Origin of the sequence: Anaerosporobacter mobilis DSM 15930 (genome assembly GCF_900142955.1) — a bacterium.
In the GTDB taxonomy this organism is placed as follows: Bacteria; Bacillota; Clostridia; order Lachnospirales; family Lachnospiraceae; genus Anaerosporobacter; species Anaerosporobacter mobilis.
In genome coordinates, this window is the sequence record NZ_FRCP01000005.1 from 57,672 (window position 1) to 173,014 (window position 115,343).

At 35.0% G+C, this 115,343-nt stretch carries 96 protein-coding genes and 1 pseudogene (2 of these 97 cut by a window edge); 14 read left to right on the forward strand and 83 right to left on the reverse strand.

Translation table 11 applies throughout. The features are described 5' to 3' along the window. The 3 genes from BUB90_RS00205 to yneA form a co-directional block, all read right to left on the reverse strand. Positions 1-262, reverse strand: the 5' end (the start) of a protein-coding gene (locus BUB90_RS00205; RefSeq protein WP_073281540.1) for a glycoside hydrolase family 10 protein. 1,532 nt of this gene lie to the left of the window's left edge; the window shows 262 of its 1,794 coding nt (coding positions 1-262); its start codon is at positions 260-262; its stop codon lies off the left edge, out of view. 29 nt (positions 263-291) lie between these two features. Further along, positions 292-2,931 carry an N-acetylmuramoyl-L-alanine amidase gene (locus BUB90_RS00210; RefSeq protein ID WP_170865417.1) on the reverse strand — a complete coding sequence of 880 codons (2,640 nt, stop codon included), beginning with the start codon at positions 2,929-2,931 and terminating at the stop codon, positions 292-294. Positions 2,932-3,290: 359 nt separating this feature from the next. Beyond that, positions 3,291-3,611: a cell division suppressor protein YneA gene (gene yneA / locus BUB90_RS00215; RefSeq protein WP_073281544.1), complete on the reverse strand. Its 321-nt coding sequence runs from the start codon at positions 3,609-3,611 to the stop codon at positions 3,291-3,293. Between the two features lie 264 nt (positions 3,612-3,875). Between yneA and lexA the strand changes: the two genes are divergently transcribed. Then, positions 3,876-4,493 carry a transcriptional repressor LexA gene (lexA, locus tag BUB90_RS00220; protein ID WP_073281546.1) on the forward strand — a complete coding sequence of 206 codons (618 nt, stop codon included), beginning with the start codon at positions 3,876-3,878 and terminating at the stop codon, positions 4,491-4,493. A 108-nt stretch (positions 4,494-4,601) separates the two neighbouring features. On the opposite strand, the gene rsfS is transcribed toward lexA, so the two are convergent. From rsfS to BUB90_RS00320, 20 genes are all read right to left on the reverse strand, one after another. Further along, positions 4,602-4,955, reverse strand: a complete 354-nt coding sequence (gene rsfS / locus BUB90_RS00225) for a ribosome silencing factor (RefSeq protein ID WP_073281548.1) — start codon at positions 4,953-4,955, stop codon at positions 4,602-4,604. Between the two features lie 20 nt (positions 4,956-4,975). Then, the gene (gene yqeK, locus BUB90_RS00230; RefSeq protein ID WP_073281550.1) at positions 4,976-5,557 is read right to left on the reverse strand and encodes a bis(5'-nucleosyl)-tetraphosphatase (symmetrical) YqeK; all 582 of its coding nucleotides are present in this window, start codon (positions 5,555-5,557) and stop codon (positions 4,976-4,978) included. A 26-nt stretch (positions 5,558-5,583) separates the two neighbouring features. After that, entirely contained in the window at positions 5,584-6,192 is a 609-nt protein-coding gene (nadD, locus tag BUB90_RS00235) for a nicotinate-nucleotide adenylyltransferase (RefSeq protein ID WP_073281552.1), read from the reverse strand. A 26-nt stretch (positions 6,193-6,218) separates the two neighbouring features. After that, positions 6,219-6,524: a ribosome assembly RNA-binding protein YhbY gene (gene yhbY, locus BUB90_RS00240; protein ID WP_073281555.1), complete on the reverse strand. Its 306-nt coding sequence runs from the start codon at positions 6,522-6,524 to the stop codon at positions 6,219-6,221. 128 nt (positions 6,525-6,652) lie between these two features. Continuing rightward, positions 6,653-7,939 carry a GTPase ObgE gene (gene obgE / locus BUB90_RS00245; RefSeq protein WP_073281557.1) on the reverse strand — a complete coding sequence of 429 codons (1,287 nt, stop codon included), beginning with the start codon at positions 7,937-7,939 and terminating at the stop codon, positions 6,653-6,655. Between the two features lie 229 nt (positions 7,940-8,168). Then, positions 8,169-8,456, reverse strand: a complete 288-nt coding sequence (rpmA, locus tag BUB90_RS00250; protein ID WP_073281559.1) for a 50S ribosomal protein L27 — start codon at positions 8,454-8,456, stop codon at positions 8,169-8,171. A gap of 77 nt (positions 8,457-8,533) precedes the next feature. Then, positions 8,534-8,854: a ribosomal-processing cysteine protease Prp gene (locus tag BUB90_RS00255; RefSeq protein ID WP_073281562.1), complete on the reverse strand. Its 321-nt coding sequence runs from the start codon at positions 8,852-8,854 to the stop codon at positions 8,534-8,536. A gap of 17 nt (positions 8,855-8,871) precedes the next feature. After that, complete coding sequence (gene rplU, locus BUB90_RS00260) at positions 8,872-9,180, reverse strand: 50S ribosomal protein L21 (RefSeq protein WP_073281564.1); 309 nt, start codon at positions 9,178-9,180, stop codon at positions 8,872-8,874. A gap of 135 nt (positions 9,181-9,315) precedes the next feature. Further along, positions 9,316-17,352, reverse strand: coding sequence for an RHS repeat domain-containing protein (locus BUB90_RS00265; protein WP_073281566.1), 8,037 nt, complete (start codon positions 17,350-17,352; stop codon positions 9,316-9,318). Positions 17,353-17,819: 467 nt separating this feature from the next. After that, on the reverse strand, positions 17,820-19,031 hold the full coding sequence (locus BUB90_RS00270; RefSeq protein WP_073281568.1) for a hypothetical protein: 1,212 nt from the start codon (positions 19,029-19,031) through the stop codon (positions 17,820-17,822). A gap of 26 nt (positions 19,032-19,057) precedes the next feature. After that, entirely contained in the window at positions 19,058-20,317 is a 1,260-nt protein-coding gene (locus BUB90_RS23360; protein WP_073281570.1) for a hypothetical protein, read from the reverse strand. Between the two features lie 251 nt (positions 20,318-20,568). Continuing rightward, positions 20,569-21,573, reverse strand: coding sequence for a hypothetical protein (locus BUB90_RS00280; protein ID WP_073281571.1), 1,005 nt, complete (start codon positions 21,571-21,573; stop codon positions 20,569-20,571). A gap of 35 nt (positions 21,574-21,608) precedes the next feature. After that, the gene (locus BUB90_RS00285) at positions 21,609-22,346 is read right to left on the reverse strand and encodes a LytR/AlgR family response regulator transcription factor (protein WP_073281573.1); all 738 of its coding nucleotides are present in this window, start codon (positions 22,344-22,346) and stop codon (positions 21,609-21,611) included. A gap of 2 nt (positions 22,347-22,348) precedes the next feature. Further along, positions 22,349-24,097, reverse strand: a complete 1,749-nt coding sequence (locus tag BUB90_RS00290) for a sensor histidine kinase (protein ID WP_073281575.1) — start codon at positions 24,095-24,097, stop codon at positions 22,349-22,351. A 271-nt stretch (positions 24,098-24,368) separates the two neighbouring features. Then, positions 24,369-25,325: an NAD(P)H-dependent glycerol-3-phosphate dehydrogenase gene (locus tag BUB90_RS00295; protein WP_073281576.1), complete on the reverse strand. Its 957-nt coding sequence runs from the start codon at positions 25,323-25,325 to the stop codon at positions 24,369-24,371. 60 nt (positions 25,326-25,385) lie between these two features. Then, entirely contained in the window at positions 25,386-25,856 is a 471-nt protein-coding gene (ybaK, locus tag BUB90_RS00300) for a Cys-tRNA(Pro) deacylase (RefSeq protein WP_073281578.1), read from the reverse strand. 283 nt (positions 25,857-26,139) lie between these two features. Further along, positions 26,140-27,324 carry a ribonuclease E/G gene (locus tag BUB90_RS00305; RefSeq protein ID WP_073281580.1) on the reverse strand — a complete coding sequence of 395 codons (1,185 nt, stop codon included), beginning with the start codon at positions 27,322-27,324 and terminating at the stop codon, positions 26,140-26,142. A 160-nt stretch (positions 27,325-27,484) separates the two neighbouring features. Beyond that, the gene (locus tag BUB90_RS00310; RefSeq protein WP_073281581.1) at positions 27,485-28,291 is read right to left on the reverse strand and encodes a TIGR03936 family radical SAM-associated protein; all 807 of its coding nucleotides are present in this window, start codon (positions 28,289-28,291) and stop codon (positions 27,485-27,487) included. Further along, the gene (locus tag BUB90_RS00315) at positions 28,292-30,160 is read right to left on the reverse strand and encodes a TIGR03960 family B12-binding radical SAM protein (protein WP_073281583.1); all 1,869 of its coding nucleotides are present in this window, start codon (positions 30,158-30,160) and stop codon (positions 28,292-28,294) included. It lies immediately after the preceding gene. A gap of 155 nt (positions 30,161-30,315) precedes the next feature. Further along, positions 30,316-30,765 (reverse strand): hypothetical protein, encoded by a 450-nt coding sequence (locus tag BUB90_RS00320; RefSeq protein WP_073281585.1) that lies wholly within the window; start codon positions 30,763-30,765, stop codon positions 30,316-30,318. Between the two features lie 303 nt (positions 30,766-31,068). Here BUB90_RS00320 and tyrS point away from each other — a divergent pair, with 303 nt between their 5' ends. Together tyrS and BUB90_RS00330 are read left to right on the forward strand one after the other, a co-directional pair. After that, complete coding sequence (gene tyrS, locus BUB90_RS00325) at positions 31,069-32,304, forward strand: tyrosine--tRNA ligase (protein ID WP_073281587.1); 1,236 nt, start codon at positions 31,069-31,071, stop codon at positions 32,302-32,304. 80 nt (positions 32,305-32,384) lie between these two features. Next, on the forward strand, positions 32,385-33,305 hold the full coding sequence (locus BUB90_RS00330) for a hypothetical protein (protein WP_073281589.1): 921 nt from the start codon (positions 32,385-32,387) through the stop codon (positions 33,303-33,305). A 140-nt stretch (positions 33,306-33,445) separates the two neighbouring features. Here the strand turns inward: BUB90_RS00330 and udk are convergent, their stop codons facing one another. Both udk and BUB90_RS00340 read right to left on the reverse strand, forming a co-directional pair. Then, a complete protein-coding gene (gene udk, locus BUB90_RS00335; protein WP_073281591.1) occupies positions 33,446-34,060 on the reverse strand; it encodes a uridine kinase in 615 nt (204 codons plus the stop codon). Between the two features lie 281 nt (positions 34,061-34,341). Then, entirely contained in the window at positions 34,342-37,557 is a 3,216-nt protein-coding gene (locus BUB90_RS00340; RefSeq protein ID WP_073281593.1) for a DEAD/DEAH box helicase, read from the reverse strand. Positions 37,558-37,840: 283 nt separating this feature from the next. Between BUB90_RS00340 and BUB90_RS00345 the strand changes: the two genes are divergently transcribed. From BUB90_RS00345 to BUB90_RS00350, 3 genes and pseudogenes are all read left to right on the forward strand, one after another. Continuing rightward, entirely contained in the window at positions 37,841-39,496 is a 1,656-nt protein-coding gene (locus BUB90_RS00345; RefSeq protein ID WP_073281595.1) for a SulP family inorganic anion transporter, read from the forward strand. A 29-nt stretch (positions 39,497-39,525) separates the two neighbouring features. Next, positions 39,526-39,707, forward strand: a pseudogene (locus BUB90_RS23000) (IS1595 family transposase); the annotation flags it as partial. A 77-nt stretch (positions 39,708-39,784) separates the two neighbouring features. Next, entirely contained in the window at positions 39,785-40,348 is a 564-nt protein-coding gene (locus BUB90_RS00350; protein WP_073281597.1) for a GNAT family N-acetyltransferase, read from the forward strand. Positions 40,349-40,589: 241 nt separating this feature from the next. Here BUB90_RS00350 and miaB read toward each other — a convergent pair whose 3' ends face one another. The 14 genes from miaB to fusA form a co-directional block, all read right to left on the reverse strand. After that, entirely contained in the window at positions 40,590-42,026 is a 1,437-nt protein-coding gene (miaB, locus tag BUB90_RS00355; RefSeq protein ID WP_073281599.1) for a tRNA (N6-isopentenyl adenosine(37)-C2)-methylthiotransferase MiaB, read from the reverse strand. Between the two features lie 127 nt (positions 42,027-42,153). After that, the gene (locus BUB90_RS00360; protein ID WP_073281601.1) at positions 42,154-43,098 is read right to left on the reverse strand and encodes a ComEC/Rec2 family competence protein; all 945 of its coding nucleotides are present in this window, start codon (positions 43,096-43,098) and stop codon (positions 42,154-42,156) included. 15 nt (positions 43,099-43,113) lie between these two features. Beyond that, a complete protein-coding gene (locus BUB90_RS00365; protein WP_073281603.1) occupies positions 43,114-43,971 on the reverse strand; it encodes an ATP-grasp domain-containing protein in 858 nt (285 codons plus the stop codon). Between the two features lie 111 nt (positions 43,972-44,082). Beyond that, positions 44,083-44,991 carry an ATP-grasp domain-containing protein gene (locus BUB90_RS00370; RefSeq protein ID WP_073281605.1) on the reverse strand — a complete coding sequence of 303 codons (909 nt, stop codon included), beginning with the start codon at positions 44,989-44,991 and terminating at the stop codon, positions 44,083-44,085. A gap of 129 nt (positions 44,992-45,120) precedes the next feature. Beyond that, positions 45,121-48,270, reverse strand: a complete 3,150-nt coding sequence (locus tag BUB90_RS23005; RefSeq protein WP_242952449.1) for an FtsK/SpoIIIE family DNA translocase — start codon at positions 48,268-48,270, stop codon at positions 45,121-45,123. Positions 48,271-48,283: 13 nt separating this feature from the next. Further along, positions 48,284-49,159 (reverse strand): undecaprenyl-diphosphate phosphatase, encoded by an 876-nt coding sequence (locus BUB90_RS00385; RefSeq protein WP_073281607.1) that lies wholly within the window; start codon positions 49,157-49,159, stop codon positions 48,284-48,286. Between the two features lie 245 nt (positions 49,160-49,404). Further along, positions 49,405-50,211 carry a ClpP family protease gene (locus tag BUB90_RS00390; protein ID WP_084139013.1) on the reverse strand — a complete coding sequence of 269 codons (807 nt, stop codon included), beginning with the start codon at positions 50,209-50,211 and terminating at the stop codon, positions 49,405-49,407. 74 nt (positions 50,212-50,285) lie between these two features. Next, positions 50,286-50,684 (reverse strand): bacteriohemerythrin, encoded by a 399-nt coding sequence (locus BUB90_RS00395; RefSeq protein WP_073281609.1) that lies wholly within the window; start codon positions 50,682-50,684, stop codon positions 50,286-50,288. Between the two features lie 471 nt (positions 50,685-51,155). Next, positions 51,156-52,430 carry an O-acetylhomoserine aminocarboxypropyltransferase/cysteine synthase family protein gene (locus BUB90_RS00400; protein ID WP_073282513.1) on the reverse strand — a complete coding sequence of 425 codons (1,275 nt, stop codon included), beginning with the start codon at positions 52,428-52,430 and terminating at the stop codon, positions 51,156-51,158. Between the two features lie 260 nt (positions 52,431-52,690). Next, the gene (locus BUB90_RS00405; protein WP_073281611.1) at positions 52,691-53,125 is read right to left on the reverse strand and encodes a dUTP diphosphatase; all 435 of its coding nucleotides are present in this window, start codon (positions 53,123-53,125) and stop codon (positions 52,691-52,693) included. Beyond that, complete coding sequence (locus BUB90_RS00410) at positions 53,113-54,375, reverse strand: M16 family metallopeptidase (RefSeq protein ID WP_073281613.1); 1,263 nt, start codon at positions 54,373-54,375, stop codon at positions 53,113-53,115. Before BUB90_RS00410 ends, BUB90_RS00405 begins: the two co-directional genes overlap by 13 nt. Before the next feature lie 169 nt (positions 54,376-54,544). Beyond that, positions 54,545-56,629, reverse strand: coding sequence for a polyribonucleotide nucleotidyltransferase (locus tag BUB90_RS00415; protein WP_073281615.1), 2,085 nt, complete (start codon positions 56,627-56,629; stop codon positions 54,545-54,547). A gap of 394 nt (positions 56,630-57,023) precedes the next feature. Next, the gene (gene rpsO / locus BUB90_RS00420; RefSeq protein ID WP_073281617.1) at positions 57,024-57,290 is read right to left on the reverse strand and encodes a 30S ribosomal protein S15; all 267 of its coding nucleotides are present in this window, start codon (positions 57,288-57,290) and stop codon (positions 57,024-57,026) included. 236 nt (positions 57,291-57,526) lie between these two features. After that, positions 57,527-59,608: an elongation factor G gene (gene fusA, locus BUB90_RS00425; RefSeq protein ID WP_073281618.1), complete on the reverse strand. Its 2,082-nt coding sequence runs from the start codon at positions 59,606-59,608 to the stop codon at positions 57,527-57,529. 370 nt (positions 59,609-59,978) lie between these two features. Between fusA and aroF the strand changes: the two genes are divergently transcribed. Both aroF and BUB90_RS00435 read left to right on the forward strand, forming a co-directional pair. Continuing rightward, complete coding sequence (gene aroF, locus BUB90_RS00430; protein ID WP_073281620.1) at positions 59,979-60,992, forward strand: 3-deoxy-7-phosphoheptulonate synthase; 1,014 nt, start codon at positions 59,979-59,981, stop codon at positions 60,990-60,992. 18 nt (positions 60,993-61,010) lie between these two features. After that, the gene (locus BUB90_RS00435) at positions 61,011-62,123 is read left to right on the forward strand and encodes a prephenate dehydrogenase (RefSeq protein ID WP_073281622.1); all 1,113 of its coding nucleotides are present in this window, start codon (positions 61,011-61,013) and stop codon (positions 62,121-62,123) included. 79 nt (positions 62,124-62,202) lie between these two features. Here BUB90_RS00435 and BUB90_RS00440 read toward each other — a convergent pair whose 3' ends face one another. From BUB90_RS00440 to BUB90_RS00460, 5 genes are all read right to left on the reverse strand, one after another. Beyond that, entirely contained in the window at positions 62,203-63,114 is a 912-nt protein-coding gene (locus tag BUB90_RS00440) for a diacylglycerol/lipid kinase family protein (RefSeq protein ID WP_073282515.1), read from the reverse strand. Positions 63,115-63,158: 44 nt separating this feature from the next. Next, positions 63,159-64,193, reverse strand: a complete 1,035-nt coding sequence (queA, locus tag BUB90_RS00445; protein WP_073281624.1) for a tRNA preQ1(34) S-adenosylmethionine ribosyltransferase-isomerase QueA — start codon at positions 64,191-64,193, stop codon at positions 63,159-63,161. 186 nt (positions 64,194-64,379) lie between these two features. Then, a complete protein-coding gene (locus BUB90_RS00450) occupies positions 64,380-65,123 on the reverse strand; it encodes a hypothetical protein (RefSeq protein WP_073281626.1) in 744 nt (247 codons plus the stop codon). A gap of 18 nt (positions 65,124-65,141) precedes the next feature. Next, on the reverse strand, positions 65,142-65,831 hold the full coding sequence (locus BUB90_RS00455) for an ABC transporter ATP-binding protein (RefSeq protein ID WP_073281628.1): 690 nt from the start codon (positions 65,829-65,831) through the stop codon (positions 65,142-65,144). A gap of 32 nt (positions 65,832-65,863) precedes the next feature. After that, the gene (locus BUB90_RS00460) at positions 65,864-66,214 is read right to left on the reverse strand and encodes a GntR family transcriptional regulator (RefSeq protein ID WP_073281630.1); all 351 of its coding nucleotides are present in this window, start codon (positions 66,212-66,214) and stop codon (positions 65,864-65,866) included. A 186-nt stretch (positions 66,215-66,400) separates the two neighbouring features. Here BUB90_RS00460 and BUB90_RS00465 point away from each other — a divergent pair, with 186 nt between their 5' ends. Together BUB90_RS00465 and BUB90_RS00470 are read left to right on the forward strand one after the other, a co-directional pair. Further along, the gene (locus BUB90_RS00465; protein WP_073281632.1) at positions 66,401-67,960 is read left to right on the forward strand and encodes a Ppx/GppA phosphatase family protein; all 1,560 of its coding nucleotides are present in this window, start codon (positions 66,401-66,403) and stop codon (positions 67,958-67,960) included. 50 nt (positions 67,961-68,010) lie between these two features. Further along, a complete protein-coding gene (locus tag BUB90_RS00470) occupies positions 68,011-70,143 on the forward strand; it encodes an RNA degradosome polyphosphate kinase (RefSeq protein ID WP_330393706.1) in 2,133 nt (710 codons plus the stop codon). 130 nt (positions 70,144-70,273) lie between these two features. Here BUB90_RS00470 and BUB90_RS00475 read toward each other — a convergent pair whose 3' ends face one another. From BUB90_RS00475 to BUB90_RS00500, 6 genes are all read right to left on the reverse strand, one after another. After that, complete coding sequence (locus BUB90_RS00475; protein WP_073281636.1) at positions 70,274-70,630, reverse strand: SHOCT domain-containing protein; 357 nt, start codon at positions 70,628-70,630, stop codon at positions 70,274-70,276. 87 nt (positions 70,631-70,717) lie between these two features. Beyond that, positions 70,718-71,275 (reverse strand): elongation factor P, encoded by a 558-nt coding sequence (gene efp, locus BUB90_RS00480; RefSeq protein WP_073281638.1) that lies wholly within the window; start codon positions 71,273-71,275, stop codon positions 70,718-70,720. A gap of 152 nt (positions 71,276-71,427) precedes the next feature. After that, positions 71,428-72,495, reverse strand: a complete 1,068-nt coding sequence (locus tag BUB90_RS00485; RefSeq protein WP_073281639.1) for a M24 family metallopeptidase — start codon at positions 72,493-72,495, stop codon at positions 71,428-71,430. Positions 72,496-72,528: 33 nt separating this feature from the next. After that, on the reverse strand, positions 72,529-72,972 hold the full coding sequence (aroQ, locus tag BUB90_RS00490) for a type II 3-dehydroquinate dehydratase (protein WP_073281641.1): 444 nt from the start codon (positions 72,970-72,972) through the stop codon (positions 72,529-72,531). Further along, positions 72,953-73,492, reverse strand: coding sequence for a YqeG family HAD IIIA-type phosphatase (locus tag BUB90_RS00495; RefSeq protein ID WP_073281643.1), 540 nt, complete (start codon positions 73,490-73,492; stop codon positions 72,953-72,955). Before BUB90_RS00495 ends, aroQ begins: the two co-directional genes overlap by 20 nt. A gap of 111 nt (positions 73,493-73,603) precedes the next feature. Then, on the reverse strand, positions 73,604-74,398 hold the full coding sequence (locus BUB90_RS00500; protein WP_073281645.1) for a nucleotidyltransferase domain-containing protein: 795 nt from the start codon (positions 74,396-74,398) through the stop codon (positions 73,604-73,606). A gap of 267 nt (positions 74,399-74,665) precedes the next feature. Here BUB90_RS00500 and BUB90_RS00505 point away from each other — a divergent pair, with 267 nt between their 5' ends. Then, the gene (locus tag BUB90_RS00505) at positions 74,666-75,382 is read left to right on the forward strand and encodes a gamma-glutamyl-gamma-aminobutyrate hydrolase family protein (RefSeq protein WP_170865418.1); all 717 of its coding nucleotides are present in this window, start codon (positions 74,666-74,668) and stop codon (positions 75,380-75,382) included. 86 nt (positions 75,383-75,468) lie between these two features. On the opposite strand, the gene BUB90_RS00510 is transcribed toward BUB90_RS00505, so the two are convergent. From BUB90_RS00510 to BUB90_RS00560, 11 genes are all read right to left on the reverse strand, one after another. After that, a complete protein-coding gene (locus BUB90_RS00510; protein WP_073281647.1) occupies positions 75,469-75,834 on the reverse strand; it encodes a hypothetical protein in 366 nt (121 codons plus the stop codon). Positions 75,835-76,081: 247 nt separating this feature from the next. Then, positions 76,082-76,333 carry a (2Fe-2S) ferredoxin domain-containing protein gene (locus BUB90_RS00515; RefSeq protein ID WP_073281649.1) on the reverse strand — a complete coding sequence of 84 codons (252 nt, stop codon included), beginning with the start codon at positions 76,331-76,333 and terminating at the stop codon, positions 76,082-76,084. 345 nt (positions 76,334-76,678) lie between these two features. Continuing rightward, positions 76,679-78,382 carry a [FeFe] hydrogenase, group A gene (locus BUB90_RS00520; RefSeq protein ID WP_073281651.1) on the reverse strand — a complete coding sequence of 568 codons (1,704 nt, stop codon included), beginning with the start codon at positions 78,380-78,382 and terminating at the stop codon, positions 76,679-76,681. Positions 78,383-78,403: 21 nt separating this feature from the next. After that, positions 78,404-80,293, reverse strand: a complete 1,890-nt coding sequence (locus BUB90_RS00525; RefSeq protein WP_073281653.1) for an NADH-quinone oxidoreductase subunit NuoF — start codon at positions 80,291-80,293, stop codon at positions 78,404-78,406. Beyond that, complete coding sequence (gene nuoE / locus BUB90_RS00530; protein ID WP_073281656.1) at positions 80,283-80,771, reverse strand: NADH-quinone oxidoreductase subunit NuoE; 489 nt, start codon at positions 80,769-80,771, stop codon at positions 80,283-80,285. The genes BUB90_RS00525 and nuoE overlap by 11 nt, the downstream gene beginning before the upstream one ends. A gap of 309 nt (positions 80,772-81,080) precedes the next feature. Beyond that, a complete protein-coding gene (gene scpB / locus BUB90_RS00535; RefSeq protein ID WP_073281658.1) occupies positions 81,081-81,650 on the reverse strand; it encodes an SMC-Scp complex subunit ScpB in 570 nt (189 codons plus the stop codon). A gap of 42 nt (positions 81,651-81,692) precedes the next feature. Further along, positions 81,693-82,445 (reverse strand): segregation and condensation protein A, encoded by a 753-nt coding sequence (locus tag BUB90_RS00540; RefSeq protein ID WP_073281660.1) that lies wholly within the window; start codon positions 82,443-82,445, stop codon positions 81,693-81,695. Between the two features lie 38 nt (positions 82,446-82,483). Further along, positions 82,484-83,125, reverse strand: a complete 642-nt coding sequence (locus BUB90_RS00545) for a hypothetical protein (protein ID WP_073281662.1) — start codon at positions 83,123-83,125, stop codon at positions 82,484-82,486. Between the two features lie 104 nt (positions 83,126-83,229). Next, on the reverse strand, positions 83,230-84,096 hold the full coding sequence (locus BUB90_RS00550) for a metallophosphoesterase (protein WP_073281664.1): 867 nt from the start codon (positions 84,094-84,096) through the stop codon (positions 83,230-83,232). A 53-nt stretch (positions 84,097-84,149) separates the two neighbouring features. Continuing rightward, positions 84,150-85,622 carry a D-alanyl-D-alanine carboxypeptidase family protein gene (locus BUB90_RS00555; protein WP_242952450.1) on the reverse strand — a complete coding sequence of 491 codons (1,473 nt, stop codon included), beginning with the start codon at positions 85,620-85,622 and terminating at the stop codon, positions 84,150-84,152. Between the two features lie 69 nt (positions 85,623-85,691). Then, complete coding sequence (locus BUB90_RS00560) at positions 85,692-86,237, reverse strand: Ig-like domain-containing protein (protein ID WP_073281666.1); 546 nt, start codon at positions 86,235-86,237, stop codon at positions 85,692-85,694. Positions 86,238-86,380: 143 nt separating this feature from the next. Between BUB90_RS00560 and BUB90_RS00565 the strand changes: the two genes are divergently transcribed. After that, complete coding sequence (locus BUB90_RS00565) at positions 86,381-87,325, forward strand: calcium/sodium antiporter (RefSeq protein ID WP_170865419.1); 945 nt, start codon at positions 86,381-86,383, stop codon at positions 87,323-87,325. 315 nt (positions 87,326-87,640) lie between these two features. Continuing rightward, positions 87,641-88,501 (forward strand): GNAT family N-acetyltransferase, encoded by an 861-nt coding sequence (locus BUB90_RS00570; RefSeq protein ID WP_073281668.1) that lies wholly within the window; start codon positions 87,641-87,643, stop codon positions 88,499-88,501. Here the strand turns inward: BUB90_RS00570 and BUB90_RS00575 are convergent. Beyond that, positions 88,498-89,028 carry a hypothetical protein gene (locus BUB90_RS00575; protein ID WP_073281670.1) on the reverse strand — a complete coding sequence of 177 codons (531 nt, stop codon included), beginning with the start codon at positions 89,026-89,028 and terminating at the stop codon, positions 88,498-88,500. The genes BUB90_RS00570 and BUB90_RS00575 overlap by 4 nt on opposite strands. Positions 89,029-89,272: 244 nt before the next feature. Here BUB90_RS00575 and BUB90_RS00580 point away from each other — a divergent pair, with 244 nt between their 5' ends. Continuing rightward, a complete protein-coding gene (locus BUB90_RS00580) occupies positions 89,273-90,301 on the forward strand; it encodes a 3-deoxy-7-phosphoheptulonate synthase (RefSeq protein WP_073281672.1) in 1,029 nt (342 codons plus the stop codon). Between the two features lie 80 nt (positions 90,302-90,381). Here BUB90_RS00580 and BUB90_RS00585 read toward each other — a convergent pair whose 3' ends face one another. The 21 genes from BUB90_RS00585 to pgsA all read right to left on the reverse strand — a co-directional run. After that, complete coding sequence (locus BUB90_RS00585; protein WP_073281674.1) at positions 90,382-91,002, reverse strand: stage II sporulation protein M; 621 nt, start codon at positions 91,000-91,002, stop codon at positions 90,382-90,384. Between the two features lie 71 nt (positions 91,003-91,073). After that, a complete protein-coding gene (locus BUB90_RS00590) occupies positions 91,074-91,607 on the reverse strand; it encodes an NUDIX hydrolase (protein ID WP_073281676.1) in 534 nt (177 codons plus the stop codon). A 300-nt stretch (positions 91,608-91,907) separates the two neighbouring features. After that, positions 91,908-93,107 carry a pyridoxal phosphate-dependent aminotransferase gene (locus BUB90_RS00595; protein WP_073281678.1) on the reverse strand — a complete coding sequence of 400 codons (1,200 nt, stop codon included), beginning with the start codon at positions 93,105-93,107 and terminating at the stop codon, positions 91,908-91,910. A gap of 415 nt (positions 93,108-93,522) precedes the next feature. Continuing rightward, a complete protein-coding gene (gene rny, locus BUB90_RS00600) occupies positions 93,523-95,079 on the reverse strand; it encodes a ribonuclease Y (RefSeq protein ID WP_073281680.1) in 1,557 nt (518 codons plus the stop codon). A 246-nt stretch (positions 95,080-95,325) separates the two neighbouring features. Next, positions 95,326-95,928 (reverse strand): regulatory protein RecX, encoded by a 603-nt coding sequence (locus BUB90_RS00605; RefSeq protein ID WP_073281682.1) that lies wholly within the window; start codon positions 95,926-95,928, stop codon positions 95,326-95,328. Positions 95,929-95,930: 2 nt separating this feature from the next. Then, on the reverse strand, positions 95,931-96,983 hold the full coding sequence (gene recA, locus BUB90_RS00610; protein ID WP_073281684.1) for a recombinase RecA: 1,053 nt from the start codon (positions 96,981-96,983) through the stop codon (positions 95,931-95,933). A 595-nt stretch (positions 96,984-97,578) separates the two neighbouring features. Beyond that, positions 97,579-98,799 (reverse strand): threonine ammonia-lyase, encoded by a 1,221-nt coding sequence (gene ilvA, locus BUB90_RS00615; protein ID WP_073281686.1) that lies wholly within the window; start codon positions 98,797-98,799, stop codon positions 97,579-97,581. 308 nt (positions 98,800-99,107) lie between these two features. Next, complete coding sequence (ftsY, locus tag BUB90_RS00620) at positions 99,108-100,046, reverse strand: signal recognition particle-docking protein FtsY (protein ID WP_073281688.1); 939 nt, start codon at positions 100,044-100,046, stop codon at positions 99,108-99,110. Between the two features lie 23 nt (positions 100,047-100,069). Continuing rightward, the gene (gene smc, locus BUB90_RS00625; protein WP_073281690.1) at positions 100,070-103,645 is read right to left on the reverse strand and encodes a chromosome segregation protein SMC; all 3,576 of its coding nucleotides are present in this window, start codon (positions 103,643-103,645) and stop codon (positions 100,070-100,072) included. A 24-nt stretch (positions 103,646-103,669) separates the two neighbouring features. Further along, positions 103,670-104,368, reverse strand: coding sequence for a ribonuclease III (gene rnc, locus BUB90_RS00630; protein WP_073282521.1), 699 nt, complete (start codon positions 104,366-104,368; stop codon positions 103,670-103,672). A 117-nt stretch (positions 104,369-104,485) separates the two neighbouring features. Next, positions 104,486-104,716: an acyl carrier protein gene (acpP, locus tag BUB90_RS00635; protein WP_073281692.1), complete on the reverse strand. Its 231-nt coding sequence runs from the start codon at positions 104,714-104,716 to the stop codon at positions 104,486-104,488. Positions 104,717-104,758: 42 nt separating this feature from the next. Further along, positions 104,759-105,760: a phosphate acyltransferase PlsX gene (gene plsX / locus BUB90_RS00640; protein ID WP_073281694.1), complete on the reverse strand. Its 1,002-nt coding sequence runs from the start codon at positions 105,758-105,760 to the stop codon at positions 104,759-104,761. A 108-nt stretch (positions 105,761-105,868) separates the two neighbouring features. Next, entirely contained in the window at positions 105,869-106,618 is a 750-nt protein-coding gene (locus BUB90_RS00645) for an ATP-binding protein (protein ID WP_073281696.1), read from the reverse strand. Between the two features lie 307 nt (positions 106,619-106,925). Beyond that, positions 106,926-107,705 (reverse strand): CheR family methyltransferase, encoded by a 780-nt coding sequence (locus BUB90_RS00650; RefSeq protein WP_073281698.1) that lies wholly within the window; start codon positions 107,703-107,705, stop codon positions 106,926-106,928. Positions 107,706-108,054: 349 nt separating this feature from the next. Beyond that, complete coding sequence (locus BUB90_RS00655) at positions 108,055-109,977, reverse strand: bifunctional 4-hydroxy-3-methylbut-2-enyl diphosphate reductase/30S ribosomal protein S1 (RefSeq protein ID WP_073281701.1); 1,923 nt, start codon at positions 109,975-109,977, stop codon at positions 108,055-108,057. Between the two features lie 47 nt (positions 109,978-110,024). Next, positions 110,025-110,696, reverse strand: a complete 672-nt coding sequence (gene cmk / locus BUB90_RS00660) for a (d)CMP kinase (protein WP_073281703.1) — start codon at positions 110,694-110,696, stop codon at positions 110,025-110,027. Positions 110,697-110,776: 80 nt separating this feature from the next. Then, positions 110,777-112,006 carry a BaiN/RdsA family NAD(P)/FAD-dependent oxidoreductase gene (locus BUB90_RS00665; protein ID WP_073282523.1) on the reverse strand — a complete coding sequence of 410 codons (1,230 nt, stop codon included), beginning with the start codon at positions 112,004-112,006 and terminating at the stop codon, positions 110,777-110,779. 115 nt (positions 112,007-112,121) lie between these two features. After that, positions 112,122-113,015: a MurR/RpiR family transcriptional regulator gene (locus tag BUB90_RS00670; protein WP_073281705.1), complete on the reverse strand. Its 894-nt coding sequence runs from the start codon at positions 113,013-113,015 to the stop codon at positions 112,122-112,124. A 30-nt stretch (positions 113,016-113,045) separates the two neighbouring features. Continuing rightward, positions 113,046-113,756, reverse strand: a complete 711-nt coding sequence (locus BUB90_RS00675; RefSeq protein ID WP_073281707.1) for a GerMN domain-containing protein — start codon at positions 113,754-113,756, stop codon at positions 113,046-113,048. Positions 113,757-113,935: 179 nt separating this feature from the next. Continuing rightward, a complete protein-coding gene (locus tag BUB90_RS00680) occupies positions 113,936-115,186 on the reverse strand; it encodes a competence/damage-inducible protein A (protein WP_073281709.1) in 1,251 nt (416 codons plus the stop codon). A 2-nt stretch (positions 115,187-115,188) separates the two neighbouring features. Further along, positions 115,189-115,343, reverse strand: the 3' portion of a protein-coding gene (gene pgsA, locus BUB90_RS00685; RefSeq protein WP_073281711.1) for a CDP-diacylglycerol--glycerol-3-phosphate 3-phosphatidyltransferase. Its footprint extends 388 nt past the window's final position; the window shows 155 of its 543 coding nt (coding positions 389-543); its start codon lies beyond the right edge, outside the window — the gene reads right to left on this strand; it ends in the stop codon at positions 115,189-115,191.

Here is a 115,343-nt window from a genome sequence, read left to right on the forward strand (position 1 = left end):
TAGTTCCTTTTTTAGAAAAATAGGAAGTTTTTTGATCACCTTTCGCCCACTTTACAGTCTTAATATCCGAAGCGTCTGTAGCTTTGAAAGTAACTTTAACTGTGGAATTAGTGGGTGCTGTATTCTTAACTGCTAAAGTAATTGTTGGTTTCTTTGTATCTTTTGCTGCACTAACAACGTTTGCACGGGATGGAAACATGCAGAGTACGAATGTAAATGCTAACAGTATTAGGTGGAAACGTTGTTGTTTTTTCTGTCTCATTCTTGCCCTCCCAATTTACATGTTTAAGATTATCTACCAGTAGGATACTGGCTAAATACATCTTCTGTTAATTCATATAACCTAGCTGCATATTCTTTTTGATTTTTAGAATTATTTAACTTAGCAAAATCAGAACTATTAGACATAAAGCCAAGTTCTATTAAAATTGCAGGTACTGTATTATTTTTAATAACTGCAAAATTGGCTGTTTTAACCTTTCTATTATAGAAATCAAAAGTATCTACAATTCCATTTTGGAAAACAGATGCTAACTTAGCACTGCTTAAACCATTGGATTGTGTCTTGTTATTAACTGTTGAGTAGTACGTCTCTGTACCATTTGCACTAGCAGAAGCCGAGTTCATATGAAGACTAATGAATAAGTCAGCACCTACCTTTTTAGCAAAAGCAGCACGGTCATTTAGTGTAATAAAAGAATCGTTTGTTCTTGTCCAATAAGCCTTAACAGTACTATCACTACTATTAAAATAATCTTTAGCATATTTATAAAGAATATTATACGTAATAGATTTTTCTTGTACGCCATTATGGATTGTTCCTGGATCCGAACCACCATGTCCTGGATCTAAAACTACAATCTTATTATAGATATCCTTAGGATTTCCGACTTCCACTCCCACAAATTTATCCCCTTGCGATAAGCGGAATCCTTGCAGACTTAATGTAGAAACGAGAATTTCAGTGTTCCCACTACTGTTTAGAGATACTGCGGTATTACTAATCATACTTGAGTAATTCTTAACAGGATTTTCATTATAGTAGCTTACATAATTACCTGGAATTATAATTTTAAATTGATTTTTCATATATAAATCTTCAGTGGTAACTTCTGAGTAAGATACTGCACTAGGTAAGTCGATTCTTAAATCAATATCAGAACCACCATCTGGATAAACTAACACAAATGATAGGTTGTTTCCTGATTGTGAGGTATAGTAAGTACTATCTTTTGATTTATTCAAAGTAATTCTTGTTGTTTTGTTATCTGTATTAACTGCTGATACTGCCTTCACACAATATCCATCATCAATGTTATAGTTAAGACTTCCAATACTATTCACTGTATAAGGTAAATCAATATAGATATTCGTATTATCAGAAGTTACATTCATAGTAGCAGGATATAACATATCTATAGATGCTAAATCTGTGTAATAATCGTAATTCACATCCAATTTTTCGATATAATTATAGTACACCACTACAGTTAAAGTCATTGCATCATCAGACAATTTAATCTCATACTTAGGTTGCTTCACATTCGTAGTCAGAACTAATTTACTTGACTGAGAAGCCTCATTATAAGTAACTGTTGCACTATCAATAATACTATTGCTATATGTGTAAGTCTTATTGGTTGCTGTTGATTGTTCCACATCTATAACAAGGGAGTTATCCGTTGTATAATATGAATGTACTTTGCTAAATGTCGAATATGCCTTTAACTCAAAGACTTCTCTGTCAGCATATACTTGCGTGTCCTTATTGAAATCTCCCAGTACTGCTGTTGCTGTGTAGTTCGAGTTGAGTTCTGTTTTATAAGTACCGTTCTTTAACTCATCATATATATTCTTATATGCATCTGTAACACCGAAACTAACATATTGTTTTTCATCTTCAGATGGTGTTGGATTTTCTGGTTCCTCTTCCGCTTTCTTAGTTATGATAGAAGTACTAGAAGCACTATCCCAAACAAAATCGTAACCTAAATATCCTGCTACAGCACTAGCCGGTACCATAATATAAGTTTTTCCATTCACTTTATTCTTAATTTTCATAGGTGCATGTGGTAATGATATATCCTTACCATTTAATGTTGCATCTTTACTGTATAACGTCATTACAAGAGTTGTATCATCTTTTACTAAGGTTACAGTTTTCTCATCTTTATTATACGTATACTCTGCACCTATTGGTGATGATGAGAACACTTTCTTAGCTTGAATCATTGTTGTAGATTCATGTAAGATACTTGGCAACGTAGTGATGCTAACATTCTTACCTTCCACTTTCACCTTACCTTGTGCACCGCGATACGTAAACCACTTACTCTCATTAAAATCATAAAGATTAAGTGCTGCTGTCTTTGGACTTGTAATAGTTGCTAATGCATTACTACTATTATAGCTGTACGTATAACCAAAAGCTTCTGCAACAAATCTTGCCGGAACAAGAATCTTTGTAACTCCCGTAGCATGATACGTTACCTTTCTTGGTGCTTGGGATACCGTTTGTTTTTCCCCATCCACATAAACAGTTTTACTGCCTAGTGTAAATTTAATAGTGGTATAATCCTTCTTTAAAGTGAGTGTTCCTTTACTTGAAGAATACGAGGAGGTAACCCCAATATTGGAATCTACGAAAACATCTTTATAGGATACTAATGATGTAGATCCAATTATAATTCCTGGATAATTCTTTTCACTAACTTGTTTTCCATCAATCTTATACACAATTTGCTTTCCGGTATACGTTACATTTTTCTTATCATAATACAACTTTAATGATGACGCTGCCTTTACTGAAAGAACAGGAGTTATGATTAGTAGTAACGCGAATAGCAGCATATAAATAGATTTGTGTTTTTTCCATTGAGTTCGTTGAGCATTCAAAACTCGGCTAATTACTTTTGTTTCTCGTTGTTTCATTTTCTCACCTTTCTTACTGCTATAAATAACATATCGCATCAAGCAAATTCTTATAAATTAAAGGGTTTTTACCCTTAATTATCAATTGCAAATATATGACATTTTATTTACAATTAACCACTCAAACCAATATTTATATCATAATACTAGGTTTTAAAAGTGTTAGAATTGTGTCAAATATTGATTTTAATTATGTTATTTAATAATAATATTGAGGGTTATGAATTCTCTCTATATTACCTTGCGTGCAGTAAAAAAGCTCACTTATCAATTGTTAAAAATGGTTATTACTTAATATTAAAATGTTAATAAAGCAGGAAGCCGTTTGGGGGACTTCCTGCTTTCCTCAATCTATGCGTTTAATTTATTGGGGTACTGTAGTAAGGTATGATTAAAAACTGCCCTTCATGTATGGTATCAGATGTTAGGGAATTACATTCCATAATCTCTTCTATGTACTCATCTATACTTTCATAGTGACTTGTAATGTTCTCCTTAGCAATGCCCCATAATGTGTCACCTTTTTCAATTCTTATACTCATAACGTACTTCTCATCTTTCGTTGTTGATGCGCTAGCAACCGTCTTTTCTGTTATTACTCCAATAAAAATAACACACAACACAATAATCGAAATAATGCTTGCTACTATCACTTCTTGATTAATTCTTTTAACATTCATACAATTTCCTCCTTCAAAAGTATATATGTATTCTTAAGTTAACCATAATCTTACTTACTAGTTCCCTCTTTTATCAGTACCGAACATATGTACTGCATATCTTTTTTATATCATAGCGAACATTTGTTCTTTTGTCAATAGATTTTTTCATTTACGAACATTTGTTTTGCAATTTCTTTTAGAGCATGATATAATGTACCTAAATCAAAGGAATTTTAATTGAACGAAAGATTATGAAGAAATTATTATTGGAGGGAGCAATCCATGGGATATGGTAAAATTAGTACAAAACAAAAAGAAATTTTAGAATACATAAAGGCACAAATTATTAATAAAGGGTATCCACCTGCTGTTCGTGAAATCTGCGAAGCTGTGAAGCTCAAATCGACTTCAAGTGTACATTCTCATCTAGAAACATTAGAAAAGAACGGGTATATTCGTAGAGATCCAACAAAGCCTCGTGCTATCGAAATTGTAGATGACGGATTCAATGTATCAAGGAGAGAACTTGTGAATGTACCAATTGTAGGTGTTGTAACAGCTGGACAGCCTATACTTGCAGTTGAAAACATAGAAGGTTATTTCCCTATGCCAGCAGAGGATATACCTAATGCTGAGACGTTCATGTTACGTGTCAAAGGAGAAAGTATGATTAATGCCGGTATCTTTGACGGCGATAAGATTTTAGTAGAAAAAACATCAACCGCAGTTAACGGAGATATTGTTGTAGCATTAATTGATGATTCTGTAACAGTAAAGACCTTTTATAAAGAGAAGGGGCACTTTAGATTACAACCAGAGAATGATACTATGGATCCTATCATTGTTGAAGAATTAAGTATTTTAGGAAAAGTTATTGGTTTATTCCGTATGTTACATTAATAGTTTGAAATCTAGAAACAAATAGTGAAACGGCTTTTAAATACAAAAAAGACCGCACCAATATAGAAAATGGTGCAGTCTTTTTTATTGTATGATTAATTGTAACATTTATTGAAGATCTTCAACTGATAATGTTTTACCATCTCTCCAGATTCTTTCTAAATCGTAGAATAAACGATCTTCTTTAGAGAATACATGAATAACGATATCGCCATAATCCATTAATATCCAATTGGAAGAACGATTTCCTTCAATTCGTTGTGGTTCATAGCCTTCTTTTGATAACGCTTCATCAACGCCATCAACAATAGCTTGTACCTGTGAACTATTCGTACCATTAGCAATGATAAAATAATCTGCAATTGTTGAGATTTCTCCAATTTCAATAATTCTTATATCTTCTGCCTTTTTATCATCCATTGCATTATATGCAATTTGAGCCATTTTCTTTGCTGAATCCATTATAAATTCCGCCTTTCTAGTTATTTATTACCAACAATACCCCTATAATATTCATATGCTTCATTCGTGGTATTGTCAATGATTTGACCATTTGATTTTAAGTAATTAAGTGTATTATGAAGCGTTGTATATACTGCTAAATCTAGATCTTCAAATGCAAGTTTTCTGATTTGTGTAAGTCCAGGAATCATTCTCCTTGATGGCTCCATATAGTCAGAAAGAAAAACAATTTTCTCAAGAGTAGTCATTTCTGGTTTCCCAGTTGTATGGAAGGCAATTGCTTGTAGTATTTCTTCATCCTCTACGCCATATTTGGACTTTGCATAATATGCACCAAGTTTTGCATGTAGCAGATACGATTGTTCCCTCTCTACATCAGAGATTGGAATATTGTACTTTTCACAACGACGTATTTGTTCACTGTTATCATAACATTTCGCTACATCATGTAGAATTCCTGCTACTTGAGCCTTCATAATATCACATTCATAGCGCATCGAAAGCGCGGCGCAGGTATACTGAACACCTAACGAATGTAGATATCTTTTCGGCATTAAAACTTTTCGTATCGCATCTTGTAATTCTAATAAGTCATATTCCATTACACATTCCTCATTCCAACTAAGATTTATCTATACAGATTGTTTTTTTGAATATACTTCGCCACATTAGGCGTTACATAGTATTGAATATCCATACCATTCTTAGCACGTTCTCTTATCTCCGTAGATGAGATATCAATATTCGGCGAGTTCAACAGATCAACGGAAGCATGAAATGTTTCATTAAGTTCTGCGATTTTTTGAAGCATCTCTTTATTCGATTTCTGACCCCGAACCGCAGCCAAAAGTTTGGATAACTTGAAAATCGTACCCGGATCTTTCCATCTATCTATATAGAATAACGAATCTGCTCCAACAATAAAGTAATATTCTTCATCTGGATTTTGTTTCGTCAATTGGAACAAAGTATCGGCTGTGTAAGTTATCCCCTCTCTATCCATCTCAAAAGTAGATAATTCAAAATTGGGATTATCTTTTATTGCTATACCAACCATCTCTGCACGCACTGCATCATCAAGAATATGATTACAGCTCTTATGCGGTGGATTCTTTGTAGGCATGAATAATACTTTATCCAATTGGAATTGTTCTAGGGCGGTCTGTCCCAATATAAGATGCCCTATATGAATCGGATTGAAAGTTCCACCCATAATACCAATTTTTTTTTTCTTCATACTTACTCCTATCTACACCGAGATACTTACTTTTGCTTCTTAGCTTTTGGTAATTCGATTTTTTTCTTTTCTTTTGATTCACGGTAAAGAACGATCTTCTTACCAATAACTTGAACCACCTCTGATTTTGTTCTCTCCGAAAGAATTTGTGCAATTTCTTTTGGGTCGTCCATACAGTTTTTTAATACACTAATTTTAATTAATTCTCTAGCTTCTAACGCCTCATTAATACCCGAAGTGAACTCAGGAGTAATACTTGCTTTACCTACTTGATATATAGGGTCTATCGTCATTGCTAATCCTTTTAAATACGCTCTTTCTTTGCTTGTCATACTCTATACCTTTCTTTAACAATCATAGTTTCTATGCAAGGGTTCCGCGCACAAAGAAAGTATCCTTTCTTTGCACTATCCTTACTTTACATACATAACGTAGAGTAAACATGCCCTTACGGTTCTTTTTATTTATAATAATCGAAGGATAATCCATACATATGCACAGTATCCCCTTCTTCAATTCCTAGTTCTTCTAGTTGCTCTAGAATACCATTTGTCTTCAAGAAATTCTGGAAGAATTCGAAGCCCTTTTCAGAATCAAGGTTAGTATAACCAAGCATTCTTTCAATTCTAGGTCCTTCAACACGAAATTCATGTTCATCAACTTTATCAACTGTATATGGCTCTTGTGAGTAATCGATCGTCTCTGGGAAGTATTCTCTTTCAAAAGTAATTGGCTCTGCAGCTAAATTGTTTAATTGCCCTTTTACATAATAAAGAAGTTCTTTAACACCTTTACCTGCTACAGCAGAAATAGGAAATACTTTAATTCCTTGTGGTTCAAATTCTTCACGTAATAAAGTAAGTGTTGTTTCTTCATCATCACCATAGAACACATCTATTTTATTTGCTGCTATTACTTGTGGTTTCTTAAGTAATTCTGGATTATACGCTTCTAATTCCGCATTAATTTTCTTAATATCATCTAGTGGATCACGACCTTCAACACTTGCCGCATCAACCATGTGAATAATCACTTTCGTACGCTCAATATGTTTTAAGAACTCATGTCCAAGTCCGATACCTTCTGATGCTCCCTCAATTAATCCAGGAATATCTGCTATAACAAAACCATCTGTACCTTCTAGGTCAACTACACCAAGGTTTGGATTCAATGTAGTGAAATGATAGTTTGCAATCTTTGGTTTTGCATTCGTAACCCTTGATAAGAATGTTGATTTACCAACATTCGGGAAACCTACTAAACCTACATCAGCAATTACCTTAAGCTCTAATGTAACACGCATCTCCTTACCAGAACGTCCTGGTTGTGCATACTTAGGTACTTGCATAGTTGGTGTTGCATAATGTTGATTTCCTTTACCGCCAGAACCACCTTTAAGAATTACCTCACGACGATTCTCATGTGACATATCGGTAATAACTTTACCTGTTTCTGCATCTTTAACGATCGTACCTTCTGGTACTTTAACAATTAAATCTTCTCCATCTGCACCGTGACAACGTCTCTTACCACCTGCTTCGCCATCCTCCGCACAGTATTTACGAATATGACGAAACTCATTAAGTGTATTGATTCCGTCATCTACTTCAAAGATTAAATCTCCGCCGCGACCGCCATCCCCGCCATCTGGTCCACCGGCTGGAACATACAGTTCTCTACGGAAGCTAACATGTCCGTCGCCACCCTTACCAGAGCGGATAAATATTTCTGCGCTATCTGCAAACATTTGATTACCTTATCCTTTCTATAATTAAATAAATTCTTTATCTAAAAGACTTCTTAACTACTTGTTAAATAATAGCGTTGCTATTTATTATTTATATTTTAACACATTTCATTCAATCGTAAACATGTTTTTCATGAAATGCTATTATATGACACTATTTATAAACAGTTTAATAAAGCCCCATTCTATGATGTAATCAAGAAATGGGGCTTCATCTACATATATTACATTATTTAGCTTCTACAGGGTATACACTAGCTTGTTTCTTGTCTCTACCCTTTCTTTCGAATCTAAGAACACCGTCTACTAAAGCAAATAAAGTATCGTCTCCACCACGGCCTACATTTGTACCTGGATGGATTTTAGTACCACGTTGTCTATATAGAATATTTCCAGCTAATACGAACTGTCCGTCAGCTCTTTTAGCACCTAATCTTTTAGATTCTGAATCTCTACCGTTCTTAGTAGAACCAACACCCTTTTTATGAGCGAATAACTGAAGGTTCATCTTTAACATAGTCTTACACCTCCTTGAATCGTGTATAAAATCAAAAATATTATCTCTATTTCATGAAATAGCATCACTGAAGTAATTTATACTTTCAGATCTATATATTCTTGTCCATAATTCTCTATAATACCTTGTAATCCAAGAATTAAAGAATTGAGCAATAAGGTAGAATCCTTACTAACCTCAGACAAGATGATAAATTCTATTTTATCTGAATCTTCTTCGCCTCTCATCTCAAACTGATCAGAAGTAAATTGTTCAATAGAATTAATAGTATTTACAACTAAAACCGAAACAGCTGAACATATAATGTCATAGCCACTATCTGCAAACTCTGCATGTCCTTTTGTTTTGAATCCATTATAAATACCGTTCGCATTACGAGTAAAAGATACTGTTATCATATCTTATTCCTATTCGATTATGCGTTGATCTTTTCGATCTTAACTTGAGTAAATTGTTGTCTATGACCGTTTTTCTTGTGATATCCAGATTTTCTCTTATATCTGTAAACGATTACTTTTTTAGCTTTACCGTCTTTAACAACTGTTGCTGTTACACTAGCGTTAGCTACTGTAGGGTTTCCAACTGTTAAACCGTTGTTGCTTACAACAAGAACTTGATCAAATGTAACAGTTGATCCAGCTTCTACTCCAAGCTTTTCTACGTTAATGATATCGCCTTCTGCTACCTTGTACTGTTTACCACCTGTTGCTATAATTGCGTACATATGGCACCTCCTATTATCATTACTCGCCAGCTTTGGTGTCTGTACAGACAGAACTTGTACCTCGCTGTGCGGCACACTAGATTAGTTTAACATCAGATTTTTATTTTGTCAATCATATCTTTGTCTTTTTATTCTTTATTCTTTAGAAAAGGTAAACAAACTCTCCTTTATCGTGTTAGCAAAATACTTACCAGAAAGTGCATCTTGATTATACACACCTTGAAAACAAGTTAGCATCTTAACAGGCACAGCTAGGTGCATTCCATTTGTATTATTTACTGAATTGTGATTTATTAATTCTTGATTGGTAGAATCTGAACCATTACTTTCGGTATCTCGGATTAAACTTTCGGTTGTTTTTACTCCACTAGCTGCAACAGCCACAGGTGTTTTGATACCTTCTATCTTGAACTTATCCGCCATTGATGGATTTTGATTCGCATTATTAAGCTTTACGTCGATACTTGTGGATATGGCATTTGCCCCCATGTCTAACAACGCTCCTACCCCAATATCAAGCCATGTACCCGGATCATTAAGCTCACCGTTGATAGCTCCGGCAGTTGTTCCTGCAGCGATACTTCCTGTCGCTGCTCCAACCACCGATTTCGTTATTTCTTTCGCAAACCCGTTTGCTGCATCAAATGCCCCTCCGAAACCTCCTGTAATTCCTCCACCAATGACTCCACTTGCAAAAGAGGATAAAAGCATGGTTGCAGTAATTGGCTCCGCATCAATTGCAGCGGTTACGGTTGAGCCTACTACTTCGGCTACTGCTCCTCCAACAGCACCAACAGCTGCACCGGCCGCAATACCTGCTATTGTGGCAGCAGTAGAAGCTGCTACAGTGGCACCTTCCACTGCTGCTCCGACAGCGACACCCACACCGCAGGTAACGATGCCTATAGCTATACTTAATATACTTCCAATCAGTATGGCCCACCAAGAGCTTTCACCGTTTGGGTCACTTAACAGCAATGGATTGTTTTTACAATAAACATATGGAGAAGACGACTCCAGTTTCGGATCGACACTTAAAAATCTTTTAAGAACGGGATCATAATAACGGCTTACTGCATAATACAATCCCAATTCCTCTTCCCACTCATATCCAGTATAACTATAACGTAAATCTTTCTGTCCATCAGACGTTTTTAAATCATTTCTGTCACCAAACACGGAATATTGAAAAGCATTCTCAATGATTCCTTCTGTATCAACACAAATACGTGAAGAACCAAGATGATCCAGACACAAATAATGAAGTTTGTTATCTTTTCTCAAAGCTGCTAATCCATTAGGCCCGTAGATATATTCAGTATGATATATACCAGCTTCATTTTTCTCTATTTCCTCTAATGTTTTGTGCTTTGCATTACGAAGATACAACCTCTCCATCTCATTTGTTTGCTTTATCAGACGTTTTCCGTTTGTATTATACTGATATCGTATTGTATCCTGATTCACACGAACCGTATGTGCCATACCCGTTGCAGTTTCATATTGTATTTCTTTAATTTGATGAAATTCTGATGAGGTTACAGAACCGTTTTCATTATAAGTAAATGCCTCCACTCCCTTAATTTTCTTTACTCTGTCATTGCACTCCTCATATTCATAAGTAAGAGTTTCCTCTGATATTGCTACCGATTGTATATTTCCGTTCTTATCATATTGAATTTCATGTATTGACCAAGGCTCTACTACTTCTTTTGTTTCTTCATTCATACAGATTGCCTTCTTTATTCTTCCAAAGGAATCATAAGTTAATGTATAGGTAACAAAAACTGGTGTACCAGCATCCGATTCAATCCCTTTCAGATGATAGCTAACATAACTAATCTTGCCATCAAAAGGACCAACCGCATCTGATTGGTTATACACTAACTTTTCATCAAAATACGGGTTACTAATCTGAGTCATCCAGCCTACGCTGTTATACTGATACCTTGTCGTAAACTTACTTTTTGTTCCATAAGAACAGGAAGTAAGTAAATCTCTTTCATTGTAAGTATATCGACAGATTATATTGCTATCATCTGCAATTTCTATCAGTCTTCCAACACTATCATAATCATAGGTAACGGCATAACCGGAAGCATACCTGCTTTTTATTAAATTATCAAGATTATCATATTCGTAAGACTGGCTGTAAGCCTGTTTTGACACTTCACTCGATATATTAGTCTCATAGGATTTTATTCTGTTACGATTGTCATATACTATGGAACAACCATTTCCATATTCACCTGATTCCTTATATTGTTGTATCCCTGTTAGGTTTCCAAGTTGTTCAAGAGCTTTTCCAAAGGAACCATAATCTTTTTTCTGCAACACAATTGCTCCATCCTCTTTTGAAGGCCAGTCTGCTAAATCTACATATTGCTGTAACTTTGCAAACTCCTCTGAGTACATCACCAGTCCATTTTCCTTTGAACGTCCGAAACAGTCCCATTTCTCATATCTGCAAGCACCTGTTGCACGCATCTGCTGGTCTTGCATAAAGCGTAGATTACCTTTACTGTCATAGAGAAACCTTGTTGTTCCTGAATTAATCTCCGTCGTGCTAATTGTCTCACCTAATAGATTCTTTATCTGCACCCTCTCAGAACCACTTGGACATATTTGTTTGTATGTCACACTATCAGTAGCATACTGAATCAAATATCGTGTAACAATATCTTCTTCATTTTTGTTTCCCGATGCAATCGTTGCTAGTTTATTATTAAGCTGATCTGTTATTTCTATCTGCTTTTTGTTATCCGCATCAATTGTTAGCTGCATACGATACTTATCTTTCGGAAGAGTTATGACGTTTTCCACGGAATAAGACGATATATTTGAATAATGTATTTTAGTTGTGTTCCGTTCATTTTCTGTGGTTTCACTGAGGTTTACCATAGAAAATGCTTTTCCTGCCACACCTTTTTCACAAATTCTCCCTGTGGGATTCTCCTCATATCTTTGGCGAATATAAGGATATCCCTCATCATCTTCATAATACGTTGCTATCTCACCAGTAAGGATGCCGCTATTCTCATTAAAGCTTGTTATAAAAGTATCCCTGTATTGAAAACAGGTACCGTCCTTTTTATCTTCAAACGAAGCTGGTTTGGTATGAAGCATCACACGTCCCATACCATCATATAGAATTTCAGTTACTGTTATTTGTCCATTCTCAAAGCAAATACCTTGTCTGAACTTACCACATAAGTCATAATACTGTAGTCCTATCTGTGGTTCACTTCCTAGGAACACATTAGTAAAACAAGCATTTCCCTGTGCAAGCAAACCAAAACACCAATCTTCCTTTGAAGATACTGTATAATCAAATAGGATTTCCTGATTAGCCAATAGTAGTATTCTTTCTCCGCATAAGATAAACCATTCCTTTGCAAAACCAATTTTGGAATTCGTAAGTACTGTATTTGTATTTGTATCCGATAAAATCCATTGCAACTTCTTAGCATCCCATTCAATTGAAATAGTTTTACTAATCTGTACTCCTGCTAGTCTGGATACTTCCTTTACCGTTACATAGGCAAAATAATTTTCCCGTTCAGACAAGCCACGATACGAAAGACAATCTTTCGAGTTCTTCGTATGATATAGTGAACCTGATTCGCTATAAAAGCCACAGTCCTTTCCATAGCTCCACCTTGCCGAAAGATCATTAGCCTGAAAGAAACGTTCGTAATAAGCCGTTTTTCTTGCTTTCGCATATAGAACACTGTTCATCTTCTTTGGATTACTATTAACCTGATTAAGTAACTGCAATTGAATGGTAGTTCTTTCATTATCTACTTGTGCCCTCAACTGCTTCTGATCATCATATATCCGGTCACTGCATTGATGGTAGGAGGTAATGGTGTGTAACAGCATGCTTCGGCTTTTATCATATACATAGAATTTTGGAGACAGTGCTGCAATGCTTAAGTATAGATTGTCAAGATAGATTACCCCATCTGTATATTCCTGAAACTCAATCGTTACAACTGCTTCTTCTTCCAAAGTAAATTGTTTTCCACAAAATTGCCATTCTAGTGCATCAGGAAGAGTAATTGTTTCCTGCCTGCTCCCTTTTTGCTCTTTGATGGTAAGTATTATCTTTGGAGTATCACCATGCTTTTTACTTGTATAGCACCAGAATCCAAAGAAATACTCCCTTTGTTTTGGTGTAATTCGTAGTGTGATCGATGGTACTGAGTTTCCCATTCCCCATTGCAAGCAGCAAGTTCCTGTATGGGAAATTTCATTAGTAATTGGTAGAGAACTCTTTGGCTGCCAGCCACAAATCTCTTTTTCATAGTCTTCAAATCCATAGTAGAAAGCTTCCCCAGACCTTATGGAAGCCATCTCAAATTCTGCCACAACATTTTGTTCATATCGGTCATATAGTTTGCATATGTACCTATCTTTAGGTGATTCCTGCATGGTTATACCGCCAAACTTATTTCTTGAAATGATATCCGATTTCACTCGGTAAACTGCATTTCCCTCTTCATCTGTTCCACCGGCCAGGCCCTTCGTAAGCTTTGCTGCTATGACCTGATATTTTTCTTTTTCACACACTCTCTCATAGGAATGATAAGACACCAAAGTTTCTTCAATAACAACCCTATTATCATCTGTGGTAACTTCTTTTGCTAAGCGACACTTTTCTTTTAAACGGTTGCTATAATATAATATTGGTTCTTCTTCATGGACATAGGAATGACTTTCTATATGTAACTCCTCTTTTCCTTCTCCATTGCAATTTGGTCTTTTGGTTACGGCAAGTCCACCGTTTGAATTGTTAAAACTGTATTCCAATGTAGTTGACACTTCATCCATTACACGTGTAGTAGTACTCCTAAGAAGATACCTTCCATATATCTGCTCCATTTTTTTAGATATCACATTCCATACTTGATTCGATAAAGTATACGTACAAGAAAGTGAAGAAACCAAATTATCTTTACTGTCGTAGACTTTTGTACAGATTAACTGGCCGTCTATATCCGAGGAACGTGACGGATTCTCCCCCGCTGTAACCATTGCAAAGCTATTACAATACTCATATTGCGTATAACCATTACTTCGCTTTCCATCTAAAACAGGGTATACACGACTTTGATAGTATCTAATAAATTGTCCAGAGGGATCGCATACCGCTTGCTCATTATTATATTCATATTCATAAACAATTTCTTGTACTCCATCATGGATTTTACTTCGTATAACCTGAAAGCTTTCTACAGGCTTTTGTACGCGATCACCGCTAAAATGATAGAGTTTTATTTTCTCAATATCATTATTCGAATCCAAACAATAGGTATAGAAGGAACCATAACCTGCAACTCCCATTCTTTGAAGTTCTTCATAATTTTCGTTTTCAATATATTGAAAAGCTTCTTGTAAATTCTCTTTATATTTAAAATGAGAATCTTCCAAAACATAAGTTGTTGTATATCCGCTTTGTGTGCCATTCTTCTGCATAACCGCCATAAAACAGGGATTTCCATTCAGTACACTTGTAGTAATCGTTTGCTCTGGAAGAGTAAAGACGGGTGCCTTCATACTTTGTGCCTGTGTACCATCTTCTTTAATTGAAAAAACCATTCTATCCCAGGTAAGCAGTGTCCCATTGGCACTTGGCTGATACCGATTTTTTTCTAGAGTTCCCTGCTTCTTTTGAATAGTAATGGCATCTTCATTCCAAACTTCAATATTCGTATTGGGCATATAGAATAACACCTGTCCTAGCACCTGATTATCAGTAAGCTCGGTTTTTATTACGCAATCACTCCCGCAAGCATAGATTGACTGGCTTGTTTCTTCCTGATTTAGCTGTTCCCTGAGATTTGTATTCAAAAGCCAGGAACAGCCATTGTAGCGATATAGATAGCCATTGATTATCACCATGGAGTTATCTATAATAGTCGGTGACCATACGCTGCGCGCCACGTTAAATACGCTACCCTTTCTACAAGTCTGTACTTCTTTTTTAGATTTGCTAATCTTACATATATTATTGTCAAAAGTAATGGTATAAAGATATAGACAATAGCGAAATCCTCGGTCAAATAGTTCGCTTACACCAGCGAATGCAAGATGATCGCCCGATAGATTCCATTCAAACAAGGTTTCTTTCTGATCTCCACGAAAATACAAATCATCTACATGTGTACTCGCCAGAGTAACTATACCTCCTATTTCTTCATATCCATAAAGGGATAGCATATTGCTCTTATAGTCTGCCGAACTATCATAATCATAGTCCAGATGTATAACACGGTTTTGATTAGAAGTAAAATACTGTCTTCTGTTTACAGAGTATGAAATTACTGCTCCCTCTCCCCACTGTAAAGAACGTTCTTTCCAGCTAATCATCTGATACCACCGAGAGAGACTATCATTAATTACATATAAATTATTGCTACAAGTAATTGCTACTTTATCAGATGCAATTGTTTGCAAATCTTCTTCTATCCACCCTCCAATCACGTGACTATTCATATGTAATACTTTATATACCGTAGACCGTTGATTCTTCGTCAAAGCCTTCAGAATAAAATATGATTGCTGTACATAAACCTCTAAAGATTCTCCATCTATATCTCGAAACTCCTCTTTCAGATTCCATTTTTGCCATCTTCCAAGCCAGGTATATACCGAAATACGACACTCCTTATTCGTTAGCCAGGCACACACAACATAGTCCATACCAAACCATACCTTCGGTTTAGCCTCTGGTACTGGCCTATTCATATTCATTACTCTTTTACTACAATTAGGCAATTCTGTTTTTGCATAGTCATAAGATACAGTTGCACCTTCTGGATATACAATTTGTTTTAAAGCCCCAGGGTTACAATCTTTATTACTACTATAATAAAACTCTGTTATTTTGGTATCCTGTTTATTCAAATCCGAATACGTAACTTCAACTTTTGTTAACTGTCTTTTATAATAGTCTCCAAACGCAAGGGATGGTTCATCTAGATACGCATTCTTTTGATAATTATTCAATTCGTAAGAAAAGGAGATCCTTTTTAGTAAATTATCTTCATCCACGTAACAAGATATTGCTAAAAGATATCGAGTTTCATAACAAGTTTGATATGCATCGGCGTTATTATCCGGAACCTGTTTGTGAGGATCTGCATATTCCCTTGGTGCGTCTTTTGCATTCTCGTTGTACTCTTTCTCCCCATATTCATAAACTACCTTGTATCCGTTTTGATCGTTAATCTGTTTCAGATAACAAGCTTTCGTATAGGATAATCCTTTTTTGCCAACAGGCTGCATAACCATATCATATGAATACGTAGTTTCATCACGCCAAGGAGATATCGCTCTTACTAGATTCCAAGCTTTTACATATGCTTGTTGAACAGAATTCCCATTAGAATCAGCAACCAATGCTGAATTACCTGTCCAGCCTCTATAACTCACTCCATATTGTAAAGCATTGACACCATACTCCTTTTGTATCCCTTCCGAGTTTACAATGACCCATTTTTCAAATTCTTTGTAATACGATATTCTCGAAAAATCGTAATTACTATTTTCATAAGCAATTCCACCGTCGTACACACACAAAGATCCCTCTACATAAGAAAGCAATAGTGAGCATTGATTCCTATCATCTCTTACAAACCATTGATTGGAGCACAATACCTGTATCTTAGCTTCTTCATCCAATAAGGTTTCCTGCTTCCCCATCTCTACAGATACTTCTCTCATAACAAACTCTTCGTCTGATTGATCAGATAACACACATAATTTATCATATACCTCTTTTGACAAGATACCACGCTTCCACATACGATCCGTTCGCTTTAACACAGAGTGATTGATTCCATCTGTAAGTACATATTTCTTTAACGTTGAGATATCTTCTCCCTGCTCTTCACATATAATTCGTTCATAACCCATGTGCCAGCCAAGTCCAAGAATTCCTGTAGGCTTTGTTAGATTATTATGTGTGATGGTTCGATTAATATCACTTTGATACATTGCTGATATAGAAATCCCTACACCATTATTCTCTGACAATGATAGAATTGGCAGTTGAAAACTAACAGCACTTCGAAAAAGATTCACATTCTCTTTAATCATACCATCACAATTGCTGCCATATTGAAACGGCGATATTCGTGGAACTATATTCTGTTCTTTATTTCCCATAAGATTTAATTCCTTTCTGTGTAATAAATTAACCTAGGTAATTGCGAAACTCTTCTCCGTGCATAAAGCATATCTGTGTTTTAAGGCTGTCTACTACAGTTTTCCTAGAATTGTATAACTTACACATACAATAAAGGACATTGTATGTGACGTACACACAATTCGTCAAACTGTAACGACAGACATAAAACACATTGATATGCCTTTACGCACTACGAACTGTTTCGCAATTGCCTATAATAAATTAACCTCTTTCCTGAGAAATTCCCTCTGCTGATGAAATAATCTCCTAGGATAGTTCGAATTTTATTTTTCTGAAACTAATAATTTAATATCCCACTCTATAACATAAAAGACGAGAGGGCATGAAGACTCTCAATATAAAACCTTCTCAGTAATGCCCTCTCTTAATCACTTATGTAAGAAATACCTTATTATTCATACTCATGTTGGTGGATAAAAAGCACTTAAAATGTGATTAACGATACACAAATATTTCCCGGATAACCACTGATGGTACCTGATTTACCCATTTCTCCTGGGTCACCAGAAGCACCGTTGCCTGCAGATTGTCCGCTATCAGAATGCTTGCCTGCATCGCCACCAGCTCCACCAGCCCCACCAGCTCCACCAGCTCCTCCGACTCCACCTGCACCAGGTTGTGCCGTATCCATAACCTTAATAATCTTAGAAGATGTTTCAGTTACTGGAATATTGATATTAATATCATAACCATTCACAGCATTACCACCATCTCCTCCTTCTCCTCCTTGACCGCCAATACCGCCCATTCCTCCTGGACCACCATTATTTCCTTCGCAGCCTGTCGTTATTCCATCTCCACCTTTTCCTCCGGCTCCACCAGTGCCACCTTTTCCACCTTCACCACCATCACCACCGGCTCCGGAGCATGTAGAGACAACAAGTGAGGATACCCTCGTCAAATCCTTGATTGTAATAGTAGCTGGCATACAAGGCAGTCCATCTTGACCCGTTCCACCTTTATGACCTTTACCGCCATTATCGCCCTTTGAACCAGGTCCACCACCTTTACCGGCAATTCCAGGCGAAGAGGCTTCTCCTTTGCTTCCTGGTGCACCCGCTCCACCGGTACCTCCAGCAGCTCCTACAGAGCCTTTCGTTCCATTAACGCCAAAGAAACCAAAGTCATAATTAACCTTCCCCTTTGAAGAACCATTTTCTTTAATGAGCTTTTCAATTCTTAAATTAACGGCTGTGTTATATGCACGAATTGCAGAACCACTTTTCATTGTTAATGTACCAATATTAATATCTACAGGTGTAGAAGAAGTTCCAAGCTCCCAGATTTGTCCTTCTTCTATTGTTTTGTCCGCAATAGAAATTTGTTCAATTCTTTTTGGAATTACATTATTTAAAGTTTCTTTCTCCCCCTCTAACAAAGTCCCATTGTTAAATAAATAATTCATTCCCTTTTGAACTAAATCATTTTCTGGAAGTTTGTTCCCATCGTTCTTTTCAACCCTCATCGTGTCCATTAAAACCTCATTCGATGAAGTATTCTGCATACCATTTTTCGTAAACCATCGTTTTAAATCATCAATACCATTAATCTCTTGATAGGAATGCAATTCCTGATTCTTTTGTAAAACTTCCACACTCTGCCCGAACTCCTGCGCAATTTTTTTAAATGTACTCATTATACATCCTCCTTAAATTATATTGGTTAATCTGTACTTGACAGTTTAACTTCGTTTAGAAATACCGGTGGTGCCATTCGGTTATGTCCTCTTCGTCCAGAGTTTCCTTCTAGACCATCATGCCCCTTTTTACCAGTTGGGATTCCTTCTCCCGGTGTACCACCGCGTCCACCCATTCCACCTTTGCCCGAAAGTCCGCCAAATCCCTGTTCGGCTATGACCTTAACACAGTCTATTTGATCCTGATTCACGGATATATATATGTTCGATGCAATTCCACCGTTTCCTCCATGACCACCATTTCCTCCATTTCCTCCGTTTCCACCATCTCCTCCCTGCCCTTGCATAATCCATTTCGACAAAGTTTGATAACCGCTTTGTCCATTGCTTCCATTGCCTCCATCCCCGCCATGACCACCGTTTCCACCGCTTCCTCCATCTCCAGTCTTGGCAAAAATACATAAATTCCCCTTCTTTGCATCAATATCACGTATTGTTATCTCCGCCAGTTTTGTAGCACCGCCAGCTTTCCCATCCTCACCCTTTTGACCATATTCTCCATCTTCGCCTCTTTCTCCCGAGAGGGCTTTCGTCTGCTCTCCATAATACAAAGGTCCAAAGAAAGTCGCTTTTGTTTCAACATCTTTAACAAAGTCAGCATCTTTTCCATTCTTTCCAATCTTTCCATCGGCACCCACCATATTTGAAGAGCCATCGGAATGGAAGGCATATGGCGTTGGTAAAATTCCAATATCATATTTTCCCTCTTTATCAGTCCCCAGTTTTACAATATGCTGACATACCAAAGAGAAAACATTGCCTCTTACAATAAGGGAAGCTCCAGGTTCTAATATCAACGTATCTATATTTACAATACAATACAATTCTTCCATATGATCAATATCCCAGTCCATGCCCCGTGTGCTAACCTCCAAGCATTCTCCTGCTTTAATACGCTTAACCTTTACCGAGATTGCTTTCACTCGAAGGGGAAAATGCCTATTCAGTCCATGCGTATCACTCACTAGTGGCTGACCATATGCAAAAACAACTGCTTCTCCTCTGTCGTGAATACCCTGTCCCATTCGCTCACGTCCCTTAATCGCATCAAAGAAGGTATTTGCCCGTTTCGCTCTTTGTTCCAAATCTGCCCTTGATAATATGTTTGCTGCTTGTGTAATTGTGGGAATTCTCATATATGTAATGATTTCTTCTCCTAACATAAGGCGATTCGTATCATGTCCTAGCAAACCAGCTACTTCAAAAAATTCATTCTGTTCTTCCAATGTCGTACGCTCCCTTCCTTATCACAAAATGTAAATATTTCTTCCGTTGTTATGTATTGTAGCGTACTTCTCCTTAATTGTTATCAATTCTGGCTAACAGGCAAATATTTCGGCTAAACGGTTACTATCATACTAGCAAGTGAAGAAAAACTAAAAAAATTCCAAGAGAATGTGTTCTATGACGTGCCTTTCATTTCGCCATTACACAATTTCTTGGAATTTTTGTATATCTATTTTTATTTCATTATGTACTATATATGATACCCTTCATAATCCAACGTTCCCAAACAAGTAAGATTTTTGGTATTATGCAACAAATCTTCTGGTGCTATAAAATATTCCTGCATCAATGAAAACTGTTCTAACCAACTGTCGTCTGCTTTCGAAGTTGCAATTTGCTCTTCTTTCGGAACAAATACCTTATTGAATAATTTACAAAAATGAATAACTTGAACAATAAAATCATGTGATAGTTCATATACTTCGTTCTCTTGTGTTATATGATCTGTCTGTAAATCCTCACTCTTTTGAAGTTCCTTACACAATTCTTCAAGAATTTCCTCCGTATCAGCAACATTACCTTTCATGTTATCAGATGAAAATTGCAAAGAATCTGCCTTCAAATCTTCCTCAAACTCCTGATAACGTTCATGAATCTCCTTCACTACCTGTGTTAGTAAAGAAGGATTTCGTTCGCCTTTCATGTGTATCTCATACTGCGTACCAGCCTCTTTATAACAATGGTATGCAAACTGGGAGCACATCATCGGATTCTTCCCATCATGAAGAAGCTGATTAAACAGTTCAATCATTGTACCCATTGCTAATTTCATTAGTTTCGTTCCTATTTGACACAGATGAAATGTGTCAGATATATCTTTAACGAGAAAATACATAGCTAGAAATGGTTGTGCTAAAGAGGCATAAGGCCATTTTGCTTCAACATATCGGTCAACAATATCCATAACGGGCTGCATATCCTTTTCTTCCGGAATCAGTCGCATTACATAAGCAACACGCTCAGTTCGATCAAGTAAAGTACTATAAGTCGCATACTTTGGTGTTTCCTCTGCAATATACCCCACACCATTAAAATCAAGTCCCTCCATGATTCCTCGACTAACGGTTGCATGTGTCACCTTTGATTTTGTAAGTAATGCGATGGCACGTGATATAATATCACCTTCTTCACATTCTAATAATACAATATCTCCTTTCTTTAAATCGGATACCTTCACTGTATTCAATTTCACCACAAAAATCCTCCTTCTATTTTTATTTACAGTTTTCTTTAGAAAGTATTAAAAACTGCTTTTAACTCCCTCACTTTGTTTCTACTAACTGGAACAATCTCTTTGCTCTCACGAAAGAACATATCATACGTATAATTAATTCTTGGTCGAAACTTATCCACCTTAGATAAATTAACTAGATAGCATTTATGGGTTCTAAAAAAAGCTTTCTTCTTTAATTTATCCTCGTAGAAATTCAAAGCTTTATTCCCCTTATAAGTTTTATCTTTACAATGAATCTCGGTTCCTCCCTGTACCGTTTCGATATAGAAAATATCACTATAATTCAACAATACAATATTCTCGTTATCGTATCCACAAATAATATCCAAATCATAAGTACTACTATCACTTACGACTTCAAGCTCTTTCTTTTTGTTTGCAATACCCGCTAATTTACCAATACAACTATTTAAACGTTCTTTCGTACAGGGTTTTAGTATATAATCAAGGGCATTAATTTCAAATGCCTTTATTGCAAAATCATCAAAAGCGGTGACAAAACAAATTTTAATTTCTGGTTGTAATTCGGCAAGCAATTCTGCTATGTAGATTCCACTAATATTAGGCATGTCTATATCAAGGAATAGTAAATCTATGGATTCTTTTATTAACCATCTAAGCCCCTCACAAGGATCGGTGAATATGTTAACAACAGTTATTGCAGCATAATCTTCTATCAATGAATACAACTGCATTGCAGCATTTTTTTCATCATCTATTATTACAGCTCTCAATCTTACCTCTCTCCTTTATATAATTTATTATCTTGTATTAGAAATGTTATGGTGGTACCTTCCTCAAGCATGCTATCTATATGTAACATTGTTCCATAACAATCCAGTAGACGATAGTTAATGTTGGTAATACCAACTCCTTTTGATTCTGTTTTATTTTGCACAATATCCACTAATTGATTTCTGCTAATTCCTTTTCCATTGTCTTTGATACAGTATCCTATTCCTTCTTGTTGTTGTTCAATTATAATAAAGATGGATAAAGGCTTTCCTTGAAATCCATGTTTAATGGAGTTTTCCACCAAGGGTTGAAGTGTTAACGGTAAAATCTTAGTTTCCAATAAAGTTTCATTCACTTCAAGTGTAAGAGTTATTTTATTATCCAACCGTATGTTTTCTATTTCAACAAATGAATGCACCAAATCCAACTCTTCCTTCAGTGTATAGAAAATATTGCTCCTATAATCAAATTTGTGTTTAACATGGAGGAAATTACTAAAGCATAACAATAACCGCTTTGCTGTTGAAGCATCCTTATCCATTAAATAATAGATATTATTTATTACATTAAAGAAAAAGTGTGGAGCTATCTGTGCCTGCAAGAATGCAATTTCCATTCGCTTAGCAAGATTCGCCCTTCTAACATTTTCCTCAATATCATAAAAGATGATATAAGATTGACATAAGATAAAAAGTAAAACTCCAAGAATATAGTAATCTTCTGACAAGTTCAAGTTGCGATGAAGAAGCCACCGCATATCAAGAAACTGTAATATTCCTCCTACCAATAAAAATCCAATTCCAAGAAGCAAAATGAGATTACTCTTTTTGTAGGTCTTTCTCGATAGGATTGTGACATATACACAATAGAACCAATTCAAGAACAACACAACCATCAAGATACTATCTGTATAGATAACTGTAAGTGTTGATGCAACTAATATTGAAGCAAAATACAATCCGTCGATACTTCTGATTATGTAAAAAGATTTCTTAATCGTATACTCTGGAAACATTGTTCGAACAAATTGAATCATTGCAACAACTTGTCCTATAAATGCAAGATACTCGATTTTAATAAACAGGGATACTGGGGCATTTGGAATTAATGAAAACAAAATTTCACCATCAAATATCAACTCCAATAAAAAAGAAGCAATGCAAAACAATCCAAGCCAACCAGATAGTCGGTTTTTTCGCACCGCCATATTAAAAATAATAAGAAAAAATCCAATCCCAATTATCATTCCCATAAACACTGCATTTCGTAGAATAATCAAATAACCATACTTATAGATTCCCGTTGTACTTCCAAGAACAATGCTCGTAATAATTCCGCCTTCATAGCAAGAGTAATTAGAGATTTGTATTACAATCTCTGTGTCAGCCTGTTCCGTTTGAAATTGAATAATTTTAGGTTCCCAGCTTGCTACTTCACCCTCTTTAGTTGTTGACAAACTGCCATTAGCAGCCATAAATTCTCCATTAATATATATACGATAAGCACTAGATAAGAATCGTGTTTTTAAGCAGTAATTCGTATGCTCCTTCAGGCGGAGAATTAGCCGATAAGTGCCATAACCATATCTGTTTTCTGCCTTTTTAGTATCAAAGGAATGTGTCCAACTTCCAGGTACTTGAATATAAAATGGATTTTCAAAATCATTGGTTTTTAGCTGCATTGGGTAGAATTCCCACTCCCCATCTAAGGTAATAGCCGATGTCTCTGTCATCTCTGTCGTTGCTATCATCCTACCCTTATTCGCGTTTCCTTGTAGTATCTCAAAATTATTGTACAGTGAATAAAAAAAGAAGACTAAAAGTAAACAAATAGAGAGATAAATCAATACTTTTTTCATTTTTATGTAATAATGAGTTTTTTGCATCTAAGCATCCTTTATATGTATTTTTTACATGTTAATTATAGTATTTTTTCCTCTAATAGGCAAACAAAAACTCATTAAGACAAAAACAAGAAGAAACAGTAAAAGTTCTACTGTCTCTTCTTATATACTAATCTTATTAAAATTCATTCTTTAAGGATCTTGTAAATAATCCATTTAAAACATCTTTGGCATCTTTTTCACGATAAAGAATCTCATATACTGCAGTACAAATCGGTAAATCCACACCATAGTTCTTACCCAGATTCAACATAGCTTTTACCGTATAGTAACCCTCTGCTAACTTATCAAAAGGCTCTTTTTTAATGTATGCTTCTCCAAATCTTCTATTATGACTGAACTGCGAGAACACAGTAGCCTCATAATCTCCTAGATGACATAGACCATATGCTGATAATTCATTACCACCCATTGCCTTAATCAACCTAGCAACTTCTCTTGTTCCTCTTGACATGAGTGCTCCTTTTAATGTGGATAAATCAAGTCCGTCAAGCATACCTGCTGCAATACCAATTACGTTCTTTGCAGCGGCACCAATCTCATTTCCAATTAAATCTTGTCCATAATAAAAACGAATCAAATCACTAGAGAATTCATTCACTAACAACTCTTTTGTTTTGCTATCGTTACTGTCAATTACCATACAGTTTGGAATGCCATGATAGAATTCTTGTACATGACCAGGCCCTATCCATACTGCAACATTATTCGAGAAATCAAGATTATCATTCGCTATTTGTGATAATCTTCTACCGGTAGAAATTTCGATTCCTTTCATACAAAGGACAAAAATTTTGTCTGTAAGCTCATATTGCTTAAGTTCATCCATTAGAGCTTGCAAACCTTGTGAATTAACCGATATCACTATAACGTCCGCTTCTTTTACACATGCCAAGTTAGTCACTAACTTTATCGATTCCGGAAATACTAATAAATCATTCTTTCGTTCCATAATAAAACGTTGCATATTCTTTGAATTCTCACGACCATACAGAGTAACATCATGTCCAATACTATCTAAATACCAAGTAATTAAAGAACCCCAACGTCCGCAACCTATTACAGTTATTTTCATGTATTCTCCTTCTTTCATATTAATTCAAAACTCTAAATAGTTATAGATAATAACGCAAACTTATACAACCAAATCCATTTCCTTGGCCTCTACATATGAGATAATTGCATTTGGTTCTAACTCTATTTGACAACCTCGAACACCTGCACTTACTGTAATCGTATCATATAAGGTTGCAGTTTCGTCAATATAGGTAGGATATTTCTTCTTCATACCTATAGGGGAACAACCACCACGTATATACCCAGTATGTTTCAAAAGGTCTTTTACTGGTAGCAGATCAATCTTCTTCTCTCCTGCTGCCTTCGCTGCCTTTTTAAGATCCAGCTCCGTTCCAACAGGAATACAAAACACCGCTACACCATGTTTTTCGCCAAATGCTACTAATGTCTTAAATACCCTCTCAAATGGTAGCCCTATTTGTTTCGCCACATGTTCACCAGCAAGATTGTTCTCATCAACTTCATATTCATGTGGTGTATAAGGTATCTTTGCTTGTTCTAATAGTCGCATAACATTTGTCTTATTCATATTAACCTCCTTGTTCCTTCTAGAATAATTAGGAATCCAGTAATTTATGCTTTTTAATAAAGTCTAAGGGATATTTATTCATCAGATGTCAAAGTACTTGTGTAGTGTGTAACAGAGAAACTCCTAGTAAAGTAGTTAGATGCTAGAACCACCCATATACTCTGTAAGAAACGATAGCGCAATAACTGTAGAACTTCTTAGTGTGAGCATAAGCAAATAGGAAGGCGAGGCATGGACGCCGAGCTAGCCTGAACCACGACAGGATTTTCGCAACTCTAAACACCTACTTCATCTGTTCGTGCAATGGTTTTCGAACCTTCTTACGTGTTATCTCAACTAAGTTTAAAGCAGTAATATCAACTACTGTTGTCTTAACAGGATCTTTTCGAAACAAATCTGTTAACTCTCTCATAAGAATTTCTTGATCCTTTTTATCTAATAAATCTATAAAGTCAATTATAATAATTCCCGATAGATTACGCAAGCGAATTTGTCTTGCCGCTTCTCTTGCTGCTTCAAGATTAATCTTAAGAAATGTCTCTTGCGCCTTCTTCTTACCGGCTATGGCCTTTCCTGTATTCACATCTATAACGTTAAAGGCTTCTGTATGCTGAATAACAAGATAAGCACCCGATTTAAGCCAGACATGTTCCCTCGTTGCCTCATCTAGTCTCTTATCGATATTATAAACTGCACTTAATTTGATTTGATCATCTTGGTATAGGCGTAACTTATCCAAGTCTTCTTCTTGATACGTTTCAAGATATTCCTTAATCTGGGTAAAAATAAGCTGATCATCCGTAACAATTTCCGTAAGGGCATTCGCATAGCCATCTCGAATATCACATAGATACGCTGATGGTGTTTTATACACCAATGAAAATGCACTTCGATGCACACCGAACACGGTAATCTCCTCATATCTCTTAATTAATGTTTCAATTTCTCCTCGTAGTATCTCTTCTGATGCACCTTCCGCATTCGTTCGAATAATAAATCCATACTCACTATTCTTATAAGAAGATAGAATCTCCCTTAAGCGCTTCTTCTCCTTATCCGAAGTAATCTTAGATGAAACACCAACCTTAGTCTTCCCGTGTGTTAAGACAACATATTTTCCAGTGAAGTTCAAATGGCATGTAGCTACTGGAGCTTTCGTCTTAATATTCTCTTTCTCAATCTGCACTAAGATTTCATCTCCCATAACTAGCCTATCCGACTTTTTATCTTTCACATATATAGGATACTTATTCTCTTCCAAAGAATAATAACACATTACACCATCTGCAATTTCTATGAATGCAGCGTTGATATTTTTGACAATATTCTTAACTTTGCCAACATATATATTCCCTAATAAACTGTCTGAATCCATAGAGTCAACGCGCAACTGTACGAATTCATTGTCTTCAATTAAGGAAGATATTATTCTATTCTCTTTCGTCGTTAAGACTAGCTTATTGTTCATACCTGCTCCTATCTGCACTTGCTGTTAGTTCGAAGTTTGAGTTATTAAAACATAGTCTACCTAATCAAGTGTGCACAAATACGGTTATAAAGAAATTCAAATGGAATGTCTCTATAACCGTATCCTATATTTTTCTTAATATGCAACTATTTCGTTACATTTATTTCACGTCATTAAGTGGAACAAGTTTTCTTTCCTCTTCTGTTCCAAGATCTGCGTATACTTCCATTCGATGAACTTGATAAGCAAATGGATTGAAAACTACATTCTCTGCTTGGCAAAAAGCTTGCATAACTAACTCAGGTTTTAAATTATTTACACTACCAGTTGCTAATTGCATGTAGCAGACACAATCATTATCATACCTTTCCGCAACACTGTTTTCACAGAAAGCACCACCAAGTTCAGCAAATGTCTTTGCATCAAAAGCCACCTGATAGATAAATGGTTTGATGTCCACTTCATTCTCGCTCTTCTTAGATTTCTTAAGAATTACGATTTGTTCTTTTGCTATAAATGCTTCAAAATGTTCTTTGAAGTTTTCTATCGTTAATGAAGTTTCAAGAACATGTCCGTCTTCATCTGTAACAGCTTCGAATGCATAACCGTCTTTTAGTGAGATTTTGTAATCTGCTCCTGCTACGATTGACATAGAATTCTTGCTAGTATCAGGTAGAAGCTTGAAATCTACTACCCTAATATCACTTACCATAGCTTCATTCATCTTAGCAACCATCTCTTCTTCTGTAAGGGTAGATAACAACTGCATGTCAAGATATTCTCCATCACTTGTTAATCCCACTCCAAGAGGTGCTGCAAAGGATAATAACATATGAGGACTATACCCCTTTGAATACTCAATATCAATCTCTGCACGGCGGAATGCCTTTTGAAAATATCGCATCACATCAAGGTGACCAATAAACTTTAAGTTACCTGTCTTAGAAAATTTTACTCTTGCTTTCATCTACTGAACTCCTCCTTCAAAGCATACACCGCCACCAAAACTCATAGCACCACAACCTGAACATGCTTGTCTACAGTTTGGAGTTATCTTTTCGGATACCGCGCGTTCATATTCTCTTTTAAGGAATTTCTTTGTTACTCCAACATCTATGAAATCCCAAGGTAGGATTTCTTCAAAATCTCTTTCTCTACTTGTATAGAATAGAGGATCCATATTGTTATCTTCGAATGCTTTCATCCATAAATCATATTTGAAATGTTCAGACCAAGAATCATAGATACATCCTGCTTTATACGCATCATATACAATCTTACTTACTCTTCGGTCTCCTCGAGCAAGAACACCTTCTAACATCGTAAGCTCTGCTTCATGCCAATTGTATTTGATACTCTTTGCATTCAATTGTTCCCTCATCTTACCATTCAAGAATCGTTGTTTCTCTAAGAATTCTTCGCTCGTATTCATACGTACCCATTGGAATGGAGTGAATGGCTTTGGAACAAAGAAGGAAGTACTTGATACGATACTTACACGACCATTTCTCTCCTCCTTAGGTATTGTATAATATTCTCTTGCAATCTTGTCAGATAATGTAGCGATTCCTTCAATATCCTCATAATCTTCAGTTGGAAGCCCTAACATGAAATATAATTTAACACGGTTCCAACCACTTGTGAAAGCATCCATGGCACCCTTAAGGATTACTTCTTCTGTAAGACCTTTATTAATAACATCACGAAGTCTCTGAGAACCAGCTTCTGGTGCAAATGTTAAACTACTCTTCTTTACGTCTTGTACTTTACTCATTACATCAAGTGCAAAAGCATCGATACGTAAGGAAGGTAGTGAAATATTTACACCTTTAGAACGGAATTCATCAATCAGGAAGTAAACTAATTCTTGTAACTTTGAATAATCACTTGAACTTAATGAACTTAGTGAGATTTCCTCATGTCCTGTTGCTTTTAACATCTCATAAGCACGTTCTTTTAGGAATTCCAAATCTCTTTCACGAATTGGTCGATAAATCATGCCCGCTTGACAAAAACGACAGCCACGAATACAGCCACGTTGAATCTCAAGTACAACACGGTCTTGAATTGCCTTTATATATGGGACAAGTGGTTTTTCTGGATATACAGTTTCACTTAAAGCCATCTCAACTTGTTTCTTAACCATATCTGGTACTTCAGGATCATTCTTTGTAAATGATGCAATTGTATTATCTTCGTTATACGTAACATCATAAAACTTAGGTACATACATACCTTGCACATTGGCAACTTTACGAAGGAAATCTGTTCTTGAACCACCATTCTTTTTGTTTTCTTTATAGAGGTCAAGAATCTCATCATACGCAGTTTCCCCTTCTCCTATATAGAAGAAATCGAAGAAATCAGCCAGCGGTTCAGTATTATACGCACAAGGTCCTCCACCAACTACGATTGGATCTTCTTCTGTTCTATCTTTCGCATAGATTGGAATCTTTGACAATTCCAATACCTGAAGGATGTTTGTATAACACATCTCATATTGAAGAGTAATTCCTAAGAAATCAAAATCTTTGATTGGATCTTGTGATTCAAGCGCAAATAATGGAATGTTCTTCTCTCTCATAATCGCATCAAGGTCTACCCACGGTGAATACACTCTTTCACAATACGTATCGCTTCTTCTATTGAACATATCGTATAGAATCTGAATTCCTAGATGTGACATACCGATTTCATACACATCTGGAAAACACATACAGAAACGAATATCAATTTTATCTAAGTCTTTTACAACCATATTTACTTCATTACCAATATATCTGGCTGGTTTTTCAACCGTTAACAGTATTTCATCGGATAACGCTAATTTTCTCATGTATCTTGTATCTCCATTCTATATTGGCTATCACTTGTGAAAGCACATCACATTGTAATAGCTACATTTATAAAAGTTGTTATATCAAATGTCTATAAGAACCATTTTCTTTCATCTACACATTTACATACGTTTATGAGTATAACACAACTTCCTTAATCAAGTCCATTAAAAACATCAACAATTTTTTCGTCTTGCAATGTGGCAAAGAATTTCTCAGCCTTTTCGTACATATGGTTACTCTGTACGGATTCTATGATCCGATCACTGTTGAATGTTTCGTATGTAAAGTTAAATTTATCAATGACCACAATCGTCAGAAAAATCGCAGATGCACAGATAGTGCGGATTAACATAAACTTAATTGCCGTTTGTTTCTTCTCCTGCGCTGATATTGTAACAGCTCTCGAAGCCTTAGCTGTAGTAACTTTTGGTGCCTTTGCTATAGCTGTTTTCGTTTTGGTAGCTCCCTTCATTGAAAAACCTTGAGAAAACCTACCATTCCCAGAAGATTTAAGGTTACCTTCGCAACTCTCTCTTGCTATACGAATTAATTCTTGTCTATTCACAGTATAGGTTGTATCCTTTTCCATTATTATACCCATGCATATCACAAGTTCATCCTAAACTTGCTTGTAATACTGCTGTAATTAATAGGCTGAAAGACAGCAACGCATGGCCCCTTTCTTAATATTTCTTTCAACCTTGCTCCTGCATACCACAAGTACGCTTGCGGTATTTATACTGGGATGCGAGTAATTTTCTTCATACGCTTCCACTACATAATAATTATAACCTCATTAAATATATGCATACATTCGTCTTGAATATGACGGGGGTTTGTGTTACGATAATAAAATGATTAAAGGTAACTAATTCGTTACCAAATACCTTAAGGAGGAACAAAAATGTCTACAAACGTATATGATATTTTACTCGAAAGAGGGTTTATCGAGCAAACTACTCATGAACAAGAAATTAGAGAATTATTAGGTAAGGAGAAAGTTACCTTTTATATAGGTTTTGATGCTACTGCCGACAGTTTAACAGCTGGTCACTTCCTAACAGTTATGGCCATGATGCACATGCAACGTGCAGGTCACAGACCAATCGCTTTACTTGGGGGCGGTACTACTATGATTGGTGATCCATCTGGTAAATCAGACATGCGTACGATTATGACAAGAGAAACAATCCAACACAACGCTGACTGTTTCTATCAACAATTATCACGTTTTATTAATTTCGATAACGATAACGCAATCATTGCAAACAATGCGGATTGGTTACTTGAACTTAACTATGTTGAATTCCTTCGTGAAGTTGGTGTTCACTTCTCCGTAAACAAGATGCTTACTGCTGATTGTTACAAACAACGTATGGAAAAAGGACTTACTTTCTTCGAATTCAACTACATGTTAATGCAATCATATGATTTCTTAAAACTTAACCAAATGTATGGTTGTTCACTAGAACTTGGTGGTAACGACCAATGGTCTAACATCTTAGGTGGTGTAGACTTAATCCGTCGTAAAGAAGGCAAACCAGCATTCGGTTTAACTTTCAAACTATTAACAACTAGCGAAGGTATCAAGATGGGTAAAACTATGAAGGGTGCTGTATGGCTAGATCCAGAAAAGACTTCTCCATATGAATTCTATCAATACTGGAGAAACATCGAAGATGTTAAGGTTGAAGAATGTCTTGGTCTTCTTACATTCCTACCAATGGATGAAGTACGTAGACTTGGTGCATTAGAAGGTTCAGAAATCAATCATGCAAAAGAAGTTCTTGCATACGAAATCACTAAGATTGTTCATGGTGAAGAAGAAGCAATGAAAGCCCAGGAAGCTGCACGTGCTCTATTCGGTGGTAACATGAAAACAGATGACATGCCTACTACTACTTATTCTGCTGAGCAATTTAATGAAGGAATCGACTTAATTACTCTTTTAGTAGATGCTAAATTAGCAGCATCTCGTTCCGATGCAAGAAGAAACATTACACAAGGCGGTGTGTCCGTTAACGATGTTAAAGTAACTGAATTTGACCGTGTTTTCACACCAAACGATTTTAATACAGATGGTGCTTTACTTGTTAAAAAAGGCAAGAAAGCATATCACCTAATTAAAATTGCTGAGTAAATAATAACAAGAAAAAGGGCTTTTGCAATATGACTTCAAGTTTTGCAGAAGCCCTTATTAACGCAAAGGGGGTTTCAAATATGCCATGGTGTCCAAAATGTAATATGGAATTTCGAGAAGGGATTAAAGAATGTGCAGATTGCGGTACAGAATTAGTCGATGCGATTACAGAAAATCAATCTCATAATTCAGAAGTAGTTCGTCTAGAAACTGAAGAAAATGCACAGAAATTAATCGAATTCCTTCGCTATTCTAAGATTGATCAAACTTCTTATTCTTATGATGAAAAAGACAATGCTTATGTAGTTACCGTTAATGAAAAGGATGTGACGGAAGCAAAGAAATTATTTCAAGCATTCTATACTGCTGAGACGGAAGCAGAAGAAGAAGCAGCTAAAGAGAATCCGAAGTCTAATCAAGATGCGGCTTCCGTATCAACTCCAACAGATACTTCTGATAAGGATTATGAAGAGGATGAGTATTCATATGAGACCAATAAGGACGACAACTCAATAAAGGATATGAAAACTACTTCTAAGTCTTCTTCTGTATATGTAAAAAAAGCGGATCAGTTTAAGGATCTTCGTTCTACGGGGCATCTCTTTATTGCAGTAGGAATCGTCGGATTAGTGGTGCTACTCCTTAATATATTAGGAGTATTAAGTTTCTATCAAGGTTACTTTTCATGGATTATTATGGGCGTATTATTCACAATCTTCCTTCTTATTGGTCTTGGTACATTAAAACATTCGAAACAAGTAGAGGGACAAATTTCTGAAGAAAACACCCTCACTGATGCCATTAATGAGTGGTTAGAGAAAACGATAACACAAGAAGTACTAGACTCCGTTGTAGATCCTCAGGAAGTAGATGAGATTAACTACTTCAAACAAACAGAGTACATTAAGAAAAGAATTCTTGAAGAATTCGATAAGGATTTAAATGATTCCTATGTTGATCTTCTAGTGGAAGAATTCTATAATTCACATTTTTCAAATTAATGTAAGCATACACAGATTCTTGCATTAAGCGAGATTTCTATGAAGCTTTTTACTTAAAATCAATCCCCAGAAATCGAAGGCCAGTGACGAATGTAATATTCGCCACTGGCCTTCAATTTTTTGAACCTCTTTTATTTATATTATCCTACCATATTTCGAATCTTCTCCAACAACATTGATAACGCAATCTCATTTTGTCCGCCATATGGAATAATCAAATCTGCATGACGCTTTGAAGGTTCTACGAACTGTTCATGCATTGGTTTAACAGTTGTAGAATATTGTGTAATTACAGACTCTAAACTTCTTCCTCGTTCTTGAACATCTCGAAGAATACGTCGGATCAATCTCTCATCTGCATCTGTATCTACAAAAATCTTAATATCCATTAAATTCAATAATTCTGGATTATCAAAAATCAAAAAGCCTTCTACAATAATAACTTCCTTTGGCTCAACACGTACAGTTTCAGCAAGTCTTGTATGTTCCGTATAAGAATATACTGGGCGTTCAATAGCAATACCTTGCTTTAATTGTTTAATATCACTTATTAATCTTTCTGTATCAAACGCATTTGGATGATCATAATTTAGCTTTACTCTCTCTTCAAATGGAATATCATTATGTGCTAGATAATAATAATCATGGCAGATTAATTCAACATTTTCTTTGAATTCCTCTTTGATTCGGCTTGCCACCGTTGTTTTACCAGATGCAGATCCTCCTGCAATACCTATAATCGTAATGTCGTTCATTCTTATTCTCCTAAAACTGTATATTCATCTCATTCAATGTAACGATACCCTTAGTCTTTATAAACATTTCGTTACAATTAATCCACTATTCTCTTATTAGTATAGATTCTTCTAAAACATCATCAGTATAATATTCTTGCTAATCTCTCACATAAACCGGCTGACATGATTGACTGATAATGATGTCATTACAGATATTGTACCAGTATTTTAGCTATTTATCAAATGGATTATTAAAGTAATTTTTACAACTCTAAAACAAAATACATTATTTTAATATACTATAACTTGAATATTTCTTCTAATTCTTCTCTTGATAAATGATTGATAAAGACCTCTTTTGACTGAATTACGGAATCAGATAATTCTTTTTTCTTTTTCTGTAATTTATAGATCTTCTCTTCTATCGTATCCCTCGTAATTAACTTAATTACCTGAACAGAATTTTTCTGTCCAATTCTGTAGACACGATCCGTTGCCTGTTCTTCTACTGCAGGATTCCACCATGGATCAAAATGGATTACCGTATCTGCTCCAACCAAATTCAAGCCAGTCCCCCCTGCTTTTAATGAAATCAAGAAGATATCACGTTCGCCATCATTAAAGCTTTTGACATATTCTTTACGCGTTTCAATATTCGTAGATCCCTCTAATATGAAATACGTAAACTCTGTCTTTTTCAGTTCCTCTTCAATCAGATGCAGCATAGAGGTAAACTGCGAGAAGATTAATACTCGATGCCCTGCTCCAATAATATCCGGTAAGATTTCCATAAGTAATTCCATCTTACCACTGCCACCTTTATAGTTCTCAATAAAAGTAGAGGGATGACAGCATATTTGACGAAGTCTTGTAAGTGCAGCAAGAATCTCTATCTTTTTCTTTTCAAATCCACCCTCTGCACCATCTTTGAACAAATCATTTCTAATATTAGCAAGATAAGCGGCGTAAACTTTCTTTTGATTATCCGTCATCTCAGTCATGTATTTCGTCTCAACTTTATCTGGTAATTCCGACAGAACTTCCTTCTTCATCCTTCGTAAAATAAATGGTCGAATATGACGATTTAAATCGGATAAAGCTTCTTCATTCCCATCTTTAATAATCGGTTTCTCATAGATTGATTGGAACTTCGAGCTAGTAAATAGATAGAATGGCATTATAAAATCAAAAATTGACCACAACTCTGCTAAACTATTCTCAATAGGTGTACCTGTTAAGGCAAATTTGTGCTTTGCTTGTATTGCTTTTACTGACTTAGCATTACGTGAGTTGGCATTCTTAATAAATTGTGCTTCATCAATAAACATAGTGTGGAATTGTATATCTGCATAAGCTTCTATATCCCTTCTAATGAGTGGATACGAAGTAATAACAACATCAATACTTAAATCTTTCTTCGCACTATTGATTGTAGCTACACGTTCTTCTGGAGCACCTACTACAATCACAGTTTTTAAGAAAGGCGCAAACTTCTCAATTTCTTCTTGCCAATTGTAAACTAAAGAAGATGGGCACACAATTAGATATGGTCTTTCTTTGTTCGCTGCCATATATACGATAGATTGCAACGTTTTACCTAGACCCATATCATCTGCCAATATACCACCCAAATTATTATCCGCCAATGTACACAGCCATTTGTAACCAGTTATTTGGTAACTGCGAAGGTCCGCATTTACTTCCGAAGGGACTTCATAATGATTTTCTTTTGGATTCATAATCTGATTAACTAATTCACGAAATTCAGCATTTGTCTCAGCATGAATATCCTCTTCATTCTCAATCACTTGATTCAGATATAGGGCTGTATTCTTTGGTAGTAAAACAGCATTACTATCTTTTAAATCTTTATAAGATACATTCATGTGCTCAAGCAAATTAGCTGCTCGCTCCATATCCATTGTCTGAAGATTAATAAAATCTCCATTTTTAAGTCGATAATATTTCTTCTTAAGACGGTATGAATGGAATAATTCTTTGAGTTCATTCGTTGGAATATCTTCAAACTCAAATTGCATCTCTAACAAATCGGAATCTGATTTTACTTTCAGATTTGTATTCAGAGTTCCCACATTCCTTATATTAATTGTTCGAAACGATTCCGAATAGAACACTTCATACTTAGAAACTAAATCTTCTACAGTATTCGTTAGGAATTCGTATGCTTCTTCTTCATCCTTAATAGTAAAATAATCGCGATTTGCTTCAAAACCAATACTGCCTAGATAGTCAATGACAACATCTTCATCAATTGGTTTACGTACGATAATAACTTCTGGATGTGATGCCTCATGAAGGGGATTAATCTTATATTCACCATAGAAAAACTTTACATCCGCTCGAATATTCGATTTATATTTATCTAAGTAAATCTCCGTACGTAAAGGTTCATCAATATATCGATTCTTGATTTCATTAGGTACTTGAATCTCCATCGTCTCATGAATCTGTGGTAAAACGTGTTCTAAAAACTTATGTTTATTCATCCCCGTAAAATGCAAAGAACCTTTTTCTTTACTGATACTACTAAAGAACGGTACAAAATTCTTAATAAACTTCTGATTTGGTTGGTACATTCCATGATGATAAAATAATAACTCACCACTTTGCGTTACTGGAATGATACCATCATCAGAGATTTGACTCATAATTAGAGAATCTTCTTCTAAATCTATTTGATATTCAATTCTCGGATTCTTAGAATAGAATCGCACGTCACGATATTCGTTTCCATATAGGTTCAGATGGAACGTATCTTTTCCTAGTAGGGACAATAACTTCATTAATAAATTTTTCGTTAATAACATCTGAGATTTTGAAAAAACATTTGAATTATTAGCACGTCCTAATAATTCCTGCACCTCATATACTTCTACCAGGAAATCCATAACTCTTTGAGAAGACTCATGGAATTTACTTTCTCCTTGTACAAAACGAAATTCCTTACCAAGTACAATATCCTCTTTATTATAGTAATCTATAATAAATTTCTTCAAACTTTGTACTTTATAAAATCGATTATTGCCTACTTGTATAGATAGGTACGCCTTACCAGTTTCTGCTTTCATTATAGCAGGAACATACACACAAACCTTTATATGAAACGACTCGCCAGGTAAATTAATCTCATCTTGACGGCTAAAATAATCAATGATATTAAACACTTTCTTCTCATCAGGCGAAATATCAGCTTTCGCTTTGGTTCGATTTTCATAATCTGCTATGAAAAGTAAAGTTGCTATAACATGCTTACAAGGCCCATCATACTTAAAACTTGCTGGACAATTACAGGAATAAGTAAAAGAATCTTCTTTATCTTGCGTTACCGTAACGATATAATCGGACTGTCCTTTCACAAATGCTCGATACTGCTTATTGGCTTGTGACCAGGTAATATTCTTAACAGCATTATTCTGATAATAACGAATACCTCTGGCATAGGTCTGTTCGTCAGCTGCAATATTACGTATTGCGGCTTTCGTTATATTTAACATACCGTTACTCCTTTCCAAAATCACTACAAGCGTGGATGTCCACGCGCTATCTTATTATTATACCACATATTTAACCTTTCTGTTCTTTCAAACATTATTTTTCTATCGAAAAAATCTACCAAATTATTTACCAAACTTATTAATATTTTATAAATATTTAATAAATATTATATACTTTTCTTTTCACCCTTGAATTTGATAATTATGAGGTATAGTATTTTAACTGTCGTTATCTACCAACTTTGGATTGGTAACTTCAATAAAATACACAGGAGAAATTAAAATGGACAAGTTTAAACCCAAACTTCTTTCTGTGACGAAACACTATAGCAAACAACAATTTGTAAAAGATATGAACGCCGGTATCATTGTAGCAATTATTGCACTACCACTTTCTATCGCTTTTGCATTGGGTTGTGGTGTTTCTGCAGAAAAGGGTATCTACTCAGCAATCATCTCAAGTATCATTGTTGCACTATTAGGTGGCAGTCGTGTGCAGATTACTGGACCTACAGGTGCTTTCATCATCATCACACAAACGATTATTAGTAAATACGGATTAGCTGGTCTAATGATCTCAACAATTCTTGCAGGAATTATGCTCATACTTATGGGTGTGTTTCGGTTAGGAAAGTTAATCAAATTCATTCCAGCTCCAATTACAATCGGTTTTACTGGTGGTATTGCAGTAACAATATTCACACTAGAAATCAAAGATTTCCTAGGACTATCGATTGACAAGATGCCAACCAACTTCTTTGGTAAGTGGTATGCGTATATTACAAATCTATCGGATGTGAATTATCAAAGTATTCTTCTTGGAATCCTTTGCATACTTATATTAGTGTTATGGCCAAAAGTTAATAAAGTGGTTCCTAATTCACTAATCGCTATTATAGTAGGTACTTGCATCGCTTACTTTGGTAATCTTGATGTTAAGACGATTGGTGAGATTCCTAAGTTACTCTCAGTTCCAACATTACCGCATCTATCCCTTGATGATGTTTTTGATTTAATGCAACCAGCATTCACGGTTGCTGTCCTAATAGCTATGCAAGCATTATTATCTGCAGTTGTAACCGATGGCTTAATACATAGTAGGCACCGATCAAGCATGGAACTAGTTGCACAAGGTATTTCTAATATTGTTCTAGGTCTCTTTGCCTGTATCCCTGCTACAGGTGGTGTAGCAAGATCCATAGCGAATGCAAAGAATGGCGGGCGTACCCCTATCGCTGCGATCTTTCACGGTCTTACATTATTCTTATTCTTGATGGTTGGTATGCCATTAATCAAACATGTACCGTTATGTGTATTATCTGCAATACTGATTATAGTCTCTTATAATATGTTCAATGTTAAGGCTTTCTTATCCTATACGAAAGCCCCTAAAAGTGATGTTGCCGTATTAATTGCTTCCTGCGTACTTACATTTGCCTTCGATTTAGTACTTGCAATTGAAGTGGGTATGGTATTAGCATGTGGATTATTCATGAAACGAATGGCAGATGTAACAAGGGTCAAGAATTGGAAGTATCTTGAAGACTTCGATGATTCTGATGAAGATTGTAGTGCAGATAGCCTTAAACTTAAGGAAGTACCTTCTCATACCTTAGTATTCGAATTGAATGGACCACTTTTCTTTGGTGCCGCTGACAAACTTCTCTATATACCAAATGAAGTAAAGAAGGATACCAAAGTAGTTATTTTAAGGATGCGTAGTGTTCCAGCCGTCGATGTAACCGCACTGAATACTATGAAAAGATTACAAGCTTCTTTTGAAAAGAATGGTATTACATTAATCCTTTCCCATGTGCTAGATCAACCATTATCTGTCATGAAAAAAGCCGATTTTATTAGCACAATAGGGAGTGGGAACATATGTTCTAATATTGATTTAGCGCTAAACCAAGCAAAGAATATTGTTGGTGACGCATAATTAATTGCTACTGCATATAAATAGTCAGGTCAATTGCATCTGGAACTCGTAAAAGTTAAAGTATTTGGGAAACATTCGCTAAATGTATGTTGAATGGTTTTTCTGTACGTAAATCTGCAAACATTTGCGGCATCCATCGAAATACAGGTTTGCATGGAGACATAAACTTCTTGATGCCCTCTATCAACTTGCTGAAGGCACTAGATTGGATTGATTTATATTGCAAATAAATTCACAATTGTTTACAAAGGTGAACTACAGATTATTTATATTATCGGAGGTTATAAGATGAAAAAGATTAATCCGTTTGATGAGTGTCCAGTTTATGAAACCCAAAGTTTTATCTTTAGGCTCGTAAATGAGAAAGACGCGGAAGATTTGTTTACAGTATACACTGACCCTATAACATTAAAACATGAGAATCGTGATGGTTTTTCAGGCGAATGGAAGTTAAAATCTTCTGATGAATTAAAAAATGCTTGGCAAACTGAATACAAGAACAGACAATTTGTTAGGTGGAGCATAATAAGTAAAGATACAAGTAGTGTTATCGGAACAATTGAAATTGCGCCTTTGCCATGGGGAAAATGGTTCTTTGGTACAGAAACGCCTGTCGGAATATTAAGATTGGATTTACTATCTTCGTTTGAAAAACAGGTGTTTTTTTCGGAAATTATATATATGATGGCGACAGAATTAGCGTATGATTTTGAAGTTACAAAAATTATTATGAAAGCTCCATCAAATCAACCGGAAAGAGTAAATGCACTTATCTTGAACCAATTTTATCCCGACACAAATAAAGAGTTTCTATACGATGATTACTATATTAGGATTAACACCACAGTATAAGCATAATCTACATCAAAACATATTTACAATATTTCACATAATCGAACTAAATATACAGCCATTGAGCAGAGCACAATTAGCTCTGCTCTAAAAATAATAATTATCAACCATGTGTTGTGACAGCCCTTAACGTAACGATTTTTATACTAAAAAGCACCCATACCGAAAGATACAATATCATTGCATCAATCGGATTAGGGTGCTTTATTTATTAATTGGTTCTAAGAGAGTAACTTCTCATCTATACTAATTCACCAATATAGTAAAATCCCTTACATTCATTAAGTCGAACATCAACGATTTTACCTATTAACTCTTCTTCACCTTTAAAATGCACTAACAAACTATTACTTAAACGTCCTGTCATAAGACTTGCATCTTGTTCATTGACTTGTTCTACAAGAACACTTTGCACTGTACCCTCATGTTTCTTAGTTAATCCAGAAGCAATTGTTTGTACTTCTTTTAGTAAACGATTAAAACGTTCTTTTACAACTGCATCATCTATTTGCTCTTCCATGTTAGCTGCAGGTGTTCCTGTTCTCTTTGAATAGATGAACGTGTAAGCACTATCGTATCGTACTTTACGAACAACATCTAGAGTTTCTTCAAAGTCTTCTTCTGTCTCACCTGGGAATCCAACAATAATATCTGTTGTTAATGAGATTCCAGGAATAGCAGTTTTAATACGATCAACTAGATCAAGATATTGTTCCTTTGTATAGTGGCGATTCATTATTTTAAGAATTCTTGAGCTTCCTGATTGTACTGGTAGATGAAGATGATTGCAGATTTTTTTAGAGTTCTTCATAACTTCTATTAAATCATCTGATAAATCTTTTGGATGAGAGGTCATGAAACGTACCCTCTCAAGACCGTCAATCTTTACAATTTCTTGTAATAACTCTGCAAATGTCATTGGACTCTCTAGGTTTTTTCCATAAGAATTAACATTTTGTCCAAGTAACATTATCTCTACAACACCATCTGCAACAAGTTCTTTGATTTCCTTAATGATATCTTCTGGATTACGACTTCTCTCACGACCGCGAACATAAGGAACAATACAATAACTGCAGAAGTTGTTACAGCCAAACATAATATTAACCCCTGCTTTAAAACGGTATTTTCTTTCACTTGGTAGGTCTTCCACTATTTCAGTTGTGTCCTTCCAGATATCAATAATCATTCCATCTGAGTCAAGTCTTGCTTGCATTAATTCTGCTAATTTGAATATATTATGAGTACCGAAAATAATATCAACATAACGGTAACTTTTCTTTATCTTATCAACTACTGTCTGTTCTTGCATCATACAACCACAAAGAGCAATCATCATATCTGGATTTTTTTTCTTTAATTTACTTAGGTAACCTAAACGTCCATATACTTTAAGATTCGCATTCTCACGCACAGTACATGTATTATATATTACAAAATCTGCTTCTTCTGTTTCTACCATTTGGTAACCGATTTTTTCTAAGATACCTGTAATCTTTTCCGCATCTCTTGCATTCATCTGGCAGCCAAAACATTGCACACAAGCAGTTAATGGTCTTCCTAATTCTTCTTTCTTTTGATCATGCCATTTTCTTAGATTTTCAATATATTGATACTGACGCTTTGTTTCAGAAGAAAACTCTTCTACTTCTTGGTTCTTTGTATTTTCTAAATTCATAACGTTCTCTCTTTCTATCCTTATCCATATTATATATTTATCTTGAGAATTTTGATGTTTCCAAGATAACGTTTATCCAGTCCATCGTATACTATACCTTATTTCTATGGAATTGTCCAGTGTAGCATCAACCCCTATTAGACTTTTCTATCTTAATATCAACACCATTGGTGGTCATCACAATGGTACCGTCTTTGTCTGTTCGATACAACAGAATACGTTGCTTACTAATAACTTCTAGTGTCTCCTTCTCTGGTAATGACGTTCCGTCTCCCTCATCACAAGTAATAACTGCCACAGCAGGATCGACCGCGTCTAGAAATTTCTCACCGGATGACCTCGTATCTCCATGATGTCCAACTTTAATAACATCTGCTTGTAGATCGTATCCTCCCGCTAACATCTCCTTTTCCGATACCTCCATCGCATCTCCCATGAATAAGAATTTCTTTTTTCCATATTGCATCATGAGAACAATGGAACTCTCATTAGCTGTTCCTGCGGCCATCGCTTTATCACCCGGAGCAAGTACCGTAAACTTTACTCCTTCAACATAGAATATAGTCCTAACCTTTGGTATGAGTTGTGTTACTTTCAACTTAGTTGCAGTATTCATCATTGCTATGTAAGGCTTCGTATTCTTTCCCCTTGAGGACATTAGCAAAACATCAGTTGGAAATTCTTTTAATATATCACTCATTCCCCCTACATGATCTTTATCGCAATGGGTAGCAATCGCATATTCAAATTTTGTAACATCTTGTCTCTTAAGATACTCTATAATTACCTTAGCCTTTTGGCTTGTTCCCGAATCAATTAAAACTGCCTTATCATCAATCTTGATTAAGATACTATCCGCTTTACCTATATCCAGGAAATGTACAGAAACCAGCTTTTTACCATCTATATCTGCATCATATTCTGTATTTGATTGTATAGTAGATTTCTCTTGATTATTAAAAAAAGAATCATCTTTGGTGGAATAACATAAGTAAGAGCTACCTATCAAAATAATAGTCATAGCTATCATAAGCTTCCTCTTTTGCTTATGGAAGTAGAACAATTTACTCATGCAGACATATGCCTCCTAAAGATGATCAAGAATGTGTTCAATATATAACTTAACTAAATTAATATCGGTACATTGATATAACATTCTGGCACCTACAACGTCTTCAATTTCATTAAAAATCAGTTCACCATCGTCATCAATGATAAAGTCAATTCCTACCATGTTAGGTTTTATCAGCTCGATAATCAACTGAACCTTCTCTCTTTCTTCTTTATTCAATTCATAGATAGAAACGTCACCACCCAAAGAAAAGTTTGATTTGAATCCCTCCTTAGCTCTTCTAAGAATTGCAGCAATAATGGTATCACCAATCACATATACTCGAAGGTCCTTATGTTCCTTCCCAACAAGTGGTTGTATTACTGTATCATGATGTTCGGTATCCATAATCACTTCCTCTACTTGTTGTGATTCGTTAGGATCCACCAAAAACACTTGCTGCCCTCCATGACCATCAACGGTTTTAACAACTGTTTTCGTAGTCCTTCTACTCAAATACTCTCTCAAACTACCACGCTTGCAAAATGTAGTATCAACAATGTCTATACCTAACGAAGCAACTACTTGGTACGTACTCGCTTTATCGTTGCATATTCTAGCAACCTCTGAACCGTTGAATACAGGAACTTTCATACATTCTAGTTGTCTAGTGAGAAGCGGGTATATTACTCTACTAATTGCAAATGTAGGTAATTTCATAATCTCACCTTGATATTCTACATACCAAGTATTGTTACGAACACCATATTCCAATTCTTCTACGATAATCAATTCAAATGTAATATCAAATTTCTTTCCTTCCTCTTGATACATTGTAATGTAGTGCTTATTGTACTCTGCTTCTTTTCGACCATACAAAATCCAACCAATCATTGTGCTTCTCCTTCTTTATTATTTCAATAACCGTCTAGTTATCAACTCTTTTTAGCTGTTTGCACACAAATTGAACACGCAGTTCAATTCAGCACTGGTTTACTAAAAAAACTACACACTCTCATTCACCAATTTCAGCTTATTACAGATGTAACCAAGAATATGTTCTGCCACATCAACACCTGTACAATCATATATATTTTTAAAATGTGCATTAGAATTGACTTCACACACAATTGGTTCCTCATTCACATCAAATAATAGATCAACTCCAGCGAAATCAAGCCCTAACGCTTTCACACAGTCTACAGCCAATTGTACTTGTTGTTTTGTTGGCTTGAACGGTTTCATCTTTCCACCATTTGATATGTTGGCTCTAAAATCTCCCGTATCCGAATATCGATACATCGTAGCGACTACCTGATCCCCAACAACGTTTAATCGAATATCACGTGCAAAACTTGATTTAATATATTCTTGAAAAAGAAATGGTTTTGCTCCTATCTTCTCAATACAACGCATCAGTTCCACATCATCATGAACTAGATATACTTGTTGACCGAAAGATCCAAAACATTCCTTCACTACAATCGGATAGGATAACTGTTTTTTCATCCTCTCAACAAAATCATAGTTTGTAAATCCGATATTTTCATAAGTCATTGGGGCAAGTATTGTCTTTGGCATCTTAATATTCTTTTGCTTTAATGCTATGTGTGTCATTGCTTTATTATCACATATTTCTATTGCTTTAGAGGAGTTAAATACTTTCATGGATAAACTCTCAAGAAAACTTGCCAGACGAATATCTTTATCCCAGAACAATACAAACTCTGGTTTCTCTACTTCTATCATATTTTGAATTGTATGATTACTACCTAGATCTACTAATAGCTCCGCATTTGTCTTAACAAGCAAATCAATATTATTTTTTTCTGCAACTTTCACTAACCACATATTTAATTCTGAATATTTTTGTGTATTCAAGAACTCATTTGTTACTAACCATGCTCTCTTCATAACAGTCCTCCATTCTAGACCGACGTTCTTAACTAGTTTTGTCACACTAACACCTATGGTGGTACCAACACAAACATTTCCATAATCTTTTGTTTGTGTAATACCACCATAGTTACTCTAGACTTTCATCTATACATATTCATCCACATATTGTTCGAATTCCACTTCTGACATCAGAACCTTTCTTGGTTTAGTTCCCTCTTCAGGCCCTACAACACCAGCTTCATATAACTGATCCATAATACGTGCAGCACGATTAAAACCAATCTTATATACACGTTGTAACATACCAATGGAAGCTTTATCTTTCTCAATAATAAACTTACCAGCTTCTACAAAATAATCATCCCGATCATTTGCTGGAGCAGTTGCTCCTTCTGATGAAGGTGCACTTGTTATCTTGTTCGTTATCTCTTCATTATATGAAGGCTTACTTCGCTGCGATGACAAGAATTCTACCACTCCACTAACTTCTTTATCAGAAACAAAAGCACCTTGAATACGAACCGGTTTTGGATATCCCGAAGGGAAGAATAACATATCCCCTTTACCAAGTAATTTTTCCGCACCAGAACTATCAATAATTGTTCTTGAGTCGATGGCTGAAGATACTGAGAAAGCAATACGAGAAGGTACATTTGCCTTAATAAGACCAGTAATAACGTTAACTGATGGTCTTTGCGTAGCAATAATAAGATGAATTCCAGCAGCACGGGCCATCTGTGCTAAACGACAAATCGCATCTTCTACCTCACCAGGAGCTACCATCATAAGATCTGCAAGCTCGTCTACAATAATAACAATCTGAGGCATCTTTTTAAACTTCTCATCATTAAATTCTTTTACTTTCTCTATCTTAGTGTTATATCCTTTGATATCTCTTACACCAAGTTCAGCAAAACGATTGTATCGATCTGTCATCTCCATAACAGCCCAGTTTAGAGCAGCAGAAGCTTTCTTAGGGTCTGTTACAACTGGGATTAATAGATGAGGGATTCCATTATATACACTTAATTCTACAACCTTTGGATCAACCATAATTAATTTAACATCATCAGGATGTGCTTTATATAGAATACTCATAATTAATGTATTAATACATACGGACTTACCTGAACCAGTTGCTCCAGCGATAAGAAGGTGAGGCATCTTGGCAATGTCAGTAACAACGACTTGTCCACCAATATCCTTACCAACTGCAAATGCAAGGTTACTTCCATGTTCTTTGAAGTCTTTCCCTTCAATAAGTTCTCGAAACATAACTGAGGAATTCTCTTTATTAGGTACTTCAATACCAACAGCGGCTTTACCAGGAATTGGTGCCTCTATACGTATATCAGCTGCAGCTAGATTTAGTTTAATATCATCCGCTAGATTAGTTATCTTACTTACCTTTACACCTTGTTCAGGTTGTAGTTCATAACGGGTTACCGCTGGTCCACAACTTACATTGGTAATGGTTACTCCTACACCAAAACTTTGTAAGGTCTGTTGTAATTTCATGGCAGTCTCTTTCAACTCTCCATCAGAAACACCTTTTGAAGATTTCTTTGGTCTAGTAAGCAAATCTAATGGTGGGAATTCATATACAAACGGTTCTTCTACTTCCTCAATTACAGGTTCTACCTGTGTAGAACCCACGTTGTCTTTCTGTTCGACATCTTTATTTCTGGCAGTTTCTTTGTGATTCACATTACTACTAACGTTATGCTCATTATCTGTCCTTAACGTTTGGATTCCTTCTTGATCCGTTGCATTAAGGAATGCCTCTTCTACTTCTTCATTTTCAAGGGCCTTCAAATCGACACGGAAATCATCAAAATTATCTTCTTCTATCTGATCTTTAAATGTAGTAGATTCTAAATCATCATTACTAGAAGTTTGATGTTCTTGTGTGTAAACATCGTTACAAACGAAATCATTACTTTTTGGTTCTTCTCCACTCGTAGCACCTTCCGTATGCCCTTGTACTTGATTCAAATTAGGGGTACTACTATACAATGTATTCATCGAATCGGATTGCATAGTATCACCGAAAACATCAACGTCTTTAGGAGATGTTTTTTTTCGTTCTATTGCTGTAGAATTACGCACTGTAACTTTGTCTACTTTTGTAGAATCACCATCAAAACTCTCATTCATTATTTGTTCAGCAAGCTTTTTAATATCATAATCCTTAGCTTGACTAAATTTGCGTTTCATCTCTTCTTTATAGATTGGTGTTTCGTCATAATCATAATTAGAGGTTTGATCTCCTCTATAGATTGGTATCGAATCAAAATCAAATGGCTTTACTTCATCTAAAGGAGCTGATGATGTAGTTACAGATGCTTCTGATGCCTCATGTACTGGTACAACCGTATCGTTAGAGATAGCTTCCTTAGTCTGTGCAGAAGATTTCGTATTCTGAGAAGCTCCATGGAATGTAAATGTCTTCGCCTTTTTCCTACGTTCGCCTTTTGCACTCTTTCTTGTATCAAACGGTATTGCATCCTCTTCTTGCCCGCCTTTACTTTGACTAACATGTTTAGGTTCAGGTTCTCCATAAACCTCATCATCATATCCATCATATTCTTCTGAGTAATATGATTCATCGCGTGCTTTCTTGACCTCTACTCTTCTTGCTTTCATCTCTTTTAATTTAACAGCACTTTTCTTACCAAGACTTGCAAACAAGAGACGTTCTGTTATAAACATGATTAATAAGGTCATAATAGCAAGCAAGATTACCAGTGTACCAGCAAAACCGAACAATGGGTACATAATCGAATAAATTACGCCACCTATGAAGCCTCCACCATTCTTGTTAGATGCCGAGGCAGTATAATAACCAAATATCGACCATTCCGAATTATAGTCTATTGTAACTAATTGAACAAAAGCTGCTACCATACAGACGAAACAGATACTACTAATAAGTTTAATTGTTGCTGTATAATTTCCCTTATTCGATATATGAAAAGCAACACCAAAAAACAAAATATACGGTAGAAAATATGCTAATAAGCCAAACATTCCGAATGTGAATCGATTAATAAATGCACCTACACTACCACTTAAATTAAAATTACTAAGTACTAAAATAACAGCAACAACAAGAGTAATTACTATTGTTATCTCGTCCTTATAACGACTCATCCCATACTGGTTATTTTGATGGCCGCTATTCTTTCTTGTATTCCCCTTTTTACGTCCAGAAGCTCCACTTCTACTAGTAGATGGTTTTTTACTAGGTGCTTTCTTCGTTGACGAAGCAGGCTTTCTTTGAGTTGCCGCCATTAATAATTCCTCCTTAAGCTACAAAATTCCATATAACTGCTATAGTACCTACTACAAAACAATAGTAAGCAAATCCTTTATATTTTTTCCCACGTACAACAACTAACATAGTCTTAATGCATATATATCCTACGATAGCTGCAATTATTGTACCAATTACATATGCCACTACTTCAGTAGATTCAACTGCAAGTGTACCAAAATCTTTAATTTGTAAAATGACCGCACCAAATATTGCTGGTATCGACATAATGAACGAATACTTAACAGCAAAATTAGTATCTAATCCACATGACAAACAAGCTGTAATTGTTGTTCCCGAACGCGACAACCCCGGAAGTGTTGCAATTCCTTGCGTCAAACCAATAATTCCTGCATTCGCATAGGTAACATCATTGGCCCGTTTCTTACCAGAAACTGTTCGGTCTGCAATTAATAATAATACACCAGTTAATAATAAACATAAACCTGGTACAATTAATGTTTCACTTGTAACTTCTACAACCTCTTTTAATAAGAGTGCAACTATTCCTGTTGGTATTGTTGATACAACAATAAGCATAACAAATTTGCGATAAGCAGAACTTATCACCTTATTATACTCTTTTTTATCTTTTGAATGTAAATTATGTACCAGGCGACCTATATTAACAATGAAATCTCCTAGAATACCAAACCCCTCTATAATTAACTGTTTAATATCTTTCCAGAAAGATACTAATACTGCAACTAGCGTACCAAAGTGTAACATTACATCAAATAACAAACCTGTATCTGTATTTATATGCAAGATATGTTTCATAATAGATAAATGTCCAGAACTACTAATTGGTAAAAACTCTGCAATTCCTTGAACAATTCCCATTATGATTGCCTGTAATATTGTCATGGTTTCTCCTCCCACGTTTACTTGTCCCAAAATCCGTAATCATAACACTGAACGGACTTGCCACTCGTTTCAGCGGCGTTACACGCCATTACATAAAAAATTGATTCTATGTATGATAAGATTATACGCTTTCTTAACTTACATTAGAACCAATTTAATTATACCTTTTCTATTTGTGATAAGCAAGAGGTAATCATTATTTTTCAAAGTTACCAACTACTTGTTTTGTTTTGCTACTTGTATTTCTACTTATTTTGTTTTGCTCTTTCTTCTATCATATCATATAACTTCTCAATTGCTTCATGAATTCCACCTACAGCATCCACAATTCCTTCGTCAACTGCTTGGGAACCCACTAAGATTGTACCAAGATCCCTTGATAACATGGTAGTATTAAACATCATGGTTTCAATTCTCTCTTTACTCGCATTGCTATGATTAGATATAAAACCGACAATACGATCTTGCATAATTTTAAAATAATCATATGTCTGTCTAGATCCAATTACTGTTCCGCTCATTCGGACAGGATGAATTATAACCGTACCCGTAGGTACTATGAAGGAATAATCCGTTGCTACTGCTAGCGGCACTCCAATAGAGTGACTATCTCCAATAATTAAGGAAACTGTTGGTTTGCTTAAGGAAGCAATCATCTCAGCTATAGCAAGTCCAGATTCAACAGCTCCACCGATCGTATTGACTAGGACTAAAACTCCTTCAATGTCATCACTATCTTCTAGGACTGCTAATTGAGGAAGAATATGTTCATATTTTGTAGTCTTCGTTTGTTGTGATAAACATTCATGCCCCTCAATTTCACCGATAATTGTTAAGAGATGTAATTTATGATCCCTTTTGTTCTTATCGAGTGTGACTTGACCATATTCCCGAACCTTATCATTCTGAAGTTTCTCCGCTTCTTTTGCTGTTTTATCATCAACTATTATATTACCTTGACTACTATTCTCATTGTTTCCTGATTTATTAATTTCATCGCTATTTTCCATGTAATTTACAGCATCAATATCGCATAGATTCTTTGTTTGCATAGTAACTTTACCTCACTTATTTTTCAAATAGTATGTGAGTTTTTGACCATCCCTATTCAAACTTAATCTAAACCTTACTCTATTTCCTTACCAATTAACATATCCTTCTCAACGATATGTTTTACTAACCAATCGCCTAGATAGGTAAGGAGATTCATAATAGCATCTTCTTGATTATTATCTATCTCATCAAGGTTAATTTCTTCTAACATCGCTACAAACTCATGATGATCCATTTTCTGTGAAAACATCATCTTATGCCCTATTTTTTGCATATACTCTTCTTCATACGTAAAATGTTGCTTTGTATATTCTGTTAATTCCTTGAGAATCTCAACAATCCCATCATATTTGTCTACAATAAATTCATTTGTTAAAAGTGTATATGCTTTTTCTGCTATTTGAAACAATCTCTCATGCTGTTCATCAATCTCTTTAATACCAATCTTATACTCCTCTTTCATCTCAAACATCTTATTTTCTCCTTCACTTTTATTAATAGAATGCTTAATTATGTACGACTAATAATATTCATTCTATCTTATATGTTTAATATTGTAAATACATTTATCAATAATCAAATCTTAGGTACTAAAACCGATTACATAGAATACCCTATATTATAAGAAAATATGAGGTAGTAATATGATGTGGTTAATAGCTACCGTTTTACGTACAACTTTTATACTATTAATTGTTTTTATCTTCTACTCAATCATGATTGGGTTTACACTTCTCATTTTACATATTCTTCAAATCCTAGATGCCAAAAAACGTCAATGATAAGCAATCCTAAGCGAAGCGTCACACCCCAGATTCCAGATTACCCTATTACTTTCTAGAAATCAGGAAAGACAATTCATCAAATTGTATACTATACCTTGATAAATTGTCTTCTTTATTATTCATAGCAGTTGAAAGTAGAAAAACGTGCTTTCTACTAATTAAATTTGTGCAAAAGCTTGCTCTAAATCCTTTATAATATCTACGATATCTTCTATGCCCACTGACATTCGAATTAACTCTGGTTCAACTCCTGATTGTACTAATTGTTCATCTGTAAGTTGACGATGTGTTGTACTTGCAGGATGAAGTACACTTGTACGCGCATCAGCTACATGTACTACGATAGCTGCAAGTTTTAGTTTTTCCATAAGATTTGCAGCGACTTCTCTTCCACCCTTAACGCCAAAGGATACAACACCACAATTTCCCTTTGGTAGATATTTCTTAGCTAATTCATGATACTTATTGCTCTCTAGACCTGGATAGTTAACCCAAGATACTTTATCATTTGATTCTAACCATTTCGCAACCGCCAATGCATTTTCACAATGGCGTTCTACACGTAGATGTAGTGTTTCTAAACCAACATTAAGTAAGAAGGCATTCAATGGTGCTGGAGTTGCTCCCATATCTCTCATAAGTTGAACTCTTGCTTTGGTTATGTAAGCGGCTTTTCCGCAATCTCTTGCATATATCATACCATGGTAGGACTCATCTGGTGTAGATAATCCAGGGAATTTGTCTGAATTCCAATCAAAATTACCACTATCCACAATAACACCACCAAGGGCAATAGCATGACCGTCCATATATTTTGAAGTTGAATGAATAACGATATCAGCTCCGTATTCAAACGGTCTACAATTAATAGGTGTAGCAAATGTATTATCTATAATTAAAGGAATACCATTCTGATGGGCAAGTTTTGCCATCTTCTCAATATCACATACAACTAGTGTAGGATTGGAGATTGTTTCAGTAAAGATACATTTTGTATTCTCTTGAACCGCTTTTTGTAATTCCTCGATTGGTGCGTCCGGATCGACGAAAGTAACATCAATTCCTAGTTTTTTGAATGTAACACCAAGTAAATTAGTTGAACCACCGTAGATAGCAATAGATGCTACAACATGATCACCTGCTCCACAGATATTTAATATAGCAAATGTAGTTGCTGCTTGCCCTGTCGAAGTACATAAAGCTCCAACACCACCTTCTAGTGTTGCAATTTTTCTTTCAACAGCGTCAACTGTTGGATTGCTAAGTCTTGAATAGAAGAAACCTTCCGCTTCAAGGTCAAATAATTTACCTACTTGGTCACTGGTATCGTATTTGTATGTAGTAGACTGATAGATTGGTAGAACTCTCGGTTCTCCATTCTTTGGTTCATATCCAGATTGAATACAATTTGTACTAATACTATAATCGTTCATCTTATCACCTTTCATGTCATAAATTAAGTGAACGGCTTTACCTTTTAACGTAATGCATTGATAAATTCACTGAATTCATTTTATAACTAATACAACTGTTTTGTCAATGATAAAAGACACGAATCGACGTTTGTCCATCTTCTTCATCCGCAATATTTATTTATACAAATGCGGATCACGGTATAAAGTCGTCGGAACTTAGGCTCTGTATTTTGAGCCTTATGTTCCACAACAAAAACTTCAACGGGGCGAGAATCTTATTAGTTCTTACCAGTCGAACCAATGCCTCCACGGTCTTTGCCCGTTAATGCACTTACCTCATTAAAAATTAAGGTTGGTTGATGTTTTTCTATTCTGAACTGACAGATACGATCATTCTTACAGATTTTAGTGTCGCGTAAAGCAATTGCTGGCATATACCACCAATCATTTGGTCCGCAATATGATTCATCTACTAATCCCATATGGTTTGATTGTATGATTCCGAAATTCTTATACGTACTGCTTCTTGGTATAATATGGGCTTCATATCCTTCTGGCAGTTGCATTGCTACACCTAACGGAATTAAGCGAAATTCTCCTTCTTTTAACTCTACATCCTCTGCTGCACGAAGGTCAATCCAATCTGATTTCCCATCAATGTATTCCAGTCTATGAATTGAGTCGTCTAAATATTGTATCTTTATAGTTTCCATCTTTGTTCTATTCCTTTCACAATCTTCTTATCCAGATTACCAACTAAGGCAATACTGCATGAAGTTTCATCAAGTATATCCTTAGCCAATGCATTTACATTCTCTCTCGTAATTGTGTTAACACGCTCTATCACATCATTAAGCGGAATTATCTTTCCATATTTCATTATGTGCTTTGCATTACTATCCATACGGTTTCTCGTACTTTCGCTAGCAATCGTAAGATTAACACAAATCTGCTTCTTTGTCTCTTCTATATCTTTCTCAGAGAAACCTTCTTCCTTCACTTCACTAATGATATGGAAAATCTCATCATATATAGTAAGAGCAGGTTCTGGATTCGTCGCCGCATAGATATGAAATAAACCTGTTGTTACAAAACTACTTTCATAGGAATAGATGGAGTAGGTTAACCCCATATCCTCTCGTATTCTTTGGAATAGCATACAATTTGCGCTTTCTCCAAGTATGTCATTCATAACCGTTAACTCATATCTTCTTTCATCTATGTTCGCAATCGAAGGAAACGCAATATTAATATGCATCTGTTCAATATCTTTCTCGTCTTTATATATGCATTTCTTATATGTTGGAATCGTTAATATCGGACGAGTTGCCGTAACCGGAATCGTTCCAAAGCACAACTCTAATTGCTTTAATATGGTTTCTTCATTATAATTACCCGCAATGGAGATAATCATATTATCAGCAGTATAATACTGATTTCTAAATTCCATCAACTGTTCTCTGGTAAATGTTCGAACAACTTCTTTTTCTCCCGATATTAGATACCCTAGAGGATGTTGATTCCACACTTCCTTCTGTAACATCTCATGGCACATGTCTTCTGCAGAATCATCGTACATATCGATTTCTTCTAGTACAACTCCCTTTTCTTTCTCAAGTTCTTCTGCATTAAAAACAGAATTTTGAATCATATCACTAATCATATCGATTGCTATTGGTAGATATTCATCTATCGTTGTAGCATAGAAGTTTGTACACTCCTTACTTGTATACGCATTCACATTCCCACCAATCATAGATGTAATGTCTGCTAAATCTCTTGCAGTTCTAGTTGTCGTCCCTTTGAAGAACATATGCTCTAACATATGAGCAATTCCATTATTACGTGAATTCTCATAAGCAGAACCCACTTTCACCCATACCCCAAAGGATACACTTTTAAGATATGGCATTCTCTCTAACACAACGGGTAAGCCATTGGACAGCCTAGTTGTGATTGTCATGAACCTTCCCCTTTCTTTTATAAGTTATTATAGGCACTTACGAAACTCTGGTTAGAGTATCACGTAAAAGAGTATCTCATAAGCCAACACTTACGAGATACTCTATACATGCCATTCGGCACGCTCTCACGCACTGTGATATCTATTCCATCATCTATAGATAATACTCTTATTGAACATCCTTGATACTAAAGCTGATTCTTCCCATCTTATCTTTTCCAAGACAAACAACTTTAACAACATCACCAAGTGAGAGTACATCTTCAACATGGTTGATTCTATCTTTGGAAATCTTAGAGATGTGAACCATACCTTCTTTACCTGGAGCAAATTCTAGGAATGCACCAAATTCCTTAATGCTAATTACTTTGCCTTCAAAGATTTGTCCTTCTTCAAAGTCCGTAACGATTGTTTGAATTATACGAATTGCTTCGTTCATCTTATCTGCATCTGTACCACATACAGAAACTGCACCGTCATCAGTAATGTCAATTTTAACACCAGTTTGTTCAATGATTGCATTGATTGTTTTACCTCTTTGACCAACTACGTCACCAATCTTTGCTGGGTCAATTTGAATTTGAACAATTTTAGGAGCGAATTCCCCAACTTCTGTTCTTGGTTTTGCAATACATGGAATCATAACATCGTTTAAGATGTGCATTCTTGCTTCTTTTGTTGTCTTAATAGCTTCTTCAATAATTGCTCTTGTAAGTCCGTGAATCTTAATATCCATTTGAATTGCTGTGATACCATCAGGTGTACCAGCTACTTTAAAGTCCATATCTCCAAAGAAGTCTTCAAGTCCTTGGATATCTGTTAATACGATATAATCATCGTCTGAATCGCCAGTTACTAAACCACAAGAAATACCTGCAACTGGTTTAGTGATTGGAACACCTGCAGCCATCAATGACATTGTAGATGCACAAATAGAAGCTTGTGAAGTAGAACCATTTGATTCAAATGTCTCAGATACTGTTCTAATTGCATATGGGAATTCTGACGCACTTGGTAATACTGGAATTAATGCACGTTCTGCTAATGCACCATGTCCTATTTCACGACGACCAGGTCCTCTTGAAGGTCTTGTTTCACCAACAGAGTATGATGGGAAGTTGTAGTGATGCATATATCTCTTAGAAGTTTCTGCTTCATCTAAACCATCAATTCTTTGAGCCTCTGAAAGAGGTGCTAATGTTGTAATTGTACAGATTTGAGTTTGTCCTCTTGTGAACATAGCAGAACCATGAACTCTAGGTATAATATCAACTTCTGCTGCTAATCTACGAATCTGTGTAATATCTCTACCATCTGGACGTTTATGATCTTTTAAGATCATCTTACGTACTGTTTTCTTTTGATATTGATAGATAGCTTCGCCAAGCACAGCTAACCATTCTTCATTATCTGCAAATGCTTCCTCTAATTTTGCAGTAATCTTTTTGATATTTTCTTCTCTGTCTTGTTTAACATCTGTGAATACTGCTTCTTCCATCTCTACTGGAGGAACTACTTCTTTGATTGCTTCGAATAATTCTGCAGGCACTGCACAACTCTCGTAACCATGTTTCGCTTTTCCACATTCAGCAACGATTGTATCGATAAATTCGATTACTTTTTGGTTAACTTCATGTGCAGCAAAGATAGCTTCAATCATCTTGTCTTCTGAAACTTCGTTAGCACCAGCTTCAATCATGATAACTTTCTCTTTTGTTGATGCTACAGTTAATTGAAGATCAGAATTTGCTTTTTGATCTGCATTTGGATTGAATACGAATTCACCATCTACTAATCCAACTTGCGTTGTAGAACAAGGACCATCAAAAGGAATATCAGAAATCGCTACAGCAATTGCTGAACCTATCATAGCTGTAAGTTCTGGACTACAATCAGGGTCCACTGACATAACTAGATTATTAAGAGTTACATCATTTCTATAGTCTTTAGGGAATAGCGGACGCATTGGTCTATCGATAACACGAGATGTTAAGATTGCATTTTCAGATGCTTTTCCTTCTCTTTTATTAAAACCACCTGGGATTTTCCCAACGGCATATAATTTTTCTTCATATTCTACACTAAGTGGGAAGAAATCAATTCCTTCTCTAGGCTTGTCTGATGCAGTAGCTGTAGATAATACAACTGTATCCCCATAATGCATTAATGCAGCTCCATTCGCTTGTGCTGCTACTCTGCCAACATCAACTGTTAAAGTTCTGCCAGCTAGTTCCATAGAATAACTTTTGAACATATTTTATCTCCTTTTATTTTCAGATTCTTTCTAATGGTAATCTGATTTCTGATTTAATTTTACTGGAGATGCCGAAACAACTGAAAAATACACTAAAACTATGATAATGTACTTTTCAGAAGTCTCGGGATACATCTCCATATTCATTTCTATTATATCACCTATGGAAGATTTATGCTACTTATTTTTATTTATAATAATCCTACGTATAAATTACTGTAATAATAGTTCTTTTGCTGCCAAACCCTGCAAGAAAATAGCAAATAGTAAGTAAAAAATCATGTATATAAAGCAAGTAAAAAGCCATACTATGACTACATAATCTGCAATCACAATATGGCTTTTTACTGTTTGTTTGTTTGTCGTGTATAATTAAAAAATATTTACGTTGTTATTACTTTCTTAAACCTAAACGTTCGATAAGCTTACGGTAAGCTTCGATATCGTTTTTCTTTAGGTATTCAAGAAGACCTCTTCTTTGACCTACCATTTTTAATAGACCTCTTCTTGAGTGGTGATCTTTCTTGTTAGCTTTTAAATGCTCAGTTAACTCGTTAATTCTAACTGTTAATAAAGCGATTTGCACTTCAGGTGATCCAGTATCTTGTGGATTTCTTCCGTAAGCTGCGATAACTTCTTGCTTCTTTTCTTTGTTAATCATCTTAAATTCCTCCTATTAATAAATCGCCAAATACTAAGCCATAGGTCGGAGTGTCCTATATCCTGGTATCGGCTGAAATCATACTTGTCTAGTCTATCATAAGTATATCCATCTGTCAATTGATTTATACTTGTGTTTTCTTGCTTTTTCTCAGCATCGATTAAATTCTATCATTATGAATCCTATTTTACCAATAAGGACATAAATCCTAGCAGGCATTATTGATACTATATACTTTATACCGCTTCTTCTTTTTTATTCTCATTCACGATTGTCGCCTGTACCTCCGATGGTGCCTGTTCATAACGAGCGAATTCATAACTATACTCTCCTATTCCACCTGTCATAGAACGTAAATCAGTAGAATAACCTACCAATTCCGCCATAGGAATGTCTGCTACGATTTCTTGTTTTCCGTATTCGCATGGATTCATCCCCATAACCCTTCCACGCCTCTTATTCAAGTCTCCCATAATATCACCAGTAAATCGATCAGGTACTACAACTCTTAAAGAAACAATTGGCTCAAGTAAAACGGGGTTGGTTAGTTCAAAGGCTTTCTTAAAAGCTTGAATAGCCGCCATCTTAAATGCCATCTCAGAAGAATCTACAGGGTGATAAGAACCATCTACCAAAGTTGCTTTGACCCCAACGACAGGATACCCCGCCAAAGGTCCTTTCACTACACTTTCTGCGATTCCCTTTTCGACTGCTGGGAAGAAATTCTTAGGTACTGCACCTCCAAAAACTTTTTCTTCAAATATATAAGGAGTGCCAAGATCACCAGACGGCTCGAATTCAATGTGAACATCACCATATTGACCATGACCACCAGATTGTTTCTTATATTTTCCTTGTACCTTAGCAGCTTTACGTATTGTCTCTTGATAAGAAACTTTTGGTTTCGATAACTCGATTTCCACCTTGTATCTACTTAATAACTTACTTACCAAAATCTCTAATTGCTGCTCCCCGATCCCAAAGAGTAGAGTCTGTCTATTCTTAGTATCGTTCTTTACCAAAAGAGTTAAATCCTCTTCTAACATCTTAGCAAGAGACTGCGATACTTTATCTTCATCTCCTTTATTCTTGGTGGAATAACGCATAAATGTATAAGGTTTTGGTACCTCTGGTTTCTTATAGACAATAGGTGCCTCTTTAGTCGTTAAGGTATCTCCCGTTGCTGTAATAGTCAATTTACTGATTGCTCCAATATCACCTGCATGAAGTTCTCTTACTTCAAATTGTTCCTTACCTCTTAGAATATATAGTTTAGCAACCTTTTCTTCGCTTTCTTTCAACGGATTCCATACAAGAGTATCAGCCTTTAAGATACCACTATGTACTTTAACTACCGAGAATCTGCCTACGAACGGGTCAACAATTGTTTTAAACACATTAGCTGTCATAGGTTTATTTTCTTCAAATTTTACTTCTACTTCTTCATTTGTTATCTTGTTAACCCCAAGGGTAGTCGTCTTATCTGGTGATGGGAAATATTTTTCGATTGCCTGTAGTAACATAGTCGTTCCTTGACAATTAAGTCCAGATCCGATCAAAACAGGAACTACGGTACCGTCCATTACATTCTCTCTAAGAGCAATCGAAATCTCTTCCTGTGAAAACTCCTCTCCTGCAAAATATCTCTCCATCCTATCTTCACTAGTTTCTGCTACTGCTTCTAATAAAGCTTCACGGCAAGAAGTAAGATTCGCCATAGAATACTCTGGGATTTCACATTCTTCATAATCACTTAAAGTAGTGAATTTTCTGCCTTGCATCTTAACAATGTTAACAAAGCCAATAAACTTCTCATCTTGTCGAATTGGAAGATGGAAAGGTGCAATCTTCTTACCATATAGGTCTGTTAACTTTTCTACCACTTGACGATAACTTGCATTGTCATCATCCATATCCGTAACAAAAAACATACGAGGAAGTTTATATCGTTCACACAGTTCCCAGGCGCGTACTGTTCCAACTTCAACACCGGCCTTTGCAGATATAACAATAACCGCTGCATCAGCTGCTGCCATTGCTTCCTGTGTTTCACCAACAAAATCAAAATATCCTGGTGTATCAAGGAAATTGATTTTGGTATCTTCCCAAATAATCGGTACGACTGCGGTACTAATAGAAAAACGTCGCTTTATCTCTTCTTTATCATAATCGCTAATCGTATTACCGTCTTCTACTTTCCCTTGGCGATTCGTAACTTTCATAGTATACGCTATCGCTTCAATTAAAGTAGTCTTACCACAACCACCATGCCCTAATATTACAACATTTCTAATCTTGTCTGAAGTATAAATGTCCATACATGATACCTCCTATACACGAATATTCCTGTTTAGAGTAACAAAATTTGATGATTAAAGGTTCTTTGTCCTATGTAAATATTGTACTAAATATTTCTGTGTATTACAACCATTTTATCCATATTTACCAAACAACTTCCTTAGAAATTCTAAGTTTTTTATCTCAATGAGACATTTCTATATGATATGGACATGTTTTAGGAATTATTACACAAATAAATATAATTTTATATATCTCACTTCTTATTCAACGCGTTGAAGTTTAACGCTTTAAAGTATTGACATCTATAACTTTATGTTGTAGAATGACGAATACCAAGTTATACTAATACCAGTATTGGTAATACTGTTAGAGAATGGAGAATATATTATGATTATCGTTATGAAACCAAATGCTTCTGAAGCATCTATTAAAAACATCGTGGATATGATTACAGCAAAAGGATTAGAAGCACATCTATCCGCTGGAAAAGAGGTCACTATTATTGGCGTTGTAGGTGATAAGTCCAAAATCGTGGAACAGAATCTAGAAATAGCACCAGGCGTAGAGAAAATTGTTCCCGTTACAGAAACATATAAATTAGCAAACAAGAAATTCCACCCAGAACCATCTATCGTTACTGTAGGTAATGTTGAGATTGGTGGTAAAGATCTTGTTATCATGTCAGGTCCATGTGCCGTTGAGAGTCATGATCAAGTCTTAGAAACTGCTATTGCTATCAAAAAAGCTGGTGCTAAGATTCTTCGTGGTGGTGCGTACAAACCAAGAACCTCCCCTTACTCTTTCCAAGGACTTGAAGAAGAAGGTCTTCGTTATATGAAAGAAGCACGTGAAGCAACTGGTCTTCCTGTTATCTGCGAAGTAACAAGTCTTGAGGCAATAGAAAGCGCTGTTAAGTATGTAGATATGCTCCAAATTGGTGCTAGAAACATGCAAAACTTCTATTTGTTAAAGGAAGTTGGAAAAACTGGTCTTCCAGTCTTACTAAAACGTGGTCTATCTGCTACAATTGAAGAATGGTTGAATGCCTCTGAATACATTATGGCGGAAGGTAATAGAAACGTAGTACTATGTGAACGTGGTATTCGTACATTCGAAACTGCAACTCGTAACACATTAGATATTAGTGCAGTTCCAGTCATCAAAGAAAAGAGTCACCTTCCTATTATCGTTGACCCAAGCCATGCAACAGGGGTACGTAACTATGTAAAACCACTTGCAAAATCTGCTGTTGCTGTTGGTGCTGACGGTCTAATGATCGAGACACATCCAAACCCAGCTACTGCTTTATCAGACGGCCCTCAGTCATTAACTTTCCCTCAATTCGAGGAATTATGTGAAGAGTTAAGACCTTTTGCAGCACTTATGGGTAAATCATTATAAATCATCGGAGGATTACGTATGGAAGACGTTACTGCTGGCTTTATAGGTTTTGGTTTAATTGGTGGATCAATTGCCAGGGCTATGAAGCTTCGCTTTGAAAATACAAATATCATAGCCTTTAATTATTATAAAGATCGAGCAAATACGAACCTTGATATGGCGCTTGAGGATGGGACAATTGATCTCATCTCAACCGACTTAGCTAAAGATTTCCGCCAATGCGATATAATCTTTCTATGTTGCCCCGTATTAACTAATATACAATACTTACAAGAATTAAAAAATATTATTAAACCTACCTGCATCATAACAGATGTAGGTAGTGTGAAAGGTAATATACACAAAGCTGTCCAGGAGCTTAATATGAACCCTTACTTTATCGGCGGACATCCTATGGCAGGATCTGAAAAAACAGGATATGCTAACTCAAATGCTATAATACTTGAGAATGCCTATTACATCCTAACACCTTCCGATCAGATAGAACAACATAAGATTGATTTCCTTTACAATCTAGTAAAGAGAATTGGTTCTATCCCGCTAATTATCGATGCGAACGAGCACGATGATGTAGTCGCCGCAATTAGTCATGTACCGCATCTAATAGCTTCTAGTTTAGTTACCATGGTCAAGGAAAGTGACGATCCAGATGAAAAGATGCGGCTGCTTGCGGCAGGAGGATTCAAAGATATTACAAGAATCGCGTCATCCTCTCCTATTATGTGGCAAAATATCTGCTTAACTAATACAGAAAGTATTCGCAAGTTTCTTGAATGCTACATATCAACTCTTACTCGTATTAACAGGGCACTTTCTGATTGCGATGAAACTTATCTCTATGATTTCTTTGAATCTGCTAGAGAATACCGCGATAACATTCCTACCAAGAAAGTTGGTATGTTAAAACAGGTATATGAAGTATATCTTGATATCTTTGATGAAACAGGTGCTATCGCCACTATCGCAACCATCTTAGCTAGTAATAATATTAGCATTAAAAACATCGGTATTATTCACAATCGTGAGTTTGAGGAAGGTGTATTACGCATTGAGTTATATGATGAAGAATCTTCCATGAAAGCAGTTACTTTGCTGGAAAAATATCGTTATACAGTATATGCACGTAAATAAACATTAAGTAACAACAAAAAGCTTTTGCAAACTTTAGGATTATTCCTCCTACCTTTTTGCAAAAGCTTTTCTTTTCTTCCTATTGCTCTTCAATAATTACCTGCTTATCGGTAATAGTAGTAGTTAGGTAAGACAATGCTTGTTGATGATTCTGAAGATGCATATGTGTATATGCACCACCAAACTCGCCATCAATTGTCCATGAAACTTCCTCCTCACATGTAATATCTAAGTTAGAAGCATGGAAAGAGTATATGAATTTATCACCGAGATCTCTTACCAACAGCGCATTGACGATGTGTTGCAATTCTACTATGTTCTTAGGGCGTTTAATTAATGTAACTTCAAATTCGCCATCATCTAATCCAACATCTTTACCGGTAATTCCTTTAAATCCTCCTACAGAATTCGCATTCGTTACCATACCATAGATCAATTCATCTTCAATAACTGTATCATCATATTCAACTCTTACACGATAGGATTTAACAGTAGCCAAGCTCATAATTCCCCCTAATATATAAGCTGCTCTACCGAATAGATTCTTTGTTGTTTGTGGTGTTTCATAAGATACGTTCGTAAACACTCCAAAACCTGCAACATACGTAAAATATCGTTCATTTAAAGAACCAATATCATATGCAAATGGTTCCCCTTTCACAACTGCTTCCGCCGCTTTCACCATATTCTTCGGTATTCCCATGCTAGATGCAAAATCATTCGTCGTTCCAGCAGGTAGATATCCGATTACAGGTGCATGTGGACATTTCATCAATCCAGAAGTCACCTCATTTAAAGTTCCATCTCCTCCTGAACAAACAACTAAATCATATTCTTGACCTTTTTCAAATGCTATTCTTCTCGCATCATCTCGTTCCTTGGTGGAATAGATTGTCACTTCATAATCAGCTTGAACAAAAGTCTCGATGATATCTGATAATGAACTTTTAATTTTTCCCTTCCCAGCCTGTGGATTGTAGATAAATAACATTTTTTTCAAACTTGCTCTCCCCTTTCCCTTTTACATACATTCAATTAATCATTCGTATTAATAAACATTGCATCTCCAAAACTAAAGAAACGATATTTTTCTTTCACAGCAATATCGTATGCATGCATAATATGTTCTTTTCCTGCTAATGCACTAACAAGCATTAGTAATGTAGATTCTGGTAAATGAAAATTGGTAATCAAAGCATCTAATACTTTGAACTTATACCCTGGATAGATAAAGATCTCTGTATCCCCGCTACCGGCTTTCACCATTCCATTCTCATCTGAAGCGGATTCAACAGTACGGCAACTTGTTGTACCAACGCAAATAACACGATTTCCGTGTTTTTTCGCATCATTAATCTTCTTTGCCTCTTCTTCTTCAACAAGATAGAATTCAGAATGCATATGATGACTTTGAACATCATCCACTTTTACAGGACGGAATGTACCTAAGCCAACATGTAGTGTTACATTAGCAATAACAACTCCCATATCCTCTATTTGCTTTAATAATTCTTTCGTAAAATGTAAGCCTGCTGTAGGCGCTGCTGCTGAGCCCTCATATTTGGCATATACTGTCTGATAACGATTCTTATCTTCTAATTGATGAGTAATATATGGAGGTAATGGCATTTGACCTAACTGATCAAGAATTTCCTCAAAGATTCCTTGATAATGAAATTGAACCAGACGATTTCCTTCGTCTAATACATCTACGATTTCACCAATTAATAGTCCATCACCAAAGACAACTCTAGTACCTACTCTGGCTTTTTTCCCAGGTTTAACAAGTGTTTCCCAAATATCGTTTTCTTTACGTTTTAGTAATAATAACTCTATCTTAGCACCAGTACCTTCTTTCTCACCAATTAAACGAGCTGGTATTACTTTCGTATTATTAATTACTAAGCAATCACCTTTTCTTAGATACTGAGTGATGTTATGAAATATTTGATGTTCGATATCACCGGTTTCTTTATTCAATACTAGAAGCCTTGAACTTGAACGATCTTCTAACGGATCTTGTGCTATCAATTCTTCTGGTAAATAAAAATCAAAATCTTTTGTTTTCATACTACTATCTCCATTCTTATTAACCCTTACAGCTCATATGCTTACGTATATTTACAAAAGCATAACAAAATGTAAAGCAAACATACTTTTCTAGTTTGCTTTACATTATAAGCGTTCTATCTAAAAAAATCCAGTATCTATTAAATAACTTTAGAATTAATTAATCGTGATATTTTGTTAAAGTTCTTATAAGCTTACTCTCTTATCTAACATCCATGCAGTAACTACATATGCCAATACCGACATCACAGCATACCACACTAACGATAAGATTATCGTCGTTTGATCACTTAATAGTACGTTACCTAGTACAGCTGACACAATTTTCTCTTGTACAAATACGATTAATACGAAAATCACAAAACTAACAAAACCTTTGTACGGTTTATTAGCTAGGAATGTTGCACTTAAAGTAATTGATACATATGCCAGTGATAATATAAAAATTCCCATTATTATAATACTTAATACACTTAAAAATACATAAGTTATATCAACATCAATCTGAACAGATTGATTCAAGAACTTCTTAATCATCTCTATGACTTCCGAAACACCGCTAAAACGTATTGCCATGATTCCAATATCAAGTGCACCAATTCCAAAGAAACAAAGTCCGTATAGAATGATCTGAATACCACTTGCTACTATCTTAGCCCCTACTATCTTGTAACTGCTATTCGGAGTCATGAATAACATATAACTATTCTTCGTCTTTAGATCATTAGAAAATGTTACTATGCTTTCAAAATAAAGATATATCATTGATATATTTGCTACCAAGAACAAGAGGCCTGACGTACCAGGCAGCATACTATTCTTCACGAAAAGTCCAAAAAACCAAACAAGTTCTAATAAAGCCACGATACCGAATATAATTGCTTTTGATTGCATCTGTTTTCTTAATTCATACTTAACTAATTTCCACATATTATCATTCTTCCTCCCCTATGCATATATGCTCTTATACAATTCAACAATGGAAGCATTCTTTTCTTCACGTAGTCGTTCTGCTTCCCCTTGCAAAGCAACTTTTCCATTCTTAATAAAGATCGCAAAATCGATTACTTTCTCTAACTCATCCACCAAGTGACTGGATATGATGATACTTGCATCTTCACTGGCACCTTCAAGAATTGTTGTTATAATTTTTTCTCTAGCTATAATATCTATTCCATTCAAAGGTTCATCTAACATGTATAGCTCTGCTTTTCTTGCTAATGTTGCGGCAATTTTTAGTTTTGCTGCCAAACCAGATGATAAGTTTCTTGCCTTATCTTTCTGATTCAATTCCATACGCTCAATTAGGCTATTATATCGTTGTATATCAAAATCCGCGAAAAAATCTTGATAATATTTTCCTACATCTTGAACAGTCATATAATTATAATAGAAAGGTTCTGTTGGCATATATGCAACTTTTGACTTAGACTTTACTCCTATTGGCTCTCCCTTGAATAGAATATATCCACTCGTTGGTTTACTTAATCCAGCTACCATCTTCATCCATGTGGTTTTTCCACTACCATTTGGACCTAATAATGCATATATCTTACCTTTTTCAATTTCAATACTAATGTCTTCAACTGCTGTTTTAGACAAATATTTTTTCTGAACATTCTTACAATCAATTAACATAATTCAATCCTACTCCTTTCATTTTTCAAACCTTAATAATGTTGCTCTACTAGTCGAACTACATCTTCTTTTGTAAAGCCAATACTTTTCATGCTCTCTACAAATTGAGTAATGGCAGTATCAGCCATCTCTTCTTTAATCGTTATTAATACATTCTGATCCTCAGTCACGTACGTTCCCAATCCTCTCTTTGTAAAACATATTCCCTCTAGCTCCAACTCCTTATAGATGCGACTTGCCGTATTCGGATTTATTTGATACATAATTGCAAGTTCTCTTGTTGAGAGCATCTTCTCTCCTAACTGTAAGTTCCCTTGTATCAAATCACTTTTTATCTGACGAATTACTTGCAGATAAATGGGTACTGTATTATCGAAATCCATAACCTCTCCTCCTTTCGAGGATTAAATCTTTACTGCTTCTTTCGTGTAACAGCATACTAGTGTCATAGCTACATAGTACACCAATCACACGGAAATGTCAACAAGAATTTACACATTATACCTAGCATTTTTTTTATATTAATAGTAAAATGGGTGTATTATTAAAATATATAGAGGAGGGTTCGTATGCCAAACACCTTTGCAGCTATAGATGTTGGATCAAATGAAGTATCTATGAAAATATTCGAAGTATCTAAAAAATATGGAATTAAAGAACTTGATCATGTACGTCATACAATCGAACTTGGTTCAGATACCTATACAAACGGCAAGATAAGCCATGCGCTGGTAAATGAACTCTGCCAAGTTTTACAGAGCTTCACAAAGAAAATGAGGGAATACCAAGTAGAGGATTATACGGCGTGCGCAACAAGTGCACTCCGAGAAGCAGTTAATAATCTGCATATTATTGATCAGATTAAACTTACCTCAAAGTTAAAAGTTTCTATATTAAGTAACTCGGAACAAAGATTCCTTCTTTACAAGGCAGTTGCCTTAAAAGAGCAACGTTTTAATCAAATAATTGAACATGGCACTGCTATTGTCGATGTGGGAGCAGGAAGTATCCAGATTTCACTATTCAACAAAGGCTCTTTAATAACCACACAGAATATTAAGCTTGGTTCTCTTCGCATTCGTGAAATTCTATCTACTATGGAGAACCAGACAACAAACTTTAATAACCTTTTAGAAGAATATATTACCAATGACCTGCAGACATTCAAAGATTTTTTCTTATCAGATATTAACTTGCGTAATATTATTGCGGTTGGAGATAATCTTAATGATTTGCTCCGATTTAAAAAACATTTGGAAAAAACAGAAGATCAAAAATTTCATTCAGAATCAAAAGAATCTCTAGATCGTAGTGGTTTCTATTCTCTGTATGCGAAATTATTATCTAGGAATTCAGGTCAGATAAGTAATTGCCTTCAGATGTCGAAAGAACAAGCTTACTTACTTGTTCCGACTGCTATGATTTACTACAAGATGTTTGAAGAAACCAAAGCTACTACTATGTGGATTCCCGGTGTAACTCTCACAGATGGCTTAGTAGTCGACTATGCCCAAAAGAAGCAAAAAGTAAATCCTACTCATGACTTTACATTAGATATTCTAAATGCCGCTAGAAATATAGCTAGGAGATACCATTGTAATCAATCACATATAAAAAATGTTGAATACATTGCATTAACACTGTTTGATAGTCTAACCAAACTACACGGTCTTAACAGTCGAGACCGTCTACTATTACAAATTGCAGTTATTCTTCATAATTGTGGAGAATATATTAACTTAAATGCTGGTGCTATGAATTCTTACCATATTATTCTATCAACTGAGATCATAGGATTATCCCATACAGAAAGGGAATTAATTGCATATCTAGTTCGTTTCAATATCGGTAGCTATCCAAAATACGAAGACATAAATAATAATTTTGATAAGGATACGTATATTAAGATATCCAAGTTATCAGCAATCTTTAGAATTGCTAACTCAATGGATAAGAGCCATAAACAGAAATTTTCCAACATCTCTGTTAATTATAGAGATGGACAACTAACGATAATTGGTACTACTTTAGAAGATACCACACTAGAGCGTGGATTGTTCGAAAAAAAAGCAGAATTCTTTGAAGAAGTATATGGTATTCGACCACAATTAAAACAACGTAGAAGTTAACTAAGATACACTGAATAGAAACGTTAACTACAAAGAAAGGACGGATGAATATGAGCACTACGAAAATCAATTATCATAAACCGGCTTACTATTCCAACCGAGAATTAAGCTGGATTGAATTTAATTATCGTGTTCTTAGCGAAGCAAGGGATAAAACCCTCCCATTATTAGAGCGCTTAAAATTCCTTAGTATTACCGCTTCAAACTTAGATGAATTCTTTATGATTCGTGTGGCTTCCCTTAAGGATATGGTAAATGCTAATTATACAAAACCTGACATTGCTGGCTTATCACCCAAGGAACAGCTTGATCAGATTACAATAAAAACTCACGAATTGGTAACTATCCAATACAATACCTTTAATCGTTCATTTATTCCTCAACTTAAGCAAAACAACATTCAAATTATTACGCAATATGAAGATTTGGACAGCTCGCAAAGCAATTACGTAGATCAATATTTCCAAACTGATGTGTATCCTGTATTGACTCCGATGGCTGTGGATTCTTCCAGACCATTTCCTCTAATCCGTAATAAATCGTTGAATATTGGTGCTTTAATTTGTGACAAGAAATCATCAGTTGCTTATGACTTTGCAACTGTTCAAGTCCCAGCTGTGCTTCCTCGTGTCGTACAGATTCCTTCATCTAACCCTGAAGTAACAACGTTAATTCTTCTTGAGCAAATAATCGAAAAGAATATTAATAAATTATTCTTAAATTATGATGTTGTCTGCGCTTACCCTTATCGTGTTATGCGTAATGCTGACTTAACAATTGATGAAGATGAGGCTGCTGACCTTCTAATTGAAATCCAGAAGCAGCTTAAGAAACGTCAATGGGGGGAGGCAATCAAATTAGAAGTTGAAGATAAAATGGATAAACGCCTTCTAAAGATTCTTCGTAAGGAACTTCGAATCAAAGAAGAAGATATCTATTCTGTGAATGGTCCACTAGATTTAACATTTTTAATGAAAATCTATGGACTAGATGGATTTGACCATCTCAAAAAACCAAAATATATTCCTCAGCCAGTAAAGTCACTTAATCACGAAGAAGGTCTATTTACTCAAATTAGAAGAAATGATATCTTACTCTTTCATCCCTATCAGACCTTCGATCCGGTTGTAGAGTTTGTACGCCAAGCTGCAAAAGACCCTAATGTTTTAGCAATTAAACAAACCTTATATCGTGTAAGTAGTCATTCCCCTATCATCGCTTCGTTAGCAGAAGCTGCTGAAAACGGAAAGCAAGTGTCCGTACTTGTAGAATTAAAGGCACGATTTGATGAAGAAAATAATATCATCTGGGCAAAGAAACTTGAAAAGGCCGGTTGCCACGTAATCTATGGTCTTGTAGGGCTTAAAACACATAGCAAAATTACTCTAGTTGTAAGAAAAGAAGAAGACGGGATTCGTCGTTATGTTCATCTTGGTACGGGTAACTACAACGATTCTACAGCTAAATTGTATACTGACATGGGATTATTAACCTGCTCCGCTCCAATTGGCGAAGATGCTACTGCAGTATTCAACATGTTATCTGGTTATTCGGAACCACTAAGTTGGAATAAATTAACCTTGGCACCACTATGGCTACGTGATAAATTCCTTGAATTAATAAAACGTGAAACACTCCATGCCAAAAACGGAGAGAAAGCCCATATTATTGCTAAGATGAATTCCCTTTGTGATGCTGATATTATTGCTGCTCTTTACGAAGCAAGTAACGCGGGGGTAAAAATCGAATTAATCATACGTGGCATCTGTTGTTTGAAAGTAGGTGTAGAAAGCGTCTCTGAGAATATTACCGTTCGTTCGATTGTAGGTAATTTCCTTGAACATGCTAGAATCTTCTACTTCTATAATAGTGGATATGAAGAGGTATATATGGGAAGTGCTGACTGGATGCCTCGTAACTTAGATAAACGTGTAGAAATCCTCTTCCCAGTTGAAGATGAGAATCTGCAAACCGAAGTTAAGAATATCTTAGATATACAACTTCACGATACCGTTAAAGCGCACATATTAAAACCAGATGGTAGTTATGAAAAAGTTGATAAGCGGGGAAAAGCTAGGTTGAACTCGCAAGAATTCTTCTGTGAACAAGCGATGAAAGAGGCTCATGATACTCCTGCTACACATGATCGCAGAACTTTCGAGCCGATAGAAAGTGATTCGTAAACTAAACTATCCCTAGAACTTAAAAATTGCCACAAAAGGTATCATTATTTTTGATTACTTTTTGTGGCAATTTATTCTGTATTTGTCATAAGTTGTATATTATATGTCTATCATTATTATAAACATTCAATTAAATATCTTCTAGTATTTCCTTACGCTTCTGCTGATATTCTTCTCCAGTCACTAGTCCTTCGTCATATAAACTTTGCAGTTCTTTCATTCTTTCTTCAGTACTCTTTCTTTGTCTTGTTGTATTCATCTGCATATCATCATCAATCGTAATCTCATGTGAAGCAATTCCCTTATCTGTAAAAGCATTAATTCCTTGTGTAATAGTCATAATAATCGCAATCAACGTCCATATTAATCCGAAGGCTCCGAAAATTGGAATAATGGTAAAGAATCCTATAAAGCAAAAAATTAGCCCACAAAAAAATCCCGCCATCGATTGTCCTTTACTTGGTTTAACTCTTACTCTTTTACTCATACCAACCTCCTAACATCAAATAAAAGCGCAACCCTTTGAAAACACTAGATTTTCTTAGTTTTGCGCTTTTGTTATTTCGATCGTGAATTACACTCTCTTTAAATATTCTCCAGTACGTGTATCGATGCTGATTTTATCTCCTTGATTAACGAATAATGGAACATAAATTGTAGCACCTGTTTCAACTGTTGCAGGCTTTGTAGCACCTGTAGCTGTATCACCTTTAACACCTGGTTCTGTTTCAGTGATTTCAAGTTCAACAAATAGAGGTGGTTCAATAGCGTACACATCTCCATTATGAGAACACATTTTAACCATATCGTTTTCTTTAACGAATTTTAATGAATCCCCTACTTGATCTTCACTCATACCAATTTGATCATATGATTCTACATCCATGAAGTGGAACAAATCACCATCTGAATATAAATATTGCATATCTTTTCTTTCGATGTGAGCTTGAGGACACTTTTCAGTTGGTCTGAAAGTCTTTTCAACTACACCACCATTTTTAATATTTCTTAATTTTGTTCTAACAAACGCAGCACCTTTACCAGGTTTAACATGTTGGAATTCGATTACTTGATAGATTCCATTATCTAATTCGATAGTCAAGCCGTTTCTAAAATCGCCTGCTGATACCATTATGATATTCCTCCTTAATGCTTTTGCATATCTAACGTTCTGTTGCGTAAAGCAACAGATAACCCGTGATAACCCATATTATCAACTTTATTAAGTTTATAATATTATTCGCTATTTTTCAACTGTTTTTTTTCAGTATTACAAAATTTTAACTATAATTCAATTAATTGTTTCTCAGAATGTGTAAAGTTAATATGTCCATCTTCTGTAACAACTACTAAATCTTCGATACGTACACCACCAAAGTTTTCGATATAGATACCAGGCTCAACTGTTTCTGTTACATTAGCTAAGATAACACTTTCTTCTGAAGCAGAGAATCTAGGGTCTTCGTGAATGTATAAACCAACACTATGTCCAAGACCATGTCCAAAGCATCCTTTGTATTTAGTCGAATCAATAATATCTCTAGCAATTTTATCGATATCTTTTCCTACTACGCCTGCATGAATTGCATCAAGAGCTTCTAATTGCGCTTTTAATACAGTATTGTAAACATTTTTTTGCTCTTCAGATGCCTTACCAACAACAATTGTTCTTGTCATATCGGAACAATAACCATTGTAGATACAGCCAAAATCCATTGTTAAGAAGTCACCAAGTTCAATCTTCTTAGCAGATGGTGTAGCATGACACATAGAAGAATTCACACCGGAAGCAACGATTGAATCAAAGCTTAGCCCCTGAGCCCCATTGGTTTTCATGAAGAATTCTAGGTATGCAGCCACTTCTAATTCTGTCATACCTGGTTTGATAACTTCTAGAATCTTAGTAAATGCAATATCGCCAATGTGTTCTGCCATCTTAATGTTCTCAAGCTCTTCTGCTGTTTTGACAATTCGTAATTTAGTTAATGCATCCTTAACAGGAACCATTTCTTTTTTGTGAAGTTTTTCATTCAAACTACTGTAACTTGCATATAAAAGATTGTCATCTTCAAATCCAAGTCTTTCAATTTTGTCCGTATCTAGTAGGTCATTGATTGCGGCTGTGTAACCACCTTTACCAATTTCAATAACTTCAAACCCATTGCTTTCGCTATTTGCTTGGATTGTATAACGGAAATCTGTTAAGATAACAAATCGATTTCTTGATACATAAAGATATCCTGTAGCTCCAGTAAAGCCGCTTATATAGCGCATATTATATCCATCTGATACTAAAACTGCATCTAGATTTAATTCATTTAAAACATTGATAACTCTTTCTTTAATATTCATTAGTATTTCCTCCATCGTAAAAAATTATGTTAGTTACTTTTGACTTGATATCATAGATTTAATTGCTTCCACTGCATATAAGTAACCATTTAATCCCAAGCCTACTATCTGTCCTGTACAAGCAGGTGCAGTCACTGATACATGACGAAACTCTTCTCTTTTGTGTACATTCGAGATATGTACTTCTATCTTAGGCATTTCAACAGATGCTAACGCATCACAGATTGCATAACTATAATGCGTATAGGCTCCTGGATTGATAATTATACCATCCATCTCTTCAAAATATGCTTTTTGAATACGATCAATTATTTCGCCTTCTCCATTACTTTGAAAGGTTTCTATCTCAATTCCTTCTTCTTTAGCCTTTTGCTCTAACATCTTTAATAGTTTAGCAAATCCCTCTTGCCCATAGATTTCCTTTTCACGTATACCAATAAAGTTAATATTAGGCCCATTAATGATTAGAATTCTCATAATTACTACCATCCTTATGTTTGTTTGATAAGTGTTTTCTATAGTAATGTAACACAATACGCTCAAGATATCTCTTAAGCACAATTTGTATTTCTTCTTTCGAGTCAATTGGTTTTGCCAAATACGAAGTCATTCCTGCCCGTTTTGCACCATATACATCTGTAAACAACTGATCTCCAACAAAGATCGAATTCTTTGGTGTTGTTCCCATTAACTCCATTGCTTTGAAGTAATTCTTAGTACTAGGTTTATGTGCATTGTAAATATAATTAGCTTGAATATCTTTATTAAATCTTTCTACTCGGTCTTTTTGATTATTTGAAATTAAACATACAGAGAAGCCAATTTCTCTTAATTTAACAAATAGATTTTTAGCACGTTCTGTAGCATCCGCACCATGCTCAACAAGTGTGTTATCGATGTCGAACAAGATTCCCCTATATCCCATATCAAATAATGTTTTAAAGTCAATTGAATATGCACTGTCCACATATTCATCTGGATAAAATTTCTCTAGCATTGAAAACTCCTATCTTTTAGTAGAAATTAAGTTACAACTAAGGTAACCTTAACCTTGTATTAAAGGCTTTGTGCAAGCTACCATATATTATAACAATTAATCCTCATTAACTCAAGGTAGCAAATTATATTTTACAATAAATTTGGACATGTTCTCCGTTAATTGATTAAGATAATACATTGCTTTATCTTCATTTGATAGATTCTCTAGTAGATTTGAAATATCGTCAATGTTGCTTGGTAGATACGTACAGTGGTCAATCGCAATGGTAATCATACGTTTTTCGCCTGGATGTAACATCTCATTCGCAGCAAATATCAAATCAAAATACGTTGCTATATATTCTGTAACTCTATGGTTAACACTTACCATGTCTTTTCTCTTATATGCTTTTTTTATTTGCTCATCATATGATGGAATATGCCCCGTTAGTAGTTGATAATTCTTATTAATGATATTTTTCTTTAGGACACTAGGATAAGCAATATTAAATCTTTCTTTTAATTTTGAATATACTTCTTCTTTTTCATACAAAACAATACTCGACATTAGGTTGCTCCACATACATGTAGTATATCCATTATTCGCATTTCCATTAAATACAGTAGCTTCTAATTGCTCTTCAAACAAACAACGATCACGATAAATAAGTTCAATAACAGTACCCGAATTCAAGATACAATCATCCTCTTCTTCCCAATATGTATTCGTCATTTCTATGTATTTGCAATATTTTTTCAAGATAGCTTCTCTCGTTATAGCCGGCACTGGATTATCACAATATACATAAACATCATAATCCGAGTCTTCATCCTTATAGCCAGAAGCTCTTGATCCTCCTAATGTTATTGCTGTTATTTCTGGTAACTGTGATAATTCATATACCAAATCTTTGATTTTTTCCATATTGTAATACCCCTTCCATATTTTTTAGTTATTCACGTAATTACTGAATATTCTCCTATTAAGTCAGTTAAAATGATCGAGAAATTCACTTAGTGGTTTATAATGTACTACTATATTAAATATACTACTTTTTAGTATAATTGTCAATTTTCCACTATCATTATTCTAACTAAATATCCATCTCTTTCACACCCAAAAACTTAATGAATAGAATTTCCTATAACCACAATATACTTAATTATATTGAATAGGAAAGAAGGAATTCTTTTGTCTTCACCTCCAATTATAGGCATTCTTGCTAACATAACATTCGCTGATTACCTTGGAACCGATCACATGTATGTTAACGACGAATATGTTCTAGCTCTTGAAAAAGTCAACGCAGTACCGATTATTATCCCTCCAATTATGAGATACGAAATGCTTAACACCTATGTAAACCTCTGTGATGGTTTTATATTAAGTGGTGGCGTAGATATTAATCCAATTTATTTTAACGAAGAACCTTCCACGAACCTTGGAACAGTAAACAATAAACTAGATGCATTCCAAATCGCATTAACCAAGAAGATCCTCCGTAGCAGGAAACCAATACTCGCCATATGTCGGGGTATACAGTTACTTAATATATGTCTGGGTGGAACGATTTATCAAGATATGGACGATATACCTAACAAAACGATCCTACATATGCAAAAATCTGAACGGTATCGTGGCATTCACAAAGTAGATCTAGAACCTAATTCTAAATTATATGAATTGTTTGGGGATAGTATCTTCGTTAACAGCTATCATCATCAAGCAGTCGGCGTACCTGGTGTGAACCTTCAAGTAGTTGGTCGTAGTTCTGACAAGGTAATTGAAGCAATGGAAATCAAAGATTACCCCTATGGTATCGCTGTTCAGTGGCATCCGGAAATGATGTTTGCACGTACTGAAGAGATGCGGGAGCTGTTTCAGTCGTTTGTTGAAGCTTGTACGTAAAGTGATTGTCAATAATTAATTAAAGAAAAAACCTCTAAACTGATGGTAGATATCCTACATCAATTTAGAGGTAAATTTTAGATTATTTATTCGTTTTCCATCATTACAAGATGTGCAATTGCAATATCACCACTGTCTTCTGTATTATATCCAAGCGTAATGGCAATTGTATGAATATAATCTGCATCAGCATGTAAAACTTCTGCGATTTCAGCTACTGACTTTCCTGTGCTTAATAGTTCTCTTACGTCTTTCACATCTTTAATCGTCTTCAATAACGTTTCATTACTTTTATTGACTTCCTCAATACTCTCACTTAACGGCTCATCATCACCTAGAGCATACTCCTCTAAGGATTTCACTTCTTTTCTAGGACCTTCCTCATAGAAGTCTTGCATATATTCCCAATCAAGGGTATCGTCAAGATTATTTATCTTATTATCGTTATCCATAGTTTACCTTCCTCCATACTACTGCACGTTATTATTAACAGAAATTCCATATGTATACGTATTTCTGGTTGGACATTTTATCGATTAATTAAAATGTTATACAGTATTAAGATATAGTATTCTTATTAAAAAAGCAAGAAAGAAATTCTTACGAAACACAAAAAGAGGAGGTATTACTATCAGTTTGACTTGAAAATGAAAAAGAGAAAATCCACATGTGATTTCCTCCCTTTCTTTTAGGACTTAACTAAGCTGTTAATTTTGTTTTAATTACATCTTCAAAGAACGTGTTAACTGTTTTCTTGGTTACACTGTATACGTTCTCTTCTTCGTCAATCTTTACAGACACTCCATTCTGACAATTCCCGAGACAGAATACAGCTTTCAGTTCGACTTGGTCTCCAAGATCATTATCTTCCACCAACTCTTGTAACTTATCAATTACATCATACGAACCTTTTAAATGACATGCACTCCCAATACAAACACTAATTAACATAAGCAACAGCCTCCTCAATCACGATTACCTCTCAATTTGGTAACGTCGATTTAATAACTGGTTATAGTGTCAAAAGCTCTCAAAAAACTTGCCTTCGTCAATTTGCACATACAAAACCAGACTAATGTTATACCGAACGTAGTTCGATGAGCAACTGTATGAAGTCGTTGGTACTTAGGCTCTGTATTTTAGAGCCTTACGTACCACTACGAACTTCAGCGGGGCGAGAGCGTGTTGCGAATGAACTACGTTTGGCATAACATATTCGCACATAAATTTGTGCAAATTGACGAGTTAAAAACTTAAATTGGCTTTTGACACTCTAATTAATAACTTGCAACCAACTTATACGTTATCACTACGATATTCCACATGTAACAATTCATGCGTACGATGTTTTAACATACCATCGTATAAAGCCATCATAAGTGGATTTTCTTCGCTTCTCTTGATTTGTGAGACTTTATCAGCCTTGTAAATTCCCTTTGCACGATCTAGTTTTTCAGGTTGATGTGAGAATGGTTGGCCTGCACCGCTAATACAGCCACCTGGACATGCCATTACCTCAACAAAATCGAAATATTCTTCTCCACTTTCAATCTTCTTAATTAGTTTTTCTGCATTACCAAGTCCGCTTACAATACCAATCTTTAGCGTTAATTCACCCATTGGTAATTCACAGACTTTAACTCCTTCTAAACCACGAACTCCAAGGAATTCGATTTCCTTTAGAACTTGTTGGCTCTTATCTTCCACTACTCGCCTTATTACTGCTTCTGTAACACCACCTGTAACGCCGAAGATAACACCTGCTCCTGAATATAAGGAGAATGGCATATCAGTAGCTTCTGATTCTAACTCGTTGAATTGGATACCGATTTCTTTAATCATCTTAACAAGTTCAGTTGTAGTAATTACATAATCTACATCTGGTATATCATTACGAGTAAATTCCTCTCTTGCAGCCTCTGCTTTCTTAGCTGTACATGGCATTACCGCAACAGAAATTGTTGTTTTATTGTCCATTATATCACGGGACTTAAAATGTTCTTTAATTACAGTACCAAACATCTCCATTGGTGACTTACAAGATGAAACATACTTTGTAAGTTCAGGATGCTTCGTCTGTGCATAACTAACCCAAGCAGGACAACACGACGTAAATAGCGGATATGTAGTATCACCTGATTCTAATTTCTTAACAAATTCTTTTGATTCTTCCATAACGGTTAAGTCAGCACTTACAGATGTATCGTAAATCTCATCGAAGCCGAGTCTACGAAGTGCAGCAACAATCTTACCCATTACGTTCTCACCAGCTGATAGACCGAATTCTTCGCCAAGTGCAACTCGAACTGCTGGAGCTACTTGTACTACAACTCGCTTTGAATCATCATATAATGCTTTCCATACATCCTTAAGGTTACTCTTTACAATAATAGCTCCCGTTGGACAGACAGCGGCACATTGACCACAATTCACACAATTTGTATCTGCCAAATCTCTTCCGAATGCTGGCGTTACTACCATCTTAGCACCACGGTGAGCAAAATCAATTGCTCCAACATTCTGAATCTCATTACACATTCTCACACAGTCACCACATAAGATACACTTACTTGGCTCTCTTACGATTGCTTTTGAAGAAGTATCAAGTGGTGCTTCTTCCGACGTGTTCTTGAAGCGAATATCTTTCAGTCCAAATCGGTGTGCTAACTCTTGCAGTCTACATTTACCATTTTTCTCACAAACAGTACAATCTCTACAATGAGCAGCCAATAATAACTCTAGAATCATCTTTCTATGTTGATGTAATTTTGGTGTGTTTGTTTTAACAATCATCTTATCTCTTGGAGGTGTTGAACAAGAGGCAAGGATCCCACCCCATTCATCCTCCACCACGCACATTCTACATGCCCCATAAATGGATAAATCTGAATAGTAACAGAAGGTAGGTAAGTCAATTCCAGCCTTTCGAACTAATGTTAAGATATTCTTCTCATCGTCAAATTCCACTCTGTTGCCATCTATAATCATATACTTTGACATTGTATTCTCTCCTTTCGCTCCCTACACTTCTATGACCGCATGGAAATTACAGCAATCCTTGCAAGCACCACATTTGATACATTTGCTTTGGTCAATCTTGTATGGGCTCTTTATTTCGCCAGATATTGCACCAACTGGGCATATTCTAGAACATTTACTACAACCCTTACAAAGCTCTGGATCAATTTGAAGAGAAACTAATGCTTTACATTGTCCTGCAGGACATTTCTTATCCACTACATGGGCAATATACTCGTCTCTAAAGTATTTTAAAGTACTGACAACTGGGAATGCTGCTGTCTTTCCAAGTCCACAAAGTGCAGTCGCAGAGATTGTCTGTGCCAATTCTTCTAACAAATCAATATGTTCTAGCGTACCTCTACCTTCAACAATATCAGTTAGTAACTCTAACATACGTTTTGTACCTTCTCTACAAGGTACGCATTTACCACAAGATTCATTCTGCGTGAAATTCATGAAGAATTTTGCTACTTCAACCATACAGCTCTTGTCGTTCATTACAACAAGACCACCACTACCAATCATGGCTCCAACTTTCTTTAGAGAGTCAAAATCTAGTTTTAAATCAAGGTGATTTTCCGTTGCGCTTATACATAGACAACCACCAGACGGACCACCGATTTGTACAGCTTTGAAGTCACCACCTTTAACACCACCACCAATGTCGAAGATTACTTCACGTAATGTAGTACCCATTGGAACTTCAATTAGGCCTGTATTTTGAACGTTGCCTGTCAATGCAAATGCTTTCGTACCATGATTCTTCTCAGGCCCCATTGTTTGATACCATTTTGCACCTTTGTTAATGATTGGTGGCACATTACAGAAGGTTTCAACGTTGTTTAATACCGTCGGTTTTTCAAACAAACCTTTCTCTACAGTACGAGGAGGCTTAACTCTTGGCATACCACGGTTGCCCTCAATAGAGGCCGTTAATGCACTACCTTCACCACATACGAAGGCACCGGCACCTTGGCTAATTTTAAGATCAAAACCAAACCCTGAATTTAATATATTCTCACCAAGGAGACCATATGCCTCAGCTTGTTCAATTGCTGTTTGCAAACGGGAAACTGCTAAAGGATATTCTGCACGTACATAGATATAACCATGTGTCGCTTTCGTTGCGATACCTGCAATAATCATACCTTCAATTACACGATGAGGATCGCCCTCCATCATACTACGATCCATAAATGCACCTGGATCTCCTTCATCTCCGTTACATACAACGTATTTTGTTTCTTCTTCCTGGCGTAATACTTGTGCCCACTTTCTACCCGTTGGGAAACCACCGCCCCCACGGCCACGTAAACAAGACTCTGTGATTTCATTAACAATATCCTCAGAAGTCATATCATACAATGCTTTCGCTACCGCAGAGTATCCACCTTCTGCTATGTATTCTGCTATAGATTCTGCATTAATTTGTCCACAATGCTCTAGTGCAACTCGCGTTTGTTGACGATAGAACGGAATCTCCTCTTGTTCCTTATATATATTACCATCTTGGTCTCTATAGACAAGGCGTTCAACAACTTCATCACCTAGAATGCTCTTCTCTATGATATCTTCGCAATCTTCTACAGTTACCTTAATGTAAAGCCACCCCATTGGCTCAATACGAAGAAGGGGTCCCATCTCACAAAAACCATGACATCCACTCTTCTTAAGGCCAATAGAAGGATCATGTGGTTCCTCTTCTAACGTTACGGAACAATTTAATCCATTTGCTTCAATTAATTCTTGTAGTCTTGCATATATATCAAGAGAACCACCAGCTACACAACCGGTTCCAGCACAGATTAGAATCTGTTTGTATTGCGTAGAAAGAGCTTGTTTGAGCACCTTACGTTTTGCTTCTAATTCTTCTCTCGTATTAATTCTCATCTGCAGCTTCCTCCTTTAACATAGCAATTAATTCTGCTGCCTTCTTTGGTGTCATTGCTGCATGTACTGCTTCATTAACGGTAATAACCGGAGCTAATCCACAAGCTCCAAGACAAGATACTGTCTCCACTGTGAATAGCATATCTTCTGTTGTTGGGTTTTTCTCTGTTACTCCCAGTTGTTTTCGAAACTCCTCTAGAATTGGAATCGAGCCACGTACATGGCATGCTGTTCCATCACAACATTTTATAACATACTTACCTTTTGGCTCTAAAGAGAAATTCTCATAGAATGTAGCCACTCCATAAACCTTAGCCTCACTTAAGCTTAATCCCTTTGCTATGTAACATAAAGCATCTTCAGGTAAGTAACGATATTCTTTTTGTACTTCCTGTAATATTGCAATCACTGCCGCTTGGTTATAATCATGTGACAACATGATTGCATCAATCCTTCTCATTTCGTCTTGCGTTAACATGGTAAGCCCCTTTCTCATGTCTTTGATATTTTTTTATCAATTATATGTTATCACTATACATTTCATTAAGCAAGACATTTTATTTGTTTTAATGCACAATTTTTGTCGCTTTATTTTATATTTATATTACATATTACTTTATTAATATCTATTAATTGTATGCTCTTTTGTATACTTTTCATTCAATTCCTTCATTTCCTTATTAAATAGCCCTTCTAGAATACTATTTTATCACAATTGAAATTTCACGTTATCGCACTACAAAAAAAAAGCCATTACAATACTATCATTGTTTGTAATGGCTTTTAACTATACTTCTAATTTTAATTGTACTTCTTCTTCTGCTTCTTGTTTAAAATCCTCAACCACTTCAGGATTAATTACAGGTAAGTCCTCAAGGGAAGCAATTCCAAAACTCCTTAAGAACTCCTCAGTCGTACCAACTAATATTGGTCTACCTGGTGCATCAAGTCTGCCAACTTCACAAACCAAGTTATACTCAATAAGTTTATTAATTGCATGGTCTGTCTTAACTCCACGAATCTGCTCTATCTCTAACTTGGTTATAGGTTGCTTATATGCAATAATAGATAATGTTTCTAGTAGAACATCAGTAAGTACATGTTTCCTTGGTATATGGGTTAATTTAATAATCGACTCATACATAGAAGCTTTGGTACACATCTGATAGGACCTTCCAAGCTCAATAATCTGAATTCCACGATCATTCGTATCATACTTGTCCATCATGTTTCGAATCACTTTTTTAGTTGTCACCTCGTCATGTCCAACCGCAGCCGCAATCCGTTCTAACTCTACTGCTTCTCCCATGGTAAACAATATTGCTTCTATTATAGCTTCTATCTTGCTAATCTCCATCTTAACAAAAGTGCTCCTCTCTACAAAAAAAACTCTTATCCTTTATTCTGCTTGTCCCTTATATTGTATCTGAATATCTTCAAAGACTTCTTCTTGATATATCTCAATCTTTCCGACTTTCATAAGCTCGAGAATACCAAGGAAAGTAACAATAACTTCCATCTTAGATTGTGCAAATTCTAGCATCTTCCGGAAACTAAAGTTCTTATGTCTCCTAGCATAATCCTCAATATCTATCATCTTATCACTTAATGTAATCTCTTCTTTTTCTATCTTACCAAAAGTACTTCTTATTGGGTCAATCTTATCTTCCTGACGCTTAAGAACAGATTCAAAAATCTCATGTAGTTTTGCTAAAGTCAGATCACCAAGGATATCCTCTATATTAATTTCTTCTCTATAAGAAGAGATTTCTTTCGGAATGGATGCCCCTTTAAAAATCACTTTTTCTGCATCAACTTGCTTATCCTTTAATTCTGTTGAGATGTATCTATACATCTTATATTCAAGTAATCGTTCTACCAATTCTTGACGTGGATCTATTTCTTCATCCTCTTCATTCTTTTCTTTCGGTAGAAGCATCTTGGCCTTAATATTAACAAGTGTAGCTGCCATCACTAGGAACTCACTCATAACATCAAGATCCTTCTTTTCCATCGCTTGTATATATTCCATATACTGTTTCGTTATCTCGACTATCGGTATATCATAAATGTTTACTTTATTCTTATCAATTAAATGAAGAAGTAAATCAAGCGGGCCCTCGAATGCTTCCAACTTAACAGGTATCCCCATGCTTACACCATCTTTCTTATCTTTCTTATCTTTCTTTATTATATTACTAATAAAGTATTCAATATCAAACCACTAATTGTAGATATGATTCCTAATAATACAGTAAATAGTAATATCAGCTTGATATAATGATCATTTTTTATTATAGAAAAATACTTACTTGGTGAATAACCAGCAATGAGTAATCCCATATCAAAGGTGGAAATCGGGATTAAATTAATCAAGAGCATATTCATACTAATATATGCCATAAAATAAAAGAAATAAAATGATAGTAGAATTGTAATATTGCTATGCACTTTTGTAATATCAGTAACATCAGTAGCTATGAATTGTGTTCTTATTATCAATATATTTAATACAGCTATCAACAAAAGCATTAAAAAACCAGTAAACCCAGCTATCTTATTCGTCTTTCTATCTTTCATCCTATACATATAAGGTTTAGAAAAACCAGAATAGGAGGTAACACACAATAATAAACCTATTGGATCTATATACTTCCATAACTTACATATATCCCTTGCTGTTCGCTTTCTTCTAAGTTCATAATTGGGCTGTTCTTTCCACTCTGCCAGACTTCTTACACAATATATAATTGATTTCGGTAACTCGTGTAATATCATGATTACGATTGCAGCAACCAATGCCGCACTCACACTCAGTAATGCCTCTTTCATCGCTACCTCCACGTTGTTTTTTAGTCAGATATATCCCATTATAGTAAGATATCCGAAATTAAGCAAGCACAATTCTCCATTAATTCCAACCTATTGTCCACTAATTATTCTTTATTCAAAGTGAATACCATGATCTCTGGGCGGTTAAATATTCGGATTTTTATTGTATGAACACCTAATCCCCTAGAGAGCAACATAGTAGAGGAATTCAGTTCAAATCTACCGCTATCAAAATGAGGAAACAGAATATATTGCGGTGATATTACTCCCCCAAGGAGTGGCAAACGCATAATACCTCCATGCACATGACCAGATAATACCAAATCTGCTCCCCAATCAGCATAATAATTAAAGTACATTGGATTATGTGCCAATAGTATTGTATATGTTTTTGGATCACATCTTCCAATGCACTTTTTAATATATTCATTCGTCATTTCTGGACGATTAATCTTATGATAATAATCAGATGCGATTTCTAAACCTGTTACATTAATGGTAGCATCTTTTCTCTTTATTTTAATAGTCTTATTATGCACAAAATGTATTCCATATGCTGCTAAGATATCATGGTATTCTTTGTATATGGTATCTTTCGTTTCTTCCCCTTCGGCTAGCTTCTGTTCGTGATTACCATTCACATAATAGATGCCGAATTCTTTACTAAGGGTTTCAAGAAGATTTAATGTATCATAATAGTCTGCCTTATTATGACCAATTAGCATATCTCCTGCGACCATGATATAATCAGGATGTTCATTTCTTATTCTTCTAAGTAGATGCTCATTGTTTTTACCAAACGAATTATTATGTAAATCCGTTAATAATACTATCTTTACATTATCAAACTCTGCAGGTAATTTATCTGAATGTATCTTATACTTAGAAACTGTCAAATGATGATTCTCCTTATGCATTAGGAATACAAATAGGATAATGATAATACCTATAACAAAAATTGTTTCCATCATTCCCGACCTCCTATATTTTAATAAATGGACTCCTAATGCTTCATTATAGCATGTTATTTCTTATCTGATAAGAAGAATTTTTGAATTACTTTTCCTAGATAATCTTTGAATTTAGCTTCCTTTACTTGCTTAACCGCAACAATATCTATGGAACCTATTTTCTTTCCATTGTATGTATATACGATTTCACCAAGTTTACTACCTTCTTCAATAGGGGCAGTAATTTCCTCTACCATAGTAATTTCCTTTTTAATCTCATCTGGATTTGTATTCGTTAAACACAGATAATGAAATTCTCCATTAGGCTTACCTTCAACGGTTTCTTCCAGGCCTTTCTTTACCTTAACTGGTTCAATTGTCAGCTCCTTATGGTCATCAATGAATAGACTACAATTAGCAAAACCGTAATCTAATAGTTTAGCTGCTTCGACAAATCTTTGTAATGGATTAGGATTCCCCATTACTACTGCAATCATATCCATACCATTGCGGTTTGCTGATGCAGATAGGCAATATTTCGCCTTTCCAGTTGATCCAGTCTTAAGACCTGTTATTCCCTTATATGTACGAACAAGTTTATTGGTATTCGTAAGCCCAAACTCACTAGTTCCCTTCTTCGTTGTATGTGTAATCGTATCCATCCAAACTGTTGAATAGTTACTAATTTCAGGATGTTTTGTAATAAGTTCTCTAGACATAAGCGCTACATCTAGCGCACTTGAATAATGATCTGCTACATCTAATCCACAGCTATTCACAAAATGCGTATTCTTCATTCCTAATTCTTGTGCTTTCTGATTCATACGATTAACGAATTCCTCTTCTGATCCAGCTACATATTCAGCCATAGCAACACAAGCATCATTCGCACTTGCAATACTAATACATTTGATCATATCATTTACCGTTTGCGTCTCATAAGGTTCAAGATAAACCTGCGATCCTCCCATGGAAGCAGCATGCTCACTTACACTAACAGAATCCTCTAATTTAATTTTTCCAGAATCAATCGCATCAAAGATAAGTAACATAGTCATTATCTTAGTTATACTAGCTGGTTCTACTTGCTTATCCATATCCTTCGAATACAGTATTGCTCCAGTTGAAGCTTCCATAAGTACGACACTATTGGAATCTAATGTAAAACCAATGTCTGATTGTACAACCTGTACATTTTGTGTATCGCTCTCTGTTGATTCATTTGTATCACTATTTTCTTTTTGTTCATTTGTATCAATTTGCGTTGCTTTTTCTTCTTGCTTATCTTCCTTTTTATCTTCTTGTTGTGAATCTTCGTTTGTCGTCTTCTCTTCTTGCTGTGAATCTTCTTTCTTTTCATTTGATTCTTTCTTTTGCTCATTCACCCCATCATTGGTTTTATCCTTGTTCGTATCATCCTGTGTGCTTAGCAACTTACTGCTTTTTGACACTTGTCTGCTAATGGTTGATGCACTAACAACACTAGATGCAACCATTACTAATAATACAAGAAGTGCGATTAACTTATATAGCCTCTTCCTAATCATTTTTCCCTCTTCTAATATTCGTAAGTATTACTATATTTTAATCAGCTTATCTTAAAAATATGACAATTACTATTCGACTTTTAGTTTACATGTAAGCTTTTTCCCATGTGTTTTAGCAGTTATTACTACTGTCCCTTTCCTTTTGGCGGTCACATATCCATAATCATTCACGTAAGCTATGGAAGAATCACTTGATTTCCAAGCAACAATACTTATGATTCCATCCCCTTCGATATGAAATTGATACTTCTCCCCCACCTCAAGTGTTAAAGTTTTTCTATTAATTGCTATAACCCGTACTTTACATCGTAACGTTTTCTTACCTACTTTCGCAGTAATAAAGGTTACCCCTGGCTTCTTAGCAAATATCTTACCATTAAGGTTCACATATGCAACTTTAAAATCTTTTGAACTATAATGTACCCTTTTATTAATAGAAAAAACAGACAACCGAAATGTATCTCCTTTTTCCAAAACGATACTTTCTTTGTTCAGGTGTAAGGAAAATGGCAAATCGGGCATATCCAAAAAATATACTGATGTCCTTTGGTATAAAAAGTTCCCAACCAACAAAATACTAATTGCAATGACTACAATTTTCATAATTTTTCGCAATGATAATCACATCCTAATAAATGTTTTATTTTTAATTTATGGAAAATCCTTGACATAATTTATCAATCATCCTACAATATTTTTTGACTATTTTATCATTTATATATAGTTATAGAAAATTACTCGAAAGAAAAGGTGAATTTATGCAAATAATTATTCAACTACTCCTTCTAGCCTTAGGATTTGTACTTCTTATTAAAGGTGCAGACAAGTTTGTAGAAGGATCATCAAAAATTGCCGACAAATTCCATATTCCACAACTTGTCATCGGTTTAACCATTGTTGCCTTCGGTACAAGTGCTCCAGAAGCTGCAGTAAGTATCAATGCTGCGCTTAATGCAAATGCAGACATCGCAATAAGTAATGTCTTGGGTAGTAACATATTCAATATCCTAATCATTATAGGTATTACGTGCATAATCCTTCCATTAAGCATTCAAAAATCAACACTATACTTTGAGTTACCATATGTAATTATTACGACTTCGGTCCTACTCTTACTTGGATTAGATGGTAAACTTAGTTTCATTGATGGTGTAATTCTTTGGATAATGTTCATTGTGTTCTTCCTATACTTAATCAGGTTATCAAAATCTGGGAAGGCACAAATGGATGACGTCCCGGAAGCTAATGAAAAGGATAAAATGCCCCTATTAATATTAATAACAATTCTTGGTATGGCAGCTATCATTATCGGTAGTGATTTAACAGTCGACAGTGCATCGAAAATTGCTGAAATCTTCGGTATGAGCCCTCGTTTTATCGGCTTGACAATCGTTGCTTTTGGTACATCCTTACCAGAACTAATTACTTCTATTACTGCTGCTAAGAAAGGAAAAGACGACATTGCAGTTGGTAACATTGTTGGTAGTAACTTATTCAATATCTTATTCGTACTGTCAACAACTTCTCTGATAACACCAATCAACTTTGCAAGAAGTTTCATCGTTGATGCCCTTGTAGCAATAGCTGCTGCTGTAATTTTACTTGTCTGTGTATTCCGTGACCGTAAGGTTGGAAAAACTGGTGGTATTATTATGATTACTTGTTATGTTGCATATTTTGGTTATCTTGTATTTTTAAGATAAATACTACTAACGTAATCTATAACTATAGATATTAAAGAAAGACAGTTTTCTATTCATAGAAAACTGTCTTTCTTTTTATCTATTTACCACACGATAACCTAAATCCTCACAACTTGTCCAATATATTACATAAACTGATACCAATTTATCATTTATTTCCTATCCAATATTATGTATTATAATAATATAAAGATTCGTATGTCAAAAGTTCTTAATTAAAAATTATCTGAATCATTATTTAAAAATCTATTGTGAAGACTTACTAATAACTAAAATAACAATCCAAAGCGACATAATCAAATTAGGAGGATTTATATGAGATTACATACTTATAAAAATGCACAATCTTTCTTAAAGGCTAATCAACCTTTATTAGTTGATAACGAAGCTTTAACACAATTAATCATCTATAATGCCTTGCAAAAACTCACTGTCCCCTCATGTAACACCTGTTTCTTTGGTACAATAACTGAATGCAATCAAGTAATCCTACTCTTTTCCAACGTAACTCCTTATAATCTTCAGATCGTTGCTCCTATAGAAGAGAAACCTTTACTGCAAGCTGCCATTAAATTGCTAATAAAGTACCTCCTAGAAATTAATATTCCTGTTAAAGGAATAAGTGGCAACTCAGTAATATGTAATAACTTCATAACTTATTATACTAAGAAATCACCTTCTTCCATATTCAAAGAATACTTAAGAAGCGATATCTTAGAGTTGCGTGATGTACAAACAATCAATATCCCCAATGGATTTTTCCGCCAAGCTGAGCTATCTGATCTAGATACCATCACTCACTGGAATGTATTATTCGGAAATGATGTTTTAGATTTACGTTTAGAATATGATCGTATCATTGATATGGTTAAGGAACAAATCAATAATAATTTATACTATTTATTTTTCAATACCGATAACATTCCAGTATCTATGGCCTGTACTACAAGGAAATTACTAAACGGTTCTTCTATTAGCTATGTCTATACAGCAAACAATTACCGCGGCCTTGGCTATGCTACTGCCATTATGTATCATTTGAGCAAATCTATTCTTGAACAAGGAAATCAATTCTGTACTTTGTTTGTAGACAAGAAAAACCAGGCAGCCAATAGAGTTTATCACAAAACCGGCTATAAGGTTATAGCTGAAAATTACAACTACTATCTCACCTAATGATTGGGAGAATTTGGTGTGTTCATCTCATTCGAGGAATACGTACTGTTCGGACTATTGGATTCCACTGGAGTGTTTGATGTATTAGGAGAATTAGACGTATTCCCTTTATTAGTATCATTTGGAGCATTCGTAGTATTTGATTCATTCGCATTATTCGGATTATTTGAGGAATTCGGATTGTTCGTATCATTTGGCACATTAGAAACATTAGAACTATTTGGTTCATTCGGTTTATTAGGCTTCTCTGAGTCATTGGATTCATTAGATTCATTGGATTCATTCGTTTTACTGGATTTACTCATTTCATTATTGTTACTAACATTGCTTGTTTGTTGGTTATATTCCTCAGTCACAGCACCTCCTTTTATTGTATCACTATCCTCTTTATTATTTGATGTCGCAGTACTCTTTTCCGTTCTATTATCATTATTATTATTCGAATTACTTTGACAAGCACTTAGTGTTAATACTAGTATACTACATATTAGGAAGTAACTAAGGATCTTCTTTTTTGTCTTAACCATCTTTCCCCCTATATTCTATATAAATAATGTTTCATTATATTTCACTTAAGATTTGACTTATTATCTGAAAACGTATACAATAGACTTCGACATATTAACGTATTATTATACGCAATTGTTTCATATTATTCATGGATTATTAGTAGGTATAACTTTCAGCTCTCAATATAATTAAGAGAAACTAGTTAGTTTCTAATATATTACCATAATTCTTATGAATTTTAAATAGTAAAGGAGAATTAGAATGAGTTTCAAAATAATCAAAGAAGTAATGTCCCCATCAGAATTAAAACAAGCCTTACCAGTTCCAGCTGAACATGCTAAATGGAAGGCAAATCGCGACGAAATGATCAAAAAAGCCCTTACAGGTGAATCAGATAAATTTCTAGTTATTATTGGTCCTTGTTCTGCAGATAATGAAGATTCTGTATGTGACTACATAAATCGTCTTGCAAAAGTTCAAGATAAAGTATCTGACAAATTAATAATTATTCCTCGTATCTACACAAACAAGCCTAGAACAACTGGAGAAGGCTATAAAGGAATCGTTCATCAACCAAACCCAGAGAAAGAACCTGATCTTAAGGAAGGTTTAATGGCTATGAGAAGAATGCATCTACGCGCTATTGCCGAAACTGGTCTTGCTGCCGCTGATGAGATGCTATACCCAGAAAACTGGCCTTATGTAGACGATATCTTATCCTATGTAGCTGTTGGTGCTCGTTCTGTTGAAGATCAGCAACATAGACTCACTATCAGTGGTATGGATGTTGCTGCCGGTATGAAGAATCCTACAAGTGGTGACCTTTCTGTAATGTTAAACTCTGTTGTCGCAGCACAATGTAGTCACACTTTCCTATATCGTGCATTCGAAGTAGAAACTTCAGGAAACCCACTCGCTCATACAATCCTTCGTGGAGCTGTTAACAAACATGGTCAATCAATTCCTAATTATCACTATGAAGATTTAATTCGTCTAGTTGATATGTATGGGGAAAGAGACTTACAAAATCCAGCTGCTATCGTTGATGCAAACCATGCAAATTCTAATAAATTATACGACCAACAACCTCGTATCATTAAAGAAATTCTTCACAGCCGTAAAGTATCTAATGATATTGCAACTCTTGTAAAAGGTGTAATGATTGAAAGTTACATCGAACCAGGTTGTCAAAAGATTTCTGACCACATCTACGGCAAATCAATTACTGATCCTTGTTTAGGTTGGAAAGAAACAGAAGCATTATTATATACTATCGCTGAACAAGTATAAGATAAAAGGCTGTTGCAATTGCAACAGCCTTTTTATTATCAATTCATATGTAGATAAATACCGTCAAATAAATTTCTAAGCTACTGCTTCATAATCCACTCAACAACATTCCTTACTAACGCACTATTAATATAGGTTTCAACGATACAACCAATCCACAGAAATAACAATAACAACAGAATAATAGGTAAGTATTCCCTTGTTAAACTTTTCTTTCCTTTAAACGAGACTTTACTACTAAAATATAAATTCTCGCATAAGTCATAGCCTTTCTTAACCATCAGGATATATACAGGTATGTATATTATACATTGCGGAAAAATATAAGCAAAATAAACAATGATTCCTTTGAATCCATAGCACAATATCGAACTAGATAATGCAAATCCTATACATATACCCTTATATGTGATTAACAAGGATAATAAAGGCATCCCAAACACCATACAGCAACTAATCCATACAAAAATAAATTCCTTTAGTCTACTAGTAATTATGTATTTCATCAGACTACCATAATTGATTTTGATCAGATTTACATTGGTACCAAAATAGCGGTTAATCGTCTCCAAATCATTCAGATAGAATCTTTGTAATATATTTGCTGCTATAGTCCCAAGTACAATACCAATTAATAAAAGGATTGCTGCAAGGCGATAAATTCCTATTCGATTCTTCAACATATTCATAGTACTCTTCATACAGTTTCCTCCCTTAACAAAAATGTACTAGTTATACTATGATATGTTGGAAGACTAGAAAAAATGATTGCTTATAGACTTCTTTTCGCTTTATAGGACATGATTGCGGCAATCGTCTTAGCATCTTCTATCGTCCCATTGAAAATCATCTCTACAAGTTCCTCTAAAGTATATCGTTCAACACTTACAAACTCATCATCATCTAGATGTTGTTTTGATGGAATTAATTCCGTTGAATAATAGATTCCTATCTTCTCATTACAAAAGGCTACCGTTGTATATAGGTCGATAAGATGTTCTACGTGCTCTGTACGGTATCCAGTTTCCTCTTCTAGTTCTCGAATTGCACAAGTCATCATATCTTCTTCTGGCTCTTTACCACCAGCTGGTATTTCTAATGTATATTTTTCTATTGCATTTCGGTACTGGCGTACCATTAAAATCTTTCCATTCTCATCTACAGGAATTATTGCTGCTGCTCCTTTATGATTAATGAGATCCCATTCTACTATTTTTTTGTTTGGTAATTCCATTGTATCCGAATAGAATTCTACAATAGCTCCCTTATGTTTTAATTCTCGTTTTACTCTCTTATATTCTTCCATAGTATAATCATGCTCCTTTCAAAATTATTAAACCTAGTCAAATGTAAAACTCTTCTTACCGTCGACAATATATCAGCTTTTAAACGATACGTCAATTTGTGCTTATAAAGCTATTGACTAACGTGCTATAATACATAACACTCTACTCAATAAGTAATAGTTTAATCCTAAAAGGTAGAAAAGTCTATACAATATCATCGTATTAAAGTAACAGAATGATATTATATAGACTTTGTATTACTTTATGATAGAATCACAGATTCCATCATAATAAACTTTACTATTACATAGGTTTTATATTTACGCTAAATCATTGATGAATTTTTCAATTCTATCCAATCCTTTTTGGATTTGTTCCAATGAAATTGCATAGGATAAACGAATATGATCATCAAATCCAAAGTCTGCACATGGAATAACTGCAACATTATAGTCATCGATTAATATAGCTGCAAGTTTACTAACTGTTTCAACTTTTTCTCCTTTGTATGATTTATTCAACAAATTACTGATATCGATAAAACAGTAAAATGCTCCTGTAGGCTCTACCGTGTCAATTAAAGGCATCTTGCTTAAGCGATCATACATATATTCTCTACGTTTGTTGAACTCATATTTCATTACTTCAACCGTCTTCTGAGGCCCTGTTAAAGCTTCAACCGTAGCTTTTTGTGCTATTGAGTTAGGGTTTGAAGTTTGATGGCTTTGTATACTTCCCATCAATTTGGCAATTTCAACTGATGACCCAGTATAACCAATTCTCCAGCCCGTCATTGCATAACTCTTAGCGACACCACTACATGTAATTGTTCTCTTATAGATCTCTTCTCCCAATGAACCAATACTTACATGCACATCTTCACCATAGATTAAGTTTTCGTACATCTCATCAGCAATAACATAGATATCTTTCTTAACAACAACCTCTGCAATGGCTTGTAATTCTTCTTTTGAATATACCATACCTGTAGGGTTATTAGGAGTATTCAAGATAACAGCTTTCGTTTTTTCCGTACAGGCTTCTTCCAATTGCTTAGCTGTTAATTTGTAATTCTGTGTTTTATCACATCTTACCACAACAGGAACACCACCCGATAACTTAATAATCTCTGGGTAACTTAACCAGAAAGGTGCAGGTATAATTACTTCATCTTCAGGGTTTAAAATTGCAGTAAAGATATTCGTTAAAGAATGTTTTCCACCGTTACTGATAACGATTTGATTTGGTTGGTATTGTAATTTATTAAAATTAGCAAACTTAGTACAGATTGCTTTCTTCAATTCTTCAATACCAGCTGCTGGTGTATATTTAGTAAATCCATCATGAATTGCTTTGATCGCAGCATTATTAATATTCTCAGGGGTATTAAAATCTGGCTCTCCAGCTCCAAATCCTACTACATCGATACCTTGTGCCTTCAATTCCTTTGCCTTTGCAGTTATTGCTAATGTTGATGAAGGTTTAACTTCTTGTGCCTTCCTTGATAATGTTAAAGCCATATTGTGTACCTACCCTTTCTAACTAAATGCAATGAAATATTCCATTTTTTATGATTTTATCTATGTATTTTCCTATTTATCTTTCTTTCATTATTGTAATATAGAACGACTAATAATGCAAGTTTTTATTTGTTGTAATTCTTATTAAACAGACTTATTTGATCTACCACTTTAAATATCAGTGGTTTTATAGCAATCTCTTATTTTACTTATTAATATTTTGCAAGTTTACTACCATTTTATTGCATTTCCTTTGAAATGTTTCCTACTTTTTCATGAATGTTTCTTATGCGGTTGCTATATTCTAATATTACACTATTGATTCGGATTATTAATGTTTTAAAAAGTGTCCACACGCAAAAAAAGATATAGTGAAAATTAACTTTCACTATATCTTTATTATCATTACTTTACACTATTTTGCGTAATCAATTACTCTTGATTCACGAATTACATTAACCTTAATTTGTCCTGGATACTCTAATTCTGACTCTATTTGTTTTGATAAGTCACGAGCAAGTAATACCATATCAGCATCGCTGATTGCTTCAGGAACTACCATTACACGTACTTCCCTGCCGGCTTGTATTGCAAAAGACTTATCTACACCCTTAAAGCTATTCGTAATATCTTCTAATTGTTTTAATCTGTTAGTATAAGTTTCTAAAGTTTCTCTTCTTGCACCAGGTCTTGCAGCTGATATTGTATCTGCAGCTTGTACTATACAAGCGATCAATGTTTCAGCTTCCACATCACCATGATGTGACTCTACTGCATTGATTACGATAGGGGATTCTTTGTATTTCCTACATAAATCAACGCCTATTTGAATATGTGAACCTTCCATTTCATGGTCGACAGATTTACCAATGTCATGTAATAATCCAGCTCTCTTAGCCATCTTAATATCTACACCGATTTCACCAGCTAATAGTCCAGATAAATGTGCAACTTCAATTGAATGTTTCAAAGCATTCTGTCCATAACTCGTTCTGAACTTCATTTTACCTAAAAGTCTTACTAGTTCTGGGTGAATTCCATGAACACCAACTTCTAAAGTTGCTGCTTCACCTTCTTCACGAATCATAACTTCAACTTCTTTTTGTGCCTTTTCAACCATTTCTTCAATTCTAGCTGGATGAATACGTCCATCTACAATTAATTTCTCTAAAGCAATTCTAGCAACTTCTCTTCTAATAGGATCAAATCCTGATAAAATTACAGCTTCTGGTGTATCATCAATAATTAAATCAACACCTGTCATAGTTTCTAAAGTACGGATATTACGTCCTTCACGCCCTATGATTCTACCTTTCATTTCATCGTTTGGAAGTTGAACTACAGAAATAGTGCTTTCTGCTACATGGTCTGCAGCACATTTTTGGATAGCTGTAACAACATAATCTTTTGCTTTTTTATCAGCTTCCTCTTTTGCCTTACTTTCAAGTTCTTTTACTAACATAGCTGTTTCATGTTTTACTTCATCTTCAACAGTTTTTAAAAGATAATCTTTTGCTTGTTCGGAGGTCAGTCCAGAAATCTTCTCTAACTCCTGTAATCTTCTGTCATGAAGTTCTTCAACCTCTGCTCTCAACTTATCAAGTTCAGCTTCTTTTACAGAAAGTTTAGATTCTTTCTTTTCTAGTGCTTCAGTTTTTCTATCTAAAGTCTCTTCTTTAGTTAGAACACGCTTTTCGTAACGTTGTAAGTCTGCTCTTCGTTCCTTAGTTTCCTTCTCAAGCTCATTCTTAGTTCTTAAAGACTCTTCCTTTGCTTCAAGTAGGGCTTCTCGTTTCTTAGTTTCAGCTGTTTTCAAAGCTTCATCTATGATTTCTCTTGCCTTATCTTCTGCATTGCCTACCTTTTCTTCATAAACTTTCTTTCTATAAGAAATAGCAGCAATCCATACAAGAGGAGCGACGATTACCAAGGTAATAACAATAGCTAGTATTATTTTTACTAATTCTGGCACAGGAGCACCTCCTTATTCAATTTTCATTGTACGTTAATACAACACTTAAATTTTATACTGTTTTAGATTGGATGTCAAGTATCGTTCTAACAATTTTATGCAAAATGTATAAATTTCGAGTAAATAAATGTTTTTTTTCATTTTATTTGTAATTATGTAATTTACTATCTCCATAAGAAAAATACAACCAAAAATAAAGAAAAGTCTAGTTATGGAATAATTTATTCCACAATCTAGACTTCCCTATTAGAACGAAATATATTCATGTATTTCCTGTGAAGAAAAGCCTTTTCGATAAAGATAAGCTCCTACCTTACGTTTTTCATCAACTGTAAGTTCCTCAATACGTTCTAATGAACCAATCTTTTTAATTATTGCACGTACAAGGGCATTGCTTTCATTACTATATTCTTCCTCAAAAGCAATAGTAATATATTCCTTGCATACCCCTTTTTGTTGTAGTGTGAATTCAATCTGCTTACGGCTTTGCGTATCTTTCTTGTATCTTACATAATTCCTTGCATAACGTTCATCATCTATATATCCATAACCAATTACATACTCAAGTGCATCATTAATAGCCTTTTGCGGATAATATAGTTTTGCAAGTTTATCACGTAATCCCTTTTCTGAATAATCCATCGATTTAAGTAAAAGCATTGCTTTCATCTTTGCTCTTCTTAGAACGATATCTTTATAGATTTTTTCAAGCTCTTCTGGCGTAATTTCCATCTGCTCTTCTAACTTGTGTTTTCTAATATCCGTAACATATAGTAGGAGTTGGAATTCTTCCTCTATATATATCCGATACCTCTTCTTGTCGATCTGTTCTATCTTTGTAAGAATCATTCTTATTCTTCGTCCATATCCTTATTAACGTCATCAACTTTACTTGTAACAGTAGCTGCACCATCCAGATTGAATTTTTCACGAACTTGTTGTTTAATTTCTTCAAATATATCTGGATTTTCTTTTAGATATAATTTGGAGTTTTCTCTACCTTGACCAATCTTAGCATCATTGTAAGCATACCATGCACCGCTCTTAACAACAATCCCTTCGTTGGCAGCAAGGTCAAGTACATCACCTTCTCTTGAAATTCCCTGTCCAAACATAATATCAAATTCAGCTTCCTTGAATGGAGGTGCAATCTTATTCTTAACTACTTTAATTCTTGTACGGTTACCTACGATTTCTCCACCTTGTTTTAACGCTTCAATTCTACGTACGTCCAGACGGATTGATGAATAGAATTTTAACGCTCTACCACCTGTAGTTGTTTCAGGGCTACCAAACATTACACCCACTTTTTCACGTAACTGGTTGATAAAGATAACAATACAATTAGATTTACTGATTACAGCTGTTAACTTACGTAACGCTTGTGACATAAGTCTTGCTTGTAAACCTACGTGACTGTCTCCCATATCACCATCAATTTCAGCCTTAGGTACTAACGCAGCAACAGAATCGACAATTACGATATCAACGGCACCAGAACGAACCATTGTCTCTGTAATCTCTAATGCTTGTTCCCCATTATCCGGTTGTGAGATATATAAATTATCAATATCAACACCGATATTCTTAGCATATGCTGGGTCAAGAGCATGTTCCGCATCGATGAAACCAGCAATACCACCTCTGTTTTGAACTTCAGCAACCATGTGTAAAGCTACTGTAGTCTTACCACTTGATTCTGGTCCATATACCTCTACGATTCTTCCTCTTGGTATTCCACCAAGACCTAATGCAATGTCAAGACTTAATGCACCCGTAGGCACTGTTTCTATATTCATATGAGCACTTGTATCACCAAGTTTCATAACAGATCCTTTACCATATTGTTTTTCAATTTGAGCCAATGCAGACTCTAATGCTTTTAATTTATTTTCATCTCTCATTATTATCTCTCCTTTATGTAGCGAACTAATGTTCTTTTACTATCAATATAGTACCGTATTTTCAAACTTATGTCAACTGTAATATCACTTCCTTTTTCTGTTTTTTGTAAGTTCTTACTGGCTAATAATAATATTTTACGAAACACACCTCCAAACTACGCTTTAAACTTGTACTACACAAAACAATAGAACTTAATTACCTTAAGGTTTAAGTTTTTAAATACATATCATTAAAATAGTGGGGTATCTAATTAGTGTGGTAATATAGGATTTTTCATTGTAATTCCTGATTAAGAATTTAAACTCAGATTATTAGCAAGATTTCAGACTATAAGTTCTAGAATTTATGAATATAATAATTATACCATACAGTTATTAATGTGTAAACATATATTTCCATTCCTTTTATAAATTACAGTTTATAATTTAGTATACTTAGTTTTTAGATTATTATTTTCTAATATTTTCAACCATGTTTTTACAAGTATATTGAACTTCCATCGATACTCGATATCAGTAATACAAACCCCTAGGTTATAGTTAAACTATACTCTAGGGGTTTATTAATACTAAAATTTCTTTATTATCATAGTTTCTAGCTGTACATACTCTTTGGTTTCACAATCTTTGGATCATATCCATGCTTCTTCAACGCACTTACTATCTTCTCTTTATGGTCATGTCCATAAGCTTCCATTGTAATCTCTAATTCTACCGCGCTATTACGGTTAATACTTACGAATTGATTATGCTCTAATTTAATGATATTGCCTTGTTCCTTTGCAATTACAGATGCAACATTAACAAGTTCCCCTGGACGATCTGGAAGTTGTACCGTTACTGTGAATACTCTTTCACGTTCGATTAAACCATGTTGTACAATTGATGCCACCGTTATAACGTCCATGTTACCACCACTAAGGATGGAAACTACTTTCTTATTCTTGCAGTCAAGGTGCTTTAATGCTGCAACGGTTAGTAATCCAGAATTCTCAACTACCATCTTATGATTTTCAATCATATCTAGGAATGCTACAATTAGTTCATGATCATCTATAGTAATGATCTCATCTATATTATTTTGTATGTATGAAAAGATATTACTTCCTGGTGTCTTAACTGCAGTACCATCTGCAATTGTATCAATTTCTGGTAATGTAACTACATGACCTGCTTTTACAGATTCCTGCATACAATTAGCACCTGCTGGTTCAACACCAATCACTTTGATATTCGGATTTAGTAGTTTTGCTAATGTTGATACCCCTGCTGCTAAACCACCACCACCAATTGGTACTAATATGATATCTACTGTTGGTAAGTCTTTGAAGATCTCCATTGCAATTGTTCCTTGACCTGTTGCAACTACCTCATCATCAAATGGATGAATAAATGTATATCCTTTTTCTTTCGCCAGTTTACACGCATGTTGATATGCATCATCATATACATTACCATGCAGTACAACGTCTGCACCATAGCTCTTTGTTCGATTTACCTTAATTAGAGGTGTAGTAGTTGGCATTACGATCGTAGCTTTTGCATTATACAGTTTTGCTGCATAGGCAACACCTTGGGCATGATTACCTGCAGATGCTGTAATTAACCCTTTCTCTCTTTCTTCCTTTGTTAAAGTACTAATCTTGTAATACGCTCCTCTAACTTTATATGCTCCAGTAAACTGCATGTTTTCTGGTTTTAAATAAACTTTATTACCAGTTGTGTCTGAAAAATAGTCACTATAAACAAGTTTTGTTCGAAGGATTACTTTTTTGACCGCTTCGGTCGCTTCTTCAAATTTCTCCAATGTCATCATAGTTTTGTCTCCTTTGTTTACATTCAAAATAGCTCTGTTCAAATTCATCACTTTAAACTATGATAACACGATTTTATTATCTGTCAAGTTATTTGTCCGTCCTACGGATTGCTTTGTATCCATTCCAAAGACAGTTAAAAATCCCCTTAAAGCACATAAAACGGGTAAAAACCAACGGATGCACGAAAGAAGTTTCAAACTAGTATAACTAAATCAGAATACTTATATTCCAATTTCGTATAGTCAAATATTTCTACTAATTTGAAACTTCTTTATTATCAGAACAATTATTATATAAATATAATAACTTACGCTTGTTCCTCATTGTTTGTAAAGAGAGCATTTACAAATTCGTCCGCGTTGAATTTTTGTAAATCGTCTATCTTCTCACCAATACCAATGTATTTGACTGGAATTCCAAGTTCCGATTGAATTGCTATCGCTATTCCACCTTTTGCAGTTCCATCTAACTTTGTTAAGATGATACCATTAATATCCGCAACTTCACTAAACTGTTTGGCTTGTGCAAGTGCATTCTGGCCAGTTGTTCCATCTAGCACTACTAAAGTTTCTTTATGCGCATCTGGGTATTCGCGGTCAATAACACGACTAATCTTACGAAGTTCTTCCATTAGGTTCTTCTTGTTATGAAGACGCCCTGCTGTATCACAAAGTAATACGTCTGTGTTTCTAGCCTTCGCAGCGGTAACGGCATCATAGATTACTGCCGCTGGATCTGAACCTTCGCTTTGAGCAATAATCTCTACATTAGCACGGTTTGCCCATTCCGTAAGCTGTTCAATTGCTGCCGCACGGAACGTATCTGCTGCGGCTACCATAACTTTCTTACCACTATCCTTTAATTGACCTGCTAATTTACCAACTGACGTTGTTTTACCAACACCGTTTACTCCAATTAAAAGGATAATTGATTTTTGATTTTCAAAATCATAAGCCGTTTCATCAACTGACATTTGCTCCTTAATACTTTCTATCAATAATTGCTTACATTGGCTTGGTTCTTTGATCTTTTGTTCCTTTACTTTCTCCTGAAGGTTTTCAATAATTGCTGTTGTCGTGTTAATACCTAAGTCAGCCATAATTAAAATCTCTTCTAATTCTTCATAGAAGTCTTCATCAATACTTGAAAAACCTTTGAAGATATTATCAATACCCGATATGATATTGTTTCTTGTCTTAGTAAGACCAGATACTAGTCGGCTAAAAAAGCCCTTCTTTTCTCCCATATATTACACCTCTATTATTCCTATTATATTTGTTCTTTTTTGTCTTCCAATTCCCCTTCGATAAGATTTACCGATACAAGAGTGGAAACACCTTTCTCCTGCATAGTAACACCATAAAGGGTATCTGCACTTGCCATAGTTCCTCTTCTATGAGTAATTACTATGAATTGTGTATGCGTTGTTAATTTGTGTAGATACTTGGCATATCTCTTAACGTTGGCATCATCAAGAGCAGCTTCAATTTCATCTAGTAAACAAAATGGAGATGGCTTCAAATTCTGTATTGCAAATAGTAACGAGATGGCTGTAAGTGCTTTCTCCCCACCTGAAAGTTGCATCATATTCTGTAGCTTCTTACCAGGAGGTTGTGCAATAATACGAATACCTGCTTCTAGGATATCCTCACCCTCCATTAATTCAAGGGTACCTTTTCCTCCTCCGAATAACTCTTTGAATACAAGGTCAAACTGACTTCGAATTTCAGCAAATTTTTCATTGAATTGTTTTCTCATCTCAATATCTAATTCTTCGATAATTTTCTTCAGCACTTCTTCTGCTTCAATCAAATCATCATGTTGTGTCTTCAGTAATTCATAACGCTCTAATAGATTCTTATAATCTTCAATCGCATTAACGTTAACATCACCAAGTGATTTGATTTTTTGTTTCAAGTTTTGAATCATCTTCTTCATCTGAGTAATATCATCATATTCCTCATTCTTCTTAGCAAGTGCTATACTATATGTCAATTCATATTCTTGCCACATGTAGTTAACTTGAGTATCTAACTGCTCCATTAACTTTTCTCTTTGTCCAGTTAGACGATAACTTTCTTTATCTAATTCATTCACCATATTAGATAATTCTTCTCGTCTAGCAAGAAACGCCTTATGGTCTTTTGATAGCTTCTCTTTCTTTGCAACCATTTCCTCTAAATCTTTTGTTAATGATTTGATTAATTTTTCATCATTCTCAAGTTGACTCTTTGTGTTATTCGTTAATTCAACTCTTGAATCCATGTGTTGCTTAGCTTGTGATAATTTAGATAGGATTTCTTGTAACTCATCCTTTAGCTTATCAATCTCGGCTTTTACACGCTTTATATTCTCTACAACGTATTGATTTTGTTGTTCTAATGATGAACAATCTAATTTTATGGAAGCAACTTTGTCATTACATGCTTTTTCTAACAGTTTCTTCTCTTCTAACTGTTTTGCATAATCAGCCATCATAGCTTCTGCTTCTTTACTCTTAGATTGATTTTCTTCTTGGATTTCTCTTAACTGTTTTACTGCACTCTTTAATTCTAGTGCTTGATTATCAATTTCAGTACTTTCTTTCTTTATTTCAATATAAAGAGCATGGATTTCTTGCTTCTTACTTTCGATTTGTTGCATCTGCATCTTAACCGTATTTTGTGAAAGAGAGAGTTCTTGTAATTTCGTTTTATTTGATTCATATATATTACGATAATTTTCTCTATCTTTCTTACATGTTTCAACAAATGTAGCATTTTCTTTCATCTGATTTGATATAGCTGTTACTTTTGATTCAATCTCATCAATTTCTCTACGTCTACTTAATAGATTACTATTGTTCTTATAGGAACCACCAGACATTGAACCACCAGGACTAAGCAATTCACCTTCTACCGTAACAATTCGAAGGGAATAATTATATCTTTTTGCTAAGGCAATTGCGTTATTAATTGTATCAACAACAACGATTCTTCCTAACAGATATTCTACTAATCCATCATACTTCTTATCATGCTCAACTAGAGAATTAGCTAAACCGATAACCCCTTGTTCCTTAAGCACATTGTTATCTTTGAAGCCACCTCTACTACTAACAGAAGTAAGTGGTAAGAAGGTTGCCCTACCAAACTTATTTTTCTTAAGGTGATCAATCAGACTCTTAGCCGTTACTTCATTATCCGTAACGATATTCTGAATACTACCACCAAGTGCAATTTCAACTGCTGTCTCATACTCTTTCTTAACCTTGATTATATCCGCAACGACACCCTCAATACCTGGGTTTGACTGCTTTAACTCCATAATCTTTCGGATACTATTACCATATCCTTCGTAACGTTCCGTCATATTCTTTAAGGAGTCCATTCGGGATTTTTCTTGGTGATACTTCTGTTGAAGATCACGGTATTCCTCTTCTTTTCCCTTAATATTATTCTGTAAATCACGAAGTTTATTCTCAACATCTGTATTTTTATCTCGAATCTCTTGAAGCTGCGACTCTATGTCTTGTGCCAATGCTTGCTTTTCACTCCACTCTATTTCTAGAAGGGATTCATTACTCTTATTCTTTAATATTCGTTGGTTTAATGCAGCTTTTCCAATACTACTCTGTTCAAGTATTGTTTCATACTTTTGAATCTCGGCTTTACGATTTGCATTCTCTTCCATGTAATGATATATCTTCGAGTTACACTCATCAATTGCATTCGTAATAGACGTAATCTCTGTTTGGATATTCTCTAACTCTGTATATGTTTCACCTTGAACATCATCAAAGGAATCAAGTTTTTCATCTAAAGAGCTTTTTTGTTCATAGTAAGTTTTTAATTGAGCCTCTTTATCCTCTAATTCTTTATTAACAGCATTAATACGTTCTTGATAATGTTCTCTGTTTTGCTCCGAAGCAGTGATTTGTTCCTTATATACCTTTATGTCGCCTTCTAACTTTTCTTTATGTAGACGATAGTTATTAAGATCCATCTTCTTTTCGTCTAAAGCAGTATCAAATTCTTCAATCTGGGCCTCTATCTTCTCATATTCCTCTTTCGTTTGATCAAAGGAATTCTTCGAACGATCTAAATCGCCAGCTGCAATTTGTAATTTTTCGTCAACATTTTTTTGTTCTTCTAGAATTCTCTCATATTCAATTAAGAACATATTAACATCTAATGTTTTCAGTTCTTCACGATATTTAAGGTATTCTTTTGCAACAATAGCTTGTTTCTCTAAAGGTTCTACTTGTTTCTCAATTTCAGCCAAGATATCATTAATACGGCACAGATTCTGTTTTTCTTCATCCAGATTCTTCTCTGCCGTAGCTTTTCTCTTCTTAAATTTGACTATACCAGCCGCTTCATCGAACAACTCTCTTCGATCTTCTGGCTTTCCACTTAATATCTTATCAATCTGACCCTGTCCGATAATAGAATATCCTTCTTTACCGATACCCGTGTCTAGAAACAACTCCTGCACATCTTTCAGACGACAATTTGTACCATTAATTAAATATTCACTTTCACCAGAACGATATACACGTCTTGCAACCTTAACTTCATCATAATCGATTGCTAATTGATGATCTGAATTATCTAACGTAATTGCTACATAAGCAAAACCTAACGGTTTTCTAGTCTGTGTACCAGAGAAGATAATATCCTCCATCTTTGCCCCACGAAGCTGCTTTGCACTTTGCTCGCCAAGAACCCAACGAACCGCATCTGCTACGTTGCTCTTACCACTTCCATTCGGGCCAACAATACCTGTAATACCACCTTTGAATTCAAACACTAATTTATTAGCAAAGGATTTGAATCCCTGTATCTCCAAACTCTTTAAATACATGAAATTGCTTCACCACCCACGTCTCTAGTTTCTCTTGATTTTTCTTCTTAACGCTAGTATAGAACGATATGCTGCTTGTTGTTCTGCTGCTTTTTTCGTTCTTCCAACTCCAACTTCTAACTCTTTTTCTCCTATAAATGCCTTCACTGTGAACTTCTTATTATGGTCAGGACCTTCTTCGGCAATAAGTTCATAAATTAAAGGATCTTTATATTCACTCTGTACAATTTCTTGTAAGATAGTCTTGCTATCAAAAAAGAGTTGTTTATTCTCAACATCTGATAAAATAAATTTATCAATAAACTCTTTTGCACTAGTAAAACCACCATCTAGATATATTGACCCAATTATTGCTTCCATTGCATCGGATAAAATAGATGCACGGTCTCTACCTCCGGTCGAAGCTTCCCCTTTACCTAATTGAATATACTTTCCAAGGTTGATATCATTAGCGCATAAGGATAGTGTCTGCTCACAAACTATACTAGCACGTAACTTGGTTAAATCCCCTTCATGCATCTTATCATTATTCTTATATAGAAACTCACTAGTAACAAGCTCAAGCACTGCATCACCAAGGAACTCTAATCGCTCATTATTTGCTAATTTATCCAATCTCTTTTCATTAGCAAATGAACTATGTGTAAGAGCTTGACGAAGAAGTTTAATATCATTATATTGATAACTTATAACTTCTTCAAATTCATTTAATAATTCATTAATTTTCATATTCTACCATAACCTTTGCTTAGTTTAAGTTTACTTAGTTTTAATTTATATATCAAACAAACGGCGCCAAATTAAACCTCGTTCAAGTTGGCGCCGTCGACCTACACGATATTAGTTAAGTGCATTCTTGATTTGTTCTACAGCATCACTTACTGCAACAATATCTTCTGCCGCTTCATTAGCGATTTCTATATCGAATTCTTCCTCAATTCCCATGATAATTTGGAAAATATCCAAAGAGTCTGCTCCTAAATCATCTACAAAAGTAGTTTCCATTGTAATCTCATCTGCATCCACATTTAATACTTCACTAATAATTTTTTGTAACTTTTCAAATTCCATAATTATCACCTTTCTTTTACTTGCTTATATACACAATTTGTGCTAAATAATATTTTCTTTAATTTTCTCATTTATGTTCTGCTCATTGAAAGATACACATTGAATGATTGCATTCTTGATTTCTGTGTTTTTTGAGCTACCATGAGTCTTTACTACAAGGCCATTAAGACCTAACATAGGTGCACCACCGAATTCTGATGCATCAAACCCTTTCAGCGTCTTCTTAAGTTCACCTTTGCAAAGAGCCGCTCCTATCTTGCTTTTTGTTGTACTCATCAAACCTTTCTTGATTGTTCCAACTAAAGCCGAACTTAACCCTTCATATAGCTTAAGTATTACATTACCCACAAAGGCTTCACAAACAATGACATCTGCTGCACCGTATGGTATATCCCTCGCTTCAATGCTTCCAACAAAGTTAATATCTTCACAGTTTTTAAGTAGGGGATATGTCTCTTTTACAAGCATATTACCTTTCTCTTCTTCTGAACCAATATTAACAATGGCAACTTTTGGATTCTTTATGCCCACTATATGTTCCATGTACAAAGAACCCATCTTAGCAAATTGTACTAGATGAGAGGACCTTGCGTCAACATTTGCCCCACAATCAACAAGTAAAGAAACTCCCTTAATTGTTGGTATTAATGGTGCTAGTGGTGGGCGATCAACGCCTTTAATTCTACCTACAATTAGTTGTCCGCCTACAAGAATTGCTCCCGTACTTCCAGCTGAAATAAATGCGTCTGCATCACCATTTTTAACTAATTTCATAGCTACTACGATAGAAGAATCTTTTTTTCGACGAATAGCCATTACTGGTGCTTCATCGTTTGTAATAATATCACTTGCATGAACTACTTCAATCTGATCTTTGTTATAAGTATATTGTTGTAGTTCAGAATTTACGATATCTTCTCTTCCAACTAAAAAAACTTTTATGTCATTTCTCTCATTAACTGCCTCAACTGCGCCTTTAACAATCTGACCAGGTGCATTATCACCGCCCATTGCGTCAACTGCAACTCTAATTATGTTTTGCATATTAATTCCTCCCTGTCAGTATCTATACCTAATATACTAGAAAAGATTCTATAAATCAATAAAAAATTTTATTAAATTTGCAGTCTTATCAGCCAAAACAACTAAATTTTATTTCGATTCGTAGTTATCAAGAAAATGATGGGTAAATCCCTCTTTTTCATAAGAGATCATCGTGTCTAAATTAACATTATACATACTTTTGAATATATTCATATCAATGTTTGGATTAATTAGAAGAAGACGCTTAATTAAATCTTTTACATCTGCTCTCTTTATATAAAGATTATCATCTTCATCACGTTGAAAGCTCTTTGAAAATGCATACTCACATGGGAAGAATCTTAATTCATTCCGCTCAGACCATCTTAGTATAGCTTCTTCTTTTACTAGATACAATGGCCTTATTACTTCTAACCCTTCATAATTCTGGTTGTGTAGTTTTGGCATCATCGTCCCAACCTGCCCATTATATAGGATACCCATTAATATGGTTTCAATTACATTATTAAAATGATGGCATAATGCAATCTTATTGCAACCTAGTTCTTTCACATGCTCCGTCATCACAACCGGAATTTCAATGGCTTTTGCATATTCCATTATTTCGAGACAGTTATGCTTATTATATCCTATAGTAGGTACAAAAAATTCAAGCTCAATATCGGTACTACCATGTAGCTTAAATTCCTGCATACATTTGGCAAGTAACAAAGAATCTCTATCACCTGTGATACAAACAGCAATCCGATCACCTTCATGAATTAAGTCATATTCTTCAATCGCCTCGATAAACTTTCTCCAGATTGATTTTCGATATGTCGTAATAATGGTTCTTTCAATCGCTTTACAACATCCCATTCTCGTTCTCCAGTCTGACAAAATCTACTGTATATTTTTCTGTTATATACGTTTAAACACCTCTTTAGAACTCCCTTATACAAATGACTCTTGAAGTTCTTCGCAGCTTTTTTATGTTACCTTATCCAATATATTTTGTCAACAATAATAATAGGTTTCTCCCCACTAAATCACCAAATACATAAATAAAGAAGCTGTTGCAAAATTTATATTCGTATTTTGCAATAGCCTCTACTTGCTATCTCTTTATTACTTGTTATACTTTATTACTTGTAATCCGCTTATTACTCGTTGTCTATAATTAATACTATATCTTTTTATAGAAGAAAGATTTATGTGATGTAAAGCCTAACGTTTGTGGCTGGATTATCTGCTCCGTGCTACCTACGAATAAAATACCTTCTCTTTTCAAAGCGTTATTAAACTTCTTATAGATCTCTATCTTTGCCTCTTCTGTAAAATAAATCAACACATTACGGCATACAATCAAGTCACATGAATCTGGATAGGAATCTTTTAATAAATCGTGTTTTCTAAACTCAACACATTTCTTAATCTCATCATTTATTTTATATGATTTATCATTTATTTTAGTAAAGTATTTCGTAACAAACTCCTGAGGTAATCCTTTCAAACTCTTATCACTATACAGACCACATTGTGCCTTTTCAAGTATTTGTTTATCGATATCGGTCGCTATTATCTTAATTTGACTTAATGGTAAGAACTTTGATAATAACATTACAAGTGAATATGGTTCATCTCCGGTCGAACAAGCCGCACTCCAAATCTTCAATTTCTTCCCGAACTGATTCGTAAGATATGGATAGACTTCTTTCTCTAAGATTTGCCATTGTTCCGGATTACGATAGAATTCTGATACATTAATCGTTAAGTATGTTACAAATTCATCATATAATACTTTATCAGTTTTAATTGTATTAACATATGTACTATAAGAATCTATATTATGTTTCGTTATTAACGCATCAATTCTACGTTTCATCTGTCGTTCTTTATATGAGTTCAAGTCAATCGTAGTCAATTTTAATATCTGATCTTTAAACACTTCATAACTATCTACCAATTTTACACTCACCTTTCATTAAAATCTTACTGCGATAGTCAACGTAACTTTTCTCCATGTCTAAAGCATTCCTGTGTTTTAAGGCTGTCTATTAAAGTTTGGCTAGAGCCAAGCGACTTGCACATACAACACAGTATAAAAAAAGACTTATTAATTTGTATTTAGACATTACAGAATAGAATGCTTCCATTCTGTAATGCTTTAATCTAAACTACCAATCGGTACTTTAATTAACAAATTAAAAAGTCAATCATTTTGAATACTGTTAAACGAAAATCCGTTGCACTACTGACGAAGTAAGCTTTTCTTAGCTATAGCTAACTACCTACTTAGTAGAGTTCATATTGAATTATTCTTCAATACTTTCTTCTTGTTCAGTATCAGCTTCTAAAGCTTTCATGCTTAAACTGATTTTTTTATCATCGTTGTTGAAATCAACAACTTTAGCTTTAATTTCTTGACCAACTTTTAATACGTCAGCTGGTTTTTCAACGTGTTCTTTAGAGATTTGAGAAACATGAAGTAATGCATCTACTCCTGCTTCTAATTCTACGAACGCACCGAAATCAGTCATACGAGCAACTTTACCAGTTACTTCAGCACCTACAGCATATTTTTCAGCAGCACTAATCCATGGATTTGTGTTATCGAATTTTAAGCTAAGTGCAATTTTTTCTCCATCGATTTCTTTGATTAATACTTTTACTGTATCTCCAACTTTGAATACTTTCTTAGGATTTTCAACACGTCCCCATGACATTTCAGAGATATGAAGAAGACCATCTGCACCACCTAAATCGATGAATGCACCAAAGTCTGTAACATTCTTTACAGTACCTTCTACAGTCATACCTACACTGATTTTTTCAAATAATTCTTTTTGTAATTCTTTTTTCTTAGCAACAAGAAGTTGTTTACGATCACCGATAATTCTTCTTCTTCTTGGGTTGAATTCACTAATTACGAATTCAATTTCTTGTCCAGCATATTTTTCTAAGTTCTTTTCATATGAATCAGATACTAAACTAGCTGGGATAAAGATTCTTGCTTCATCAATAACTACGCTTAAACCGCCATCTAAAACAGCAGCAACTTTAGCTGTTAATACTTCTTTGTTATTGAAAGCTTCTTCTAATCTCTTATTACCTTTTTCTGCTGCTAATCTCTTATATGTTAAAAGAACTTGTCCCTCACCATCGTTTACTTTAAGAACTTTAGCTTGCATTGTATCCCCTACAGATACTACAGTAGTTAAATCTACATTAGGAGTATTCGTGTATTCGCTTCTAGTAATGATACCGTCTGCTTTGTAACCTATATTTAAGATAATCTCATCTTCCTTAACATCGATAACTGATCCTTCTACAACCTCTCCGTTGTGTATTGTAACTAATGACTCCTCTAATAATTGTTCAAAACTCATTTCTGACATAGTCGTATGAACCTCCTTAATAATATTGTTTGGGGTTGAAGCCCCTGCGGTAATACCTACGCTACGAAAAGATTTAAATTGATTTAAATCCAGGTCACTGAGTGTCTGTATATAGTAAGTATCTTCACATTCTTCTTTACATATTTCATATAACTTCTGAGTGTTAGAACTATTCTTTCCACCAATAACTATCATAGCATCGGACTGTGAAGCTAATTCACGTGCCTCTGTCTGACGTTCTTCAGTGGCGTTGCAAATAGTATTTAAAACAAGTATATCATAACCCTTTTTCGAAATAATTTCAACTAAATCTTTAAATTTCTTGTAACTAAATGTCGTTTGGGCAACAATGCATAACTTTTTTTCAATTTCAAGGTTAAAATTGTTCGCATCCTCTATACTTTCTACTACTGTAACTGGCTCCTTGGACCAACCAAGTATTCCAATCACCTCTGGGTGGTTTGGGTTTCCAATAATCACAATATGTCTTCCCGCCTCTGACTCTTTCGCTACAACTCGATGAATCTTCTTAACGAAAGGACATGTTGCGTCCACTACTGTAAGATTAGATTTTTCAATCTCCTCTTGTACCTCTTTTGATACACCGTGCGATCTAATTATTATTGTTCCCTTAGTCGAATCATTTAATTCTTCCAGGTTATTAATTACTTTAACACCCTTTTTGTCAAGATCATTCACTACTTCTTCATTATGAATAATCGGTCCAAATGTATAGACCGTATCTTGCTTATCAATTTGTTGATACACGGTATCAACAGCTCGTTTTACTCCAAAGCAAAAGCCTGCGCTTTCAGCTATGTTAACATTATAATCTTTCACTATTTCCTCCAAGTCTAAAGCGACTTGCCTCTCTAACTATGCCTTAACTAAGCATTAGATTTCTGATTAAATATCTTAATAATTTCATCAACAACTTCATCAATAGTCATATCAGAACTATCTACTAACGTTGCATCTTCAGCTTGACATAATGGGGCGAACTCTCTTGTCATATCCTGATGATCTCTTGCAATAATATCTGTCTCGATTTCTGCAATATCACAACCTACACCTTTTGCTGTTAATTCCACATATCTTCTTCTTGCACGTTCACCGGAAGAAGCTGTTAGATAGACTTTAACATCTGCATTCGGTAATACATAAGTTCCAATGTCTCTTCCATCCATAACAACGCTTGTTTTGCTTGCAAGCTGTCTTTGTAACTCAACCATCTTCATACGAACATCTTTGTTCTTACTACTGGCAGAAGTCATCATTCCAACTTCTTCTGTACGAATAAAACCATTAACATTCTCACCGTTTAGTATAACTTGTTGCTCTCCGTCTACGTATTCGATTGATACATTTACCTCGTTACATGCCTGTGATATCTTAGCACTTTCATCGGCAGCGATTTGGTTTCTCATTAGATAAAGAGCTACCGCACGATACATTGCTCCGGTATCCACATAGATAAATCCCAATTCTTTTGCTATTTTCTTAGCGATTGTACTTTTACCAGCTCCTGCTGGTCCATCAATTGCAATACTGTAAACCATAAACAAAGCTCCAATCTGTCTGAATTTAGTCAAAGCAGAAACTATACTCCGAATCCACTTCGCTACAAACCCGTTACGGGTTAAATAGAAGTTCCTGCTGCATAAGCAGTTGACCACGCAATCTGTAAGTTAAATCCTCCAGTTAATGCATCTAGGTCTAAAACTTCACCTATAAAATACACTCCTGTTGCAAGCTTAGATTCCATCGTTGCCGGATTAATCTCTTTAACAGAGATTCCTCCTTTGGTAATTACGGCTTCATTATAGCTGCGAAGACTAGCTACAGATAGTTTCATATTCTTAATTGTATGAACAAGTTTCATACGTTCATCTTTTGTAATAACATTAACTTTTTTATACGGATCAATTCCACTAAGAGAAATTATAATAGGAATTATCTTTCTTGGCAATAGATTATCTAATGCATTTTTAAATTGTTTATTAATAAACTCTTCAAAATCACGCGTAATCCTTGCATCTAATTGCTCCTCCGTTAATGCTGGCTTTAGATCTATACTTACAGCAATGTCACCCTTCTTCATATATGGGATAACATAACTACTCGCACTCAAAATAACAGGTCCACTAATTCCAAAATGCGTGAATAACATTTCACCAAAATCACTATAGATTTCTTTATTCTTAGCTGTTACTGTAACTTTAATATTCTTTAGAGATAATCCTTGCAACTCTTTTATAAAGGATTCTTTAATATTAAATGGCACCAAAGATGGATTACATTCGGTAACATTATGTCCCATGCTCTTTGCAAAACGGTATCCATCGCCTGTGGAACCTGTGGTAGTATAGGATAGACCTCCTGTAGCCACAATCACCGCATCCGCATGTATCAGCTTCTTGTCATCCTTTAGGCGAATACCTTTACATACTCCATCTATAACAACAACTTCACTAACTTCATTATGAAAAGAGATCGTAACATCAAGTCGTTGTAATTCTCTTTGTAGTGCTCCTATTACATCTGATGATTTATCTGATTCCGGAAAAACTCGATTTCCACGTTCGATCTTTGTCTTCAATCCGATTTCTTCGAAGAAATCAATCAAATCAAAATTGTTGTAGGCATAGAAACTACTATAGAGGAATTTACTATTTGTCATAACATGATCAAATAGTGTCTCCATATCACATGCATTCGTTATATTGCAGCGACCCTTACCCGTAATATATAATTTCTTACCTAACTTTTCATTTTTCTCATATATTGTAACTTGATGACCGTTTCTTGCAGCGTATATGCCTGCAAGCATGCCAGCTGCACCGCCACCAACTATAATCACTTTACTCATTGTATACCCATGCATATCACAAGTTAACTTGCAATACTGCCCAATTAGTAGATTGAAAGAAGGGCAACACATGACTCCTTCTATAAATTTGATTATTCTTTCAACCTTAACTTACCTAGTCCTCTGGATTAGTTTGATTGCCTTCTTCATCGTATCGATACACCTGGTATTCATTCCAGATTTCTTCTAATGAAGCAAACGTTGAAACTACCTCTTCTTGTTTTTGTTGGCATACACCTACTATGATTGCATTGATAATACTCATAGGTGCTACAATAGAATCCGCTATGGAAGCCATATCGCAACGTGCTAAGAGATTGCAATCACAATATTTAGTCATTGGCGAGACATAACTATCTGTTATTGATATAAGCTTAGCTTTACGATTACTTGCAAATTCCATCGCTTTCAAAGTACTTCTTGAATATCTCGGAAAACTTATTCCAACTAAAACATCTTCTTCACCAATTCGATAAAGTTGTTCGAATAACTCACTTGTACTATTTGATTGAATCATTACTACATGATCAAAAATCAATCCAAGATAATAACTCAAGAAACTCGCTAAAGGTGCACTACTTCGAATCCCTATAATATAGATCTTCTTCGCATGCAATAACATCTCGATCGCATTCTTGAATGCCTCTTCATCAATTTCTTCCGATGTAAGACGAATCTTCTCAGCATCAGAATGTAGAACATATTTTAAGATATTATCCTTATTGATACGATCAAAAGTAACTTCCATACGTTGAACAGAATTCAATTTGTTCTTTGCCATCTCTTCTAACGCACGTTGTAATTTAGGATAACCATCGTATCCAAGTATCGTAGCAAAACGCACTACCGTCGACTCGCTAACGCCAACAATTTTCCCCATCTTAGCTGCAGTAAGATACACCGCTTTATCATAATTGTTTAAAATATAGTTAGCAAGGAGCTTTTGCCCCTTGCTAAGTGAGTTATATTTGTTATTAATATTTTTAACCAAATCTGTTTGCGTATTCATACATACCCCTCTATTAGGTCGGTGGTGCCCTTAATTTGTATTACCTGTAATGTATGGCTCATTAATTCCATATTCATTATGACCACTTGTATAAGCTTCACCATCTACACGGAAGATTACTTTCTTACATGTTGATAGATTATCAAGTAGACTATAAGAGATACTATCAAGCGTTGCTATCTCAACCGAAGCTCCTACACCTGATACTGGTGCACTATCTTTTTTGAAATTGACAACTACGGTATCTCCTTCTTGTGAAACGCTTTCAATCTTTACTTCATATGAGTTGGCACTAAACGCTTTCACAACTTCATCAACAATAACTTCAGCTGTAATTTTAGTATCTGCAGAAACATAAGCAATTACATCTTCAGTCTCTAATGATTCATCATTAATCGTATAGATTGGAAGTTCAATTTCTGATTTTTCATTATCTTTTGAAGAAGTGTCTTTATCTGTACCATTTGTAGATGAATCTTGATTCGTTGTCGATTCATCCGGTGTAGTTTCTTCGCCATTAACACCAGCTTGCGTATCCGATGAGTCTGTTTTTCCATCCTCTGTAGCATCTACATTCGTGTCAGCTCCATCTATCTCGTCATCTGTTAATTTATTGGTTGTATCAACTGATTCATTTACTTGATTATTATTGATAACATCATCTTTTTTCTTACAGCCAGTTACTGCAAGAACAGAAATTGATGCTATCGTTACTAATGTTAAAATTCTTTTCTTTTTCATGCATGTGCTCCTTTCAAATCACCACCAAATGACCAATTACTAAAATCTGATTAGTTTAGTAATTTCATTAACTATTCTAACAATAAAACAAAACTATGTCATTTTTATGGTATTTCACTAAAAAATACTTTTATATAGGAGCGCTGGTTGTCTTTTGCTTGGCTCTGAATCGTTACACATTATTTGTAATTATTAAGTATACAACGGCGAAGTAGGTCCAGTGCATAAATAACAGCACCTTCACGTATCTTTTGACGATTTCCCTTGAAGTTAAATTCCTTAACTGTTACTTTCTCATTAGCAAAGCAAGCAATATACACTAAACCAACAGGTTTTTCATCTGTTCCACCATCTGGTCCAGCAATACCTGTAATTGCTACTGCTACATCAGAACCCGTGTTAATCGCAGCACCTTTCGCCATCTCTTTGGCACATTGCTCACTTACTGCACCGTGCTTTTTAAGTGTATTCTTACTAACATCTAGATTCTTCTTCTTCGCTTTATTCGAATACGTAATAAAACCTTCTTTAAGTACATCAGATGCACCTGCTACATTAACAATTCGTCCTGTAAACAAACCACCGGTACATGATTCTGCCGTTGCAAGTGATAAATCGTATTTCTTTAATAATTTAACAACGGTATCTTCTAATGCTTCTGCTTCATCTGTTGTGTATACATTTTCTTTGAAACGATCTTTTAATTCTTTTACGATTGGTTTTACTAATTTCTTAGCTTCTTCTACCGTAGGTGCACTTGCCGTAACACGCAGATGAACTTCTCCACTTTTTGCATATGGTGCAATTGTAGGATTTGATTGTGCTTCTATCAAATCTGTTATCTCCGTCTCAACCATACTTTCACCAATACCACAGATTTTGACCATCTTAGAATATATTACATTGGGATTAATCTGATTTAAGTATTCGTAGATGTCATTTTCAAACATTGGGATCATCTCGTTTGGTGGTCCAGGAAGTAAAATTACACGCTTTCCTTCTTGTGTTTCAACGATTAATCCTGGTGCTGTACCATTCTGATTATCAACTACTTTACAGCCTTCAATAATTTTAGCTTGCTTCCAGTTATTCTCTGTTACTACTTTGTAATTACTTCTTTTGAAATGATTCTCAATTCTTTCTCTTGTATGACGATCTTCTACGATAGGGAGATTTAGTGCTTTCGCAACGGTTTCTTTCGTTAAATCGTCCTGTGTTGGACCTAACCCTCCTGTAAGAATAATAACATCAGAACGATTAATCGCCGTTGTCACTGTATCTAATAATCGCTCTTCATTATCTCCTACGGTTACTTCATAGTATAATGACATACCAAGTTCTGCACATTTCTCAGATAGGTATGCAGCATTTGTATTCACGATGTTACCGAGTAAAAGTTCTGTACCTACGCTAATCAATTCAACTACCATAATTATCTGCTCCCTTCTTTTAGTACATTTTTGTTCTTTAATAAATAATCAATAAGTGAAATTACCGTTAATACTAAAGCGATATAAATAAATACTTGTTCAAGAGTATTAAAAAATACTCCATCAAAATTTACTATTAACAAGACTGACATTATCA

Excerpts from the sequence above, each read along its gene's own strand:
- BUB90_RS00210 (WP_170865417.1), bottom strand. The coding sequence starts at position 2,931 with ATGAAACAACGAGAAACAAAAGTAATTAGCCGAGTTTTGAATGCTCAA.
- yneA (WP_073281544.1), bottom strand. The coding sequence starts at position 3,611 with ATGAATGTTAAAAGAATTAATCAAGAAGTGATAGTAGCAAGCATTATT.
- lexA (WP_073281546.1), top strand. The coding sequence starts at position 3,876 with ATGGGATATGGTAAAATTAGTACAAAACAAAAAGAAATTTTAGAATAC.
- rsfS (WP_073281548.1), bottom strand. The coding sequence starts at position 4,955 with ATGGATTCAGCAAAGAAAATGGCTCAAATTGCATATAATGCAATGGAT.
- yqeK (WP_073281550.1), bottom strand. The coding sequence starts at position 5,557 with ATGGAATATGACTTATTAGAATTACAAGATGCGATACGAAAAGTTTTA.
- nadD (WP_073281552.1), bottom strand. The coding sequence starts at position 6,192 with ATGAAGAAAAAAAAAATTGGTATTATGGGTGGAACTTTCAATCCGATT.
- yhbY (WP_073281555.1), bottom strand. The coding sequence starts at position 6,524 with ATGACAAGCAAAGAAAGAGCGTATTTAAAAGGATTAGCAATGACGATA.
- obgE (WP_073281557.1), bottom strand. The coding sequence starts at position 7,939 with ATGTTTGCAGATAGCGCAGAAATATTTATCCGCTCTGGTAAGGGTGGC.
- rpmA (WP_073281559.1), bottom strand. The coding sequence starts at position 8,456 with ATGTTAAAGATGAACCTTCAGTTATTCGCTCATAAAAAGGGTGTTGGT.
- BUB90_RS00255 (WP_073281562.1), bottom strand. The coding sequence starts at position 8,854 with ATGATAACAGTATCTTTTACTCGTAATGCGAACGGTATTTATAATGGA.
- rplU (WP_073281564.1), bottom strand. The coding sequence starts at position 9,180 with ATGTACGCAATTATAGCAACAGGTGGTAAACAGTACAAGGTAGCAGAA.
- BUB90_RS00265 (WP_073281566.1), bottom strand. The coding sequence starts at position 17,352 with ATGGGAAATAAAGAACAGAATATAGTTCCACGAATATCGCCGTTTCAA.
- BUB90_RS00270 (WP_073281568.1), bottom strand. The coding sequence starts at position 19,031 with ATGAGTACATTTAAAAAAATTGCGCAGGAGTTCGGGCAGAGTGTGGAA.
- BUB90_RS00290 (WP_073281575.1), bottom strand. The coding sequence starts at position 24,097 with ATGATAGCAACGACAGAGATGACAGAGACATCGGCTATTACCTTAGAT.
- BUB90_RS00295 (WP_073281576.1), bottom strand. The coding sequence starts at position 25,325 with ATGAAAATAACTGTAATAGGTTGCGGACGTTGGGGTTCTTTAATTACT.
- ybaK (WP_073281578.1), bottom strand. The coding sequence starts at position 25,856 with ATGAATAAGACAAATGTTATGCGACTATTAGAACAAGCAAAGATACCT.
- BUB90_RS00305 (WP_073281580.1), bottom strand. The coding sequence starts at position 27,324 with ATGAACAATAAGCTAGTCTTAACGACGAAAGAGAATAGAATAATATCT.
- BUB90_RS00310 (WP_073281581.1), bottom strand. The coding sequence starts at position 28,291 with ATGAAAGCAAGAGTAAAATTTTCTAAGACAGGTAACTTAAAGTTTATT.
- BUB90_RS00315 (WP_073281583.1), bottom strand. The coding sequence starts at position 30,160 with ATGAGAAAATTAGCGTTATCCGATGAAATACTGTTAACGGTTGAAAAA.
- BUB90_RS00320 (WP_073281585.1), bottom strand. The coding sequence starts at position 30,765 with ATGGGTATAATAATGGAAAAGGATACAACCTATACTGTGAATAGACAA.
- tyrS (WP_073281587.1), top strand. The coding sequence starts at position 31,069 with ATGTCTACAAACGTATATGATATTTTACTCGAAAGAGGGTTTATCGAG.
- BUB90_RS00330 (WP_073281589.1), top strand. The coding sequence starts at position 32,385 with ATGCCATGGTGTCCAAAATGTAATATGGAATTTCGAGAAGGGATTAAA.
- udk (WP_073281591.1), bottom strand. The coding sequence starts at position 34,060 with ATGAACGACATTACGATTATAGGTATTGCAGGAGGATCTGCATCTGGT.
- BUB90_RS00340 (WP_073281593.1), bottom strand. The coding sequence starts at position 37,557 with ATGTTAAATATAACGAAAGCCGCAATACGTAATATTGCAGCTGACGAA.
- BUB90_RS00345 (WP_073281595.1), top strand. The coding sequence starts at position 37,841 with ATGGACAAGTTTAAACCCAAACTTCTTTCTGTGACGAAACACTATAGC.
- BUB90_RS00350 (WP_073281597.1), top strand. The coding sequence starts at position 39,785 with ATGAAAAAGATTAATCCGTTTGATGAGTGTCCAGTTTATGAAACCCAA.
- miaB (WP_073281599.1), bottom strand. The coding sequence starts at position 42,026 with ATGAATTTAGAAAATACAAAGAACCAAGAAGTAGAAGAGTTTTCTTCT.
- BUB90_RS00360 (WP_073281601.1), bottom strand. The coding sequence starts at position 43,098 with ATGAGTAAATTGTTCTACTTCCATAAGCAAAAGAGGAAGCTTATGATA.
- BUB90_RS00365 (WP_073281603.1), bottom strand. The coding sequence starts at position 43,971 with ATGATTGGTTGGATTTTGTATGGTCGAAAAGAAGCAGAGTACAATAAG.
- BUB90_RS00370 (WP_073281605.1), bottom strand. The coding sequence starts at position 44,991 with ATGAAGAGAGCATGGTTAGTAACAAATGAGTTCTTGAATACACAAAAA.
- BUB90_RS23005 (WP_242952449.1), bottom strand. The coding sequence starts at position 48,270 with ATGGCGGCAACTCAAAGAAAGCCTGCTTCGTCAACGAAGAAAGCACCT.
- BUB90_RS00385 (WP_073281607.1), bottom strand. The coding sequence starts at position 49,159 with ATGACAATATTACAGGCAATCATAATGGGAATTGTTCAAGGAATTGCA.
- BUB90_RS00390 (WP_084139013.1), bottom strand. The coding sequence starts at position 50,211 with ATGCAAACAAAGAATCTATGCGATATTGATGCTGTAAATTACATGGAA.
- BUB90_RS00395 (WP_073281609.1), bottom strand. The coding sequence starts at position 50,684 with ATGTTTGAGATGAAAGAGGAGTATAAGATTGGTATTAAAGAGATTGAT.
- BUB90_RS00400 (WP_073282513.1), bottom strand. The coding sequence starts at position 52,430 with ATGAACGATTATAGTATTAGTACAAATTGTATTCAATCTGGATATGAA.
- BUB90_RS00405 (WP_073281611.1), bottom strand. The coding sequence starts at position 53,125 with ATGGAAACTATAAAGATACAATATTTAGACGACTCAATTCATAGACTG.
- BUB90_RS00410 (WP_073281613.1), bottom strand. The coding sequence starts at position 54,375 with ATGACAATCACAACTAGGCTGTCCAATGGCTTACCCGTTGTGTTAGAG.
- BUB90_RS00415 (WP_073281615.1), bottom strand. The coding sequence starts at position 56,629 with ATGTTCAAAAGTTATTCTATGGAACTAGCTGGCAGAACTTTAACAGTT.
- rpsO (WP_073281617.1), bottom strand. The coding sequence starts at position 57,290 with ATGATTAACAAAGAAAAGAAGCAAGAAGTTATCGCAGCTTACGGAAGA.
- fusA (WP_073281618.1), bottom strand. The coding sequence starts at position 59,608 with ATGGACATTTATACTTCAGACAAGATTAGAAATGTTGTAATATTAGGG.
- aroF (WP_073281620.1), top strand. The coding sequence starts at position 59,979 with ATGATTATCGTTATGAAACCAAATGCTTCTGAAGCATCTATTAAAAAC.
- BUB90_RS00435 (WP_073281622.1), top strand. The coding sequence starts at position 61,011 with ATGGAAGACGTTACTGCTGGCTTTATAGGTTTTGGTTTAATTGGTGGA.
- BUB90_RS00440 (WP_073282515.1), bottom strand. The coding sequence starts at position 63,114 with ATGTTATTTATCTACAATCCACAGGCTGGGAAGGGAAAAATTAAAAGT.
- queA (WP_073281624.1), bottom strand. The coding sequence starts at position 64,193 with ATGAAAACAAAAGATTTTGATTTTTATTTACCAGAAGAATTGATAGCA.
- BUB90_RS00450 (WP_073281626.1), bottom strand. The coding sequence starts at position 65,123 with ATGTGGAAATTAGTTAAGTATGAATTAAGAAAACAGATGCAATCAAAA.
- BUB90_RS00455 (WP_073281628.1), bottom strand. The coding sequence starts at position 65,831 with ATGTTAATTGATTGTAAGAATGTTCAGAAAAAATATTTGTCTAAAACA.
- BUB90_RS00460 (WP_073281630.1), bottom strand. The coding sequence starts at position 66,214 with ATGGATTTCGATAATACAGTACCCATTTATCTGCAAGTAATTCGTCAG.
- BUB90_RS00465 (WP_073281632.1), top strand. The coding sequence starts at position 66,401 with ATGCCAAACACCTTTGCAGCTATAGATGTTGGATCAAATGAAGTATCT.
- BUB90_RS00470 (WP_330393706.1), top strand. The coding sequence starts at position 68,011 with ATGAGCACTACGAAAATCAATTATCATAAACCGGCTTACTATTCCAAC.
- BUB90_RS00475 (WP_073281636.1), bottom strand. The coding sequence starts at position 70,630 with ATGAGTAAAAGAGTAAGAGTTAAACCAAGTAAAGGACAATCGATGGCG.
- efp (WP_073281638.1), bottom strand. The coding sequence starts at position 71,275 with ATGGTATCAGCAGGCGATTTTAGAAACGGCTTGACTATCGAATTAGAT.
- BUB90_RS00485 (WP_073281639.1), bottom strand. The coding sequence starts at position 72,495 with ATGAATATTAAAGAAAGAGTTATCAATGTTTTAAATGAATTAAATCTA.
- aroQ (WP_073281641.1), bottom strand. The coding sequence starts at position 72,972 with ATGAGAATTCTAATCATTAATGGGCCTAATATTAACTTTATTGGTATA.
- BUB90_RS00495 (WP_073281643.1), bottom strand. The coding sequence starts at position 73,492 with ATGCTAGAGAAATTTTATCCAGATGAATATGTGGACAGTGCATATTCA.
- BUB90_RS00500 (WP_073281645.1), bottom strand. The coding sequence starts at position 74,398 with ATGGAAAAAATCAAAGATTTGGTATATGAATTATCACAGTTACCAGAA.
- BUB90_RS00510 (WP_073281647.1), bottom strand. The coding sequence starts at position 75,834 with ATGGATAACGATAATAAGATAAATAATCTTGACGATACCCTTGATTGG.
- BUB90_RS00515 (WP_073281649.1), bottom strand. The coding sequence starts at position 76,333 with ATGTTAATTAGTGTTTGTATTGGGAGTGCATGTCATTTAAAAGGTTCG.
- BUB90_RS00520 (WP_073281651.1), bottom strand. The coding sequence starts at position 78,382 with ATGTCAAAGTATATGATTATAGATGGCAACAGAGTGGAATTTGACGAT.
- BUB90_RS00525 (WP_073281653.1), bottom strand. The coding sequence starts at position 80,293 with ATGAGAATTAATACGAGAGAAGAATTAGAAGCAAAACGTAAGGTGCTC.
- nuoE (WP_073281656.1), bottom strand. The coding sequence starts at position 80,771 with ATGTTAACGCAAGACGAAATGAGAAGGATTGATGCAATCATGTTGTCA.
- scpB (WP_073281658.1), bottom strand. The coding sequence starts at position 81,650 with ATGGAGATTAGCAAGATAGAAGCTATAATAGAAGCAATATTGTTTACC.
- BUB90_RS00540 (WP_073281660.1), bottom strand. The coding sequence starts at position 82,445 with ATGGGGATACCTGTTAAGTTGGAAGCATTCGAGGGCCCGCTTGATTTA.
- BUB90_RS00545 (WP_073281662.1), bottom strand. The coding sequence starts at position 83,125 with ATGAAAGAGGCATTACTGAGTGTGAGTGCGGCATTGGTTGCTGCAATC.
- BUB90_RS00550 (WP_073281664.1), bottom strand. The coding sequence starts at position 84,096 with ATGATGGAAACAATTTTTGTTATAGGTATTATCATTATCCTATTTGTA.
- BUB90_RS00555 (WP_242952450.1), bottom strand. The coding sequence starts at position 85,622 with ATGATTAGGAAGAGGCTATATAAGTTAATCGCACTTCTTGTATTATTA.
- BUB90_RS00565 (WP_170865419.1), top strand. The coding sequence starts at position 86,381 with ATGCAAATAATTATTCAACTACTCCTTCTAGCCTTAGGATTTGTACTT.
- BUB90_RS00570 (WP_073281668.1), top strand. The coding sequence starts at position 87,641 with ATGAGATTACATACTTATAAAAATGCACAATCTTTCTTAAAGGCTAAT.
- BUB90_RS00575 (WP_073281670.1), bottom strand. The coding sequence starts at position 89,028 with ATGGTTAAGACAAAAAAGAAGATCCTTAGTTACTTCCTAATATGTAGT.
- BUB90_RS00580 (WP_073281672.1), top strand. The coding sequence starts at position 89,273 with ATGAGTTTCAAAATAATCAAAGAAGTAATGTCCCCATCAGAATTAAAA.
- BUB90_RS00585 (WP_073281674.1), bottom strand. The coding sequence starts at position 91,002 with ATGAAGAGTACTATGAATATGTTGAAGAATCGAATAGGAATTTATCGC.
- BUB90_RS00590 (WP_073281676.1), bottom strand. The coding sequence starts at position 91,607 with ATGGAAGAATATAAGAGAGTAAAACGAGAATTAAAACATAAGGGAGCT.
- BUB90_RS00595 (WP_073281678.1), bottom strand. The coding sequence starts at position 93,107 with ATGGCTTTAACATTATCAAGGAAGGCACAAGAAGTTAAACCTTCATCA.
- BUB90_RS00605 (WP_073281682.1), bottom strand. The coding sequence starts at position 95,928 with ATGATTCTTACAAAGATAGAACAGATCGACAAGAAGAGGTATCGGATA.
- recA (WP_073281684.1), bottom strand. The coding sequence starts at position 96,983 with ATGAGAGATGAAAATAAATTAAAAGCATTAGAGTCTGCATTGGCTCAA.
- ilvA (WP_073281686.1), bottom strand. The coding sequence starts at position 98,799 with ATGATGACATTGGAGAAATTTGAAGAAGCGACCGAAGCGGTCAAAAAA.
- ftsY (WP_073281688.1), bottom strand. The coding sequence starts at position 100,046 with ATGGGAGAAAAGAAGGGCTTTTTTAGCCGACTAGTATCTGGTCTTACT.
- smc (WP_073281690.1), bottom strand. The coding sequence starts at position 103,645 with ATGTATTTAAAGAGTTTGGAGATACAGGGATTCAAATCCTTTGCTAAT.
- acpP (WP_073281692.1), bottom strand. The coding sequence starts at position 104,716 with ATGGAATTTGAAAAGTTACAAAAAATTATTAGTGAAGTATTAAATGTG.
- plsX (WP_073281694.1), bottom strand. The coding sequence starts at position 105,760 with ATGCAAAACATAATTAGAGTTGCAGTTGACGCAATGGGCGGTGATAAT.
- BUB90_RS00645 (WP_073281696.1), bottom strand. The coding sequence starts at position 106,618 with ATGGGATGTTGTAAAGCGATTGAAAGAACCATTATTACGACATATCGA.
- cmk (WP_073281703.1), bottom strand. The coding sequence starts at position 110,696 with ATGGTTTACAGTATTGCAATTGATGGACCAGCAGGAGCTGGTAAAAGT.
- BUB90_RS00665 (WP_073282523.1), bottom strand. The coding sequence starts at position 112,006 with ATGAGTAAAGTGATTATAGTTGGTGGCGGTGCAGCTGGCATGCTTGCA.
- BUB90_RS00670 (WP_073281705.1), bottom strand. The coding sequence starts at position 113,015 with ATGAATACGCAAACAGATTTGGTTAAAAATATTAATAACAAATATAAC.
- BUB90_RS00675 (WP_073281707.1), bottom strand. The coding sequence starts at position 113,756 with ATGAAAAAGAAAAGAATTTTAACATTAGTAACGATAGCATCAATTTCT.
- BUB90_RS00680 (WP_073281709.1), bottom strand. The coding sequence starts at position 115,186 with ATGGTAGTTGAATTGATTAGCGTAGGTACAGAACTTTTACTCGGTAAC.